General features: G+C 61.1%; 106 protein-coding genes, 1 other RNA gene and 1 pseudogene (1 of these 108 cut by a window edge). 39 read left to right on the top strand and 69 right to left on the bottom strand.

Annotated features, from left to right (window positions below):
* The 4 genes from BM110_RS20910 to BM110_RS20895 all read right to left on the bottom strand — a co-directional run.
* On the bottom strand, positions 1 to 42 hold the start of the coding sequence (locus BM110_RS20910; RefSeq protein WP_092241887.1) for a putative 2-aminoethylphosphonate ABC transporter permease subunit. It extends 1665 nt beyond the left edge of the window; 42 of the gene's 1707 nt are visible here — the first part of the coding sequence; the start codon lies at positions 40 to 42; its stop codon lies beyond the left edge, outside the window.
* Position 43: 1 nt separating this feature from the next.
* On the bottom strand, positions 44 to 1108 hold the full coding sequence (locus BM110_RS20905; RefSeq protein ID WP_093514103.1) for a putative 2-aminoethylphosphonate ABC transporter ATP-binding protein: 1065 nt from the start codon (positions 1106 to 1108) through the stop codon (positions 44 to 46).
* Positions 1109 to 1345: 237 nt separating this feature from the next.
* Positions 1346 to 2209 (bottom strand): LysR family transcriptional regulator, encoded by an 864-nt coding sequence (locus BM110_RS20900; RefSeq protein WP_071490404.1) that lies wholly within the window; start codon positions 2207 to 2209, stop codon positions 1346 to 1348.
* Between the two features lie 16 nt (positions 2210 to 2225).
* Positions 2226 to 4478, bottom strand: coding sequence for a heavy metal translocating P-type ATPase (locus BM110_RS20895; protein WP_093514102.1), 2253 nt, complete (start codon positions 4476 to 4478; stop codon positions 2226 to 2228).
* An 85-nt stretch (positions 4479 to 4563) separates the two neighbouring features.
* Between BM110_RS20895 and cadR the strand changes: the two genes are divergently transcribed.
* Positions 4564 to 5004 (top strand): Cd(II)/Pb(II)-responsive transcriptional regulator, encoded by a 441-nt coding sequence (cadR, locus tag BM110_RS20890; protein ID WP_092241870.1) that lies wholly within the window; start codon positions 4564 to 4566, stop codon positions 5002 to 5004.
* A 138-nt stretch (positions 5005 to 5142) separates the two neighbouring features.
* Here the strand turns inward: cadR and BM110_RS20885 are convergent, their stop codons facing one another.
* From BM110_RS20885 to BM110_RS20875, 3 genes are all read right to left on the bottom strand, one after another.
* On the bottom strand, positions 5143 to 5976 hold the full coding sequence (locus BM110_RS20885; RefSeq protein ID WP_092241868.1) for a thymidylate synthase: 834 nt from the start codon (positions 5974 to 5976) through the stop codon (positions 5143 to 5145).
* A gap of 54 nt (positions 5977 to 6030) precedes the next feature.
* Positions 6031 to 6843: a prolipoprotein diacylglyceryl transferase gene (gene lgt, locus BM110_RS20880; RefSeq protein ID WP_071490408.1), complete on the bottom strand. Its 813-nt coding sequence runs from the start codon at positions 6841 to 6843 to the stop codon at positions 6031 to 6033.
* A gap of 78 nt (positions 6844 to 6921) precedes the next feature.
* Positions 6922 to 7704 (bottom strand): sulfite exporter TauE/SafE family protein, encoded by a 783-nt coding sequence (locus tag BM110_RS20875; protein WP_071490409.1) that lies wholly within the window; start codon positions 7702 to 7704, stop codon positions 6922 to 6924.
* Positions 7705 to 7824: 120 nt separating this feature from the next.
* On the opposite strand from BM110_RS20875, the gene BM110_RS20870 reads away from it, so the two are divergent.
* On the top strand, positions 7825 to 8571 hold the full coding sequence (locus tag BM110_RS20870) for an NRDE family protein (protein ID WP_092241863.1): 747 nt from the start codon (positions 7825 to 7827) through the stop codon (positions 8569 to 8571).
* Between the two features lie 125 nt (positions 8572 to 8696).
* On the opposite strand, the gene ptsP is transcribed toward BM110_RS20870, so the two are convergent.
* Positions 8697 to 10976, bottom strand: a complete 2280-nt coding sequence (ptsP, locus tag BM110_RS20865; protein ID WP_092241860.1) for a phosphoenolpyruvate--protein phosphotransferase — start codon at positions 10974 to 10976, stop codon at positions 8697 to 8699.
* 22 nt (positions 10977 to 10998) lie between these two features.
* Entirely contained in the window at positions 10999 to 11478 is a 480-nt protein-coding gene (locus BM110_RS20860) for an RNA pyrophosphohydrolase (protein ID WP_003176750.1), read from the bottom strand.
* A gap of 143 nt (positions 11479 to 11621) precedes the next feature.
* Between BM110_RS20860 and BM110_RS20855 the strand changes: the two genes are divergently transcribed.
* Positions 11622 to 12278: a histidinol-phosphatase gene (locus BM110_RS20855; RefSeq protein WP_092241857.1), complete on the top strand. Its 657-nt coding sequence runs from the start codon at positions 11622 to 11624 to the stop codon at positions 12276 to 12278.
* Positions 12279 to 12380: 102 nt separating this feature from the next.
* On the opposite strand, the gene BM110_RS20850 is transcribed toward BM110_RS20855, so the two are convergent.
* Together BM110_RS20850 and ilvA are read right to left on the bottom strand one after the other, a co-directional pair.
* Positions 12381 to 12794 carry a DUF2269 family protein gene (locus BM110_RS20850; RefSeq protein ID WP_093514101.1) on the bottom strand — a complete coding sequence of 138 codons (414 nt, stop codon included), beginning with the start codon at positions 12792 to 12794 and terminating at the stop codon, positions 12381 to 12383.
* Between the two features lie 40 nt (positions 12795 to 12834).
* Positions 12835 to 14349 (bottom strand): threonine ammonia-lyase, biosynthetic, encoded by a 1515-nt coding sequence (ilvA, locus tag BM110_RS20845; protein ID WP_092241852.1) that lies wholly within the window; start codon positions 14347 to 14349, stop codon positions 12835 to 12837.
* A 137-nt stretch (positions 14350 to 14486) separates the two neighbouring features.
* On the opposite strand from ilvA, the gene rpiA reads away from it, so the two are divergent.
* Complete coding sequence (gene rpiA / locus BM110_RS20840) at positions 14487 to 15161, top strand: ribose-5-phosphate isomerase RpiA (protein WP_016979019.1); 675 nt, start codon at positions 14487 to 14489, stop codon at positions 15159 to 15161.
* Here rpiA and BM110_RS20835 read toward each other — a convergent pair.
* The 4 genes from BM110_RS20835 to BM110_RS20820 all read right to left on the bottom strand — a co-directional run bounded on the left by BM110_RS20835 (position 15148) and on the right by BM110_RS20820 (position 19412).
* Positions 15148 to 16056 (bottom strand): SdiA-regulated domain-containing protein, encoded by a 909-nt coding sequence (locus tag BM110_RS20835; protein ID WP_092241850.1) that lies wholly within the window; start codon positions 16054 to 16056, stop codon positions 15148 to 15150. The genes rpiA and BM110_RS20835 overlap by 14 nt on opposite strands.
* A gap of 120 nt (positions 16057 to 16176) precedes the next feature.
* Entirely contained in the window at positions 16177 to 17103 is a 927-nt protein-coding gene (locus BM110_RS20830; RefSeq protein WP_092241847.1) for an SdiA-regulated domain-containing protein, read from the bottom strand.
* A 227-nt stretch (positions 17104 to 17330) separates the two neighbouring features.
* On the bottom strand, positions 17331 to 17996 hold the full coding sequence (locus BM110_RS20825) for a fumarylacetoacetate hydrolase family protein (protein ID WP_071490417.1): 666 nt from the start codon (positions 17994 to 17996) through the stop codon (positions 17331 to 17333).
* A gap of 21 nt (positions 17997 to 18017) precedes the next feature.
* Positions 18018 to 19412: an FAD-binding oxidoreductase gene (locus BM110_RS20820; protein WP_016979015.1), complete on the bottom strand. Its 1395-nt coding sequence runs from the start codon at positions 19410 to 19412 to the stop codon at positions 18018 to 18020.
* A gap of 205 nt (positions 19413 to 19617) precedes the next feature.
* On the opposite strand from BM110_RS20820, the gene serA reads away from it, so the two are divergent.
* Positions 19618 to 20847, top strand: a complete 1230-nt coding sequence (gene serA / locus BM110_RS20810) for a phosphoglycerate dehydrogenase (RefSeq protein ID WP_071490418.1) — start codon at positions 19618 to 19620, stop codon at positions 20845 to 20847.
* 64 nt (positions 20848 to 20911) lie between these two features.
* On the opposite strand, the gene BM110_RS20805 is transcribed toward serA, so the two are convergent.
* Positions 20912 to 21352, bottom strand: coding sequence for a DUF4399 domain-containing protein (locus BM110_RS20805; protein ID WP_092241842.1), 441 nt, complete (start codon positions 21350 to 21352; stop codon positions 20912 to 20914).
* 134 nt (positions 21353 to 21486) lie between these two features.
* Between BM110_RS20805 and BM110_RS20800 the strand changes: the two genes are divergently transcribed.
* The gene (locus BM110_RS20800; protein ID WP_093514100.1) at positions 21487 to 22014 is read left to right on the top strand and encodes a transporter substrate-binding domain-containing protein; all 528 of its coding nucleotides are present in this window, start codon (positions 21487 to 21489) and stop codon (positions 22012 to 22014) included.
* Here BM110_RS20800 and BM110_RS20795 read toward each other — a convergent pair.
* Positions 21965 to 22447, bottom strand: a complete 483-nt coding sequence (locus BM110_RS20795; protein WP_071490420.1) for a 2-thiouracil desulfurase family protein — start codon at positions 22445 to 22447, stop codon at positions 21965 to 21967. The two genes, BM110_RS20800 and BM110_RS20795, sit on opposite strands and share 50 nt — an antisense overlap.
* Before the next feature lie 2 nt (positions 22448 to 22449).
* Complete coding sequence (locus tag BM110_RS20790; RefSeq protein ID WP_071490421.1) at positions 22450 to 23082, bottom strand: 2OG-Fe(II) oxygenase; 633 nt, start codon at positions 23080 to 23082, stop codon at positions 22450 to 22452.
* A 131-nt stretch (positions 23083 to 23213) separates the two neighbouring features.
* Here BM110_RS20790 and BM110_RS20785 point away from each other — a divergent pair, with 131 nt between their 5' ends.
* Positions 23214 to 23966 (top strand): DUF2059 domain-containing protein, encoded by a 753-nt coding sequence (locus BM110_RS20785; protein WP_071490422.1) that lies wholly within the window; start codon positions 23214 to 23216, stop codon positions 23964 to 23966.
* A gap of 42 nt (positions 23967 to 24008) precedes the next feature.
* Here the strand turns inward: BM110_RS20785 and BM110_RS20780 are convergent, their stop codons facing one another.
* On the bottom strand, positions 24009 to 24932 hold the full coding sequence (locus BM110_RS20780; RefSeq protein WP_093514188.1) for a phospholipase BipL: 924 nt from the start codon (positions 24930 to 24932) through the stop codon (positions 24009 to 24011).
* A 99-nt stretch (positions 24933 to 25031) separates the two neighbouring features.
* On the opposite strand from BM110_RS20780, the gene BM110_RS20775 reads away from it, so the two are divergent.
* Positions 25032 to 25607 (top strand): DUF6436 domain-containing protein, encoded by a 576-nt coding sequence (locus tag BM110_RS20775; protein WP_093514099.1) that lies wholly within the window; start codon positions 25032 to 25034, stop codon positions 25605 to 25607.
* Between the two features lie 28 nt (positions 25608 to 25635).
* The gene (locus BM110_RS20770) at positions 25636 to 27999 is read left to right on the top strand and encodes a penicillin acylase family protein (protein WP_093514098.1); all 2364 of its coding nucleotides are present in this window, start codon (positions 25636 to 25638) and stop codon (positions 27997 to 27999) included.
* A gap of 7 nt (positions 28000 to 28006) precedes the next feature.
* Here BM110_RS20770 and BM110_RS20765 read toward each other — a convergent pair whose 3' ends face one another.
* Entirely contained in the window at positions 28007 to 28972 is a 966-nt protein-coding gene (locus BM110_RS20765) for a GlxA family transcriptional regulator (RefSeq protein ID WP_093514097.1), read from the bottom strand.
* 276 nt (positions 28973 to 29248) lie between these two features.
* Here BM110_RS20765 and BM110_RS20760 point away from each other — a divergent pair, with 276 nt between their 5' ends.
* Positions 29249 to 29887 carry an HD domain-containing protein gene (locus BM110_RS20760; protein ID WP_071490426.1) on the top strand — a complete coding sequence of 213 codons (639 nt, stop codon included), beginning with the start codon at positions 29249 to 29251 and terminating at the stop codon, positions 29885 to 29887.
* A 102-nt stretch (positions 29888 to 29989) separates the two neighbouring features.
* On the opposite strand, the gene BM110_RS20755 is transcribed toward BM110_RS20760, so the two are convergent.
* The 7 genes from BM110_RS20755 to BM110_RS20725 all read right to left on the bottom strand — a co-directional run bounded on the left by BM110_RS20755 (position 29990) and on the right by BM110_RS20725 (position 38313).
* Complete coding sequence (locus BM110_RS20755; RefSeq protein WP_058426490.1) at positions 29990 to 30874, bottom strand: ABC transporter permease subunit; 885 nt, start codon at positions 30872 to 30874, stop codon at positions 29990 to 29992.
* The gene (locus BM110_RS20750) at positions 30871 to 31791 is read right to left on the bottom strand and encodes an ABC transporter permease subunit (RefSeq protein ID WP_092241816.1); all 921 of its coding nucleotides are present in this window, start codon (positions 31789 to 31791) and stop codon (positions 30871 to 30873) included. The genes BM110_RS20755 and BM110_RS20750 overlap by 4 nt, the downstream gene beginning before the upstream one ends.
* Positions 31788 to 32930 (bottom strand): ABC transporter ATP-binding protein, encoded by a 1143-nt coding sequence (locus BM110_RS20745; protein ID WP_010207336.1) that lies wholly within the window; start codon positions 32928 to 32930, stop codon positions 31788 to 31790. The genes BM110_RS20750 and BM110_RS20745 overlap by 4 nt, the downstream gene beginning before the upstream one ends.
* A 64-nt stretch (positions 32931 to 32994) precedes the next feature.
* Positions 32995 to 34089 (bottom strand): polyamine ABC transporter substrate-binding protein, encoded by a 1095-nt coding sequence (locus tag BM110_RS20740; protein ID WP_071490428.1) that lies wholly within the window; start codon positions 34087 to 34089, stop codon positions 32995 to 32997.
* A 151-nt stretch (positions 34090 to 34240) separates the two neighbouring features.
* On the bottom strand, positions 34241 to 35335 hold the full coding sequence (locus BM110_RS20735) for a polyamine ABC transporter substrate-binding protein (RefSeq protein WP_071490483.1): 1095 nt from the start codon (positions 35333 to 35335) through the stop codon (positions 34241 to 34243).
* 196 nt (positions 35336 to 35531) lie between these two features.
* Positions 35532 to 36896, bottom strand: a complete 1365-nt coding sequence (locus BM110_RS20730) for an aspartate aminotransferase family protein (protein WP_093514096.1) — start codon at positions 36894 to 36896, stop codon at positions 35532 to 35534.
* Positions 36897 to 36954: 58 nt separating this feature from the next.
* Positions 36955 to 38313 (bottom strand): glutamine synthetase family protein, encoded by a 1359-nt coding sequence (locus tag BM110_RS20725; RefSeq protein ID WP_003176780.1) that lies wholly within the window; start codon positions 38311 to 38313, stop codon positions 36955 to 36957.
* Positions 38314 to 38910: 597 nt separating this feature from the next.
* Here BM110_RS20725 and BM110_RS20715 point away from each other — a divergent pair.
* On the top strand, positions 38911 to 40287 hold the full coding sequence (locus BM110_RS20715) for a glutamine synthetase family protein (RefSeq protein WP_093514095.1): 1377 nt from the start codon (positions 38911 to 38913) through the stop codon (positions 40285 to 40287).
* Positions 40288 to 40452: 165 nt separating this feature from the next.
* Positions 40453 to 41082 carry a TetR/AcrR family transcriptional regulator gene (locus BM110_RS20710; protein WP_092241804.1) on the top strand — a complete coding sequence of 210 codons (630 nt, stop codon included), beginning with the start codon at positions 40453 to 40455 and terminating at the stop codon, positions 41080 to 41082.
* Positions 41083 to 41196: 114 nt separating this feature from the next.
* Here BM110_RS20710 and BM110_RS20705 read toward each other — a convergent pair whose 3' ends face one another.
* The 8 genes from BM110_RS20705 to BM110_RS20670 form a co-directional block, all read right to left on the bottom strand.
* A complete protein-coding gene (locus BM110_RS20705; protein WP_003213899.1) occupies positions 41197 to 41412 on the bottom strand; it encodes a TOBE domain-containing protein in 216 nt (71 codons plus the stop codon).
* Positions 41413 to 41440: 28 nt separating this feature from the next.
* Positions 41441 to 42247, bottom strand: coding sequence for an aliphatic sulfonates ABC transporter ATP-binding protein (gene ssuB / locus BM110_RS20700; RefSeq protein WP_092241799.1), 807 nt, complete (start codon positions 42245 to 42247; stop codon positions 41441 to 41443).
* The gene (gene ssuC / locus BM110_RS20695; RefSeq protein ID WP_093514094.1) at positions 42244 to 43032 is read right to left on the bottom strand and encodes an aliphatic sulfonate ABC transporter permease SsuC; all 789 of its coding nucleotides are present in this window, start codon (positions 43030 to 43032) and stop codon (positions 42244 to 42246) included. Before ssuC ends, ssuB begins: the two co-directional genes overlap by 4 nt.
* A 9-nt stretch (positions 43033 to 43041) precedes the next feature.
* Positions 43042 to 44190 (bottom strand): FMNH2-dependent alkanesulfonate monooxygenase, encoded by a 1149-nt coding sequence (gene ssuD, locus BM110_RS20690; protein ID WP_093514093.1) that lies wholly within the window; start codon positions 44188 to 44190, stop codon positions 43042 to 43044.
* Positions 44191 to 44215: 25 nt separating this feature from the next.
* Complete coding sequence (locus BM110_RS20685; RefSeq protein ID WP_071490434.1) at positions 44216 to 45184, bottom strand: sulfonate ABC transporter substrate-binding protein; 969 nt, start codon at positions 45182 to 45184, stop codon at positions 44216 to 44218.
* Between the two features lie 95 nt (positions 45185 to 45279).
* Positions 45280 to 45873 carry an NADPH-dependent FMN reductase gene (gene ssuE, locus BM110_RS20680; protein ID WP_058426479.1) on the bottom strand — a complete coding sequence of 198 codons (594 nt, stop codon included), beginning with the start codon at positions 45871 to 45873 and terminating at the stop codon, positions 45280 to 45282.
* Positions 45874 to 46069: 196 nt separating this feature from the next.
* The gene (locus BM110_RS20675; protein WP_071490435.1) at positions 46070 to 46708 is read right to left on the bottom strand and encodes a peroxiredoxin; all 639 of its coding nucleotides are present in this window, start codon (positions 46706 to 46708) and stop codon (positions 46070 to 46072) included.
* A gap of 290 nt (positions 46709 to 46998) precedes the next feature.
* Entirely contained in the window at positions 46999 to 48369 is a 1371-nt protein-coding gene (locus BM110_RS20670; RefSeq protein ID WP_092241793.1) for an OprD family porin, read from the bottom strand.
* A 370-nt stretch (positions 48370 to 48739) separates the two neighbouring features.
* On the opposite strand from BM110_RS20670, the pseudogene BM110_RS20665 reads away from it, so the two are divergent.
* Positions 48740 to 49343: pseudogene (locus BM110_RS20665) on the top strand (ABC transporter substrate-binding protein).
* A gap of 32 nt (positions 49344 to 49375) precedes the next feature.
* On the opposite strand, the gene argA reads toward BM110_RS20665, so the two are convergent.
* Both argA and argE read right to left on the bottom strand, forming a co-directional pair.
* Complete coding sequence (argA, locus tag BM110_RS20660; protein WP_071490437.1) at positions 49376 to 50677, bottom strand: amino-acid N-acetyltransferase; 1302 nt, start codon at positions 50675 to 50677, stop codon at positions 49376 to 49378.
* Positions 50678 to 50812: 135 nt separating this feature from the next.
* Positions 50813 to 51961 (bottom strand): acetylornithine deacetylase, encoded by a 1149-nt coding sequence (argE, locus tag BM110_RS20655; RefSeq protein WP_071490438.1) that lies wholly within the window; start codon positions 51959 to 51961, stop codon positions 50813 to 50815.
* Positions 51962 to 52119: 158 nt separating this feature from the next.
* On the opposite strand from argE, the gene BM110_RS20650 reads away from it, so the two are divergent.
* Entirely contained in the window at positions 52120 to 53487 is a 1368-nt protein-coding gene (locus BM110_RS20650) for a CYTH domain-containing protein (protein WP_092241790.1), read from the top strand.
* 19 nt (positions 53488 to 53506) lie between these two features.
* Here the strand turns inward: BM110_RS20650 and BM110_RS20645 are convergent, their stop codons facing one another.
* On the bottom strand, positions 53507 to 53977 hold the full coding sequence (locus BM110_RS20645) for an Lrp/AsnC family transcriptional regulator (RefSeq protein ID WP_010207358.1): 471 nt from the start codon (positions 53975 to 53977) through the stop codon (positions 53507 to 53509).
* Between the two features lie 127 nt (positions 53978 to 54104).
* Here BM110_RS20645 and BM110_RS20640 point away from each other — a divergent pair, with 127 nt between their 5' ends.
* The 6 genes from BM110_RS20640 to BM110_RS20615 all read left to right on the top strand — a co-directional run bounded on the left by BM110_RS20640 (position 54105) and on the right by BM110_RS20615 (position 59358).
* Positions 54105 to 54443, top strand: a complete 339-nt coding sequence (locus tag BM110_RS20640; RefSeq protein WP_092241787.1) for a hypothetical protein — start codon at positions 54105 to 54107, stop codon at positions 54441 to 54443.
* A gap of 83 nt (positions 54444 to 54526) precedes the next feature.
* Positions 54527 to 56206, top strand: a complete 1680-nt coding sequence (locus BM110_RS20635; RefSeq protein WP_092241784.1) for a GspE/PulE family protein — start codon at positions 54527 to 54529, stop codon at positions 56204 to 56206.
* Positions 56207 to 56282: 76 nt separating this feature from the next.
* Entirely contained in the window at positions 56283 to 57203 is a 921-nt protein-coding gene (locus tag BM110_RS20630; protein WP_010207363.1) for an SPFH domain-containing protein, read from the top strand.
* A gap of 10 nt (positions 57204 to 57213) precedes the next feature.
* Positions 57214 to 57660 (top strand): NfeD family protein, encoded by a 447-nt coding sequence (locus tag BM110_RS20625; protein ID WP_071490443.1) that lies wholly within the window; start codon positions 57214 to 57216, stop codon positions 57658 to 57660.
* Between the two features lie 69 nt (positions 57661 to 57729).
* A complete protein-coding gene (locus BM110_RS20620) occupies positions 57730 to 58044 on the top strand; it encodes a DUF2388 domain-containing protein (RefSeq protein WP_003176799.1) in 315 nt (104 codons plus the stop codon).
* A 174-nt stretch (positions 58045 to 58218) separates the two neighbouring features.
* On the top strand, positions 58219 to 59358 hold the full coding sequence (locus BM110_RS20615; RefSeq protein WP_071490444.1) for a DegT/DnrJ/EryC1/StrS family aminotransferase: 1140 nt from the start codon (positions 58219 to 58221) through the stop codon (positions 59356 to 59358).
* A gap of 42 nt (positions 59359 to 59400) precedes the next feature.
* Here BM110_RS20615 and gcvH read toward each other — a convergent pair whose 3' ends face one another.
* From gcvH to BM110_RS20570, 9 genes are all read right to left on the bottom strand, one after another.
* Entirely contained in the window at positions 59401 to 59784 is a 384-nt protein-coding gene (gene gcvH / locus BM110_RS20610; protein ID WP_093514092.1) for a glycine cleavage system protein GcvH, read from the bottom strand.
* A 53-nt stretch (positions 59785 to 59837) separates the two neighbouring features.
* Positions 59838 to 60920, bottom strand: coding sequence for a glycine cleavage system aminomethyltransferase GcvT (gene gcvT / locus BM110_RS20605; protein WP_071490446.1), 1083 nt, complete (start codon positions 60918 to 60920; stop codon positions 59838 to 59840).
* 156 nt (positions 60921 to 61076) lie between these two features.
* Positions 61077 to 62693 carry an ABC transporter permease gene (locus BM110_RS20600; RefSeq protein ID WP_092241776.1) on the bottom strand — a complete coding sequence of 539 codons (1617 nt, stop codon included), beginning with the start codon at positions 62691 to 62693 and terminating at the stop codon, positions 61077 to 61079.
* A 149-nt stretch (positions 62694 to 62842) separates the two neighbouring features.
* Positions 62843 to 63847, bottom strand: a complete 1005-nt coding sequence (locus BM110_RS20595) for an extracellular solute-binding protein (RefSeq protein WP_092241775.1) — start codon at positions 63845 to 63847, stop codon at positions 62843 to 62845.
* Positions 63848 to 64007: 160 nt separating this feature from the next.
* Positions 64008 to 65225, bottom strand: coding sequence for a 2-octaprenyl-3-methyl-6-methoxy-1,4-benzoquinol hydroxylase (locus BM110_RS20590; RefSeq protein WP_175538860.1), 1218 nt, complete (start codon positions 65223 to 65225; stop codon positions 64008 to 64010).
* 9 nt (positions 65226 to 65234) lie between these two features.
* Positions 65235 to 65720, bottom strand: coding sequence for a DUF4442 domain-containing protein (locus tag BM110_RS20585; protein ID WP_092241773.1), 486 nt, complete (start codon positions 65718 to 65720; stop codon positions 65235 to 65237).
* Positions 65713 to 66900, bottom strand: coding sequence for a 2-octaprenyl-6-methoxyphenyl hydroxylase (ubiH, locus tag BM110_RS20580; RefSeq protein WP_093120501.1), 1188 nt, complete (start codon positions 66898 to 66900; stop codon positions 65713 to 65715). Before ubiH ends, BM110_RS20585 begins: the two co-directional genes overlap by 8 nt.
* Positions 66897 to 68219: a Xaa-Pro aminopeptidase gene (gene pepP / locus BM110_RS20575; protein WP_071490452.1), complete on the bottom strand. Its 1323-nt coding sequence runs from the start codon at positions 68217 to 68219 to the stop codon at positions 66897 to 66899. Before pepP ends, ubiH begins: the two co-directional genes overlap by 4 nt.
* Positions 68220 to 68239: 20 nt before the next feature.
* Positions 68240 to 68797 carry a YecA/YgfB family protein gene (locus tag BM110_RS20570; RefSeq protein ID WP_058426458.1) on the bottom strand — a complete coding sequence of 186 codons (558 nt, stop codon included), beginning with the start codon at positions 68795 to 68797 and terminating at the stop codon, positions 68240 to 68242.
* Between the two features lie 138 nt (positions 68798 to 68935).
* Between BM110_RS20570 and BM110_RS20565 the strand changes: the two genes are divergently transcribed.
* The 4 genes from BM110_RS20565 (at position 68936) to BM110_RS20550 (ending at position 70354) form a co-directional block, all read left to right on the top strand.
* Positions 68936 to 69145, top strand: a complete 210-nt coding sequence (locus BM110_RS20565) for a TIGR02449 family protein (protein WP_007982902.1) — start codon at positions 68936 to 68938, stop codon at positions 69143 to 69145.
* Positions 69142 to 69459 (top strand): cell division protein ZapA, encoded by a 318-nt coding sequence (locus tag BM110_RS20560; protein ID WP_058426457.1) that lies wholly within the window; start codon positions 69142 to 69144, stop codon positions 69457 to 69459. The genes BM110_RS20565 and BM110_RS20560 overlap by 4 nt, the downstream gene beginning before the upstream one ends.
* Positions 69460 to 69489: 30 nt before the next feature.
* A non-coding RNA gene (gene ssrS, locus BM110_RS20555) (6S RNA) lies at positions 69490 to 69668 on the top strand.
* A gap of 56 nt (positions 69669 to 69724) precedes the next feature.
* On the top strand, positions 69725 to 70354 hold the full coding sequence (locus tag BM110_RS20550) for a 5-formyltetrahydrofolate cyclo-ligase (RefSeq protein ID WP_092241770.1): 630 nt from the start codon (positions 69725 to 69727) through the stop codon (positions 70352 to 70354).
* A gap of 7 nt (positions 70355 to 70361) precedes the next feature.
* Here the strand turns inward: BM110_RS20550 and BM110_RS29630 are convergent, their stop codons facing one another.
* Positions 70362 to 70511, bottom strand: coding sequence for a hypothetical protein (locus BM110_RS29630; protein WP_010207387.1), 150 nt, complete (start codon positions 70509 to 70511; stop codon positions 70362 to 70364).
* Between the two features lie 195 nt (positions 70512 to 70706).
* Between BM110_RS29630 and BM110_RS20540 the strand changes: the two genes are divergently transcribed.
* The 4 genes from BM110_RS20540 to BM110_RS20525 all read left to right on the top strand — a co-directional run bounded on the left by BM110_RS20540 (position 70707) and on the right by BM110_RS20525 (position 76023).
* Positions 70707 to 71156, top strand: a complete 450-nt coding sequence (locus BM110_RS20540; RefSeq protein WP_093514090.1) for an EVE domain-containing protein — start codon at positions 70707 to 70709, stop codon at positions 71154 to 71156.
* 69 nt (positions 71157 to 71225) lie between these two features.
* Positions 71226 to 72191 (top strand): HlyD family secretion protein, encoded by a 966-nt coding sequence (locus BM110_RS20535; RefSeq protein WP_093514089.1) that lies wholly within the window; start codon positions 71226 to 71228, stop codon positions 72189 to 72191.
* Entirely contained in the window at positions 72188 to 74905 is a 2718-nt protein-coding gene (rbbA, locus tag BM110_RS20530; protein ID WP_093514088.1) for a ribosome-associated ATPase/putative transporter RbbA, read from the top strand. The genes BM110_RS20535 and rbbA overlap by 4 nt, the downstream gene beginning before the upstream one ends.
* Positions 74905 to 76023: an ABC transporter permease gene (locus BM110_RS20525; protein WP_092241763.1), complete on the top strand. Its 1119-nt coding sequence runs from the start codon at positions 74905 to 74907 to the stop codon at positions 76021 to 76023. The genes rbbA and BM110_RS20525 overlap by 1 nt, the downstream gene beginning before the upstream one ends.
* Positions 76024 to 76120: 97 nt before the next feature.
* Here the strand turns inward: BM110_RS20525 and BM110_RS20520 are convergent, their stop codons facing one another.
* The gene (locus BM110_RS20520; protein ID WP_093120488.1) at positions 76121 to 76528 is read right to left on the bottom strand and encodes a flagellar basal body-associated protein FliL; all 408 of its coding nucleotides are present in this window, start codon (positions 76526 to 76528) and stop codon (positions 76121 to 76123) included.
* Positions 76529 to 76678: 150 nt separating this feature from the next.
* Between BM110_RS20520 and BM110_RS20515 the strand changes: the two genes are divergently transcribed.
* A complete protein-coding gene (locus BM110_RS20515) occupies positions 76679 to 77656 on the top strand; it encodes an NADPH:quinone oxidoreductase family protein (protein WP_071490458.1) in 978 nt (325 codons plus the stop codon).
* 187 nt (positions 77657 to 77843) lie between these two features.
* On the top strand, positions 77844 to 79181 hold the full coding sequence (glpT, locus tag BM110_RS20510) for a glycerol-3-phosphate transporter (RefSeq protein WP_025857408.1): 1338 nt from the start codon (positions 77844 to 77846) through the stop codon (positions 79179 to 79181).
* Here glpT and BM110_RS20505 read toward each other — a convergent pair.
* Positions 79178 to 79831 carry a gamma-glutamylcyclotransferase gene (locus BM110_RS20505; protein ID WP_093514087.1) on the bottom strand — a complete coding sequence of 218 codons (654 nt, stop codon included), beginning with the start codon at positions 79829 to 79831 and terminating at the stop codon, positions 79178 to 79180. The two genes, glpT and BM110_RS20505, sit on opposite strands and share 4 nt — an antisense overlap.
* A gap of 26 nt (positions 79832 to 79857) precedes the next feature.
* Entirely contained in the window at positions 79858 to 82245 is a 2388-nt protein-coding gene (locus BM110_RS20500) for a TonB-dependent receptor plug domain-containing protein (protein WP_092241760.1), read from the bottom strand.
* Positions 82246 to 82574: 329 nt separating this feature from the next.
* Between BM110_RS20500 and BM110_RS20495 the strand changes: the two genes are divergently transcribed.
* Entirely contained in the window at positions 82575 to 83057 is a 483-nt protein-coding gene (locus BM110_RS20495; RefSeq protein ID WP_093120481.1) for a sn-glycerol-3-phosphate transporter, read from the top strand.
* Here the strand turns inward: BM110_RS20495 and BM110_RS20490 are convergent.
* From BM110_RS20490 to BM110_RS20465, 6 genes are all read right to left on the bottom strand, one after another.
* A complete protein-coding gene (locus tag BM110_RS20490; RefSeq protein ID WP_092241756.1) occupies positions 83054 to 84022 on the bottom strand; it encodes a CDP-6-deoxy-delta-3,4-glucoseen reductase in 969 nt (322 codons plus the stop codon). The genes BM110_RS20495 and BM110_RS20490 overlap by 4 nt on opposite strands.
* Entirely contained in the window at positions 84022 to 85488 is a 1467-nt protein-coding gene (ubiD, locus tag BM110_RS20485) for a 4-hydroxy-3-polyprenylbenzoate decarboxylase (RefSeq protein ID WP_092241754.1), read from the bottom strand. The genes BM110_RS20490 and ubiD overlap by 1 nt, the downstream gene beginning before the upstream one ends.
* Positions 85489 to 85547: 59 nt before the next feature.
* A complete protein-coding gene (locus tag BM110_RS20480; protein WP_093120476.1) occupies positions 85548 to 87530 on the bottom strand; it encodes an acyltransferase family protein in 1983 nt (660 codons plus the stop codon).
* A gap of 153 nt (positions 87531 to 87683) precedes the next feature.
* Positions 87684 to 88943 (bottom strand): transcription termination factor Rho, encoded by a 1260-nt coding sequence (gene rho / locus BM110_RS20475; protein WP_016973082.1) that lies wholly within the window; start codon positions 88941 to 88943, stop codon positions 87684 to 87686.
* A gap of 235 nt (positions 88944 to 89178) precedes the next feature.
* The gene (gene trxA, locus BM110_RS20470; RefSeq protein WP_003213989.1) at positions 89179 to 89508 is read right to left on the bottom strand and encodes a thioredoxin TrxA; all 330 of its coding nucleotides are present in this window, start codon (positions 89506 to 89508) and stop codon (positions 89179 to 89181) included.
* Positions 89509 to 89629: 121 nt separating this feature from the next.
* Positions 89630 to 90325: a FadR/GntR family transcriptional regulator gene (locus tag BM110_RS20465; protein WP_093514086.1), complete on the bottom strand. Its 696-nt coding sequence runs from the start codon at positions 90323 to 90325 to the stop codon at positions 89630 to 89632.
* 255 nt (positions 90326 to 90580) lie between these two features.
* Here BM110_RS20465 and BM110_RS20460 point away from each other — a divergent pair, with 255 nt between their 5' ends.
* From BM110_RS20460 to BM110_RS20445, 4 genes are read left to right on the top strand one after another with little or no spacing between them, the layout of a single operon-like run.
* On the top strand, positions 90581 to 91366 hold the full coding sequence (locus BM110_RS20460) for a transporter substrate-binding domain-containing protein (protein ID WP_071490465.1): 786 nt from the start codon (positions 90581 to 90583) through the stop codon (positions 91364 to 91366).
* A gap of 15 nt (positions 91367 to 91381) precedes the next feature.
* Positions 91382 to 92050 carry an amino acid ABC transporter permease gene (locus BM110_RS20455; protein ID WP_017736949.1) on the top strand — a complete coding sequence of 223 codons (669 nt, stop codon included), beginning with the start codon at positions 91382 to 91384 and terminating at the stop codon, positions 92048 to 92050.
* Positions 92047 to 92697: an amino acid ABC transporter permease gene (locus BM110_RS20450; RefSeq protein ID WP_092241748.1), complete on the top strand. Its 651-nt coding sequence runs from the start codon at positions 92047 to 92049 to the stop codon at positions 92695 to 92697. The genes BM110_RS20455 and BM110_RS20450 overlap by 4 nt, the downstream gene beginning before the upstream one ends.
* Positions 92684 to 93421 (top strand): amino acid ABC transporter ATP-binding protein, encoded by a 738-nt coding sequence (locus tag BM110_RS20445; protein WP_092241746.1) that lies wholly within the window; start codon positions 92684 to 92686, stop codon positions 93419 to 93421. Before BM110_RS20450 ends, BM110_RS20445 begins: the two co-directional genes overlap by 14 nt.
* On the opposite strand, the gene BM110_RS20440 is transcribed toward BM110_RS20445, so the two are convergent.
* The 4 genes from BM110_RS20440 to BM110_RS20425 form a co-directional block, all read right to left on the bottom strand.
* Positions 93402 to 93932 carry a DUF1120 domain-containing protein gene (locus BM110_RS20440; protein ID WP_170856041.1) on the bottom strand — a complete coding sequence of 177 codons (531 nt, stop codon included), beginning with the start codon at positions 93930 to 93932 and terminating at the stop codon, positions 93402 to 93404. The two genes, BM110_RS20445 and BM110_RS20440, sit on opposite strands and share 20 nt — an antisense overlap.
* The gene (locus BM110_RS20435; protein ID WP_256575446.1) at positions 93922 to 96438 is read right to left on the bottom strand and encodes a fimbria/pilus outer membrane usher protein; all 2517 of its coding nucleotides are present in this window, start codon (positions 96436 to 96438) and stop codon (positions 93922 to 93924) included. Before BM110_RS20435 ends, BM110_RS20440 begins: the two co-directional genes overlap by 11 nt.
* A 7-nt stretch (positions 96439 to 96445) precedes the next feature.
* Complete coding sequence (locus BM110_RS20430; RefSeq protein WP_093514186.1) at positions 96446 to 97093, bottom strand: fimbria/pilus chaperone family protein; 648 nt, start codon at positions 97091 to 97093, stop codon at positions 96446 to 96448.
* Positions 97094 to 97279: 186 nt separating this feature from the next.
* Positions 97280 to 97933 carry a DUF1120 domain-containing protein gene (locus tag BM110_RS20425; protein ID WP_092242381.1) on the bottom strand — a complete coding sequence of 218 codons (654 nt, stop codon included), beginning with the start codon at positions 97931 to 97933 and terminating at the stop codon, positions 97280 to 97282.
* A gap of 443 nt (positions 97934 to 98376) precedes the next feature.
* Here BM110_RS20425 and ppx point away from each other — a divergent pair, with 443 nt between their 5' ends.
* Positions 98377 to 99879 (top strand): exopolyphosphatase, encoded by a 1503-nt coding sequence (ppx, locus tag BM110_RS20420; RefSeq protein ID WP_093514085.1) that lies wholly within the window; start codon positions 98377 to 98379, stop codon positions 99877 to 99879.
* A 134-nt stretch (positions 99880 to 100013) separates the two neighbouring features.
* Here the strand turns inward: ppx and ppk1 are convergent, their stop codons facing one another.
* Both ppk1 and hemB read right to left on the bottom strand, forming a co-directional pair.
* The gene (ppk1, locus tag BM110_RS20415; RefSeq protein ID WP_058426437.1) at positions 100014 to 102236 is read right to left on the bottom strand and encodes a polyphosphate kinase 1; all 2223 of its coding nucleotides are present in this window, start codon (positions 102234 to 102236) and stop codon (positions 100014 to 100016) included.
* A gap of 18 nt (positions 102237 to 102254) precedes the next feature.
* Positions 102255 to 103268, bottom strand: a complete 1014-nt coding sequence (hemB, locus tag BM110_RS20410; protein WP_092241742.1) for a porphobilinogen synthase — start codon at positions 103266 to 103268, stop codon at positions 102255 to 102257.
* Positions 103269 to 103476: 208 nt separating this feature from the next.
* Between hemB and BM110_RS20405 the strand changes: the two genes are divergently transcribed.
* Positions 103477 to 104112, top strand: coding sequence for a DedA family protein (locus tag BM110_RS20405; protein ID WP_071490485.1), 636 nt, complete (start codon positions 103477 to 103479; stop codon positions 104110 to 104112).
* Here the strand turns inward: BM110_RS20405 and BM110_RS20400 are convergent.
* Positions 104093 to 105328 carry a sterol desaturase family protein gene (locus BM110_RS20400; protein WP_092241740.1) on the bottom strand — a complete coding sequence of 412 codons (1236 nt, stop codon included), beginning with the start codon at positions 105326 to 105328 and terminating at the stop codon, positions 104093 to 104095. The genes BM110_RS20405 and BM110_RS20400 overlap by 20 nt on opposite strands.
* Before the next feature lie 116 nt (positions 105329 to 105444).
* Between BM110_RS20400 and elbB the strand changes: the two genes are divergently transcribed.
* Positions 105445 to 106110, top strand: a complete 666-nt coding sequence (gene elbB / locus BM110_RS20395; protein ID WP_071490475.1) for an isoprenoid biosynthesis glyoxalase ElbB — start codon at positions 105445 to 105447, stop codon at positions 106108 to 106110.
* Between the two features lie 50 nt (positions 106111 to 106160).
* Here elbB and BM110_RS20390 read toward each other — a convergent pair whose 3' ends face one another.
* The 5 genes from BM110_RS20390 to BM110_RS20370 all read right to left on the bottom strand — a co-directional run bounded on the left by BM110_RS20390 (position 106161) and on the right by BM110_RS20370 (position 111901).
* Positions 106161 to 106616 carry a YaiI/YqxD family protein gene (locus BM110_RS20390; protein WP_071490476.1) on the bottom strand — a complete coding sequence of 152 codons (456 nt, stop codon included), beginning with the start codon at positions 106614 to 106616 and terminating at the stop codon, positions 106161 to 106163.
* 2 nt (positions 106617 to 106618) lie between these two features.
* Positions 106619 to 108514: an FTR1 family protein gene (locus BM110_RS20385; RefSeq protein ID WP_092241738.1), complete on the bottom strand. Its 1896-nt coding sequence runs from the start codon at positions 108512 to 108514 to the stop codon at positions 106619 to 106621.
* Between the two features lie 183 nt (positions 108515 to 108697).
* Complete coding sequence (locus BM110_RS20380) at positions 108698 to 109330, bottom strand: LysE family transporter (protein WP_028618426.1); 633 nt, start codon at positions 109328 to 109330, stop codon at positions 108698 to 108700.
* 88 nt (positions 109331 to 109418) lie between these two features.
* Positions 109419 to 109991, bottom strand: coding sequence for a mechanosensitive ion channel family protein (locus tag BM110_RS20375; protein ID WP_093514084.1), 573 nt, complete (start codon positions 109989 to 109991; stop codon positions 109419 to 109421).
* Complete coding sequence (locus tag BM110_RS20370) at positions 109991 to 111901, bottom strand: ATP-binding cassette domain-containing protein (RefSeq protein WP_092241736.1); 1911 nt, start codon at positions 111899 to 111901, stop codon at positions 109991 to 109993. Before BM110_RS20370 ends, BM110_RS20375 begins: the two co-directional genes overlap by 1 nt.
* Positions 111902 to 111951: 50 nt before the next feature.
* On the opposite strand from BM110_RS20370, the gene BM110_RS20365 reads away from it, so the two are divergent.
* Positions 111952 to 112419, top strand: a complete 468-nt coding sequence (locus BM110_RS20365; protein ID WP_093514083.1) for a TIGR02444 family protein — start codon at positions 111952 to 111954, stop codon at positions 112417 to 112419.
* The last annotated feature ends 118 nt before the right edge of the window (positions 112420 to 112537 follow it).

Below are 112537 nucleotides of genomic sequence, written 5' to 3'. Positions count from 1 at the left end.
GGCGCGGGAAACCTGGCGTGGCAGTGTCATCACAGCAGCCATCTCAGGCAAACACCTGCAGGCTGCGCGGCGGCAAGGCCACCCAGATGTGCTGTGCCCCCAGGCGCGGCATGGCTTCCGGGGCCAGTTCGGCGAGCAGCGGGTGGCCGGGCAATTGCTCCAGCTCAAAGCTCATGCGGCAGCGGTTGCCAAGGAAGGTGATCTCGCGCACCTTGGCCGGGAACAGGTTTTCTTCATGCACCGGCGGGTTGACGCTGATCGCCTCCGGGCGACAGAACAGGCGCCCGGACTTGGCCATGCCGGCATCGTCGGCCAGGCGCATGTTCATCCCGCCGACCTGGGCGTGACTGGCACTGTTGCGGCTGAACGGCAGCCAATTGCCCTGGCCGACAAACTCCGCCACGAACGGCGTGGCCGGACGGTCGTAGATCTCCTGGGGCGTGGCGTATTGCTCGACCTTGCCGTTGTTCATCACGGCGATGCGGTCGGCCATCAGCATCGCTTCATCCTGATTGTGGGTGACCATCAGCGTGGTAATGCCCAGGCGCCGTTGCAGTTGGCGCAGCTCGGTACACAGATGCTCACGCACGCGGGCGTCGAGGGCCGACATCGGTTCATCCAGCAACAACAACGAAGGCGCGGGCGCCAAGGCACGGGCCAAAGCGACGCGTTGCTGCTGGCCGCCGGACAGCTGACCGGGGTATTTCTTTTCGCTACCGACCAGGCCGACCAGTTCGAGCATCTGGCCGACGCGCTGGCGCACTTCATCGCGACCACTGCCGGTGAGGCCGTAGCCGATGTTCGCTTCAACGGTGAGGTTGGGAAACAACGCGTAGGACTGGAACAGGATGCCGTAGTCCCGCGCCTGGGGCGGCAGCAGGGAAACATCGCGGTTGCCCAGGTAAAGCTCGCCGCTGTCCTGGCGTTCCAGGCCGGCGATACAGCGCAGCAAGGTGGTCTTGCCGCAACCGGACGGGCCCAGCAGGCACACCAACTCGCCAGCGGCGACGTCCAGGGACACGTTATCCAGCGCGGTAAACGCACCGAAGCGTTTCTGGATACCCCGCACCTTCATGGGCGCGCCGGGTTGGGTCAGGGCTGTGTTCATGCAAGGCACCTCATCGAACGGATGAAGGCCATGCTAGGGGGGCAATGCGTCCCTGGTGTGGCAGAAAGGCAAAACCCGGTGATAGTGGTATTCGTGGATTTGGGTAGGGCTCTCAGCGGTGAGTTGCCTGGTCTATCGCTATCGGGGGCAAGCCCCCTCCCACATTCCGAGCGTGTGAACCCGAAACGTGTGGGAGGGGGCTTGCCCCCGATTGGCCCTCAAGGCGATCACCACGCTTCAGAGCGGCGACATTTCCTGCGCCAACCCCAGAAAAGCCGCCGGCAGGCGAGCACTTTTCCGTTCTTTGAGGCAGTACAGATACTCCGGAATCTGCGGCGCGTTCTCGATGGTCAGCACGCGCAATTGCGGGTCATGGGGCACTTCCTGGCGGGCAATGATGCTGATGCCGATGTTGCGCAGCACCGCTTCACGAATCGACTCGCGGCTGCCGATTTCCAGCAGCGGTCCGAAGCTCACACCTGCGCTCTGCAACAGTTCTTCGGTCAAACGTCGCGTGGTAGAGCCCGCTTCACGCATCAACAGCGTGTGCCCGGCCAACGCGTTGAGCGGCACATGGTCGAGCTTGGCCAACGGATGGTTGCGGTGCACCGCCAGCACCAACGGGTCGGTGCCCAGTACGCGGCGAATCAGGCGTGGGTCTTCCAGCAATTGCGAGGAGGCGGCAACGTCGACGCGGTAATCGTCCAGCGCTTCGAGCACCTGCTGGGAGTTGCCGATTTCCACCGACACTTCCACCTGCGGCAGGCGTTCGCGAAAGGCTTTGACCAGGTCGAGGATGTAGTACGGCGCCGTCGCGGCAATCCTCAGTGCGCCCTGGACCTGGCCGTTGTTGCGCAGGAAAAACTCGATATCCGCTTCCTGCTGCAACAGCGCCTTGACCATCGGCAGCAGCCGCGCGCCCTCGTCGCTGACGGTGAGGCGACGCCCGCCACGGTAGAACAATTCAATGCCGTATTGGCTTTCCAGATTGCGGATCTGGGTGGTGACCGTGGGTTGGCTCAGGCCGAGTTTTTTCGCCGCCTGGGTAATGCTGCCCAGGCGGGCGACCATATAAAACGCCTTCAACTCGGCACTCAGCACACCACCCTCTCATCGTCTATTTGCGCAACAGGCGCAGGCCGTTGAACACCACCAGCAAGCTCACGCCCATGTCGGCGAACACCGCCATCCACATCGTGGCCATGCCCAGGAAGGTGACCGCGAGGAAGATCGCCTTGATCACCAGCGCCAGGGCGATGTTCTGCTTGAGGATACTCGACGTTTGCCGCGACAGACGAATGAAAGCCGGAATCTTGCGCAGGTCATCGTCCATCAAGGCCACATCAGCAGTCTCGATAGCCGTGTCGGTACCCGCTGCAGCCATGGCAAAGCCGATCTCGGCGCGGGCCAGGGCCGGGGCGTCGTTGATGCCGTCGCCGACCATGCCCACGCGGTGGCCTTGGCCGTAGAGGGTTTCGATGGCTTGCAGCTTGTCGGTCGGCAACAGGTCGCCCTGGGCCTGGTCGATACCAACCTGCGCGGCAATCGCCTGGGCGGTGTGGGTGTTGTCACCGGTAAGCATCAAAGTCTTGATGCCCAGTTCGTGCAACTGCTGGATGGCTTCGCGGCTGCTGTCCTTGACCGTGTCGGCCACGGCGAACAGCGCCAGTGGGCCGGACTTGTCGAGCAGCAGCACCACGGACTTACCTTGTTTCTCCAGGGCGAAGAGTTTTTCTTCCAGCGCCGGCGAGCACAGGCCCAGGTCTTCCACCAGGCGGTGGTTGCCCAAATGGTAGGTTTCGCCGTTGATCTCGCCGCGCACGCCGCGACCGGCCAGGGCGGCAAAGTTATCCACAACGTGGGTAGGCAGATTTTTATCCACAGCCGCATTGGCGATCGCCAGCGACACCGGGTGATCGGAACGCCCAGCCAGGCTGGCGGCCAATGCCGGTGCGCTGTCTTCGACGTTGGGGAATAGCGCCAGGTAATCGGTTTGCACCGGTTTACCGTGGGTAATGGTGCCGGTCTTGTCGAGAGCCAGGTAATCGAGCTTGTAACCGCCCTCCAGGTACACGCCGCCCTTGATCAGGATGCCTTTGCGCGCTGCCGCCGCGAGGCCGCTGACGATAGTCACCGGGGTGGAAATCACCAGTGCACACGGGCAGGCGACCACCAGCAGCACCAGGGCGCGGTAGATCCAGTCGAACCAGGCGCCGGCCATGAACAACGGCGGGATCACCGCCACGCCCAGGGCAAACAGGAACACCGCCGGGGTGTAGATTTTCGAGAAGCTGTCGACGAAGCGCTGGGTCGGTGCCCGTGCGCCCTGGGCCTGCTCCACCGCGTGAATGATGCGCGCCAGGGTGGAGTTGTTGGCGGCGGCAGTGACTTTATATTCCAGGGAGCCAGCCTGGTTGATGGTGCCGGCGAAGACTTTGTCGCCCACGGTCTTTTCAATCGGCAGGCTTTCACCAGTGATCGGCGCCTGGTCGATGGTGGATTGGCCAGCGGTGACTTCGCCGTCCAGGCCGATGCGCTCGCCAGGCTTTACCCGCACGATGGCGCCAAGATCGATACTCTTGACCTCTTGCTCAGCCCACGAACCATCAGCCTGTTGCACGGTGGCCTGCTCGGGCGTCATCTGCATCAAGCCGCTGATGGCATTGCGCGCACGGTCCAGGGATTTGGCTTCGATCAACTCGGCCACGGTGAACAGGAACATCACCATCGCCGCTTCCGGCCACTGGCCGATCAGGATCGCACCGGTTACCGCGATGCTCATCAGGGCATTGATGTTCAGGTTGAGGTTTTTCAGGGCAATCCAGCCCTTCTTATAGGTGGTGAGCCCGCCACTGAGGATCGACACCAGCGCGACGATGGCAATCACCCAGGTCGGCGCGGCGCTGGTGGAGTGCAGCACTTCGGCGCCCAACGCGCCGATGCCGGACAACGCCAGCGGCCACCAGTGTTTCTTGGCGGGCGGTTCGGCGGCGGGTGTGCCTTCTTCGATGGGATCGGCCTGCATGCCCAGGGACTTGATGGCGTCAATGATCGGCGCCGTCGTCGGCAGGTCGTGGGTGACACCGAGGATGCGGTTGATCAGGTTGAATTCCAGTTGCTGCACACCCGCAAGCTTGCCCAGTTTGTTCTGGATCAGCGTCTGCTCGGTGGGGCAGTCCATGGCTTCGATGCGAAAGGTGCTCAGCCGCGAGCCGGCGGTGGGCGCTTCGCTCAATTGCACCAACGCCGGGGCCGGGGTGCCGGAACAGCAGGAGCCACCGTGGCCATGGTCATGCACGGGCGTGAGTTTTTTCGGGCCATGATCGTGATCATGCTCGTGTTTATGCGGGGTGTGGATGGAATCGCTCATTCTGTCGCGTCCGTAAAGGTGCCTGTTGCCAAGTAAAGACCCTGTAGCCACTATAGGGTCAAGCACCCATTTGGAGATTGTTGCGATGAAGATCGGCGAACTGGCCAAACTGACCGACTGCCCGGTGGAAACCATCCGTTACTACGAGAAGGAAGGCCTGCTGCCGCCGCCGGCGCGCACCGATGCCAACTACCGCGTATACACCCAGGCACACACCGAGCGGTTGGTGTTTATCCGCAATTGCCGCAGCCTGGACATGACCCTGGAAGAAATCCGCAGCCTGCTGGGGCTACGGGACAGCCCCCAGGACCAGTGCGAAAGCGTGAATGCGCTGATCGACGAGCATATCCACCACGTGAAAGCGCGGATCGATGGGCTGTTGGCGTTGCAGGAGCAATTGCTGGACCTGCGCCAGCGCTGTGGTGGCGGGGATCACTGTGGGATTTTGCAGCAACTGGAGGTCAGCGGAGGTGTTGCCGCCAGCGAGGCCGAGCCCTCACATGTGGGCAGAAGCCACGGCCATTAACTCAAGGCAACACGGTTCCAATGTGGGAGGGGGCTTGCCCCGATGGGGAGTTTCAGCCACCCAATACTTGGCTGATCCACCGCTATCGGGGGCAAGCCCCCTCCCACACAAGCCCACACTTTAACACCAGGACAGTCGTTAGATGGCGACGTCAGCCTTGATGCTTGGGTCGGCGTCGTAGCCCACGATCTCGAAGTCTTCGAACTTATAGTCGTAGATCGACGCAGGTTTGCGCTTGATCACCAGTTCCGGCAGCTTCTTCGGCGTGCGCGCCAGCTGGGTGCGGATCTGGTCCATGTGGTTGCTGTAGGCGTGGGTGTCGCCGGTGGTGACGATGATCTCATGGGGGATCAGGTCGCACTGCTGGGCCAGCATATGGGTGAGCAAGGCCAGCGCGGCGGTGTTGTACGGCAGGCCGAGGAAGACGTCGGAGCTGCGGATATACAGCTGCATCGACAGGTGACCGTCATGCACGAACGCCTGGTACAGCAGGTGGCACGGTGGCAGGGCTTGTTTGCCGTTGCGGGCGTTTTCCTGGGGGCTCTTGGTTTCGTCCGGCAGGTACTCGACGTTCCAGCCGTGGAACAGGATGCGGCGGCTGTTGGGGTTGGTCTTGAGGGTGTGGACCATGTAGTCGATCTGGTTGATCGTGCCGCCGTCCTTGGTTGGCCAGGCGGTCCACTGTTCGCCGTACACCGGGCCCAGATCGCCGTCTTCGGTGGCCCATTCGTCCCAGATGCGCACGCCGTTTTCGTTCAGCCACTTGATGTTGGTGTTGCCGCTCAACATCCAGATCAGTTCATTGGCAATGCTTTTGAAGTGAAGCTTCTTGGTGGTCAGCAGCGGGAAGCCGTCGGCCAGGTTATGCCGATACTGACGGGCAAACACGGCTTTGGTGCCGGTACCGGTGCGATCGCCCTTGGTCAATCCATTGGTCACGACGTCGTTCAGTAGCTCGAGATATTGCTTCATGTTGGTACCCGTATCGTTGAAGCCCAGGCCAGATAAAGACCTGGGCATTCGAATTTAAAGCGCGGTGTTCTTCAGAGGTTGCGGGCGGTTGTACGCCCACCACAGCAGGCCCAGGCCACCGATGATCATCGGCAGGCTGAGGATCTGGCCCATGGTCACCCAACCGAACGCCAGGTAGCCCAGTTGCGCATCCGGCACACGCACGAACTCGACGATAAAGCGGAAGATCCCATAGAACAGCGCGAACATGCCGGAAACCGCCATGGTCGGGCGCGGTTTGCGCGAAAAGATGTACAGGATAAGGAACAGCGCCACGCCTTCCAACGCAAACTGGTAGAGCTGCGACGGGTGGCGCGGCAGTTGCGCCGGATCGCTGAACGGCGGGAACACCATGGCCCACGGCACGTCGGTCGGCTTGCCCCACAACTCGGCGTTGATGAAGTTGCCGATACGCCCGGCGCCCAGGCCGATCGGCACCATCGGCGCGACGAAGTCCATCAGTTGGAAGAACGACTTGCCGTTGCGGCGACCGAACCACCAGGCAGCGATCATCACACCGATAAAGCCGCCGTGGAACGCCATGCCGCCTTTCCATACTTCGAAGATCAATGTCGGGTTGGCGATGTACGCGGACAGATCATAGAACAGCACGTAGCCGAGTCGCCCGCCGACAATCACCCCCATCGACAGCCAGAAGACCATGTCGGAGAGTTTCTCCTTGGTCCAGGTCGGGTCGAACCGGTTCAGGCGTCGGGAGGCCAGAAACCAGGCACCGCCGATGCCGATCAGGTACATCAACCCGTACCAGTGGATTTTCAGCGGACCGATGGCCAGGGCCACCGGGTCGATCTGCGGGTAAGGCAGCATTGCGACTCCTCGTTAAATCATTCGTTAGGCGTGCGGACCATGCCGGGCCGCGATTAAGCCTGCATTACTCAAGTTTTTTCAAAGCAAAAAGTTCAAACCGACACAGAACAGCAACCCGGCGAACAACCGCTTGAGCAACCGCGGCGACAAGCGATGCGCCAGGCGTGCGCCGAAACGGGCGAACACCATGCTGGTCAGGGCAATGCCCAACAGCGCTGGCAAATACACGAACCCTAGACTATGAGCGGGCAACAGCGGGTCATGCCAGCCCAGAATCATGAAACTTAATGCACTGGCCACCGCAATCGGCAAGCCACAGGCCGATGAAGTGGCCACCGCCTGCTGCATCGGCACGCTGCGCCAGGTCAGGAACGGCACGGTCAGCGAACCGCCGCCAATTCCGAAAATCGCCGAGGCCCAGCCGATAAACGTCCCCGCCACGGTCAGGCCAACCTTGCCCGGCACCGTACGGCTGGCCTTGGGCTTGACCTCCAGGGCCAGCTGCACGGCCACCAGCAAGGCAAACACGCCAATGATCTTTTGCAGGTGCGGGCCGGAAATCGCCTCGGCAGTCAGCGCGCCAAAGCCGGCGCCAATCAGGATGCCCACGGTCATCCACACAAAGATCGGCCAACGCACCGCGCCCCGCCGGTGGTGTTCACGCACGGCATTCACCGAGGTAAAGATGATCGTCGCCAGGGAAGTACCCACCGCCAGGTGGGTAAGGACCTGCGGGTCAAACCCCTGCAAGGTGAAGCTGAACACCAGCACCGGCACGATGATGATCCCGCCGCCCACGCCGAACAGCCCGGCGAGCACGCCCGCACAGGCGCCGAGCAGCAAATACAGCAGAAATTCCATGGGAGCCCCCGAACCAAGTCCGGCATGTTAACGGATGGAAGGCATGCGACCCAACTGGATACGATGGAACGCCTCTGCTTGAGTGGGTAGAGTGGTTGAAAACACAAAAGGGATCGCCTGATGTGCCTGATTGTTTTTGCCTGGCGGCCGGGCCACGCCCAGCCGCTGATCGTCGCGGCCAACCGCGATGAGTTCTACGCCCGCCCCAGCCTGCCGCTGGCCCAGTGGCCGGATGCGCCACAGGTGTACGCCGGCCGTGACCAGGAAGCCGGTGGCACTTGGCTGGGCGTGAACGCCGACGGGCGCTTCGCTGCCCTGACCAATATCCGTGATCCTCATCAACCGCCGGCCCGTAAGTCACGGGGGGAATTAGTGGCGCGGTTTCTCAACGGTTCGCTGCCGATTGACGAATATTTAGCCGATGTTAACGGCCGTTCGATTGAATATGCCGGATTCAATCTGCTGGTGGGCACGCGGGATGAGCTGTGGCATTACAACGCCAACCATACCGAGCCCACGCGCCTGAAGGCCGGGGTGTATGGGCTATCCAACGCGGGGCTGGATACGCCGTGGCCCAAGTTGCTCAAGGCCAGGGCGGCGTTGAGCGCGCTGTTGGATGATCCGCAGCCGGAGGCACTGTTGGGGATTTTGAGTGATCCGCAGACAGCGCCGTTTGCCGATCTGCCAGATACAGGGGTGGGGTTGGCGACGGAAAGTTTATTGTCGAGCGTGTTTATCGCCAGCCCAAGTTATGGGACCAGGGCGAGTACGGCGTTGATCGTGAATGCGGATGGGTCGCGGCGGATGGTGGAGCGCAGTTTTGGGCCGCATGGTGGGCGGCTTGGCGAGGTTGAACTCAATATCTAGCCACACCACAAAACCAAATGTGGGAGGGGGCTTGCCCCCGATAGCGGTGTGTCAGCAACACATTTGCTGCTGACACTCCCTCATCGGGGGCAAGCCCCCTCCCACATTTTGATTTGTGTCAGGCCTTACAAGGTTTTGGCCGAGGCCGGGTTGATCATCCGCGTCAGTCCCAGGTTTTTCAAGGCTAACTGCAACGAGCTGTGGATAACCTGCGGGTTGTCGATAGTCATCAACTTCGCCAGCAGCTCCTTGGCCATGCTCAGCTCCACCTGGCGCAGCATCCACTTCACCTTAGGCAAGTTGGTGGCGTTCATCGACAGGCTGTCAAAGCCCATCGCCATCAACAGCACCGCCGCCGCCGGGTCACCAGCCATTTCGCCGCAGATGCTCACCGGCTTGCCTTCGGCATGGGCGTCGCGCACCACATGTTGCAGGGCTTGCAGCACCGCCGGGTGCAGGTAGTCGTAGAGGTCGGCCACCCGTGGGTTGTTACGGTCCACAGCCAGCAGGTATTGAGTCAGGTCGTTGGACCCCACTGACAGGAAGTCCACCTGCCGCGCCAGTTCCTTGGCCTGGTACACCGCCGCCGGGATCTCGATCATCACGCCAATCGGCGGCATCGGTACGTCGGCGCCTTCATCGCGTACTTCGCCCCAGGCGCGGTGGATCAGGTGCAGCGCCTCTTCCAGCTCATGGGTGCCGGAGATCATCGGCAGCAGGATGCGCAGGTTGTTCAGGCCTTCGCTGGCCTTGAGCATGGCGCGGGTCTGAACCAGGAAGATTTCCGGGTGGTCGAGGGTGACGCGAATGCCGCGCCAGCCGAGGAACGGGTTGTCCTCTTTGATCGGGAAATACGACAGTGACTTGTCGCCGCCGATGTCCAGGCTGCGCATGGTCACCGGCAACGGGTGGAAGGCCTGCAGTTGCTCGCGATAAATCGCCAGCTGCTCCTTCTCGCTCGGGAAACGCTGGTTGATCATGAACGGCACTTCTGTGCGGTACAGCCCCACCCCTTCGGCGCCACGCTGTTGCGCACGGGCCACGTCGGCGAGCAGGCCGGTATTCACCAGCAGCGGCACACGGTGACCATCGGTGGTCACGCATGGCAACTCGCGCAATGAATCGAGGCCCAGCGCCAGTTGCTTCTCTTCCTCGACCACTTCGGCGTATTGCTTGCGCAGCACTTCGCTGGGGTTGGTGAAGACTTCGCCGCGATGGCCATCGACAATCATGTCGATACCATCCACCTTGGAATACGGCAGGTCTACCAGGCCCATCACCGTCGGGATGCCCATGGCCCGGGCCAGGATCGCGACGTGGGAGTTACCCGAGCCGAGTACCGACACCAGGCCGACCAGTTTGCCTTCCGGCACTTCGCCAAGCATCGTCGCGGTCAGCTCTTCGCTGATCAGGATGGTGTTGTCGGGGTAGACCAGGTTGGTGGTGCGATCTTCCTGCAGGTACGCCAGCAGACGGCGACCGAGGTCGCGCACATCCGAGGCCCGTTCGCGCAGGTAGGCGTCGTCCATCAGTTCGAAACGGTTGACGTGATCGGTGACCACCTGGCGCAGCGCACCCTGGGCCCACTGGCCGGTCTTGATCACGGTCTTGACTTCATTACCCAGCGACGCGTCGTCGAGCATCATCTGGTACACGTCGAACAGCGCGCGCTCTTCGGGGCGCAGTTGGGTGGCCAGCTTGGTCGACAGGTTGCGCATGTCGGCGCGCACGCCTTCCAGGGCGGTCTTGAACAGTTTGATTTCAGCGTCGATGTCGGTGACGGTCTTGTCCGGCACCACGTCCAGATCCGCCGGCGGTAGCATGACCACCGCCGTACCGACCGCAGCGCCTGGCGAACCGGGTACACCAACGAACTTGGCTTCCTGGATACCCTTGCCTTCGCGCCCCAGGCCGCGAATCGAGCCAGTGGCCTCGGCGTGGGCGATAACCCCGGCGAGCTGCGCGCTCATGGTCACGAGGAAGGCTTCTTCACCTTCGTCGAACTGACGGCGCTCTTTCTGCTGGATGACCAACACGCCGACGACGCGGCGGTGGTGAATGATCGGTGCCCCAAGGAACGAGGCGTAACGCTCTTCACCGGTTTCGGCAAAGTAGCGATAACGCGGGTGATCGGCCGCGTTTTCAAGGTTCAGGGGTTCTTCACGCGTCCCCACCAGGCCCACCAGACCTTCATTGGGCGCCATGCTGACCTTGCCGATGGAGCGCTTGTTCAAGCCCTCCGTGGCCATCAGCACAAAACGGTTGGTCTCGGGGTCCAGCAGGTAAACCGAGCAGACCTGGCTGCCCATGGCTTCCTTGACGCGCAACACAATAATCCCCAACGCCGCCTTGAGATCCTTGGCGGAGTTAACTTCCTGGACGATCTTGCGCAGCGTATTGAGCATGGCTCGGGGTCGAACTCCGTCGTCAGTCGCGCGCTAAAAGGCGCGGGGCAAGCTCTTTGAGCGCGCGACGATAAACCTCGCGCTTGAATGTCACCACCTGGCCCAACGGATACCAATAGCTGACCCAGCGCCAGCCATCGAACTCCGGTTTACCGGTCAAATCCATCCGCACCCGCTGCTCATTGGAGATCAGGCGCAGGAGAAACCATTTCTGCTTCTGGCCGATACACAGCGGTTGGCTGTGGGTACGCACCAGGCGTTGCGGCAAACGATAGCGCAACCAGCCACGGGTACAGGCCAGAATCTGCACATCTTCGCGCTCAAGGCCGACTTCTTCGTTCAACTCGCGGTACAAGGCGTCTTCAGGGGTCTCGTCGGGGTTGATTCCACCTTGAGGAAACTGCCAGGCATCTTGGTTGATTCGGCGAGCCCATAGCACCTGTCCGGCATCATTCGTAAGAATAATCCCGACATTAGGACGGAAACCATCGGGGTCGATCACGGCAACAACCTCGCAAACGCATGTCGCCGCATTGTTCCACAAAGGTTGATGAAGCGGCAACGAGGCTTCGTACCTTATGTGCACTCTTGTGAAAAGACCGTATTCTGGACGCCTTTTTACAGACTTTTCAGCGAGTAACTGCAATGCGCCTGGCTTTATTCGACTTGGACAACACCCTTCTCGGCGGTGACAGCGATCACGCCTGGGGCGATTACCTCTGTGAACGCGGGATTCTCGACCCGGTGGCCTACAAGGCCCGCAACGACGAGTTCTACCAGGATTACCTGGCCGGCAAGCTGGACAACGCCGCCTACCTGAACTTCTGCCTGGAGATCCTCGGCCGCACCGAGATCACCCAGTTGAACGAGTGGCACAACGACTATATGCGCGACTGCATCGAGCCGATCATGCTGCCGCTGGCCATTGAGCTGCTGGCCAAACACCGCGCCGCCGGTGACAAGTTGGTCATCATCACCGCCACCAACCGTTTCGTCACCGCGCCGATTGCCGCACGCCTGGGCGTTGAAACCTTGATCGCCACCGAGTGCGAGATGGAAAACGGCCGCTACACCGGGCGCAGCACCGATGTGCCGTGCTTCCGTGAAGGAAAGGTGACCCGCTTGAACCGCTGGCTGGAAGAAACCGGGTACAGCCTGCAAGACAGCTATTTCTATAGCGACTCGATGAACGACTTGCCGCTGCTGGAGCAAGTGACTCACCCGGTGGCGGTGGATCCGGACCCGAATCTGCGGGCCGAGGCCGAGAAACGCGGCTGGCCGGTGATCACGCTGCGCAGCTGATGAAGCTATCGGGGGCAAGCCCCCTCCCACACTTGATCGGGTTCACACGGTCAAAATGTGGGAGGGGGCTTGCCCCCGATGCAGACGACTCGGTCCAAAGCCTTAAACCGGCTTGGCGCCCATCAGACCGGCAATCGCCACAAACCCCGCCAGACTGACCACCGCCAGCACCAGCGTGAAGTTCAGGCTACCACCCTCGCCTTTGCGCAGGCGATTGAGCCGCGCCACCAGCCAGAACCAGGCCAGCGCCGCCACGGTATAGAGGATGCTGGAACCCAGGATCCAGGTCTGGCCCAGCGGCCAGCCAACCAGGTACACCAGCCACCAGCCGGTAAACGGCATGCTGACCACGCACGCGCCCATCAGCAACCAGACGAACGCCCACGGGCGCTGCACGGTCACCGCCGGGCCGGCGCTGCGTTTGCGCCAGGCCAGCAGCGCCAGGCCAAGGCCACTGAGCAGCAACACCACGGTGGCTGCCATGTGGATAACTTTCAGGGTGGTCAGGGTTTCCATGTGTCGTTTTCCTTGAAGGCCGCCCCTTCAGCGTAGTCGCTCAACCGAGGAACAGTTTGTAGGCCGGGTTATCGCTTTCATCCCAGTACGGGTAGCCGATGGCTTCCAGGGCGGCCGGTACCAGGTGACGTTCATCCGCCGGCACTTGCAGGCCGGCGACTACACGGCCGTCTGCTGCGCCGTGGTTGCGATAGTGGAACATCGAGATGTTCCAGCGCCCGCCCAATTTGTTAAGAAAGTTGAACAACGCCCCCGGACGCTCCGGAAACTCGAAGCGCAACACCACTTCATCGCTGACCTTGGCCGCGTGCCCGCCCACCATGTGACGAATGTGCAACTTGGCCAGTTCGTTCTCGGTCAGGTCCAGCACCGGGAACCCCTGGCGGGTCAGACTGGCGATCAGGGCACTGCGCGGATCGTTTTCCGGATGGGTCTGTACGCCGACAAAGATGTGCGCCTCGCTGCCGGAGTGGTAGCGGTAGTTGAATTCGGTGATCTGGCGTTTACCCACGGCCTCGCAGAACGCCTTGAAGCTGCCGGGCTTCTCGGGGATGGTCACGGCGATGATGGCTTCGCGGCCTTCACCCAGCTCGGCGCGTTCGGCCACGTGGCGCAGGCGGTCGAAGTTGACGTTGGCGCCGGAGTCGATGGCGACCAGGGTCTGTCCGGTGACACCACGGGTCTCGACGTACTTCTTGATCCCGGCCACGCCCAAAGCCCCTGCCGGCTCGGTGATGGAACGGGTATCGTCGTAGATGTCCTTGATCGCCGCACAGATCTCGTCGGTGTTCACGGTGATCACTTCATCCACATAGTCCTTGCAGATGTCGAAGGTGTGCTGGCCGATCTGCGCCACCGCCACGCCATCGGCAAAGATGCCCACGGTCGGCAGCACAACGCGCTCGCCAGCAGCCATGGCGGCTTGCAGGCAGTTGGAGTCGTCCGGCTCGACGCCGATGATCTTGATCTCGGGGCGCAGGTATTTCACGTACGCCGCAATACCGGCGATCAGCCCGCCGCCGCCCACCGGTACGAAAATCGCGTCCAGCGGCCCTGGATGCTGGCGCAGGATCTCCATCGCCACGGTGCCCTGCCCGGCAATGGTGTGCGGATCATCGTAGGGGTGGATATACACGTAGCCTTTTTCGTCGACCAGTTTGAGCGAGTAGGCCAGGGCTTCCGGGAACGAATCGCCATGCAGCACCACTTTGCCGCCACGGGAGCGCACGCCTTCGACCTTGATTTCAGGCGTGGTCTTGGGCATCACGATGGTGGCCTTGACCCCCAGCACCTTCGCCGCCAGGGCCAGGCCCTGGGCATGGTTGCCGGCCGACGCGGTGACCACGCCGCGCGCTCGTTCTTCGGCGCTCAGTTGAGTCAGCTTGTTATAGGCGCCGCGAATCTTGAACGAGAACACCGGCTGCAAGTCTTCACGCTTGAGCCAGACCTGGTTGCCCAGCCGCTCGGAGAGCTGACGGGCGGTCTGCAACGGTGTTTCTACGGCAACGTCGTAAACGCGCGAGGTGAGGATCTTTTTGACGTACTGTTCAAGCATCGGCGGATATCACTGGGCGGGTTGGGCAGGGCCAAGGAGTCTAACCCAGCGTTTGGGCGGGCGACCACACGAATCCAGAGGTTTTGTTGGGTTATACTCGCGCCCCTCGATAACTCCCCGCCCGTTCCGGAGCCCGCATGACCCAGGATCAACTCAAACAGGCAGTGGCCCAGGCCGCCGTCGATTTAATCCTTCCTAAACTCGACGACAAGAGCATCGTCGGTGTCGGCACCGGCTCCACCGCCAACTGCTTTATCGATGCACTGGCCCAGCACAAGGGCGCATTCGATGGCGCCGTGGCCAGCTCCGAAGCCACCGCCGCACGCCTCAAGGGCCACGGCATTCCGGTGTACGAGCTCAACACCGTGAGCGACCTGGAGTTCTACATCGACGGAGCCGATGAAAGCGACGAACACCTGAACCTGATCAAGGGCGGCGGCGCAGCCCTGACCCGCGAGAAGATCGTCGCGGCCGTGGCCAAGACCTTCATCTGCATCGCCGACGCCAGCAAGCTGGTGCCGGTGCTCGGTGCCTTCCCGTTACCAGTGGAAGTGATCCCGATGGCCCGCAGCCACGTGGCCCGCGAGCTGGTGAAGCTGGGCGGCGACCCGGTGTACCGTGAAGGTGTGCTGACCGACAACGGCAACATTATCCTCGATGTGTTCAACATGCAGATCACCAATCCGGTGGAGCTTGAAACGCAGATCAACGCGATTGTCGGCGTGGTCACCAACGGCCTGTTCGCGGCGCGTCCGGCCGATGTGCTGCTGCTGGGCACCGCCGAAGGCGTCAAAACCCTCAAGGCTTCTTGAAGACGTAGAACAGGTTAGGCTCGCTGACGAGGTACAGCGCGCCCTCGTCATCCATGGCGATGCCTTCGGCCTGCGGCACTCGCTTCGTCAGGCCATGACGTCCGTTGAGCAGTGACAGACTGCTCAACGGGCGACCGTCGATATCCAGTTCCAGCACCAGAAACGACTCATCCGACAGCGCCAGCAGATGGCCGCTGCGCTCATCGTATTGCAGGCTCGACAGGTCACGCACAAACAACCCGGCATCGCGCTTGGGGTTATTGATCACGTGTACCGAGTAGGTTTTTTCCGGTTTGAAATGCGGGAAGCCATGCACCTCATAGATCAGCATCGGGTCGCGCTCCTTGGCCACGAACAGGCGCTTGCCCACCGAGTCGTAGGCCAGGCCTTCAAAGCCCTTGTTGCCACCGACATGCAAACCCAGGGTCATCTGCTCTGCATCGGCGGCGTCGAGGAATTGGGTGTCATCGTCCACATGCACCTTGATCAGCCGCTGCTGGCGCTCATCGCTGATGACATAGATGTTGTCGCTGATGAACTCCACGGCTTCGGCATCGCCGAACCCGATCAAGGGGATGCGCCGCAAGATCTTGCCTTCCAGGGACAACTCGATCAGCTCGGCGTTTTTATTGGTGACGGTGAACAGGCTTTTGCGCACCGGGTCGTAGGTCAGGGCCGAGACATCGTCGTCGAGCCCCTCAATGGCCTGGGCCTCCAGCGTGACGCGGTAGTCCGCCAGCCCGATGGAGCGTTCGTCCGCTGGCTGGCGCCATACCTGCCAATTGAACCAGGCACGTTCGAACAGGCGAAAATGCTGCGCAACGGCCCCGGCGCTGACCAGGGCGATCAGCGCAAGCATGATGAACAGGGGTTTGGGGCGGGCTAGTCGTTGCATCGGGGGGGCTCAAATTCAAAAGTGGCGAATGAATATCACGCCCGTCTGAATTTAAACTTAAACACGCCCGGATGTCTGGCAGATGCCGCTCACAGAGACATATCTGACGTAATCGGTGTGCTATTTCTGCTTTTCGAACCGATAGAACAGGTTTGGCTCACTGACGATGTACAGCGTGCCCTCCTCGTCCATGGTCACCCCTTCGGCACGGGGAATGGTGCGCTTGAGGCCGTTGAAACCGCCGAGCAGGGTCATGAAGCTGACTTGCTGGCCCTTCTCGTCCAGCTCCAGCAACAGATGGGAGTCGGCCGACAGCACCAGCAAATGCCCGGTACGCGGGTCGACGGACAGGGCCGAGAGGTTGCGCATGTCCAGTTCTTTGCTCGCCAGCGTTTGTTTATCGCCCGCCAGGGTCGGGCCGCCGTCGCTTTTCCAGGTAAACAGCGCGGGCGGGCGCTCTTCGCCAAGGATCAACTGCTGGTTACGCTTGTCCCAGGTGATGGCTTCGAAGGCCTTGTTCTGGTCCTTGGACGGGCCTAGGTCATAGCTGGTGAAGTCGGCCTTGTTCAGTTGGGTGGTGCTCGCATCGACCTTGACGATGGTCAGGGTGTGCTGGCGCTCGTCGACCACCGCCAACAGGCCATTCTCCATCACGGTCACGCCTTCCGGGTTGTCCCAGCCGTTGAGCGGCATCTTGCGCAATACATCGCCTTGCAGGCTCAACTCGGCCAGGAACGGGTTTTTGCCCATCACGGAAAACAGGGTTTTGGTCTGTGGGTTGTAGGCAACGTCTGACGCTTCGTCCTTCTCCATCCCGGGTAAGAGCTTGCCATCGATGACCGCATGGTAGTCCGGCAGCCATACGCTCTGCTGGCGTTCAGCCGGCGTCTCAAAGCGCTCCAGCACCCACAACACACCGCGATCATCCCAGTGCAGGGCCCAGGCCACGCCATACAGGATCACCCCTGTCAGCAACAGCCAGGAATACCAGCGCATGGCAAAACGGGAACGCGGCTTGGGTGAAGCGGAGGGCAGGGACACGGCCATTGGGCGCTTTTTCCGGAAAGTCAGCGTTAGGTGATAGCACAGGAACAACGGGCCTGCGCGAACGAGGCTGAGGATTATCCGGATGGCGTGTGAAAAAAATGCAAAAGCCTGGGATGTGGGAGGGGGCTTGCCCCCGATTGCTGAGTGTCAGGCAACAGATGTTTGACTGATAAACCGCCATCGGGGGCAAGCCCCCTCCCACAATTTTGACCACGTTTTGTCAGTGCTTAACGAACAACGCTTTCAAAACGATGCTGGCCCGCCAGTTCCAGCACCAACTCATCCCCCACATTCAGCGGGCCTACACCGGCCGGGGTGCCGGTGAGGATCACGTCGCCCGCCTGCAGCGAGAAGCAGCCGGCCATGTGCTGGATCATCGGGATGATCGGGTTGAGCATCTGCGCGCTGTTGCCGTCCTGGCGCACCTCGCCATTGATGGTCAGGCGGATGCCGATGTCGGTCACGTCCGCAAAGGTACTGCCCACCACGAACGGCGCAATCACCGCCGCGCCGTCGAAGGACTTGGCGATTTCCCACGGCAGGCCCTTGGCTTTCAACTCGGCCTGCTTGTCGCGCAGGGTCAGGTCCAGAGCCGGGGCGAAGCCGGAGATGGCATCCAGCACTTCTTCACGGCTGGGCTTGTTCGACAATGGCTTGCCGATCAACACCGCGATCTCCGCTTCGTAATGCACCGAACCGCGCTCGGTGGGGATAGTGAAACTGTCGCCCAACGGCACCACACAGCTGCCCGGCTTGATGAACAGCAACGGTTCGGTCGGTACCGGGTTGTCCAGTTCCTTGGCATGTTCGGCGTAGTTACGCCCGATACACACCACTTTCCCCACCGGAAAGTGGATGTTGGTGCCGTCGACATACTTGTGCTGGTAGCTCATGGAACGACTCCTTCAGGGCGATTAAACAGCGAAGATCTTGCCAGGGTTCATGATCCCGTTCGGGTCGAACACCGCTTTGACAGCCTTCATGTATTCGATTTCAACCGGCGAGCGACTGTAGGTCAGGTAATCGCGCTTGGTCATGCCAACGCCGTGTTCGGCGGAGATCGAGCCGTTGTATTTCTCGACGGTTTCGAACACCCACTTGTTTACGGTGGCGCACTTGGCAAAGAACTCGTCCTTGCTCAGGTTTTCCGGCTTGAGGATGTTCAGGTGCAGGTTGCCGTCGCCGATGTGGCCGAACCAGACGATTTCGAAGTCCGGATAGTGCTCGCCGACGATCGCGTCAATTTCCTTCAAGAACGCCGGTACTTTGGAGACAGTCACCGAAATATCGTTCTTGTATGGGGTCCAGTGGGAAATGGTCTCGGAGATGTACTCGCGCAGTTTCCACAGGTTGTGCAGCTGGGTTTCACTCTGGCTCATTACACCGTCCAGCACCCAGCCTTGTTCCACGCAGTGCTCGAAGGTTTCCAGTGCGTGGTTGGCGACTTCTTCGGTGGTTGCTTCGAATTCCAGCAGCGCATAGAACGGGCACTCGGTTTCGAACGGCGCCGGCACGTCGCCACGGCCCATGACCTTGGCCAGGGCCTTGTCGGAGAAGAACTCGAAGGCGGTCAGGTCCAGCTTGCTCTGGAACGCGTGCAATACCGGCATGATCGAATCAAAGTCAGTAGTGCCGAGCACCATGGCGGTGAGGTTTTTCGGCGCACGATCCAGGCGCATGGTGGCTTCGACCACAAAGCCCAGGGTGCCTTCGGCGCCGATGAACAGTTGGCGCATGTCGTAGCCGGTAGCGTTCTTGATCAGGTCGCGGTTCAGCTCCAGTACATCGCCCTTACCGGTGACGACCTTCATGCCGGCCACCCAGTTGCGGGTCATGCCGTAGCGAATGACCTTGATTCCGCCGGCATTGGTGCCGATGTTGCCGCCAATCTGGCTGGAACCCGACGACGCGAAGTCCACCGGGTAGTACAGGCCTTTTTCTTCGGCAACGTTCTGCAATTGCTTGGTGACCACGCCCGGCTGGCACACGGCGGTGCGGTCGGTGAGGTTCACGTCGAGGATCTGGTTCATGTAGTCGAACGACACCACCACTTCGCCATTGGCCGCCACGGCAGCGGCCGACAGGCCAGTACGCCCACCGGATGGCACCAGCGCCACCTTGTGGGTATTGGCCCAACGCACGATGGCCTGGACCTGCTCAGTGGTCTTGGGGAAGACGATGGCGGTCGGGGCGGGTGCGAAGTGCTTGGTCCAATCCTTGCCGTAAGCCTCCAGGGAGTCTGCATCGGTCAGCACTTTGCCGGGCTCAACCAGGGTCTTTAGCTCATCAATCAGGGCAGGATGGGTCATCGACAGAACTCTCGAACAATTCATGGTCATCCTGAGAACGCTTCACGTCGCAGGAATGAGTGTTTAGCGGGGCGCGTATGCTAGCATACCGCCCCCGCAGGACAGAGCCCAAGGGCGTTTCTGCGGTGACGGCTTTCCTGCCGTCCGGGTCAGCTTAAGCGATCCGATTCCCTGCCATTTTTCTCCGGGATACAGGTTTACGCAGATGAGCAAGACTTCTCTCGATAAGAGCAAGATCAAGTTCCTTCTTCTGGAAGGCGTCCACCCATCGGCCGTCGAAGTACTGAAGGCCGCCGGGTACTCCAGCATTGAGTACATCACCAGTTCTCTGCCGGAAGCCCAGCTCAAGGAAAAGATCGCCGACGCGCACTTTATCGGCATTCGCTCCCGCACTCAGCTGACCGAAGAAATCTTCGATCACGCCAAGAAACTCGTGGCGGTCGGCTGTTTCTGCATCGGCACCAACCAGGTCGACCTCTCTGCTGCGCGCGAGCGCGGCATCGCGGTGTTCAACGCACCGTACTCCAACACCCGTTCCGTGGCGGAGCTGGTGCTGGCCGAGGCCATCCTGTTGTTGCGCGGCATTCCCGAGAAGAACGCTTCCTGCCACCGTGGCGGCTGGATCAAGAGCGCGGCCAACTCCTTCGAGATCCGCGGCAAGAAGCTGGGCATCGTCGGTTACGGCTCGATCGGCACTCAGTTGTCGGTCCTGGCTGAAGGCCTCGGTATGCAGGTGTTCTTCTACGACACCCTGACCAAGCTGCCATTGGGCAACGCCACCCAAGTGGCCAGCCTGACCGAGCTGCTGGGCATGTCCGACATCGTGACCCTGCACGTTCCGGAAACCGCCGAGACCCAGTGGATGATCGGCGAGAAGGAAATCCGCGCCATCAAGAAGGGCGGCATCCTGATCAACGCCGCACGCGGCACCGTGGTCGAGCTGGACGCCCTGGCCGATGCGATCAAGGACAAGCACCTGATCGGCGCCGCCATCGACGTGTTCCCGGTTGAGCCTCGCTCCAACGACGACATCTTCGAAAGCCCGCTGCGTGGCCTGGACAACGTGATCCTGACCCCGCACATCGGCGGTTCCACCGCTGAAGCCCAAGCCAACATTGGCCTGGAAGTGGCCGAGAAGCTGGTCAAGTACAGCGACAACGGTACCTCGGTATCGTCCGTGAACTTCCCGGAAGTGGCCCTGCCGGCTCACCCTGGCAAACACCGTCTGCTGCACATCCACCAGAACATCCCTGGCGTGATGATGGAGATCAACAAGGTCTTCGCGGAAAACGGCATCAACATCTCCGGTCAGTTCCTGCAGACCAACGAGAAGGTCGGCTACGTGGTGATCGACGTCGACGCCGAGTACTCGGACCTGGCGCAAGAGAAGCTGCAGCACATCAACGGCACTATCCGTAGCCGCGTGTTGTTCTAAGGTTTCGACCGCACCACGAAAAAGGGAGCCCCTCGGGGCTCCCTTTTTTGCATCTGAACAAATCTTACTTGACGTTAACCGTGATCACTTTCGAGGCTACAGTGGGCTCGAACTGGCGGTGCACGTTATCGCCCGCCACCAGTTGCAAGGTGTGCTTGCCTGGGGCCAGTGTCAGTTCGGTTTCGGTTTGCGCCTTGCCGAAATGGATAGAGGTGGCGGTGGCCGGGATCGCCTCGTCTGCTTTGAGCGACTTCACGTCCTGGTCGACCAGCAGGTGATGGTGACCGGCACCGGGCACCTGCTTGTCGATCGGTTCCAGGTCCAGCCCCTTCACGCCAAACTTGACGGTGAAGGTCTTGTCGACGGTGGCGCCATCTTTGGGCGAGACGATAAACACCTCGGCGCCCTTGGGTGCGGGGGTGCGGGGAACATCAGCAGCGTTTGCCAACATCGAAGCACCCAGCATCAGGGAGGCCAGGGTGGCACGGGACAAAAGGGCTTTCATTCGCTTCTCCAGTTTTTCTGTGAAATCTGTAGGGTTAAGACAACTTCGCGACAAATTGCTGTCCAAGGCACTCAACACCATAGCAAAGCGATGCTGACCGGCGCCTCGCACATAAAAATTCTCTAGGAGTGACCATGCGCTTTTCGCCTGGCCTGTTACTGCTGCTTCCCCTTCTGAGCCCCCTGGCTCACGCCGAGCTGGTCGATGATGTGTTCGATCGTGGCGAACTGCGCATCGCCCTTGAAGCCAATACACCTCCGTTCAACTTCAAGGAAGGCGACAAACTCACCGGTTTCGAAGTGGAACTGGGTGAGCTGCTGGCAAAGGAAATGGATGTGCGCTCCTCGTTCATCACCACCGATGACGTCGACTTGCTGCCCGGCGTGGCAACCGGCAAGTACGACGTGGCCATCAACCATATCGCTAAGACTGCCGACCTTGAGGATCAGTTCGATTTCAGCGAGGTTTATCGCGAGGAGCCTGATTTGGTGATCCCGTTCCAGAAGGGTAACCCGGCGTTCAAGACGAGCCTGGACGGCGCGCTGAAGCGGGTGAAGGAGGATGGCCGGTTAAAGGCGCTGTCGCAGAAGTGGTTTGAAGGAGAAACCCCGACTACAGCCGCGCCAGTGCCCGCGCAGCCTCAGGCAGCTCCAGCTCACTGAACACCTGCACGCCGTGGCGCTTGAGCAGTGCCGCGGTTACGCCCTCGCCACTCACTTTCACGCCGGTAAAAGTGCCGTCATAGGTGAGCAGGTTGCCACAGGACGGGCTATTGGCCTTGAGCACGGCGATGCGGATAGCGTGGCGTTGAACCAGAGCCAGTGCCTGGCGGGCACCATCAAGGAACGCTGCGCTGAAATCTTCGCCCTCGGCCGTCAGCACCTGGGCACGCCCCTCCCACACATCCACACCCTGCCCGCCTGGGATCTCGGCAGCAGGTCGTGGCGTTGGCAAACCACCCGACACTTCCGGGCAGATCGCAACCACACGCCCCTCGGCCTGCCACGCGGCCAACTGGTCGAACGGCCCGCTGGCGCCACCGTCGTAACGCACCTTGTGCCCGAGCAGGCAGCGGCTGATCAGAATCTTTTGCATGCTCAGAACGGCTCGTTGCCCCGCCGGCGAAACCAGCCGGTGAGGGACAGGCGTTCGCGTGTGGCGGGCATCACTTCGTGGGGCACCTCGCCCGACAGGAACACCACCAGGCTACCGCCGGTGGGCACCACGTCGTATTCGACGCCGTTTTTGAGGTACATGCGCAACTGGCCGCCATGTTCGGGCAGCCAGGCATCGTTCAAGTAGATCACCGCCGAGACCATGCGCCGGTCATCGTCGCGGAAACGGTCCAGGTGCTTGAGGTAAAACGCCCCCGGCGGGTACATCGCGAAATGGCTTTCGAAGTCTTCCAGGCCCAGGAACAGGCCACGGTTCATGGCCAGGCGCAGGCTGTCCATCACCGCCATATAGGTGTCGCAAACCGCCGCATCGCCCTCTTCCAGCCACTGGATGTGGTCACCGCGAATGCCTTCACGGATCTCCTGGCTCGGGCCGCGCCCTACCGCTGCCGGGGCCAGCTCACCTTCGGCCTTGCGTTTACGGCACTCAGCCGCCAGTTCCAGGGTCAGAGCCTGGGGCAGGAAGCCGTCCTGTCGGGACCAGCCCTTTTCGGCCAGGTCGTCGACAATACGTTGCAGCAAGGGGTGATCGAAGGGCATTTGCATGGCGCGCATAGTATCCATACGCCTCTGAATCCGACAGAGCCGCCGAGCGTCTGAATACACTTTAGTCAGGTGACTGATAGGACTTCTCGACAAATCCTACGCCCGACACGGACAATAGTGGCCGACTGACAGGAGTCCCTATGCGTCGTTTGTTTTTTTCCTTGCTGATGTTCTGCGTTTTGCCCGCCTGGGCAGACGGCCATGACCAGTTGTACAAGGTCGCCGGCTGGGCCGAACAACGTGCGCATTTCAATGACGCCCTCAGTGCCGCCCAGCAACGCTATCGCAATAGCCTGCCGCCGGCGGTGTACCAGGCGCTGGTGGACAACAGCAATAAACGCTTTGCCGCCCAGGCCATGGACCAGCGTGCCGAAGCGCAATTGCGCAAACACCTGGCGGACCCTGCGCCTGCCTTGGCGTTTTTCCAATCGCCCCTGGGCCGCAAGATTGTCGCCGCCGAATTGCTCGCCACCCGCCGTGACCAACTGGCGAAAAACGCCCAGGGTTTGCCGAAAATCGAAGCCGGCGCCACACGCAGCCTGATCATCGGCCACCTGGCCCAGGCCCTGCCGGCCCGTGAAGCCGGCGCGGAAGTCAGCCTGGCGATTGCCGGCGTGGCGGCCGACAGCCTGAGCCAGATGATCCCCGGCCTGCTGGGCGGCGGCCAGGCCCAAGGCATGTTGAACGGTCAACGTGAACGGTTGATGCAGCAGATCGACAAGGATCTGAACAACACGCTGCTGTACGTCTATCGGGATCTGTCCGACCCGGAGTTGGAAGAATTCGCGACGTTTGCGGAGTCGCCGGAAGGTAAGGCGTATTACCAGGCAGCCCTTGCCGCTATTCGCGCGGGCCTGGCGGTCGGCCAAAGCACCTCAAGCCTTGCGCAGTAAAAAATGTGGGAGGGGCAAGCACCCTCCCACATTTGGATCGTCTTAGTTCAGGTGCTGGGTGAGATACCTGAAGTACTGCTCGCGAATCTCCGGAATCTCATTGGCCAAGTGATGCCTGCCACGCGGCAGCATCAACACCTCCGGCTGGTCGAACTTGCTCCGCAACACCTGCAGGTTGTGCTGCCAGTCCACCGTCATGTCTTCTTCACCCTGCACGATCACCGGCCGCCGAGGGCTGCGCGGTGCGGCTTCGATGTGTTTGATCCAGCGCGCCAAGGCGCCCACCCAGGCGGTCGGCAACTGGCGCGGCTGCAGCGGGTCGGCTTCAAGGAACGGTTTGAACGCGGGGTCGTTGGTGTTTTCGCTGAACCGCCGCGCAATGCCTTTGACGAAGGGGCGCAGCAGGTAATAGCTGACCTGCGACCAGCCCCACGCACGCGGCCGCACCAGGGGGGACAGCAGGAAGGTCTTGCCCTGGGCGGGGCTGTCGGCGCCGTGGTGGAGCAGGTGGTCCACCACCACCGCGCCGCCGGTGCTTTGCCCGAACAGGTGCCAGGGTTGTGGTAATTGCAGGGTTTCGGCCTGGCTAAACAGGGCCTGCACCACGTGCTGGTACACCGCAAAATCGTCGATGCTGGCACGTGCGCCGCTGGACAGCCCATGCCCGGGCAGATCGCAGGCGATCAACACGAAGCCCTGGTCCAGCGCCCACTTCACCACATGACGGTACAGCCCCATGTGGTCGTAGAAGCCGTGGAACATGAACATCGTGGCCACCGGTGTGGGCGGCCACCACACTTGCGCGACCACTTCGAATCCATCCACCTCGAAGCGCCCCAGGCGACTCACCGCCTGGTCCAGCCCATAGAAACGCTGGTAGACCCGTGCCTCGGCTGAAAGCGGTTGCGCATCCACCAGGGGCTGCAAGCTTTCGCGCAGATGATCGGGGTCAAAGGTGACAGGCATAAAGGCTTCCAGACTGGCGGCGAAGATGAATATCGAGCTGCGATATTCATCTGTCAGGACAAGCATGGCAAGCTACGCGACCTCCGAGGATACATCTGAATGCGACAGCCCTACCGCACCGCTCTATTCGCCAGCCTGATCCTGGTTATCTGCGCCGGCGTGCTGTGGGCGGCGTATGACTGGTTCCAGGGCCGCTACCTGCGCGCCTTCAGCGAACACACGGCGGTGTTTTCCGGTGATCTATTGAAGCTGCCTGCCGACCTCGCCGGCCCCGGCCCGATCCGCCTGGTGCACTTCTGGGACCCAGCCTGCCCGTGCAACGTCGGCAACCAGCAGCACCTGGGCGAGTTGATCGAGCAGTACGTGCCCCAAGGCGTCGAGTTCTACGCCCTGCAAAAGCCCGGCAGCCACGGCCAACTGCCCGACAACCTGCGCACGATGAAAACCCTCACCGCCCTGCCCGGCGCCGACCAGGTGCCGGCCAGCCCGGCCGTGGGGATCTGGGATCGCACAGGCAAGCTCGCGTATTTCGGGCCCTACAGCGAGGGCCTTACGTGCAATTCCAGCAACAGCTTTATTGAGCCGATCCTGAAGGCCCTTGAAGCGGGGCGCGAGATAAATGCTACTCACACCCTGGCGGTGGGCTGCTATTGTTCGTGGCCAAAAGGCTCGTAACCCGCCTCTCTCTTGGTAAGGAATGTTCATGAAGCGCGTCTTGCAGGTGTTCGCGGTTCTGGTCGTGCTGGCTGCCCTTGGCGCAGGCGCATACGTCTATAGCAAGCAGCCCACCCGCCAGGGCACGGTGACGCTGGCCAACCTGCAAGGCTCGGTCACGGTGCGCTACGACGACCGTGGCGTGCCGCATATCCGCGCCGAGAACGAAACCGACCTGTATCGCGCCCTGGGCTATGTGCATGCCCAGGACCGTCTATTCCAGATGGAAATCATGCGGCGCCTGGCGCGTGGCGAACTGGCCGAAGTGCTCGGGCCGAAGGTGTTGGAGACCGACAAACTGTTCCGCAGCCTGCGCATTCGCGACCGCGCCGCGACCTATGTGGCGCAACTGGATCATGAGTCGGCGCACTGGAAGGCCCTGCAAGCCTATCTGGACGGGATCAACCAGTATCAGGACAGCCACGCCCGTCCGATGGAGTTCGACGTGCTGGGCATCCCCAAGCGGCCGTTCACCGCCGAAGACACCATCAGCGTCGCCGGGTATATGGCCTACAGCTTTGCCGCCGCGTTTCGCACCGAGCCTTTGCTGACTTACGTACGCGACCAGTTGGGCAGCGACTACCTGAAAATCTTTGACCTCGACTGGCAGCCCAAGGGCGCCCTCAACCTCGCCGCCAGCGACTGGCAGACCCTCGGCGCCCTCGCGTCACTGAGCGAACAGGCCCTGGCCGACAACGGCCTGCCGCAGTTCGAAGGCAGTAACGCCTGGGCCATCAGCGGCAACCGTACCAAGAGCGGCAAGCCGTTGCTGGCGGGTGACCCGCATATTCGTTTCTCGGTGCCATCGGTGTGGTACGAAGCGCAACTGTCGGCGCCGGGTTTCGAGCTGTATGGCTATCACAACGTACTGGTGCCGATGGCATTCCTGGGACACAACCTGGATTTCGGCTGGAGCCTGACCATGTTCCAGAACGACGACCTCGACCTGATCGCCGAGAAGGTCAACCCGGACAATGCCAACCAGGTCTGGTACCACGGCCAGTGGGTCGACATGACCCGCACCGAGCAACAGATCGCGGTGAAGGGCCAGGCGCCGGTGACGTTGACCCTGCGCCAATCGCCCCACGGCCCGATCATCAATGACGTGCTCGGCGAGAACGCCGGCAAGACCCCGATTGCCATGTGGTGGGCGTTCCTCGATACCCAGAACCCTATCCTCGAAGGCTTCTACCAGCTCAACCGCGCCGACACGCTGGCCAAGGCGCGAGCTGCTGCAGCCAAGGTCTCCGCGCCGGGCCTGAATATCGTGTGGGCCAACGCCAAGGGCGATATCGGCTGGTGGGCAGCGGCGCAATTGCCGATTCGCCCGGCCGGGGTCAACCCCGGTTTCATCCTCGATGGCAGTACCGAACAGGCCGATAAACCGGGTTTCTACCCCTTCAGCGCCAACCCGCAGGAAGAAAACCCGGCACGCGGCTATGTGGTGTCGGCCAATGCTCAGCCCGCGTCGCCCACCGGCATGGAAATCCCCGGATATTACAACCTGGCCGACCGTGGCCGGCAGTTGAATGCGCAGTTGAGCGACAAGAGCGTGAAATGGGACGTGAACAACAGCCAGGCCTTGCAACTGGGCACCACCACCGCTTTCGGCCCGCGCCTGCTGGCGCCGCTGTTGCCGGTACTGCGTGAGGTGGTCAAGGACCCGGCAGAGTTGAAACTGGTGGAGCAGCTTGCACGTTGGAAAGGTGACTACCCGCTGGACTCCACCAGCGCCACGCTGTTCAACCAGTTCCTGTTCAACCTGGCCGACGCGGCCTTCCACCCGAAACTCGGCGACGGCATGTTCAAGACCCTGCTCACCACCCGCGTGATCGATGCCGCCCTGCCACGCCTGGCCGCCACGCCGGACTCACCGTGGTGGGATGGCAAGCGCGCCGACACCGTCAAGCTCGCCTGGGACAACAGCCTCGCGCACCTCAAGGCCACCCTCGGCGATGACCCGGGCCAATGGCAGTGGGGCACCGCGCATACCCTGACCCACGGCCATCCATTGGGCATGCAGAAGCCTTTGGACAAGGTGTTCAACGTCGGCCCGTTCCCTGCGCCGGGCACCCATGAAGTGCCGAACAACCAGTCGGCCATGATCGGCCCGGCGCCGTGGCCGGTCACCTACGGCCCCTCGACCCGCCGCTTGATCGACTTCGCCGATGCGGCTCACGCACTGACCATCAACCCGGTCGGGCAAAGTGGCGTGCCGTTTGACCGACACTACAGCGACCAGGCCGAAACCTACATCGAAGGTGGCTACGAACAGGCGCATTTCACCGATGAGGAAGTGACGGCCAATACGCGCGGGACACTGAAGCTGTTGCCCGCGCGCGCGCCGCAGTAACCGGCGCCTATACCGGCGCCGCAAAGTTAAGCCGGAACTGTTGCGGCGTCACGCCCAGGCGGCGGTTGAACACACTGCGCATGTGCTGGGCGTCGCGAAAGCCGCATTGGTAGGCCACGGTCTTGAGCGGTGCGGGGCTGCTTTCCAGCATGACCCGCGCCGCATCCACCCGCGCCCGCTCGACAAACTCCGCCGGCGTGATCCGCGCCTCACGGGCAAACACCCGGGAGAAGTTGCGTGCGCTCATGTTCGCGGCCTTGGCCAGATCGGCAATGGTCAGGTCCCCGGTCAGGTTCGCCAACACATACAACTGCACCAGCGCTACCGCCGAGGTGGTTTCGGCGTGGGGCGTCAGAAACGGGCTGAACTGCGACTGCCCGCCCGACCGCTGGGTGAACACCACCAGGCGCTTGGCCACGCTCAGCGCGACTTCCGGGCCATGATCCTGGGCCAACAGATACAACGACAGATCGATGCCCGCCGTGACCCCGGCCGAGGTGTAGAGACTGCCGTCCTGCACGTAGAGACGGTCGGCTTCGACCTGAGCCGTGGGGCACAAGCGCGCCAGATCCGCCGCATCGTTCCAGTGGGTGGTCACGGTTTTCCCGTCCAGCAGCCCGGCGCGGGCCAGCAGGAAAGCGCCGTTGCAGATCGAGCCGAAGCGCTGCGCACGCGCCGTGGCGCCACGCAACCAAGCATCGAACTCGGCGCCGAAGTCTTCGAAGGGCAACTGCGGACCACCCGCCACCAGCAGCAGGTCATACGCTTGCAACGCTTCGCTGTAGTGCCGGTGGGCCTGCAATGACAGGCCGTTGGAAGCAACCATGTTGCCGTGACCGAAGCCGATGACGTCCAACCGGTAATGATCCTGCGGCGGCAGAAAACGGTTGGCTTCGCAGAACACGTCCATGGGACCGCTCACGTCCAGTGACTGGACGCCGGGGAAGATCAGGATGGCGACGGTTTTTTGCATGGGTAGACCTTTATGTCCGGGCGAACGCAAAACCCTGCGGGAGCTGGCTTGCCTGCGATGCAAGCGACTCGGTCCATCAGGTATACCGAGGTGATGATATCGCAGCGGTGCGGCGATCCGACAAGCCAGCGCCCACATTTGCCCGAGTACACCCTTGGCGTGATATGCCAGCACATTGGCCGGGATCGCTCCCCCGCCGCGATGGCCCCTTGGCGGGCACGCGAACAGACTGGACTCATCGGCGCCACCCCCGGCGCTTTGTTGAGGAGAACCACCATGACCACCACCATCGCCGGCATCCCGATTCCGGACAGCGCCCTGGCCAAGGCCACCACCGAATACATCCGCGACGTCGAATCCGACCTGCTCTACCACCACTCGCGCCGGGTATTCCTGTTCGGCGCCTTGAGCGGTGAACGCAAGCAACTGGCCTACAACCCGGAGCTGCTTTACGTCGGCGCGATGTTCCATGACTTGGGCCTGGTGGAGGGGCATCGCAGTGACAACGAGCGCTTCGAAGTGGATGGCGCCAACGCCGCAGCCGCGTTCCTCAAGCCGTACGGGCTGAGCGATGACGATATCGAACAGGTGTGGCTGTCCATCGCCCTGCACACCACGCCGGGCGTGCCGCAGCATTTGCGTCCGACTGTGGCACTGGTGACGGCCGGCGTCGAAATGGACGTGCTGGGCATGGACTACGCCGCGTTTTCCAGCTTGCAGCGCGAAGCCGTGGTGCATGCGCACCCACGCGGCGAGGGGTTCAAGGAGTGCATCATCTGCGCGTTTGCCGACGGCTTGCGCCATCGTCCGCAGACCACGTTCGGCAACGTGAAGACGGATGTGCTGGTGGATCAGGAGCCGGGGTTCAAGCCGATGAATTTTGTGGAGGTGATCCGCAAGTCGCCCTGGACTTGAAATGCAGTCAAACGTGGGAGGGGGCTTGCCCCCGATAGCGGAGCATCAGCCACATATCCATTGGCTGACACACTGTCATCGGGGGCAAGCCCCCTCCCACATTTAGACCGGTGCAGCTGCCCGGCGCTTGTCCGGCTGCTGCCAGCCATCGGCAGCGGCTTCTTCAATCGCTTGCTGAATGGCCTTCTTGCGCATCTCTTCGGCACGCCGGCTGAAGAACCACACCAGGAAGGTCACCAGCGACACCGCCAGCAGGATCAGGCTGGCCACGGCGTTGATTTCGGGTTTGACCCCAAGGCGCACCGCCGAGAACACTTCCATCGGCAGGGTCGTCGAGCCCGGGCCCGATACGAAACTGGCAAGCACAAGGTCATCCAGGGACAACGCGAACGACATCATGCCGCCCGCCGCCAGCGACGGCGCAATCATCGGGATGGTGATCAGGAAGAACACCTTCCACGGCCGCGCACCCAGGTCCATCGCCGCTTCTTCGATCGACAGGTCCAGCTCACGCAAGCGCGCCGACACCACCACCGCCACATACGCCGCGCAGAACGTGGTGTGGGCGATCCAGATGGTGACGATGCCACGCTCCTGGGGCCAGCCGATCATCTGCGCCATGGCCACAAACAGCAGCAACAGCGACAGACCGGTGATCACCTCGGGCATCACCAATGGCGCGGTCACCAGGCCGCCAAACAGCGTGCGGCCCTTGAACTGGCTGATGCGCGTCAGCACGAAGGCCGCCAGGGTGCCCAGCGCTACCGCAGCCACTGCCGTGTAGCAGGCGATTTCCAGGGAACGCGCCACCGAACCCATCAACTGGGTGTTGTCCAGAAGGCCCACGTACCACTTGATCGACCAACCGCCCCACACTGTTACCAGCTTGGATTCGTTGAACGAGTAGATCACCAGGATCAGCATCGGCAGGTAGATGAACAGCAACCCCGCCACCAGCATGAAACTCGAGAAACTGAAGCGCTTCATACCTTGCCCTCCATCTCTTTGGCTTGGCTGCGGTTGAACAGGATGATCGGCACGATCAGGATCGCCAGCATCACCACCGCCAGGGCAGAGGCCACCGGCCAGTCACGGTTGTTGAAGAACTCTTGCCACAACACTTTACCGATCATCAGGGTTTCCGGGCCGCCCAGCAGTTCCGGGATCACGAACTCGCCCACGACGGGGATGAACACCAGCATGCAACCGGCGATGATGCCGTTCTTGGACAGCGGCACGGTGATCTTCCAGAAGCTGTTGAAGGTGCTCGAACCCAGGTCCGAAGCGGCTTCCAGCAGGCTCTGGTCGTGTTTCACCAGGTTGGCGTACAGCGGCAGGATCATGAATGGCAGGTACGAATAGACCACGCCGATATACACCGCGATGTTGGTGTTGAGGATCTGCAGCGGCTCGTTGATCAACCCGATGGACAGCAGGAAGCCATTGAGCAAACCGTTGTTGCTGAGGATGCCCATCCACGCATACACGCGGATCAGGATCGCGGTCCAGGTCGGCATCATGATCAGCAGCACCAGCACGGTCTGCATCTCTTTGCGCGCACTGGCGATGGCATAGGCCATCGGGTAGCCGATCAACAGGCACAGCAGCGTGCTGAAGAACGCCATTTTCAGCGAGCCCAGGTACGCAGCGATGTACAACTCGTCGTCGCCGAGCATCGCGTAGTTGCCCAGGTTGAGCACCAACTGCAGTTTCTGCTCAACGAAGGTGTAGATCTCGGTATACGGCGGGATCGCCACGTCGGCTTCGGCAAAACTGATCTTCAGGACGATGAAGAACGGCAGCATGAAGAACAGGAACAGCCACAGGAAGGGAATGCCAATGACCGCATGACGGCCACTGGGCGTTATTCGTTGCAGGCGGCGCTTGAGCTTCTTCATGTTCATGAGCGCAGTACCACGCCGCTGTCGTCTTCCCACCATACGTAGACCTGGTCACCCCAGGTTGGCCGCTGGCCACGGCGCTCGGCGTTGGCCACAAAGGACTGCACCAGCTTGCCGCTCGGCAACTCCACGTAGAACACCGAATGGCCGCCCAGGTAGGCAATATCGTGCACCTTGCCGCTGGACCAGTTGTGCTCGCAGGTCGGCATTTCGGTGGTGACCAACAGTTTTTCCGGGCGGATGGCGTAGGTTACCGACTTGTCTTCCACCGAGGTGGCGATGCCGTAGCCCACATAGATGTCGCGGTCCAGGTCCGGGCACTTGAGCACCGCGTGGCCTTCGGCGTCATCGACCACTTGGGTGTCGAAGATGTTGACGTTGCCGATGAACTCGCACACCAGGCGGCTGGTAGGCGTTTCGTAAATGTCGATCGGGCTGCCGATCTGGGCGATCCAGCCCAGGTGCATGATCGCGATGCGCTCGGCCATGGTCATGGCCTCTTCCTGGTCGTGTGTCACCATCACGCAGGTCACGCCCACGCGCTCGATGATCTCCACCAACTCCAGTTGCATCTGCGAACGCAGCTTCTTGTCGAGGGCGCCCATGGGCTCATCGAGCAACAGCAGTTTCGGACGCTTGGCCAGGGAACGGGCCAGGGCCACACGCTGGCGCTGGCCACCGGACAACTGGTGCGGCTTGCGCTTGGCGTACTGGCTCATCTGCACCAGTTTGAGCATCTCGGCCACGCGGGCGTCGATCTCGGCCTTGGGGATCTTGTCCTGTTGCAGGCCGAAGGCGATGTTCTGCGCCACGGTCATGTGCGGGAACAGGGCGTAGGACTGGAACATCATGTTGATCGGCCGCTCGTAGGGCGGCATGTCGGTGATGTCCTCGCCGTCGAGGTAGATGCGGCCCTCGGTCGGGCGCTCGAAACCTGCGAGCATGCGCAGCAAGGTGGACTTGCCCGAACCCGAACCGCCGAGCAGGGCGAAGATCTCGCCCTTCTTGATTTCCAGGGACACATCGTCCACGGCAATCGTCTCGTCGAACTTCTTCGTGACCCGGTCGATTTTGACCAGCACCTTCTTCGGTGTCTGGTCCCCTTCGAGGGCTTTCTTATAGGCGCCGGAGGCAACTGCCATTTACGAAACTCCCAACAAAAATTTCTGTGCGCCCGAGGCGGGCGAACCTTGGATAGGTTGAGCCTTACTTGCCCGTCTTGACCTTGGTCCAGCTACGGGTCATCAAACGTTGCACTTTCGGGGGTAGCTCGAAGTTGACGAAGGTCCTGTCGAGTACCGCCTGCGGTGGGTAAACCGCTTCGTCCGTGCGTATCGATTGCTTCATCAGTTTGTCCGCCCCTGGGTTAGGGTTGGCGTAACCGACGTAATCACTGACCTGGGCGATCACCTCAGGTTGCAGCAAATAGTTGATGAAGGCGTGGGCCTCTTTGACGTTGGTGGCATCCTTGGGGATGGCCAGCACGTCGAACCACAGGTTGCCGCCTTCCTTCGGAATCGCGTAGGCGATGTTCACGCCCTTGCCCGCTTCGCTTGCGCGAGCCTTGGCCTGGAACACATCGCCGGAGAACCCGGCCGCCACGCAGATGTTGCCGTTGGCCAGGTCCGAGATGTATTTGGAAGAATGGAAGTAGGTCACGTAGGGCCGCACTTTGAGCAGCTTGGCTTCGGCCTTCTTGTAGTCTTCAGGGTTCTCGCTGTTGGGGTTCAGGCCCATGTAGTTGAGCACTGCCGGCAGCATTTCGTCCGCCGAGTCCATGAACGACACGCCGCACGTCGCCAGTTTCTTCATGTTTTCCGGCTCGAACAGCACGGCCCAGGAATCGATATGGTCGACGCCCAGCACTTCCTTCACTTTATCGACGTTGTAGCCGATGCCATTGGTGCCCCACAGGTACGGTACGGCGTACTGGTTGCCCGGGTCGTTCTTTTCCAGGCGCTTGAGCAGCGCCGGGTCAAGGTTGGCGTAATTTGTCAGCAACGACTTGTCGAGCTTCTGGAATGCCCCGGCCTTGATCTGCTTGCCCAGGAAGTGGTTGGACGGCACCACCACGTCGTAGCCGGTACGCCCGGCCAGCAGCTTGCCTTCCAGGGTTTCGTTGGAGTCAAACACGTCATACACGGGCTTGATGCCGCTGGCCTTTTCGAAGTTGGCCAGGGTGTCGTCGCCGATGTAATCCGACCAGTTATAAATATGCACGGTCGGTGCGGCCTGTACGCTCAACGTCAGCGTGATACCTGCACCCACCAGCATGGCTTTGCGAAATAAAGAAATTGGCAAGTGGAGGTCCTCTTAAATAGTTGGGCCCAAAGTTGTTGCCCGGCAACAAAACCGGCGCGCAACTTACCCTCGATAAACCGATCCGGCAAAACTTTCTGTTATTTAATTTGTGAGAGGGGCAGTCAAACTGCCCCTCCACCGGTTTCAGCGCTTACTTACCGGACTTGATCTTGGTCCAGCTGCGTGTCATTTCACGCTGGGTCGCAGCCGGCAGGTCGGCAATGGCGTAGAGCTTGGCCTGCACATCCGCTGGCGGGTAGATGCCCGGGTCGCTGGTGATGTCTTTGTCGACCAGCGCGGTGGCCTTCTCGTTACCGTTCGGGAAACGCACGCTGTTGGTGATCGACGCCATGACTTCCGGCTTGAGCAGGTAGTTCATGAACTTGTAGGCCGCGTCGACGTTCTCGGCATCTTTAGGGATGGCGACCATGTCGAAGAAGCTGCCAGCGCCTTCTTTCGGAATGTCATAGGCCACCTTGACCTTGCCACCGGCTTCGGCCGCGCGGGACTTGGCCTGCTGGATGTCACCCGAGTAACCCACGGCCACGCAGATGTTGCCGTTGGCCAGGTCGGAAATGTACTTGGACGAGTGGAAGTAGCCGATCGAAGGACGGATCTTCAGGAACAGCGCTTCGGCCTGCTTGAGGTCGTCTTTCTTCTGGCTGTCGGTCGGCAGGCCCAGGTAGTGCAGCGCGATCGGCAGCATTTCGGTTGGCGAATCGAGGAAGCTCACGCCGCAGCTTTTGAGCTTGGCGATGTTTTCAGGCTTGAGCAGCACGTCCCACGAGTCGATCTTGTCCACGCCCAGCGCGGCCTTGACCTTCTCCGGGTTGTAGCCGATGCCGATCGAGCCCCACATGTACGGGAAGGCGTGCTTGTTGTCCGGGTCGCTGACCGACACGGCCTTGAGCAGGGATTTGTTCAGGTTGTCGTAGTTGGACAGCTTGGACTTGTCCAACTCCTGGTAGACACCGGCCTTGATCTGCTTGGCGAGGAAGTTGTTCGACGGCACGACAATGTCGTAACCGGACTTGCCTGCCAGCAACTTGGCTTCCAGGGTTTCGTTGCTGTCAAAAACGTCGTACACCACCTTGATGCCCGACTCTTTTTCAAAGTTGGCGATGGTGTCCGGTGCAATGTAGTCGGACCAGTTGTAGACGTGCAGCACTTTATCGTCTGCCTGGGCCGCGCCCGCCATTGCGCCCATCAGGGACAAGGCGAGGAGGGTCTTGCCAGCGTTCTTCAAACCTAATGCCTTCATTTGGTGATGCTCCGATTTTTTCTTTTTTGGGCCACAAGCTTTCAATGTTGAGTAGCCCAGCCAAAGGGCAACAAAACAGGGCGACAGTCTGGCAAGTTCCGAGGCCGGCTTTCAACCAAAGCCTCATTTATAACTGCCCTGAACGCAGCACCCGAAAGCCGCTGCGTTCTGAGCCTAGCACTTAGCCCTGCAATGCCGCCAAAGTCAGGTCCAGGCACTGCCGAGCCTTGGTCACCAGCTCGTCGATTTCTGCCTTGCTGATCACCAGCGGCGGCGAAATGATCATGGTGTCACCCACGGCGCGCATGATCAGGCCATTTTCGAAGCAGAACGTGCGGCAGATCATGCCGACACCCTTGCCTTCGTAGCGCTTGCGGGTGGCCTTGTCCTGCACCAGTTCAATGGCACCGAGCATGCCCACGCCGCGCACTTCGCCCACCAGCGGATGATCCGCCAACTCCCTCAGGCGTTTCTGCAAATACGGTGCCGTTTCATCATGCACACGGTTAACGATTTTTTCATCGCGCATGATGCGGATGTTTTCCAGCGCCACTGCAGCGGCCACCGGGTGACCGGAGTAGGTGAAGCCGTGGTTGAAATCACCACCTTCGTTGAGCACCGCCACCACGTCATCGCGCACGATCAGGCCGCCCATGGGGATGTAGCCCGAGGTCAGGCCCTTGGCGATGGTCATCATGTGGGGCTTGAGGTCGTAGAAGTCGCTACCGAACCACTCACCGGTGCGGCCGAAACCGCAGATGACTTCGTCAGCAATGAACAGGATGTCGTATTTGGCGAGGATTTCCTTGATGCGCGGCCAGTAGGTGTCCGGCGGCACGATCACGCCACCGGCACCCTGGATCGGCTCGGCAATAAAGGCGCCGACGTTGTCCACGCCCAGTTCCAGGATCTTTTCTTCCAACTGGTTGGCAGCCCACACGCCGAATTCTTCCGGGCTCATGTCGCCGCCTTCGCCAAACCAGTACGGCTGGGCGATGTGGCTGATGCCCGGGATCGGCAAGTCGCCCTGCTCATGCATATACGTCATGCCGCCCAGGCTGGCGCCGGCCACGGTGGAACCGTGGTAGCCATTCTTGCGGCTGATGATGGTTTTCTTGTTTGGCTGGCCCTTGATCGCCCAGTAGTGGCGAACCATGCGCAACATGGTGTCGTTGCCTTCGGAGCCGGAACCGGTGAAGAACACGTGGTTCATGCCGGCCGGTGCAATGTCGGAAATGGCCTTGGCCAGTTCCAGCACTGGCGGGTGAGCGGTCTGGAAGAACAGGTTGTAGTACGGCAGTTCTTTCATTTGCCTGGCGGCGGCGTCAGCCAGTTCATCGCGGCCATAACCGATCGCCACGCACCACAGGCCGGCCATGCCGTCGAGGATCTTGTTGCCTTCGCTGTCCCACAGGTAAACGCCGTGGGCTTTGGTGATGATCCGTGGGCCTTTCTCTTTCAATTGCTTGAAGTCGCTGAACGGCGCCAGGTGGTGATCGCTGCTCAAGGCTTGCCATTCACGGGTTTGCGGGTTGTTGCTGGACATACCAATCTCCTAGACTTTTCAGTAAAGGGCGCGCCGTTCAAAGGGCGCGCCCGGCGTATCAGACGGCAAAGAGCAGGAATTCCCGCTCCCACGAACTGATCACGCGCTTGAAGTTTTCATGCTCGGCCCGCTTGACCGCGACGTAGCCTGTGATGAATTTCTGCCCCAGGTATTTCTCGATGGTCTTGCTGTTTTCCATGCGCTCCAGGGCGTCTTCGATGGTCAACGGCAGGCGCAGGTTGCGCCGCTCGTAACCACGGCCCACCACCGGCGCGCTCGGGTTATGGCCTTCGACCATGCCGATGTAGCCGCACAACAGGCTGGCGGCAATCGCCAGGTACGGGTTGGCGTCGGCGCCCGGCAGGCGGTTTTCCACACGGCGGTTCTGCGGGCCGGCATCCGGTACGCGCAGGCCGACGGTGCGGTTTTCTTCGCCCCACTCGACGTTCACCGGCGCCGAGGTGTCGGGCAGGAAGCGGCGGAACGAGTTCACGTTGGGGGCAAACAGCGGCAGCAGTTCAGGGATGAATTTCTGCAGGCCGCCAATGTGATTGAGGAACAGCTGGCTCATGGTCCCGTCTTCATTGGAGAAGACGTTCTTGCCGGTGGCGATGTCGATGATGCTCTGGTGCAGGTGCATCGCGCTGCCAGGCTCGCCGGTCATCGGCTTGGCCATGAAGGTGGCGGCCACGTCGTGCTTGAGCGCGGCTTCGCGCATGGTGCGCTTGAACACCAGGATCTGGTCGGCCAAGGACAGGGCATCGCCGTGACGGAAGTTGATCTCCATCTGCGCCGTGCCGTCTTCGTGGATCAGGGTATCGAGGTCCAGCTCCTGCAGTTCGCACCAGTCGTAGACGTCTTCGAACAGCGGGTCGAATTCGTTGGCGGCTTCTATAGAGAAAGACTGGCGACCGGTTTCCGGGCGGCCGGAACGGCCGATCGGCGGTTGCAGCGGGAAGTCAGGGTCTTCGCAGCGCTTGGTCAGGTAGAACTCCATCTCCGGCGCCACGATGGGCTGCCAGCCTTTGTCGGCGTAGAGCTTGAGGACCTTCTTGAGCACGTTGCGCGGCGACAGCTCGATCGGGTTGCCTTGCTTGTCGTAGGTGTCGTGGATCACCTGGGCGGTCGGCTCGATGGCCCAAGGCACCAGGAACACGGCGTTCTGGTCGGGGCGGCAGATCATGTCGATGTCGGCCGGGTCGAGCAATTCGTAATAGATGTCGTCTTCGACATAGTCGCCGGTCACGGTCTGCAGCAGAACGCTTTCGGGCAGGCGCATGCCCTTTTCGGCAATGAACTTGTTGGTCGGCGAGATCTTGCCCCGGGTGATACCGGTGAGATCGCCAATCATGCATTCGACTTCTGTGATCTTGTGGTCTTTCAACCAATCGGTGAGCTGGTCGAGGTTGTTACTCATAAATGCCTCTGGGCTGGGTTTCCTGGCATCCATTAAAGGCCAGGCGTTGTTTGACGCAGCATCCGCGTCGTTTTTTCGTTCAGGGTAGGAGCTTACCTGCCATTTGCTGCTGCGTTGCATTCCTCACGCCAAAGTTGTGCGCAATCTTGAGCAGCACGCAGGGCGCACGCCGCTCTCTGACAAATGAGGAAGCAAAAAAGAGGGTAGACCGGGCGTCAAGAATATTGGCCGGGGGGCGCGCTATCATGCGGGAGGAAAATACGGATGACACAGCCTGGCTGAAGCAGGCCAAGACGCCGTTGGGCGGCAGGTGAAACATGAAGCACCCCGGTATTATTGCTGTTATGGGTTTGAATCGAGCTTAGCCTTGTTCATTTTTTTACACAACACCCCCGTAAAAAATACAACACGGCCCGCTCAAGCCTGCGAGTCCCAAGCCTCTCAAACCCAAAAAACCGCCCCAAAAAGCCCCAAAAAAGCCTTCACGGCGCTTTTTTAGGGCAAAAAAGGCCTCGCTTGACTTCGGCATGCCGTTCGGGTTGACTGAAACCAGAAAAGATCAATGATTGATATTTTTAACAACAAAGGTGTTGCATCATGTCGGTACCCCCGCGTGCCGTTCAGCTTAACGAAGCGAACGCGTTCCTTAAGGATCATCCTGAGGTTCTGTACGTAGACCTTCTAATTGCGGATATGAATGGTGTGGTGCGCGGCAAGCGCATCGAACGCACCAGCCTCCACAAGGTTTACGAGAAGGGCATTAACCTGCCTGCCTCTTTATTTGCCCTGGATATCAACGGCTCTACGGTGGAAAGCACCGGCCTGGGCCTGGACATCGGTGATGCTGACCGAATCTGTTATCCGATCCCCGACACCCTGTGCAATGAACCCTGGCAAAAGCGCCCCACCGCGCAACTGCTGATGACCATGCACGAACTTGAAGGTGAACCTTTCTTCGCCGATCCGCGCGAAGTGCTCCGCCAAGTTGTAAGCAAATTCGACGACCTCGGTCTGACCATCTGCGCCGCCTTCGAGCTTGAGTTCTACCTGATCGACCAGGAGAACGTGAACGGCCGCCCACAACCGCCCCGCTCGCCGATCTCCGGCAAACGCCCGCACTCGACACAGGTCTACCTGATCGACGACCTCGACGAATATGTCGACTGCCTCCAGGACGTCCTGGAAGGTGCGAAAGAACAAGGCATCCCGGCCGACGCCATCGTCAAGGAAAGTGCCCCGGCGCAGTTCGAAGTGAACCTGCACCACGTGGCCGACCCGATCAAGGCCTGCGACTACGCGGTACTGCTCAAGCGCCTGATCAAGAACATCGCCTACGACCATGAGATGGACACCACCTTCATGGCCAAGCCGTATCCGGGCCAGGCAGGCAACGGTTTGCACGTACACATCTCGATCCTGGACAAAGACGGCAAGAACATTTTTGCCAGCGAGGATCCCGAGCAGAACGCCGCATTGCGTCACGCGATCGGCGGTGTGCTCGAGACCCTGCCCGCCCAGATGGCGTTCCTGTGCCCCAACGTCAACTCCTACCGTCGTTTCGGCGCACAGTTCTACGTGCCGAACTCGCCGTGCTGGGGCCTGGACAACCGTACCGTGGCGATTCGCGTACCGACCGGCTCGTCCGATGCCGTACGTATCGAACACCGCGTGGCCGGCGCCGACGCCAACCCTTACCTGCTGATGGCTTCGGTCCTGGCAGGCGTGCACCACGGCCTGACCAACAAGATCGAGCCTGGCGCACCAGTGGAAGGCAACAGCTACGAGCAAAACGAGCAAAGCCTGCCGAACAACCTGCGCGATGCATTACGCGAGTTGGACGACAGCGAGGTGATGGCCAAGTACATCGATCCTAAATACATCGATATCTTCGTAGCGTGTAAGGAAAGTGAGCTGGAAGAGTTCGAACACTCCATCTCCGACCTTGAGTACAACTGGTACCTGCATACCGTGTAAGCGGTTGCGACTGTAAATGTGGCGAGCAGGCTTGTTGTGGCAAGCCCGCTCGCCACAACAAGCCTGCTCGCCACAACAAACTCGCTCACCACAAAAGCCCTCGCCCCAGGTATGGATCATCTTCAGGCTCTGCGTACAATGCCCGCTGCCTTGTAGGAGACTTCCATGACCACCCGCCCCGCCGCCCTTCGCAAACCCCGCGCCCGCAGTCAGGCCCGGATCGACGCGATCCTCGACGCCGCCCGCACCTTGCTGGCTGCCGAAGGCGTGGCGGGTTTGTCGATCTACGGCGTGGCCGAGCGGGCGCAGATTCCGCCGTCGTCGGTGTATCACTTCTTCGCCAGTGTGCCGGCGCTGTTGGAAGCTCTGACCGCCGATGTGCATGCCGCTTTCCGGGCGGCGATTCAGGCGCCCATCGACCACGACTCACTCAAGCATTGGCGCGACCTGTCCTGCATCGTCGAACAGCGCATGCTCAGCATCTACGAGCACGACGCCGCCGCCCGCCAGTTGATCCTGGCCCAGCATGGGCTGACCGAAGTGACCCAGGCGGATCGTCAGCATGATCTGGAGCTGGGAGATTTGATGCTCGCGGTGTTCAACCGCCACTTCGAAGTGCCGACGCTACCGAAGGATGTGGATGTATTTGCCCTGGCGTTGGAGCTGAGCGACCGAGTGTATGCGCGCTCGGTGCATCAGCATGGGCTGATCACACCGCGCATGGCGGAGGAAGGGATGCGGGTGTTTGATGCCTATGTAGGGCTGTACCTGCCGCCCTATCTGCCCAAGCGTTAATTTTGTGGGGGCTGGGCCGGCCTCATCGGGGGCAAGCCCCCTCCCACACTTTGATTTGTGAATACATTCAGAATGTGGGAGGGGGCTTGCCCCCGATGGCGGTCTCAAGCGTGATCACAACTTGGCGATCGACACCTCGGTGGATTTCACGAAGGCAATCACTTCGCTGCCAATCACCAGCTCCAGCTCTTTGACCGAGCGGGTGGTGATCACGGAAGTGACGATGCCGGACGCGGTCTGCACGTCGATTTCCGACAGCACGTCGCCTTCGACGATTTCCTTGATGGTGCCTTTGAACTGGTTACGCACGTTGATGGCTTTAATAGTCATGGTGTTCTTCCTTCAGGGGACGAGTGAGTTATTGAGCCCAACGCAATTGCGTAGGCAGCGGTGAAACAGGTTCGGGTTCCGGTGGCGAGCCGGGCAACGACAGCACACGGTTGAGCACTTCAGCTTCCAACGCGGCCAGGCGATGTGAGCCCCGTGCACGCGGGCGTGGCAGGTCGACGATCAGGTCGAGGCCGATTTCGCCGTCTTCGATCAGGATGACGCGGTCGGCAATTGCCACGGCTTCGCTGACATCGTGGGTTACCAGCAACACGGTGAAGCCATGCTTCTGCCACAGGTTTTCGATCAGTTGCTGCATCTCGATGCGGGTCAGGGCATCCAGCGCCCCCAGCGGCTCATCCAGCAACAGCAGGCGCGGTTGGTGGATCAGCGCACGAGCCAGGGCCACGCGTTGCTTCTGCCCACCGGACAGCGCCGCCGGCCACTCGTTGGCACGTTCAGCCAGGCCGACCGCCTCCAGGGCTTCCAACGCTTTGGGGCGCCAATCGCCTTTAAGGCCAAGGCCGACGTTGTCGATGATCTTTTTCCATGGCAACAGGCGCGCTTCCTGGAACATCAACCGCGTGTCTTCAAGCGCTTCGCTCAGCGGTGCGGAACCGGCCAGCAGCTCGCCGCCGCTGGCTTTGTCCAGCCCGGCCAGCAGGCGCAGCAAGGTACTTTTGCCGCAGCCACTGCGGCCGACCACCGCCACGAATTGGCCGGCAGGTATGTGCAGGTCAATCTCCTTGAGCACTTCCCGTGCGCCAAAGGCCTTGCGCAACTTGCGTACCGCCAGGGGGATGCCCTTGAGCAGGCGCGGAGGTTGTTGAGCTGTCATGCCGCACCTCCTTTATTCACTTGATAGGCCGGGTGCCAGCGCAGCCACACACGCTCCAGGCCACGAGCAGCCAGATCGGCGAGTTTGCCGAGGATGGCGTACATCACGATAGCCAACACCACCACGTCGGTTTGCAGGAATTCACGGGCGTTCATCGCCAGGTAGCCGATGCCGGAGCTGGCCGATATCGTTTCCGCCACGATCAGCGTCAGCCACATGAAGCCCAGGGCAAAGCGCACACCCACCAGGATCGACGGCAGCGCACCCGGCAGGATCACCTGGCGGAACAGGCTGAACCCGGACAAGCCGTAGCTGCGCGACATCTCCACCAACGCCGGGTCGACATTGCGGATGCCGTGGTAGGTATTCAGGTAGATCGGGAACAGCGTGCCGAGGGCAACCAGGAAAATCTTCGCCGTCTCATCAATGCCGAACCACAGGATCACCAGCGGAATCAGCGCCAGGTGCGGCACGTTGCGGATCATCTGCACCGAACTGTCCAGCAGGCGTTCGCCCCACTTCGACAAGCCAGTGATAAAGCCCAGGACCAGGCCGATGCTGCCGCCGATCAAAAACCCCAGGCCGGCACGCCAGCCACTGATCGCCAGGTGCGTCCAGATCTCACCGCTGGCGACCAGATGCACGCCGGCAGCAATCACGGCACTGGGCGCCGGCAGGATACGGGTCGACAACCACCCCGCCGACACCGACAACTGCCACACCGCGAGCAATAGCACCGGCAGTACCCAGGGCGCCACGCGGTGGCTTAGTTTTTCATAGCTCATGGGGCGGCCTCAGCTCTGTGACGCAGCTTTGGGAAGGATATCGTTGGCGACCATCTCGCCGAACGGGCTGACGTAGCCGGCGCTTTTCGGCAGCTCGGGTCGCTCGATATCCAAGTGAGGGAACAGCAATTCGGCAACGCGATACGACTCTTCCAGGTGTGGATAACCGGAGAAAATAAACGTGTCGATACCCAGCGCGGCGTACTCCTTGACGCGTGCCGCCACGGTCGGGCCATCGCCCACCAGCGCCGTCCCCGCACCGCCACGCACCAGGCCAACGCCGGCCCACAGATTGGGGCTGACTTCGAGGTTGTCGCGGTTGCCGCCATGCAACGCGGCCATGCGTTGCTGGCCGACAGAATCAAAGCGTGCCAAAGAGGCCTGGGCACGGGCGATGGTGTCGTCATCCAGGTGGGAGATCAGTTTGTCGGCGGCCTTCCATGCTTCTTCGTTGGTTTCACGCACGATCACATGCAGGCGGATACCAAAGCGCACGGTACGCCCGAGCTTGGCGGCCTTGGCGCGTACCTGTTCGATTTTTTCCGCGACAGCGGCCGGTGGTTCACCCCAGGTCAACACCATTTCCACCTGCTCGGCTGCCAGGTCCTGGGCCGCTTCGGAGGAGCCGCCGAAGTACAGTGGCGGACGCGGTTGCTGGATCGGCGGGTAAAGCAGCTTGGCGCCTTTGACGCTGATGTGTTCGCCGTCGTAATCCACGGTCTCGCCTTCCTGCACACGGCGCCAGATGCGGGTGAATTCCACCGAGGCCTGGTAGCGCTCTTCATGGCTGAGGAACAAGCCGTCGCCGGCCAATTCTTCCGGATCGCCGCCGGTCACCAGGTTGAACAACGCACGGCCACCGGACAGACGATCCAGGGTCGCGGCCTGACGCGCAGCCACCGTCGGGGAAATGATCCCGGGGCGCAGCGCGACAAGGAATTTCAAGCGCTGGGTCACCGGGATCAGCGAAGCGGCCACCAGCCACGAGTCTTCGCAGGAGCGCCCGGTCGGGATCAGCACCCCACCGAAGCCCAGGCGATCGGCGGCCTGGGCCACTTGCTGCAGATAACCGTGGTCAACGGCGCGAGCGCCTTCGGCGGTGCCAAGGTAATGGCCGTCGCCGTGGGTAGGCAGGAACCAGAAAATATTGAGGCTCATGGAGTTGTCTCCTGAAGAAGTCGGATTACGGCGCGTTGGCAACGGCGGCGGGTGGCGTCCAGATCACGTCCTTGATGCTCAAGGGTTTGGGGATCAATTTGAGTTGGTAGAAGCTGTCGGCGATTTTCTGCTGGGCGGCGACCACTTCCGGGGTCAGGAACAGCGCGCCGTAGCCCTGGCGTTTTACCGAGGTCAGGGTGATGTCAGCCGGCAGACCGAGCAGCGGTGCGACTTGTTCGGTGACTTCCTGGGGGTTGGCCTTGGACCATTCGCCCACGGCGCGCACTTCTTCCACCAGCGCCTTGATCACTTGCGGGTGTTGTTCGGCATACGGTTTGGTCGCCAGGTAGAACTGATGGTTGTCGGCGATGCCGGTGCCGTCACGCAGGGTGCGGGCCTGCAGTTGTTTCTCGGCGGCGGCCTGGTACGGGTCCCAGATCACCCAGGCGTCCACACTGCCACGCTCGAAAGCGGCACGGGCATCGGCGGGCGGCAGGAATACGGTTTGCACATCGGTGTATTTCAGGCCGGCATCTTCCAGGGCCCGCACCAGCAGGTAGTGCACGTTGGAGCCTTTGTTGAGCACGATCTTCTTGCCCTTGAGCTCGGCCACGGATTTGATCGGTGAGTCTTTCGGCACCAGGATCGCTTCGCTGGTCGGCGCCGGTGGTTCGTAGGCCACGTAGAGCAGGTCGGCACCGGCAGCCTGGGCGAACACCGGCGGGGTTTCGCCGGTCACGCCAAAGTCGATGGAGCCGACATTCAGGCCTTCAAGCAGCTGGGGGCCGCCAGGGAACTCGGTCCACTGGACATTCACGCCCTGGGCCGCCAGGCGTTTTTCCAGGGTGCCCTTGGCCTTGAGCAGCACCAACGTCCCGTATTTCTGATAGCCGATCCGCAGGGTCTCGGCCGCTTGAGCTTGAACAATGGCGCCGAAGGACACAGCCGCAGCAAACAGTGCGACCAGACCACGACGCAGGATGACAGTGCGCATGGCGCTCTCTCCAAAAATGCGATTAGGGGTTTTGGCTGCACCTGCTTGGCCGTTGGCGGCTGAGTAAGGTGAGTGTTTCGGTATATCAGTGAGGCTCAGATACTCCAGCGAGCACTCAACAAACGTTCGTTCAACACGTGGGGGTCCAGCGGTTTCGGGCGACGGGCCATGGCGCCGTACAGTGTTTCCAGGGCTTCGTGCAAACGCTGTTCGAGCACTGGCACCAACTGCGCCTGGGCACTGCCTTCGCCATACGCGATCTGGCTGTCTTCGGCAAAGATGCCGTGGAGCAATTCCTGAGCCTTCAGCGCCGACAGCACCGGCTTCAAGGCATAGTCCACCGCCAGCATGTGGGCGATGCTGCCGCCAGTGGCCATCGGCAACACGATCTTGTGGGCCAGGGCGCGTTCGGGCAGCAGGTCCAGCACGGTCTTCAGCGCGCCGGAGAACGAGGCCTTGTACACCGGCGTAGCGATCACCAGGCCGTCAGCGTTAGCCACTTGTTGCAACAGGTCGATGACCTTGGGGCTGTCGAAGCGCGCATGCAGCAGGTCCTCAGCCGGGAAGTCCCGTATCTGGTAACTCACCACTTCTACGCCTTTGTCTTGCAACCACTGACGGGTTTTATCCAGCAATACCCCGGAGCGGGAGCGCTGGCTGGGGCTGCCTCCAAGTGTTACGACCAACATGCAGGAATTCCTTGAGCAGGTGTCGGCGGTTCGCTGTGTGACGATGGCGCCAAGATGGAACAGACCTTATCAGCAGATTCATATATCTATAAATCTTATTTTTTCATTTGTTTATTCTTAAAATGCATATACCAGATATGAAATCGCAGCCGAAAAAAAAGGCCGTCGAAACGGCCTCAAAACCCCTGCTATGTGATCAGCGATTCGGTTGTGGTGTCAGGCGCAGGTACGGCTTCACCGCGCGATAGCCCTTCGGAAAGCGTCTCTTGATCTCTTCCTCATCCTTGAGCGAAGGCACGATCACCACCTCATCACCGTCCTGCCAGTTGGCGGGCGTGGCGACCTTGTGGCTGTCGGTGAGCTGCAACGAGTCGATGACCCGCAGGATCTCGTGGAAGTTGCGCCCGGTGCTGGCCGGGTAGGTAATGGTCAGGCGGATCTTCTTGTTCGGGTCGATCACGAACAAGGAACGCACGGTGAGGGTGTCACTGGCGTTGGGGTGGATCAGGTCGTAGAGGTCGGACACTTTGCGATCGGCGTCGGCCAGGATCGGGAAGTTGACAACAGTGTTCTGGGTTTCGTTGATGTCTTCGATCCACTTGTGGTGCGAATCCACCGGGTCGACCGACAGGGCGATGGCCTTGACGCCGCGCTTGGCGAATTCGTCCTTGAGCTTGGCGGTGAAACCCAGCTCGGTGGTGCACACCGGGGTGAAATCCGCCGGGTGGGAAAACAGCACACCCCAGCTATCGCCCAGCCATTCGTGGAAACGAATCGTGCCGGCGCTGGAATCCTGTTCGAAGTCGGGGGCGATATCGCCCAGTCTTAGGCTCATGGTGTGGCTCCTGGTGAGTGCTTATGGAGCCCACTGTGCATGGATTGTGGATTATTTAAAAAGAATAAATATCAATTTATCTAGATGATAAAGGAATATTAAAAATCTGTTCATTGGACGCGGGGGCAGACGAGGAGCAACATCGTTTTCAAGGTTCGAGAAGGCCTTGAGACGCTGTACAAAGAGGGGTCAGGAAGGGCCTGCGGGGGTTTGGCCCGACTTGAAAGCAAGACACCCTGCCCGGTGTTGCACCGGGCAGGGCTTTACAGGCTTACAACAGCGTCACGCTACTAGAACAGTGGCAGCGAGTAGCTGACGATCAGGCGGTTTTCGTCCTGGGAACGGGTGTTCGCCAGGTCGGTACGCCACATAGCGTTTTTCCAGGCAACACCAAGGTTTTTCAGCGGGCCTTCCGGAATCACATAGGCAACAGTGATGTCGCGCTCCCACTCGGATTGCCCAGTGGTTTCGGCACGGCCATTGTTGTTGGCGATGGTGTCGATGTCGCTACCTTTGAGGTAAACAACACCAGCGGTCAGGCCAGGTACACCGACTTTTGCGAAGTCATAAGCGTAGCGAGCTTGCCAGGTACGCTCGCCAGCGCGGGCGAACTTCTGGATCTGCATGTCGGTAGTGATGTAAGCCGACGAGCCGTCGCCCTGGTTCAACCAAGGGAAGTCGCTGCTACCATTGCTGACCTGGTAACCACCACCGAAGGTGTGACCGGCAACGGTGTACAGGAACAGGCCGCTGTACAGGTTGTTGTCGACCTTGCCTTTACCCGCGTTGAAGTTGTTGTAGTTACCGCTGGAGTAGTAAGCGGCAGTGTTGCCGTTCTTGCCATCGTCCGAGCTGTTGAAATAACGCAGGTCAGACTTCAGAACGCCTGGACCGATTGCCCAGTTGTGGGTCAGACCAAGGAAGTGCTGCTTGTAGAAATCTTCCAGATTGCCGTAGTAGTACTGGGCAGTCAGGTCTTTGGTCAGCTTGTAGTCACCACCGGCGTAGTAGAACTTGTTGCTGAACTTGCCGGCGTTGTAGTTGGAGCTACCGTTGGCGCCGCCAATCGACAGGTTTTCGTTATTGCTGGAGTTACGGCCCTTGGCCTTTTCCACCTGACCGGCCACCAAGGTCAAATCCTTGATGTCGTTGGTGGTGATCTGGCCACCTTGGAAGGTTTGCGGCAGCAGACGACCATCGTTGGTCACGATAACCGGCAGTTTTGGCTGCAGGGTGCCCAACTTCAGTTCGGTCTGGGAGATCTTCACCTTACCGGTCACGCCCAGGCTGGCGTAATCGTGGACAGCTTTGTTGCCGTCGCTTGGGAAGATGGTACCGCCCGAAGCAGTGCCAGTGTAGTTACCGTGATCAGCACGGCTCGAATCCAGACGCACGCCGTACAGACCGATCGCGTCAACACCGAACTGCACAGTACCTTGGGTGTAACCCGAGATGAAACGTAGATCGAAGCCTTGGCCCCATTCAGCGTTTTTGCTACGCGTGTTGGACGTGGCGTTAGGGTGACCGTCACGGTTATCGGTGTTGATGTAGAAGTTACGCAGCCCCAGTGTTGCCTTACTGTCTTCGATGAAACCGGCGGAGTTTGCCTGCTGGGCAATCGCAGCCAAAGCTACGGCCAACGCCAATGTTGACTTCTTCATGTACCGCTCCTCTCATTTCTAATTTTTGTATTTCTTTGGTCTCGGGTCTGACGCCCTCGATCCACAGATGCGCGATTAGCGCCAGATAGTGACCACCAAGTCAATCGTAACCTTGTGTGTCTACTACCTTCGTCTAATCGCAGTTGATTTGGTCCCTGCAGGGTAATGAGTTTTTCATACACCCAAAAAGAATTATTTCATTCTTTTTCATACGATTCGGGAATAAGCCTTTGCATGACGCGAACCCGTCAGAGTAGACGAACCGCTTCACAAGCTAATTCCTAAAGGGTATTTGTTAGCACTTTTTTAGATCGATTAGTGTGGCCGTAAGGTTGCATACGTCACCCACGATCAAAAAGGCGACGCCATCATGGCCAAACGCATATCCTCCCGTCAATTTGTTACAGTTTTTGTGTCACTAATAGTTTCTTTTGGTGTCAAAGCGGCCGATTTGCCCATCGGCTAGAAAATTGCCTGGCGCCATTCAACAGTGGGCCGGAAGTCGTAACCGCCATCGCCTCGGGCGACGTGCAAATCGGCAACCTCGGTTCCAGCGCCGCTGCCGCAGCGGCATCACGGAATCTATCCATCGTCGCGTTCATCGTATCGGCCCAGATCAATACTTCTGAAGCATCGGTGGTGCGTAAGGACAGCCACATTGACGCACCCAAGGATTTGTTCGGTAAAACCATCGCGACGCCGTTTGTCTCAACCTCTCATTAGTAGATTCGAAACCGCTGCAGAAAATCGCGAAAATGACAGGCACCGACGCCGCAGACATTCATGAGCTGCTAGCCGGCACGACATTCCCGGATGCCCAGGCACAACAAACCGATACGCTGCCAAAAGGCGGCACGGCGAAGGCGATCGGGGAGACGGCGCAGCTCTTGGAGTAACAGGGAAAGGTCGAGGTAGTGCTGCCGGATGACTCGGCCTTCGTGACCGACAAATTCGTCAAGCCCTGCACCCTGTAGGAGCCGGTTAACCGGCTCCTACAGGGTGTGGGTTACAGGGCCTTCTCGAAGATCTTCGAATTACGCTGATAGTTGTACAGCGACGCCCGCGCCGACGGCAGGCGGTCGACACTGCTCGGCACAAACCCCCGCTCACGGAACCAGTGCGCGGTGCGGGTGGTGAGGACAAACAAGGTCTTCAACCCCTGCGCCCGGGCACGGGCCTGGATGCGCTCCAGCAACACATCGCCACGAGCGCCATGGCGATATTCCGGGTTCACTGCCAGGCAAGCCAGCTCTCCCGCGTCCGAATCGGCGATCTGATACAGCGCTGCACAGGCGATGATCATGCCTTCGCGCTCCACCACGCTGAACTGCTCGATCTCACGTTCCAGCACTTCCCGCGAACGGCGTACCAGGATGCCCTGCTCTTCCAGCGGGCTGATCAGGTCGAGCAAACCGCCGACATCCTCAATCGCCGCTTCGCGCACCTGCTCGAATTGCTCCTGGGCCACCAGCGTACCGCCGCCGTCCCGGGTAAACAGCTCGGTGAGCAAGGCGCCGTCTTCGGCATAGCTGACAATATGGCTGCGCCCTACTCCACCCCGGCACGCTTCGGCGGCGGCATCGAGCAATTCGGCCTGATAGTTGGTTTTACCCAGGCGCTGCAGGTGAGCCGGCACCTGTTGCGGGCGCAGCTCGCGTACCAGGCGGCCGTTCTCATCGATCAAGCCCATATCGGCGCCAAACAGCAGCAGCTTGTCGGCGCCCAAGTCGATGGCGGCGCGGGTGGCGACGTCTTCGCAGGCCAGGTTGAAGATCTCACCGGTGGGCGAATACCCCAGCGGCGACAGCAACACGATGGAGCGCTCATCCAGCAAGCGATTGATACCCTTGCGGTCGACGCGGCGCACTTCGCCAGTGTGATGGTAGTCCACGCCTTCGAGTACACCGATCGGACGTGCCGTCACCAGGTTGCCGCTGGCAACGCGCAGGCGCGAGCCCTGCATCGGCGACGAGGCCATGTCCATCGACAGGCGCGCTTCGATGGCGATACGCAGATGGCCGACCGCGTCGATCACGCACTCCAGGGTTGCGGCATCGGTGATGCGCAAGCCTTCGTGGTAAGCCGGGGTCAGGCCCCGCGCTTCAAGGCGCGCTTCGATCTGTGGGCGCGAACCGTGGACCAGCACCAATCGCACACCCAGGCTGTGCAGCAGCACCAGGTCGTGGACGATATTGCCGAAGTTGGGATGTTCCACACCATCGCCAGGCAGCATGACCACAAAGGTACAGTCGCGGTGGGCATTGATGTAGGGGGACGCATGGCGAAGCCAGTTAACGTAGTCGGGCATAGAACCTGGGCCTGTAATAAAAAGCAGCCGAAAAAGGATGAATCGTGAAAGCGCACGGCGGGCTGATGGTTATCGTCGGAACAGGCTTGGCGACACGCTCACTCTCCTTCTATGTACGAACAGGCAGGGGTTAATTTATGCAGGTTTCAGGCAGTAATGTTCGATCAGTTCCCGCAATAGACGCACTGTAGGCGTCAAGCGTGACATTTCGAGGTATTCGCCCGGCTGGTGTGCGCAGGCGATGTCGCCGGGGCCGAGCACCAGGGTTTCACAACCAAGGCGCTGAAGATAAGGCGCTTCGGTGCCGAACGCTACTGCTTCGGCACGATGGCCGGTCAATCGTTCCGCCACCCGTACCAGTTCGGCATCTTCCGGTTGCTCGAACGGGGGTACTTCGGGGAACAGGGGCGCATAGTCAATCTTGACCTGATGGCGCTCGGCCACCGGCTGGAGCTTCTGGCGGATCGCATCGCGCAGCACCTGGGGGTCCATGCCCGGCAGTGGGCGCAGGTCGAACTCCAGGGAACACTGGCCGCAGATGCGGTTGGGGTTGTCGCCGCCGTGGATGCAACCGAAGTTCATGGTCGGTTGCGGCACGCTGAACTGAGGGTTGCGGTACTCGCGCTGCCAGGCCAGGCGCAGGCCGCGCAGTTCGCCGATGGCGTCGTGCATGGCTTCAAGCGCGCTGTGGCCCAGGCTCGGGTCCGACGAGTGGCCGCTTTGGCCAAGAATATCGATGCGTTCCATCATCACGCCTTTGTGCAGGCGGATCGGCTTGAGGCCGGTCGGCTCGCCGATCACCGCTGCGCGACCCAGCGGGCGGCCCGCTTCGGCCAGTGCGCGAGCACCGGACATGGAGCTTTCTTCATCACAGGTGGCGAGAATCAGCAGCGGCTGTTTGAACGGCTGATCCAGCAGCGGCAACACCGCTTCGATGGCCAGCGCGAAAAAGCCCTTCATGTCGCAGCTGCCCAATCCTACCCAACGGCCGTCAACTTCCGTCAGCTTGAGCGGGTCGGTCTTCCACAGCGCTGCGTCATAAGGGACGGTATCACTATGACCCGCCAGCACCAGGCCTCCGGGCCCACTGCCGTAACTGGCCAACAGGTTGAACTTGCCGGGGCTGACTGGCTGGATGTCGATGGCGAAACCCAGATCCCCCAGCCAAGCGGCGAGCAAGTCGATCACCGGGCGGTTGGTCTGGTCGAGAGACGCCTGGGTGCAGCTCACGGATGGCGCGGCAATCAACGCGGCAAACTGCTCTTTCATGGACGGTAACGGCATGCTCGGCCTCTCGACTTCCCGGATGAGCCTCACTATAGAGCCATCTGCACGACACAATAAACCGTTGCGGCGCGTTGCCGGGCTCAGTCCTGTACACTGCACGACCTTGGCAGCCACTCATTTCCCCGGCTGCGCTCCCGATCCTGGATGTTCCGGCCATGCAAAAAGAAACTGAAATCAAGCTCCGCGTCAGCCGCGAGACCCTCGCCGCGCTGCGTGAGCACCCGCTCCTGAAAAAACGCAACAAAAGTGGCTGGGAACGCCGTGAGTTGATGAACCAGTACTTCGACACCCCCGAGCGCGACCTGGCCCAGGCCAAAGTCGCCCTGCGCCTGCGCAAGGACGGTGACGACATCATCCAGACCCTCAAGACCCGCGGCCAGAGCGTCGCCGGCTTGTCGGAACGTAACGAATACAACTGGGAACTGCCTAAAGCCAAGCTCGACGTGAAGAAGCTCGACGGCGAATGCTGGCCCGAGCAACTGGCCGAGCTGGACAAAAAGACCCTCAAGCCGATCTTCACCACCGACTTCGTGCGTGAGCGCGCCGAAATCGCCTGGGGTCGCGGCAAGGCCAAGGTGGTGATCGAAGCCGCCCTGGATCTGGGCCACGTGGTGGTCGGCAAGCAGAAAGAAGAAATCTGCGAGCTGGAACTGGAACTGCGCGAAGGCGAACCGGCCGCCCTGCTGGAGTTGGCCGCCGAGCTGGCCGCGACCCTGGCGTTGATGCCGTGCGATATCAGCAAGGCCGAGCGCGGCTACCGCTTGTACGACGCCAGCAGCTACTCCCTGAGCCTGCCGGCGCCGCAGATCCACGCTGAAATGCCGCTGGACGATGCCTTCGCTGCGATCATGTGGCACCTGCTGGGCAGCAGCCAACGCCTGGCCGAGCAATACCGTTTCAATGGCCACTGGCGCCTGCTGCAAGACTGGGTCGACAACCTCGGCGAACTGCGGGCCCTGGTCGGCAGCCTTGGCCAGGCGGCACCGCGTCAGTCCACCAGCGAACTGCGCAGCGCGCTCGATGCCCTGCTGGAAGACTGGCGTCCACTGGTACAGGCCGGTGATGACGACGAGGACATCCGCAAAGCCGCACCGGAACAGTTCGCCGAAGAACTGGACGACGTGCGCTGGGGCCTGTTCTCACTGAACGCTTCACGCTGGCTGCTCGCCCGCAGCTGGACCGCCGACCGCACCGTGCGTGGCAACCGCCAGGGCGCCGCGCAAATCACCAACTGGCTGCCGCGCCTGCTGGCCGACGACGCTGTCGCCCTGCAACTGCCGCGCTACCAGCAACAGCCGGAAGACCTGGCCGAGCAACTGCCGCGTATCGAACGCATCCAGGCCTGGCTGCACCATGCGCGCCAGGTGGTCGACATTCCGGAACTGGACCGTCTGTACGGCGAGCTGAACAAGCTGGTGCAACTGGCCAACCAGCCGATTACCGATGAGTCGCTGGATGCGCGGATGCATCAGGCGATTGCGGTGTATCAGAACCGGGCGTGGAAGACTCTGCTGCGTCTGTAAGGACGCTATCACCAGCCTGTCAGCGCAATACTGGCAGGCTGGTGGTGGACTTGATCTCGGATAAAGCCACAATCGAATTAACCTCCTGAATCCCCGGCACCATCGACAGTTTCTCGAAGAAAAACCGCTCATACGCCTCGATGTCCGAGGTGACGATACGCAGCAGAAAGTCCACCGCCCCCATCAGCACATAACACTCCAGCACTTCCGGGAACCCGCGAATCGCATCGGTGAACTCGGTGAAGTTGGAGCGGCCGTGGGCGTTGAGTTTCACCTCGGCGAATATCTGCGTGTTGAGGCCGATCTTCTTGCGATCCAGCAAGGTCACCTGGCCACGAATCACGCCCTCTTCCTTGAGCCGTTGGATACGCCGCCAGCAAGGCGACTGGGACAGGCCGACCTGTTCGGCGATCTGCGCGCTGGAGAGCGAAGCGTCTTCTTGCAACAGGGCCAGGATACGGCGGTCGTAGGCGTCCAACTCGCTGTGCATATAAATACCCTCCATCGCACTTATTCTGAATTGATTGATTCGATTTTCGACAAATAAGGCCCATCTTAGATAAGAAATCTCCCGTCGCGAATGTAAAAATTTCTCCAGTCGAATCCGGAGCTTTCCCATGCATGCCGTCGAAACCAACCACCCCGCCACCCGCGTCGATGCGTGGGCCGTCAACAGCGCCCATTGCCAGGCCCATTACCACATCGTCGCCGAGGCGGAGCCCGACGTTGTGTGCCGGGTACTCAACTATTTCGCTCTGCAATTCCTCACGCCACAGCAGGTTACAGTCAACCGCGAAGAAGACCTGTTGAACATCGCCATCGTGATGGACGGCCTGAGCTGGCACCGCGCCCAGGTGATCGGTGAAAAGATTCGAAACCTGATCAGCGTGTGCACACTGGACGTGTGGTCGGCTGATTCCGTGGCGCCTCAGGCAGTGATGGCGGTTGCTCAGTAAGACCCTGCAATACACGCCGGGAGGAAGATATTCAGGGGCTGGCTAGCCTGGGATTTACGCCCACTGCCCTCAGGAAAATCTCCATGCCGGTTGATCAACGATTGGAACTGCGTCAGCTGCTGCCGGCTTTGCTCGAAGGGCGAGTGATCACCCCGGAAGTTGCACAGCAGTTGTCGGCGCTGCCGGCCAGCAACACCTTGCATCCCCTGGAAAGCATCGCAGCCCTTGGCCCCAGTCTGGAAACCCTGACCGAATGGCTGGCCCAGCATGCCGGGCAACCGTACCTGCGCATCGATCCGTTGAAGATCGATGTGGCGACGGTCGTGCCGCTGATGTCCCATGCGTTCGCCCAACGCCACGCCATCCTTGCAGTGGCGGTGGACGCGCAGACGGTCACCGTCGCCAGCGCCCAGCCCCACGTCACCAGTTGGGAAGCCGGGCTGGCGCAGGTGCTCAAGCGCTCGATCAAGCGTGTGGTTGCCAACCCCCATGACATAACGCGCTGTATTGGCGAGTTCTACCGGCTGGCGAAGTCCGTCAGCGGCGCCGATCAAAAAGTTGCGGCACCGGGCAACAACGAACTGCTCAACCTCGGCGCCAGCGACCAGGAGCCGGATGCCAACGACGCGCATATCGTCAACATCGTCGACTGGCTGTTGCAGTACGCTTTCGGCCAGCGTGCCAGCGATATCCACATTGAACCGTGCCGTGAACAGGGCCGTGTGCGCTTTCGCATCGACGGGTTGTTGCACGACGTCTATCAGTTCCCGCCCCAGGTCACGATGGCAGTCGTCAGCCGCCTCAAAAGCCTGGGCCGCATGAACGTGGCGGAAAAGCGCAGGCCCCAGGACGGCAGGGTCAAGACCAAAAGCCCGACCGGAGCAGAAGTGGAGCTGCGCCTGTCCACCTTGCCCACGGCATTTGGCGAAAAGCTGGTGATGCGGATCTTCGACCCACAGGTGCTGCTCAAGGGCTTTGACCAGCTTGGTTTATCGGTTGAGGACCAGCAACGCTGGCAAGCCATGACGAGCCAGACCAACGGCATCATCCTGGTCACCGGCCCTACCGGTTCAGGCAAGACCAGCACCCTCTACACCACGCTCAAGCAATTGGCCACGCGGGAAGTCAACCTGTGCACGGTGGAAGACCCGATCGAGATGGTCGAGCCGGCGTTCAACCAGATGCAGGTTCAGCACAATATCGACCTGACCTTCGCCAGCGGCATCCGCGCCCTGCTCCGCCAGGACCCGGACATCATCATGATCGGCGAGATCCGCGACCAGGAGACCGCCGAAATGGCGATCCAGGCTGCATTGACCGGGCACCTGGTGCTGTCGACCCTGCATACCAACGATGCGCCCAGCGCCATCAGCCGCCTGCAGGAGCTGGGCATTGCGCATTATTTGATCAAAGCCACCTTGCTCGGCGTAATGGCGCAGCGTTTGGTGCGGGTTCTGTGCCCCCACTGCAAGCGTGCGTTGGGTGACGCCCATGAAGCGGTCGGTTGCGTTGAATGTCGACACAGCGGTTATCAGGGGCGGGCCGGCGTTTACGAAATCATGGTTTTGAACGAAGCGCTCAGGACTTTGATCACGCCTGGGGCCGATGTGCAGGCCCTGCGCCAGGCAGCAGTGACTCACGGCATGCGCAGCTTGCGTATGGCCGGCATGCGGAAGGTCGCGGCGGGGCTCACCACGATGGCGGAAGTCTTGCGGGTGACTCCCGGGGATTCGGTAACAAATCCTTTGTTTGTTAAGCAGTGAAACCGTTCTTATCGGTGACAACACCGTTACAATCGCCCAACGTCGTTTCACTGACACCATCAGATAGGGAATCGCTATGCAGATCGGAACCGTACTGCTTCTTTTCGTGGGGCTGGCCATCGCCATCCTGTTCATGGGCTTCAAGGTGGTCCCCCAGGGCTACCAATGGACGGTCGAGCGTTTCGGCCGTTACACCAATACCCTCAAGCCTGGCTTGAACATCATCATCCCGGTCATGGACCGCATCGGTCGCAAGATCAACGTGATGGAAAGCGTACTGGATATCCCGCCCCAGGAAGTCATCACCGCCGACAACGCCACCGTGCAGATCGACGCCGTGTGCTTTTTCCAGGTGGTCAACACCGCCCAGGCCGCCTACGAGGTGAACAACCTCGAACACGCCATCCGCAACCTGCTGCAAACCAACATCCGTACCGTGCTCGGCTCCATGGAACTGGATGCCATGCTCAGCCAGCGTGACGGCATCAACGAAAAACTGCTGAAGACCGTGGACGAAGCCACCGCGCCATGGGGGATCAAGATCACCCGTATCGAGATCAAGGACATCAGCCCGCCCGCCGACCTGATGGCCGCGATGTCGGGCCAGATGAAAGCCGAACGGATCAAGCGTGCGCAGATCCTCGAAGCCGAGGGCCTGCGCGCCTCGGCGATCCTGACGGCCGAAGGCAAGAAGCAGGCACAGATTCTCGAGGCCGAAGGTAGCCGCCAGGCGGCGTTCCTTGAATCCGAAGCCCGTGAGCGTCAGGCCGAAGCCGAAGCCCGCGCCACACAGGTGGTATCGGAAGCAATCGCGTCGGGCAACGTGCAGGCGGTCAATTACTTCGTCGCACAGAAATACATCGACGCCCTGGGCAAGCTGGCTTCGGCCAACAACAGCAAGGTCATCCTGATGCCGCTGGAAGCCAGCCAGGTGATCGGCGCAGTTGGCGGTATCGGCGAGATCGTCAAGGCAACGTTCGACAACAAGAAAGGCTGAGGCCAGCGCCATGTGGGATTTCCTGCAGCATCTGTCGTTCTGGGATTGGCTGGCACTGGGCACGGTACTGCTGATTCTTGAGGTATTCGGCGCTGGCGGTTACCTGTTGTGGATGGGTATCGCCGCGGCGGCCGTGGGCGTGATCAAGTTTCTGGTGCCACCCCTGGGGCTGGAATGGCAACTCCTGCTGTTTGCCGTGTTGTCGATAATGACGGCGGTGTACTGGTGGAAACGTCAGCGCAGCAGCGCCAAGGCCAGCGACCAGCCGGGGCTCAACGAACGCGGCTCCGAGCTGATCGGCCGCACCTTCGTGGTGCACCAGGCGATTGTGGATGGCCGGGGCAAGGTGAAAGTCGGTGATGGCGTGTGGATGGTGACCGGCCCGGACAGCCCCGTAGGCGCTCAAGTACGGGTGGTTGGCCAGGAAGGCGTGGTGTTAAGGGTTGAAACTGTTTAGTCAGTGATGGAACTCGATTGGGCTAACTACAATCATAAAGTACAGATAACCCACCCGGAGTCACCCATCATGCGTCTCAAATATGCTGTCGCAACCCTTGCTGTGCTTTCCCTCCCTGTCGGATCAGCCATGGCCGACAGTTTCTGGCGCAATGTCATCTCGTCCGGCGCCACTACCGGCTCGACGTACCTGACCTTCAAGGACCACAAGCTGGTGGTCGCTGCACAAGACGACGCAGGCAGCTTCGTTGCCAGCGACGGCGGCATCCGTGGTCCATACCTGGAAGCAGCAATGCAGAAAGTTCGCGCTGACAACCCTGGTCTGCAGGCCACGGACATGGAGTTGGCCAACGCCATCCTTGCGAAAAATGCTGTCACCGAGTGATTCCATCGCTCTGAAAAATGCCGCTGTTGAAGCGGCATTTTTTTGTCCACGTTTTTCCCCGCGCATGACAATTCATTCACGGGCGACAGGCTATATTCAGTCAACCCGTGCAACCATGCCGGTACTGATACCTCGCTTACTCATCGCCAACCTGAAACGGATGCCTTCGTCGTCATGAGCCAACTGCCCTTCCTGCCGTTTTCCAAACCCACCATTGATGAAGCCACCATTGCAGCGGTCGGCGATGTACTGCGCTCGGGCTGGATCACCAGCGGGCCGAAGGTCCAGGCCTTCGAGGCGCAGTTGTCGGAGTACCTTGGCGGTCGGCCGGTGCGCACCTTCAACTCGGGCACCTGCACCATGGAGATTGCCTTGCGCATTGCCGGCATCGGTCCGGGCGATGAGGTCATCACCACGCCAATCTCTTGGGTGGCCACGGCCAACGTGATCCTGGAAGTGGGCGCTACGCCGGTGTTTGCCGATATTGACCCGGTGACCCGCAATATCGACCTGTCCCAGGTGGAAGCGGCGATTACCCCGCGCACCAAGGCGATCATCCCGGTCTACCTGGCCGGCCTGCCCCTGGATATGCCGATGCTGTATGCACTGGCGAACAAGTACAACCTGCGCATTATCGAAGATGCGGCGCAGGCGCTGGGTTCCAGCTGGGATGGCGAGCGTATTGGCGCCACCGGGGATTTTGTGTCGTTCAGTTTCCAGGCCAACAAGAACATCACCTCTTCCGAGGGCGGCTGCCTGGTGTTGAACAACGCCGAAGAGGCACGGCTGGCGGAAAAATACCGCCTGCAGGGCGTTACCCGCACCGGCTTCGATGGCCTCGACGTGGATGTATTGGGCGGCAAGTTCAACATGACCGACATCGCCGCCGCCATTGGCCTGGGGCAATTTGCCCATATCGAGCAGATCACTGCTCACCGCCAGAACCTGGCACGGCACTACTTCAAATGCTTTGGCAGTGACTTTGAAGAGCAGTACGGCGCACAACTGCCGCCGGCAGACTTCGAGAACAGCAACTGGCACCTGTTTCAACTGGTGCTGCCGGAACGTCAAGACGGTCTGCCAGCCCGCGCCGCCTTCATGGAGCAGATGCAGGCTCATGGCGTCGGCATTGGCTATCACTACCCGCCGATCCACCTGCTGAGCCTTTATCGGGCACAGGGGTTCAAGGAAGGCATGTTCCCGGTGGCGGAGAGAGTGGGGCGTTTGATCGTGTCGTTGCCGATGTTTACGGCGATGACAGAGGCGGATGTGGAGCGGTCGGTGGCAGCCGTGAAGGCGGTTCTACAGCCCTGAAAACACATTGCGGGAGCCGTTTGACCGGCTCCCGCAACAGGATCACTCGCCGATGGAGGCTTTGTAGCCGGCAGCATCCAGCAATTTTTCCAGGTCAGCCGGGTTGCTTGGCTTGAGCTTGAAGATCCAAGCGCCGTAGGGATCAGAGTTCAGCAGCTCCGGGCTACCACTCAGTTCTTCGTTGACGGCAATCACTTCGCCTGCAACCGGGGCGTAGATATCCGAGGCGGCCTTGACCGACTCAACCACACCCGCCTGGCCAGTCGCGTCAAACTGGGCGCCCACTTCGGCCAACTCAACAAACACCACATCACCCAACGCTTCCTGGGCATGGTCGGAAATACCGACGGTCACGGTGCCGTCAGCTTCCAGGCGTGCCCATTCGTGGCTTTCGGCAAAACGCAGGTCGGCAGGGATATCGCTCATAGTCTGTGTCCTCAAGAAGTAATGTCAGCGGCCTTCGGCCTGCCGGAAATAGGTTAGATCAAGGTTTTGCCATGGCGCACGAAGGTCGGTTTGACCACTCGAACCGGGTACCACTTGCCGCGGATTTCCACTTCGGCCCGATCAGCGGTTGCCGTCGGTACACGCGCCAGGGCAATGGATTTGCTCAGCGTAGGAGAGAAACTACCACTGGTGATCTCCCCTTCGCCAATATTGGCGATACGAACCACCTGGTGAGCACGCAAAACCCCGCGTTCTTCCAGCACCAGCCCGACCAGTTTGAACTGCACACCAGCTGCTTTTTCCGCTTCCAGTGCGGTGCGGCCAATGAAATTACGCTCGGCCGGTTCCCAGGCGATGCTCCAGGCCATATTCGACGCCAGGGGCGAAACCTCCTGGTGGATGTCCTGGCCGTACAGGTTCATGCCCGCTTCCAGGCGCAAGGTATCGCGGGCGCCGAGGCCGATGGGTGAAATACCAGCGCCCACCAGGTCATTGAAAAAGCCCGGTGCCTGATCGGCAGGCAGGACAATTTCCAGGCCGTCTTCGCCGGTGTACCCGGTACGTGCGATAAACCAGTCACCATCGGCGCGGCCTTCGAAGGGCTTGAGCTGGTGAATCAGGGTGCTGCGCGATTGAGTGACCAGCTCAGCGATCTTCTGCCGGGCGTGGGGGCCTTGGATGGCCAGCATCGCCAACTCGGCGCGCTCATGCAGTTGCACCTGATAGTCGCCCAGTTGCGCGTGCATCCAGGCCATATCCTGGTCGCGGGTGGCGGCGTTGACCACCAGCCGATAGGCGGCCTCGGTGCGGTAGACAATCATGTCGTCCACCACGCCGCCCTGCTCGTTGAGCATGGCGCTATACAACGCACGGCCGCAGTCGTGCAGGCGTTCGACATCATTGGCCAGCAGGTGCTGCAGCCATTCCTTGGCCTGGGGGCCGCTGACATCGATCACGGTCATATGAGATACATCGAACACCCCGCAGTCGCGTCGCACCTGATGGTGCTCCTCAACTTGCGAGCCGTAGTGCAGAGGCATATCCCAACCGCCAAAATCGACCATTTTCGCGCCGAGGGCGAGATGCAGGTCATACAGAGGCGTACGCTGTCCCATGGGTTTCTCCTTCCGGGCTTGGCGAAGGTGCGCGGAGCTACTGTCCGCGCTGAACACCTTGATTCACAAGGCCTGCAGCCACGTCCAGCGACCCGCTCCAAAAGACGAAGCGCACCGAATGCCGCGCATTGTAGCCGCAAGCCGTAGGACTGGCACCTAACCGATTTGCCGTGCAGAGCGTCGGATGAGCCCGATCACGGGCAACAGGCCCACCAGCACCAGGGTCAACGCCGGCAAAGAGGCCCGTGCCCACTCGCCTTCGCTGGTCATTTCAAAGATCCGCACCGCCAGCGTGTCCCAGCCGAACGGGCGCATCAGCAAGGTGGCAGGCATTTCCTTGAGCACATCGACAAACACCAGGAGTGCTGCGCTCAACGTCCCCGGCAACAGCAACGGGAGATACACTTTGCAAAACAGTCGTGGACCACTGACGCCAAGGCTGCGTGCAGCTTCCGGCAGGGACGGACGGATACGCGCCAGGCTGTTTTCCAACGGCCCATAGGCCACCGCCAGGAAACGCACCAGATACGCCAGCACCAACGCCGACAGGCTGCCCAGCAACAACGGCTTGCCCGCCCCGCCGAGCCAGCCGGACAGCGGCACCACCAGTTCACGGTCCAGATAGCTGAACGCCAACATGATCGATACCGCCAGCACCGAGCCCGGCAAGGCATAGCCGACGTTGGCCAGGCTGATACCGGAACGGATCGCCCGTGTCGGCGCCAGGCGGTTGGCGAACGCCAGTACCAGCGCCACGCTGACCGTGATCAAGGCCGCGATGCCGCCCAGGTAAAGCGTATGGAGGATCAGGCCCGAATAGCGCTCATCCAGATCGAAGCGGCCGCGCTGCCAGAACCAGGCCACCAGTTGCAGCATCGGGATGACAAACGCGCAGGCGAACACCAACCCGCACCAACTGCTGGCTGCGGCCGCCTTGACCCCGCGCAGGTGGTACAACGCCTTGCCCCGTGGCCGCTCATTGCCCGGCCGGCTGGCGCCGCGGGCGCGCCGCTCGCCGTACAGCACCAGCATCACCACCAGCAGCAACAGGCTGGCCAGTTGGGCGGCGCTGGAAAGACTGAAGAAGCCGTACCACGTCTTGTAGATGGCGGTGGTGAACGTATCGAAGTTGAACACCGAGACCGCGCCGAAATCCGCCAGGGTTTCCATCAACGCCAAGGCGACTCCAGCCCCAATCGCCGGGCGCGCCATGGGCAGAGCCACGTGCCAGAACGCTCGCCATGGCGATTGCCCGAGCACCCGCGCGGCCTCCATCAGGCCTTTGCCCTGGGCCAGGAATGCGGTGCGCGCCAATAGATAAACATAGGGATAGAACACCAGGACCAGAACGATGATCACACCGCCGGTGGAGCGCACCCGTGGCAGGCGCAGCCCGGTGCCGAACCATTCACGCAACAGGGTTTGCACGGGGCCGGAGAAGTCCAGCAGGCCGACAAATACAAAGGCCAGCACATAGGCAGGAATGGCGAACGGCAACATCAGTGCCCAATCGAGCCAGCGTCGTCCGGGGAATTCGCAGAGGCTGGTCAGCCAGGCCAGGCTGACGCCCAATAGGGTCACGCCAATGCCGACGCCCAGCACCAGGATGAGCGTGTTGCCCAGCAGGCGCGGCATCTGGGTTTCCCACAGGTGCGACCAGACCTGTGCATCGATACTTTGCCAGGACAGCAACAGCACGCTCAGCGGCAGCAGCACCAGGGCGGCGACGGTAAAGACCGGCAGGTACCAGCGGCGTTGGGCGGGGTGGGCCAAAGTCAGCTCTCAATGAATGTCTTAAATTCAACTCAATTCAATGTGGGAGGGGGCCTGCCCCCGATGGCGGTGGATCTGTCCATGATGAGTGAACTGATATATCCCGCTATCGGGGGCAAGCCCCCTCCCACATTTTGACCCGTAGTGTGTCAGTTCCAGCCGGCGCGATCCATCAACCGGATCGCCTCAGCCTGGCGCTTGCCCGCGACTTCCACCGGCAAGGTATCCGCGACGAACTTGCCCCACGTCGCCACTTCGGCTGACGGCGGCACCGCCGGGTTGGCCGGGAACTCCTGGTTCACGTCGGCAAAGATCTTCTGCGCCTCAGGCGTGGTCATCCACTCCACCAGCGCCTTGGCGGCTTCCGGATGCGGCGCGTGCTGGGTCAGGCCGATACCCGACAGGTTCACGTGCACGCCACGGTCGCCCTGGTTCGGCCAGAACAGCTTCACGGCCAGGTCCGGCTTCTGCTTGTGCAGGCGGCCGTAGTAGTAGGTGTTGACGATACCCACGTCGCACTGCCCGGCGTTAATGGCTTCGAGCACGGCGATGTCATCGGAGAACACGTCGGTGGACAGGTTGTTGACCCAACCCTTGATGATTTCTTCGGTCTTGGCCGCGCCGTGGGTTTCGATCAGGGTGGCGGTCAGCGACTGGTTGTAGACCTTTTTCGCCGTACGCAGGCACAGGCGGCCTTCCCATTGTTTGTCGGCCAGGGCTTCGTAGGTGGTGAGGTCACCCGGTTTTACCCGGTCGGTGGAATAGGCGATGGTGCGTGCGCGCAGGCTCAAGCCGGTCCAGGTGTGTTTTGACGAGCGATATTGCAGGGGAATGTTCTTGTCGATCACCGGGGAGGTGAACGGTTGCAGGATACCCATCTGCTCGGCCTGCCAGAGGTTGCCGGCATCAACGGTGAGCAACAGGTCGGCGGTTGCGTTTGCGCCCTCGGCCTTGATGCGCTGCATCAGCGGCGCTTCCTTGTCGGTGATGAACTTGACCTGCACGCCGGTTTTTTGGGTGTAGGCGTCGAAGACCGGCTTGATCAGCTCATCGATACGCGAGGAGTAGACCACCACTTCGTCGGCGGCCTGCACGGTGGTGCTGCCGATCAGGGTGAGTGCCAGGGCAGTCAGGAGGCGCTTGGGTGCCAACATGGGTGCGGTCTCTCATTTGCAAAAAGAGGGCAAATGATAAGGACTCACATTTGGTAGCGCTCGGTGGAGGCGTTACCAGATGTTGCATGACGGATATTGCTTGTAGGCTGATGGCCTCATCGGGGGCAAGCCCCCACCCACAAGGGGTCGCATTTCAATATCAGGGTTTGGCAAGGTCCGGGAGATCGCCAGTCAGGCCGAGAGCCTGGCGTACGAACACGGCCTTGGCCTCGGGCATCTGGTCGACCATCTTCAGCCCGGCGTTGCGCAGCCAGCGCAGCGGTAGTTGATCGGCCTGGAACAACCGCTCAAAGCCCTCCATCGCCGCCATCAGCGCCAGGTTATGCGGCATGCGTCGACGCTCGTATCGGCTCAGCACCTTCACGTCCGCCAGGCGCTCGCCGCGCTCGGTCGCCGCCAACAAGACTTCAGCCAATGTCGCCGCATCAAGGAAGCCCAGGTTCACGCCCTGCCCCGCCAATGGGTGGATGACGTGGGCCGCGTCGCCGATCAATGCCAGGCCTTCGGCCACGTAGCGTTTGGCGTGGCGCTGACGCAACGGGAAGCACACGCGCGGGTCGGCGCTCAGCACCGCACCAAGGCGCCCTTCAGAGGCGCGCTCCAGTTCACGGCAGAAACGCTCATCATCCAGCGCCATCAAGCGCTCGGACTCGGCCGGCGTGGTCGACCAGACGATCGAACACCAATCCTCATGCCCATCCCGCACCAGCGGCAAAAATGCCAGCGGGCCGGTATCGGTAAAGCGTTGCCACGCCGTACGCTGATGCGGCTGGCTGCTGCGCACGCTGGTAACGATGGCGTTATGCAGATAATCCCATTCGCGGGTGGCGGTGCCGGTCAGGCGGCGTACGGCGGAGTTGGCACCATCGGCGGCCACCACCAGCGGCGCGCGCAATTTGCGCCCGTCGGCCAGGGTCAGCAGCCAGTCATCGCCGGAGCGGCGCATCTGTTCCAGGCGCGCATTGGCCAGCAGGCCCAGGTCGCAGTCGTGCAGACGGTCGAGCAAGGCATCCTGCACCACGCGGTTCTCGACGATATGCCCGAGCACCTCGGCATGTACGCTGGCCGCCGAGAAGTGGATCTGCCCGGTGCCGCTGCCGTCCCACACCTGCATCTCGCCATAAGGGCTGGCGCGGCGCGACAGGATGCCGTCCCACACGCCCAGGCGTTCGAGGATGCGTTGGCTGGCAGCCGACAAGGCACTCACGCGGGGTTCAAACGCCGCGTCACGGTCGAACGGCTTGACGCTCAGCGGGCTGCCGTCGAGCAGCAGCACCTGCAGGCCGCTGCCCTGCAACGCCAGCGCCAGGGCGCTTCCGACCATTCCGGCCCCGACAATCAGCACATCTGCGCGCATATCCATGCTTTAAGCCTGTCTCACTGGCGGCTTGCGCCGCACGTAAAGGGTTTTGTCGACCCGCGCCACCAGGGTGCCGGAGCCGTCATGAATCTGCACCTCGAGGTGGGGCAGGTACTTCTCGCCACCTTCGGTGTGTCGACGGATCTCGTCCAGCAAGGTCTCGTCGATGGAGAATTCGGCATACACCGGACCTTTGCCGGGCGAAATGAAATCGATACTCGCAGCCTTGTCCCACACGATGTAGTCGCGGCCCAGGTTCTCCATCAGCATCAACATGTAGAACGGGTCAACCATCGAGTACAGGCTGCCGCCGAATTGCGTGCCGACATAGTTGCGGTTGTACCAGCCCAGGCCCATGCGCACTTTGACGTGACGAAAATCGGCGCTCATGTGCTGCACGCTGACCCCCGCGCCCAGATACGGCGGGTACAGGGTCATGATCCAACGCAACAACCGCGCCTTGCCCAGACGCGCGATCAACCACTTACGCATCGGGGCGCGTGCCCAGGCCCATGGCCTGCCGGGCGAACCAGCGCTTGGCCGGCGGCAACAGGTCCAGGCCCAGCAAACCCAGGTTGCGCCCCACCGCGACCAACGGTTGGGCGCTGGCAAACAGGCGGGTGACCTGGTCGGAGAAGCCCACGGTCAGGCTCTGGTCCAGGCGCTGGCGCTCGCGATAGCCCTGCAAGGTGGCTAAATCACCCGGCACTTGCGGCCCGGCCAGCAAGGCCTCGGCCAGGGCATTCGCGTCACGCAGGGACAGGTTGAAGCCTTGCCCGGCAATCGGGTGCAGGCTGTGGGCGGCATTGCCAAGGATCGCCAGGTGCGAACGCACCTGCTCCTCGGCTTCCACCAGCGTCAGCGGATACAGGTGGCGGGCACCGACCTGCTTGAGGGTGCCCAGGCGATAGCCGAACACACCCTGCAATTCACTCAGGAAACTGCGCTCATCGAGACTGGCCAGGCGCTGCGCATCCATGCCGATGCGGGTCCAGACCAGCGCGCAGCGGTTGTCTGGCAGCGGCAGCAAGGCCATCGGGCCTTCATCGGTGAAGCGCTCGAACGCCTCGCCGTTGTGGGCTTCGCTGGGGGTGATGTTGGCGATCAGCGCGCTCTGATTGTACGGGCGGGTTTTCACGCCAATGCCCAATTGCTCGCGCAGGCCGGAGCGGCCGCCGTCGGCCAGTACGGCAAGATCACACTCCAGCACGGTTTCATCATTGAGGGTCAGGCGGTAGCCATCGGGCAGCGGCTCCATGCGTGTGACCTCGGCCGGGCAACGCCAGCTGACCACGTCTTTGTCCAGGCCTTGCCACAGGCATTGGCCCAGCCAGGCGTTTTCCACCACGTAGCCGAGGGCCGGCACGCCCTCCTCCATCGCGGACAGACGTGCAGTGGAGAAACGCCCACGGTCGGACACATGGATCTGCTTGATCGGCTCGGCGCGGCGGGAAATGTCCTGCCACAGGCCCAGGCGCTGATAGATCTGCCGGGCGCCGAAGGACAGCGCCGACGAACGTGCATCGTAGCTCGGCTGGTAGCTGTCGCCCGGCGCGAAGGGTTCGATCAGCACGATCTTCCAGCCACGGGCCCTGGCCCCGGCCTGCAACGCCAGTGCCAGGCTGGCACCCACCAGGCCGCCGCCGATGATCGCCAGGTTAACCCGGCTCATCGGGCAGCCGCCATCAGCGCTTCGATGTCGGCGACGGTCTTGGGCACACCGCCGGTCAGGATTTCACAGCCTTGCTTGGTCACTACCACGTCGTCCTCGATGCGTACGCCAATGCCACGCCATTTCTTTGCCACGTTCTGGTTGTCCGGCGAAATGTAGATCCCCGGCTCCACGGTCAACGCCATGCCGACTTCCAGCACACGCCATTCACCGCCCACTTTGTATTCGCCCACATCATGTACATCCATGCCCAGCCAATGGCCGGCGCGGTGCATGTAAAACGCCTTATAGGCTTCGCTGGCGATCAGTTCGTCGACGTCACCCTGCAACAATCCCAGCTTGACCAACCCGGCGGTGATGACGTGCACGGTCGCCTCATGGGCCTGGTTCCAATGCTTGTCCGGGGCGATCTCGGCGAAGGCCGCTTCCTGGGAGGCCAGCACAATCTCGTAGATCGCCTTTTGTTCCGGCGAGAACTTGCCATTGACCGGCCAGGTGCGGGTGATGTCGCTGGCATAGCAGTCGATCTCGCAACCGGCGTCGATCAGCACCAGGTCGCCGTCCTTGAGCACCGCATCATTCTGCTGGTAATGCAGGATGCAGCTGTTGCGCCCGGCAGCGACGATGGAGCCATAGGCCGGCATTTTTGCGCCGCCCTTGCGAAACTCGTAATCAAGCTCGGCTTCCAGGCTGAACTCATACAGCCCGGCCCGGCTGGCCTGCATCGCCTTCACGTGGGCCGCGCAGGAGATTCGCGCCGCCTCGCGCATCACTTTCACTTCTGCCGCCGATTTATACAGGCGCATGTCGTGCAACAGATGATCCAGCGCAACGAATTCGTTCGGTGGCTGGGCGCCCAGGTGGGCTTTGGAGCGGATCACGTTGATCCATTCCATCAGGTGCCGGTCGAACTCCGCATTGCTGCCCATGGCCGAGTACACCCGGTCGCGGCCTTCGATGAGGCCGGGCAGGATGTCGTCGATATCGGTGATGGGGAAGGCATCGTCGGCGCCAAAGTCACGGATTGCGCCTTCGGTGCCGGCGCGCAGGCCGTCCCACAGTTCGCGTTCGGCGTTGCGCTCGCGGCAGAACAGCACGTACTCGCCGTGCTGGCGACCGGGCATCAGCACGATCACCGCTTCCGGCTCGGGGAAGCCGCTCAGGTACTGGAAGTCGCTGTCCTGGCGGTAGACGTGCTCGACATCACGGTTGCGGATCGCCACGGCGGCGGCCGGCAGGATCGCGATGCTGTTGGGTTCCATCTGCGCCATGAGCGCCTTGCGGCGCCGGGTGTATTCCGCTTTCGGGATATGGATCATGGGCAGATGGGTTTCCTTTCTTAGTGCAGCGACGGCTTGGGTGCAGCCGGCTCAGCCGATTTTTTGGTCTCGGTGAACAGCAGCAGCGGCGCGACGCGCAGGTATTCCATCACTTCCATGTAGTCGCCCTCACCGTCTTCGGACTCTTCCAGGGCGTCTTGCACCTGGGAGATGGCTGCCAGGTCCTGCAGCACTTCCTTGGCGTCGGTGCTCAGTTCCAGGCCGCCGGCGTTCACGCCGAAGCCGTGGAGGAAGCCCTGGCACCATTGGCCCAGTGCGGCGGCACGCTCGGTAAGCGGCGCGTCGTCGGTCGGCAGCAGCAGGACCACGGTGACGTCATCACCGGTCAGCTCGCCCTTGACCATCTCTTGCAGGCCGATCAGCGCGTTGCGCACGTTGTCGGTCGGTTCGGTTTCCAGCAGCTCGGCCACGTCGGCCAGCCAGTTGTCGGCATCAAAGCCGACGCCGGTACAGCTACGGCCCAGCAACACGCCGTGCAGTTCGGCTGGTGAGCAGGGGTGGCCGCTGGCGCTCAGCAGTTTGGAGAAAGCATCGTACGGGGAGTTCTGAATAGGCATGGTGAGCTAGGCGCCAGACGGCGCAATGTCTAGAATGGAGCGCTGTATCCTAGCACCGGCAGACGTACCAAGACTATCAAGGGCGTCAGATCGTTTATCCTGCAGTTGCCATTCATCAGACAAATCCAGTGGAACCCAATGGAAGACACCGACCTGCAAGCGCTGATGGCCAGACTCGAATTGCTAATTACTCGGGTCGAGCAACTTAAGAGTCAAAACGGACTCCTATTAGCTCAGGAAAAGACCTGGCGCGAGGAACGCGCTCACCTCATTGAAAAAAACGAAATCGCCCGGCGTAAGGTCGAATCGATGATTTCGCGCCTGAAGGCCCTGGAGCAAGACTCATGAGTTCAAGCAATAGCGTCACCGTGCAGATCCTCGACAAAGAATATTCGATCATCTGCCCCCAGGAAGAGCGCAACAACCTGGTGAGCGCCGCCCGCTACCTGGATGGCAAGATGCGTGAAATCCGCAGCAGCGGCAAAGTCATCGGCGCTGACCGCATCGCCGTGATGGCCGCCCTGAACATTACCCACGATCTGCTGCATAAGCAGGAACGCCCTGACGTGCAGGCCAGCGGCTCGACGCGTGAGCAGGTGCGTGACTTGCTGGAACGTGTCGATCTGGTGCTTTCCAGCGACCCGGAAGCACCCAAGGGCTGATTGCCGCGACGGTTTAAGGTATACTCGCCCCACTCCCTGGCGTGTTTGCCAGTCGGCGATGTCCCTGAGCCGATTCGCACTACCCTGGAAGTTGCACGTTGGGCTGGTGTGCATGTCCGCTAGACGGAAAGCCTTAAAGCCTACTGCATCTTCCACCTTGAACTTTCGGGTTCAAGGGCTAAGTCGACAGCGGCTCTGTCGGGGAGCCTGAATTCCCAAACTCAATGCCAGTCTCCGGACTGGCATTGTTTTATGAGCCGAAACCATGACCGAACCTGCGCCGCTTTCCCGTCCGCAACTTCGACGCATGTTGCGCAAAGCCCGCCGCGCCCTCACGCCGAGCGAGCAGCGCAAGGCCGCCCAGGGCCTGTATCGGCAACTGGCACAGCATCCGCTGTTTCGCCGGGCCAAGCATATTTCTTTGTATCTACCGACGGACGGTGAAATCGATCCGCGCTTGCTGCTGCGTGCAGCACAGCGCCGGGGCAAAGCCACCTACCTGCCGGTACTCAGCGCCTGGCCCCGCACCAAGATGGTGTTTCAACGGGTGAGACCTGGGGAAAAGCTGCTGCCCAATCGCTTTCGCATCCTGGAACCACAGGGGAATATCAGCCGCCAACGCAACATCTGGGCGCTGGACCTGGTGCTGCTGCCGTTGGTGGGGTTCGATGATGTCGGCGGACGCCTGGGCATGGGTGGCGGGTTCTACGACCGCAGCCTGGCTTATCTGGCGCGCCGCCGGAGCTGGCGCAAGCCAACGCTGCTGGGCCTGGCCCATGAATGTCAGAAGGTCGGTCGATTGGCACAGGCAAGCTGGGATGTGCCGTTGGCGGGCACCGTCACCGATAAGCATTGGTATATTGCGAAGACGCCACTGGAGTCAGCGGCGCCTTGAAGAAGGGTCAGCGCTTGAACGGTTGCGGCTGCTGCTGAGCCAGTTCAACGGGCGCATCGGTCTTGTTCGACCACAAGCTTTGGGCATACCCGGTGGTCACGACGCCCAGACCAAACAAAATCACCAAAATCCATAGTAAATCCGGTTTACGTTGCATCGATTGCCCCCCTTCAGGCATCTCGTACACGATGACAACAACGTTCCAAAGTAGTCCGTTGCAGCTGCGTCAAGCTTTAAAAGCCGGCATTCTGCGGTAACGTGAACCAACACGCAAACCTTGGCGCCAACCGACTGTCGGTTTGTCATTAAATTGCAGGACAACTTGCCCACTGCTTATTTCAGGAGCCCGAAAATGGCCTATTGGCTGATGAAATCCGAGCCCGACGAACTCTCCATCAAAGGCCTGGAAAAACTCGGCGAAGCCCGCTGGGACGGGGTGCGCAATTACCAGGCGCGTAACTTCCTGCGGGCCATGGCGGTGGGTGACGAGTTTTTCTTCTATCACTCCAGTTGCCCGGAGCCGGGTATTGCCGGCATCGGCAAAATCATCGAGGCGGCCTATCCGGACCCCACCGCGCTGGAGCCCGAAAGCCACTACTTCGACGCCAAGGCCAGCCCGGAAAAAAATCCGTGGAGCGCGATCAACGTCGCCCATGTCCAGACCTTTCCCAAGGTGCTCGGCCTGGGCTATCTCAAACAGCAAACGGCCCTTGCCGAATTGGCTCTGGTGCAAAAAGGCAGCCGGCTTTCGGTGATGCCCGTCACGCCCGAGCAATGGGCCGCCGTCATCAAGTTGATTTGACTGACCGGCATCAACGCCGCACCGGGGCAAACCGCTCACACTAGGACGCTAACGCCGCAGGAAGCAGCCATGTCGACGAACCGCCACACCTCCCGCCTATTCGCCGTTGCCCTCATCGCCCTGTTGCTGGGTGCCGGCGGCTTCGGTTATTGGCGCTCCACCCAGGACCGCCTGCCCGAAGGCCTGAGCATGGGCAATGGGCGCCTGGAATCCACCGAAGTGCAGATCGCTGCCAAGATCCCCGGGCGCCTGGCCGAAGTGCGGGTGGACGAAGGCGATAAGGTGCTCAAAGGCCAACTGCTCGCGCGCATGGACACCCGCACCCTCGAAGCCCAACGCGCCCAGGCCGAGGCCGAAGTGCTGCGCGCCAAGGAAAACTTCGCCGCTGCCGAGGCCAACGTACAACTGCGCCAGAGCGAACAACTGCTGGCCAACCAGGAACTCAAGCGCACCCAGGAGCTGTACAAGCGCGGCTTCGCCAGCAGCCAGTTGATCGACCAGCAGCAAGCCCGGCAGAACACCGGCAACGCCGCGGTGACTGCCGCCCAGGCCCAGGTCAATTCGGTGAAAGCCGCGATTGGCGCCGCCCAGGCCCAGGTCGCCCAGCTCACCAGCGAGATCGACGACAGCAGCCTGCGCGCGCCCATCGACGGAATCATCCAGCTGCGCCTGGCCGAGCCCGGCGAAGTGCTCGGCGCGGGTGGCCGCGTGCTGCTACTGATCGATCCTAATGATCAGTACATGAACCTCTACCTGCCCGCTTCCGTGAGCGGCCGCCTCACCGTCGGCAGCGACGCACGCATCCTGCTCGACGCCCTGCCCGACCAGCCGCTGCCGGCCAGGATCAGCTTCGTCGCCGCCAAATCCCAGTTCACCCCCAAGGAAGTGGAAACCCGCGACGAACGCCAGAAACTGGTATTCCGCGTCAAACTGCGCCTGACCCAACCCAGCGCCGTGCCCCAGGCCAAACCGGGCATGCCCGGCGCCGGTTATGTGCGCACGGCTGACATTGACTGGCCGGCCAACCTGCAATGACCGCCCTGGCGCTGCAGGCCACGGGGATCCATCATCGCTACGGCAAGCAACAGGCCCTGGTTGATATCGCTTTCAGCCTGCCGGCTGGTACGCGCTGCGGGTTGATCGGCCCGGATGGCGCAGGCAAGTCGAGCCTCCTGGGCTTGATCGCCGGGGTTAAAAAGCTCCAGGACGGCCAGTTGCAGGTGCTCGGCGGCGCCATCGAAGATCGCCGCCACCGCAACAGCCTGTACCCGCGCATTGCCTTTATGCCCCAGGGTTTGGGCGGCAACCTGTACCCCGAGCTGTCCATCAGCGAAAACATCCGCTTTTTTGCCACGCTGTTCGGCCTGTCCCAAGCCGATTGCGACCAGCGCATGCACAACCTGCTGCTGGCCACCGACCTCGCGCGTTTCGCCGAACGCCCGGCGGGCAAGCTCTCCGGCGGCATGAAGCAGAAGCTCGGTTTGTGCTGCGCGCTGATCCACGACCCGGACCTGCTGATCCTCGACGAACCCACCACCGGCGTCGATCCGCTGTCACGTCGGCGCTTCTGGGAACTGGTCGACAGCGTACGCAGCGAACGCCCGCAACTGACGCTGCTGGTGGCCACGGCCTACATGGAAGAGGCCGAGCAGTTCGAACACTGCCTGATGCTCGATCGCGGCAAGCTGATCGCCGATGGCCTGAGCAGCGACTTGGCCGCCGCGACACCCAGCGGCAAGCTGGACGAAGCCTTCACCCACTTCCAGGGTGACAGCGCTCACGACAACCAGCCGCTGGTGATCCCGCCGAGGCAAAGCGACAACACCGATATAGCCATCGAGGCCCATGACCTGACCCTGCGTTTTGGCGATTTCACCGCAGTGAACAAGGTCAGCTTCGCCATTGGTCGCGGCGAGATCTTCGGTTTCCTCGGCTCCAACGGCTGCGGCAAGACCACCACCATGAAAGTCCTCACCGGGCTGATGCCGGCCACCGAGGGCAGCGCGACGCTGCTGGGCAACCCGGTGAACGCCAAGGACCTGGCCACCCGCAAGCGCGTGGGATTCATGTCGCAAAGCTTCTCGCTGTACGGCGAACTCAGCGTGCGCCAGAACCTGGTGCTGCATGCGCAACTGTTCGACCTGCCCAAGGCGGACAGCGGCCCGCGCATCGATGAGCTGATCCAGCGTTTCGACCTCGGTGACGTCGCCGAGCAACCGTCCGGCGAGCTGCCCTTGGGCCTGCGCCAGCGCTTGTCATTGGCGGTGGCGGTGCTGCATCGTCCGGAAGTGCTGATTCTCGACGAGCCCACCTCGGGCGTCGACCCGGCCGCGCGGGATGACTTCTGGCGATTGCTGATCGAGCTGTCCCGCGAGCAAGGCGTGACCATCTTCCTGTCCACCCACTTCATGAACGAAGCCCAGCGCTGCGACCGCATCTCCCTGATGCACGCGGGCAAGGTGCTGGCCTGCGATACGCCGGATGCGCTGCAACAGCAATTCCACGGCGATACGTTGGAAGCGGCGTTCGTCACCTGCCTGGAGCACGCCCAGGGCGAAGCCGAGCCTACCGTGCCCGCCAAGACTGTCAGCGAAACCAGCACACCGCCCATGAGTAAACGGGGGTTCAGCCTGGCCCGCCTGGTGGCCGTGGCCAGCCGCGAAGGCAAGGAGCTGCTGCGCGATAAAGTGCGCATGGCCTTCGCCCTGCTGGGGGCGATGTTCATGATGGTGATCTTCGGCTATGGCATTTCCCTGGATGTGGAAAACCTCGCCTTCGCCGTCTACGACCAGGACCAGACGCCGCAAAGCCGCGCCTACCTGGAGGCGTTTCGCAGTTCGCGCTATTTCGCCGAGCAAGCGCCGATCCAGGACTCGACTGAACTGCACCGGCGCCTGCAACGTTCAGAAATCAAACTGGCCCTGGAGATCCCGCCGGGTTTTGGTCGCGATCTCTATGCCGGCCGCCAGCCTACGGTGGCCGCGTGGCTGGACGGTGGCATGCCGTTTCGCGCGGAAACCAGCCGTAACTATGTCGAGGCCGTGCATCAGGAGAACCTGCAGCAACTGGCCGAACTGAGCAGCCTGCCGCGCAACACCCCGGCCGCCGCCAGGCTGGAAACGCGCTTTCGCTATAACCAGGACGTGGTCAGCGTGAATGCCATAGGCCCCGGCGTGATGGCGCTGATCCTGGCATTTATCCCGGCCATGCTCACCGCGCTCGGCATCGTGCGCGAAAAGGAGCTGGGCTCGATCACCAACTTCTACGCCACGCCGCTGACCCGACTGGAGTTCCTGCTCGGCAAACAGGCACCGTACCTGGCCGTGAGCCTGGTCAACCTGGCGGTATTGGTGGCGATGAACCGCTGGCTGTTCGGCGTCCCCTTCAAGGGCAGCGCCCTCACCCTGGCGTTCGGCGGCCTGCTCTACGTGCTGGCGACCACCAGCATGGGCCTGCTGATTTCGGCCTTCACCCGTACGCAGATCGCGGCGATCCTCGGCACCATGATCATCACCAGCTTGCCGACGATCCAGTTCTCCGGGCTGATCGTGCCGCGCTCGTCCCTGGAGGGCGCGGCAGCCTTGATGGGTATGCTGTTTCCGGCGGGGCACTTCCTGGATATTGCCGTGGGCACCTTCACCAAGGCCCTGGACCTGCGCCAGTTGTGGCCCCAGTGCCTGGCGCTGTTCGGGTTCTTCGTCGGGTTTACCGGGCTGAGCCTGGTCATGCTCAAGAAGCAGGAGGCCTGATGCATAAGTTCGCGCACATTCTGCGGCTGGGAATCAAGGAACTGACCAGCCTGCGCCACGACAGCGTATTGCTGCTGTTTCTGTTCTACGCCTTCACCGTCGCCATCTATATGCCCGCCGCCGGTTCGGTGATCGGTGTGCACAATGCCAGCGTAGCGTTTGTCGATGAAGACCACAGCGCCCTCTCACGGCAGATGGCCGAAGCGCTGCAACCGCCCGAATTCCAGGCGCCTGCACCGTTGGCCTATGACCAATTGGACAGGGTCATGGACAGCGGCAAGTACACCTTCGTAATCAATGTGCCGGCGAACTTCCAGGCTGACCTGTTGGCGGGGCGCCAGCCGGGGGTGCAGGTGAATGTGGACGCCACGGCGATGAGCCAGGCGTTCATGGGGGCGGGCTACATCGGGCGGATTTTCCAGCGGGAACTGCTGACCTACAGCGGACAAGCCGATGCCGCCAGCAGGGCACCCGCGCAGCTCACTACCCGGGCGCTGTTCAACACCAATCTGGAGGGCGGCTGGTTCCTGGCGGTGATCCAGATCGTCAACAACATCACCATCCTCGCCATTATCCTCACCGGCACTGCCCTGCTGCGTGAGCGTGAACACGGCACCCTCGACCACCTGCTGGTGCTGCCGCTGACGGCGCTGGAAATCATGCTGGCAAAAATCTGGAGCAACATGCTGGTGGTGGTGCTGTGCACCTGGCTGTCGCTGGAGGTGGTGGTCAGAGGCTTGCTCGGTGTACCACTGGCCGGATCGCTGGGGTTATTCCTGTTCGTGACAGCGCTGTACCTGTTTGCCAGCACGGCGCTGGGGATTTTCCTCGCCACGCTCGCCCGTTCGACGCCGCAATTCGGCCTGCTGGCAATTCCGGTGATTATCCCGATGCTGTTGCTCTCAGGCGGCAGTACGCCGCTGGACAGCATGCCCGAGTGGTTGCAGTGGGTGATGCAGGGGTCGCCGTCGACGCATTTTGTGAGTTTGAGTGCGGCGATTCTGTTTCGTGATGCGGGGGTGAGCGTGGTGTGGCCGGACTTGCTGGCGCTGGCGGGGATTGGGTTGGTGTTTTTTGTGGTGGCGTTGGCGCGGTTCAGGAAAAGCCTGGCGTCCTGAGGCGCCTGTACCGCCGTCATCGGGGGCAAGCCCCCTCCCACATTTGATCGCATTCCAACTGTGGGAGGGGGCTTGCCCCCGATAGTCGCGTAGCGACTTATTGGATGATCAGGTTATTGAACAACAGGTCTTCCACCACCGGCTTGCCGGTCTCATCGCTCATCACTTGCTGGGTTTGCTTCAACGCTTCCTGGCGCAGTTTTTCCTTGCCTTCGACGGTGCTCATCGCCTCATTGGTCTGCTGGGTGAACAGCGCCACCAACTGGTTACGGATCAACGCATCGTTGGCTTTGACGGCGGCGGCCGCTTCGGTGCCGGTCACGCGCAGGGCGATGTCGGCCTTGAACACCTTGAGTTTCGCCGTGCCATCCAGGCCGTAGTTGCCCACGAACGGCGGGCTCAGGCTGATATAGCTGACCTTCGGCGCCTCGCCTTCTTTGGCTTCTTCGGCCTGGGCCGCCATCGGCAAGGTCAGGGCCAGCATCAACAGGATCCACGCTTTCACAGTTCATTCCTCACATTCGGTTGCCGGGTAGCATAACGCTAGCAAGGCAGAGCACAAGCTTATGGCGGCTTATCAGGCCTGGGCATGCTCGTTGACCCACGGGCGTACCCTCCTACACTTATCGGCCACGACGCCAAAAGGAATAGTCCGATGAAAGCTGTGCTGTGCAAAGCCTTCGGCCCTGCCGAAACCCTGGTGCTGGAAGATGTCGCAAGCCCTGCGATCAAGAAGAACGAAATCCTGCTGGACGTGCACGCGGCCGGGGTCAACTTCCCGGATACGCTGATCATCGAGGGCAAGTACCAGTTCAAGCCGCCCTTTCCGTTCTCGCCGGGTGGCGAGGCGGCAGGCGTGGTCAGTGAAGTGGGCGAAAAAGTCGGCCACTTGAAAGTCGGTGACCGGGTCATGGCGCTGACCGGCTGGGGCAGCTTTGCCGAACAGGTCGCGGTGCCGGGCTATAACGTACTGCCGATCCCGCCGAGCATGGATTTCAACACCGCCGCCGCGTTCAGCATGACCTACGGCACGTCGATGCACGCGCTCAAGCAACGGGCCAACCTGCAAGCCGGCGAAACCCTGCTGGTACTCGGCGCTTCCGGTGGCGTGGGCCTGGCCGCCGTAGAAATCGGCAAAGCCATGGGCGCCCGTGTGATCGCCGCCGCCAGCAGCGCCGACAAACTCGCGGTGGCCAAGGCCGCCGGCGCCGATGAGTTGATCAACTACAGCGAAGCCAGCCTGAAAGACGAGATCAAGCGCCTCACGGACGGCAATGGCGCCGATGTGATCTACGACCCGGTGGGGGGCGACCTGTTTGACCAGGCCATCCGCGCCATCGCCTGGAACGGCCGCTTGCTGGTGGTGGGGTTTGCCAGCGGGCGCATTCCGGAGTTGCCGGTGAACCTGGCGCTGCTCAAGGGCGCGGCGGTGGTAGGGGTGTTCTGGGGTTCGTTCGCTCAGCGCCAGCCGCAGGATAATGCGGCGAACTTCCAGCAGTTGTTCACCTGGTACGGCGAGGGCAAGTTGAAGCCGTTGGTGTCGCAGGTGTATCCGCTGGAACAGGCCGCCCAGGCAATCAATGACCTGGGGCAGCGCAAGGCGGTTGGTAAAGTGGTCGTCCAGACTCGATAAAAAATTTGAAATAGGGTCAATGTGGGAGGGGCAAGCCCCCCTCACACATTTTGATCTCCGGTGTTCGTAAGGGAACATTCATTAGGGTTCATTTCTTGTTGTTTACAGATAAGAGGCGATGCTATTTTCGGTAACGAAACTGTAACATTCGCATCCGCAGTCAAAACAAGAAATCTGGAGCTCTTGAATGTTTGCTTTCTTTCGTCCTGCCGCACATCAGGCGCCCCTGCCTGAAGAAAAAATAGACAGTACCTACCGACGCCTGCGCTGGCAGATCTTCGCCGGTATTTTCTTCGGTTACGCCGGGTACTACCTGCTGCGCAAGAACTTCTCCCTGGCCATGCCTTACCTGATCGACGAGGGCTATACCCGCGGCGAACTGGGCTTGGCGATGTCGGCCATCGCGATTGCCTACGGCCTGTCCAAGTTCCTCATGGGCCTGGTGTCCGACCGCTCCAACCCGCGCTACTTCCTGCCCTTCGGCCTGCTGGTTTCCGCCGGGGTGATGTTCATTTTCGGTTTCGCACCTTGGGCGACGTCCAGCGTGACCATGATGTTCATTTTGCTGTTCATCAACGGTTGGGCCCAGGGCATGGGCTGGCCGCCAAGTGGACGGACCATGGTGCACTGGTGGTCGCAGAAAGAACGCGGCGGCGTGGTGTCAGTGTGGAACGTGGCGCACAACGTCGGCGGCGGCCTGATCGGCCCGCTGTTCCTGCTGGGCATGGCCTGGTTCAACGACTGGCACGCGGCGTTCTACGTACCGGCCACCGTGGCGTTGCTGGTCGCGGCCTTTGCCTTCATCACCATGCGCGACACCCCGCAATCGGTAGGCCTGCCGCCGATCGAGCAATACAAGAACGATTACCCGGAAGGCTACGACGCCAGCCACGAAGACGAATTCAGCGCCAAGGAAATCTTCGTCAAGTACGTGCTGCGCAACAAAATGCTGTGGTACATCGCCTTCGCCAACGTGTTTGTCTACCTGCTGCGCTATGGCGTACTGGACTGGGCACCGACCTACCTGAAAGAAGCCAAGCACTTCACGGTGGATAAATCGTCGTGGGCGTACTTCTTCTATGAGTGGGCCGGTATCCCGGGCACGCTGTTGTGCGGCTGGATGTCGGACAAGATCTTCCGTGGCAACCGTGGCCTGACCGGCATCGTGTTCATGGCGTTGGTGACCGTGGCGACCCTGGTGTACTGGCTCAACCCGCCGGGCAACCCGATGATCGACATGATCGCGCTGTTCTCCATCGGCTTCCTGATCTACGGCCCGGTGATGCTGATCGGCCTGCAGGCGCTGGAACTGGCACCGAAGAAAGCCGCCGGCACCGCTGCGGGCTTCACCGGCCTGTTCGGTTACCTGGGCGGCTCGGTGGCAGCCAGTGCGGCCATGGGTTACACCGTGGACCATTTCGGCTGGGACGGTGGTTTCGTGCTGCTGATCGGCGCGTGCCTGCTGGCAATCGCCTTCCTGATCCCAACCCTGTGGCACACCAACAGCGTCAGCTCGGCGCGTTAACCGCCTGGGCAATCCTTTGCACAGCGCTTGAGCCGCGCCTCCAGGTTCTTATCTGGCATGGCGTGGCTACGCAGGGCGTTGACGGTCTGCTCGACATAATCGCGAGTGGTGCCGTAACGCCCGCAAGCGCTTTGCAGCACATGGTTCAGCACGATATCGGGCAAGTTACCGGCGTAGCTGGGCAAGTGCCGTTCCAACACAAACCCCAGCGCCTGTACGGTACTGCCATCTTCCAGACGGCAACTGAGCCAGTGTGGCCGGTAGGACGGGTAAGGCATCTCGCGCTGCCACAGGGCGTAAAGCGAGGCCTCCAACTGATCGTCCGGCAAACGGTAGGCAAACCCGCTGCAAGAGCCGCCGCGATCCAGACCAAAGACCAACCCCGGCAACTCCGGTGTCCCCCGATGCTCGTGAGACCACAGGTACAGGCCCCGGTGATAACCGTGGACCCGTGCCCGCACCCGCTCGGTCGAGGAGCATTCAGGGCGCCAGATCAGCGAACCATAAGCGAATAACCAGACCGGCCCACCCTTATGCCGCGCCATAGTGGCCTGCATCGAGCTCATCAACTGTTCGTGAGTGAGTTGCGGCCCAAGATCGAGCCGCGGAGGGTAAGCCAATTGCAAAAGATCGGATTCAATAACGGTCATGGCAAATCGCTTAGGTCTCCTGTGCTTTACCAGTTGTAGGCAACTTTACCGTAATAGAACGCACCGCTGTAACCGTATGGCGAAAAAGTGCTATAGGCCAAATTCCCACCGCTGCTGGCAAACGCGTTGACCTTCTCCGGATATTTATCGGTGACGTTGTCGCCGCCCAGGGTGAAGGTCCAGTTCTTCAACTTGTAGTCCGCCGACAAATCCAGGACCCAGGCCGCCTTGAAGGTCTGGTCGTTGACCTTGTCTGCCTGGTAGCTGGTGAATTCACCATAGCGCACCAGGTTACTGTGCAGCGCCCAATTGCCGAATGTGAAGTCGTTACCCAGGCTCAGCTTGTGCTCAGGCGTGGTATCGCCCAACAAACCGCTCTTTTCGCGACGGTCTACCCGCACCAGGTTGGCACCCAGGCTGTCGAGGATGGCCGGGTTGGGCTTTACGTCCGTCACCCGAGTGTGGTTGTAGTTGTAGCCCACGGTGCTGTTCCAGCGGATGCCGTTATCGAACTGATAGCGATAGTTGGCCACCAGGTCGACGCCGTCGGTGCTGGTGTCGGTGGCGTTGGTGAAGTAGCGGGCAGTGGTGTAGTTGATATTGCCGACACCATTGGCGCGCAGATAGGCCTGGGTGGCCGGGTCCAGGTTAAGGTTGGACGACAGACTGATACGGTCGCGGATATCGATGCGGTACACGTCCACCGTTACCGTCAGGTCGTCGGCAGGTTCCAGTACCAGGCCAAGGCTGTAGTTGCGCGACTTCTCGGCCTTGAGGTCTTCCGCGCCCAGCAGGCGGGCCACCTGGCTCGATGCCGGGAAGGTGCCGGCCTCGCGGATATCACTGCCGATCAATTGCGACGAGGTAAACGCAAAGTTCTGCTGCGCCAGGGACGGTGCGCGGAAACCGTTGGAGATACTGCCGCGCAAGGCCACCTGCGGGGTGAAGTCGTAACGGGCCGACAGCGAGCCGCTGACATTGGAACCGAAGTCACTGTAATCCTCATGCCGCACGGCGGCCGATGCGCTGAGTTTTTCGGTGAAGTTGGTTTCCAGGTCCAGGTACTGGGCCCAGTTGTGGCGCGAACTGCTGCCGGCGTCGGCATCACGGAAGCCACCGAGGCCCGAGCTGCCGGTCTGGTAGTAGGACGCCGGTTCACCCGCTTCAATCTCGTAACCCTGGCGCAGGTATTCACCGCCAAAGGCCACGGAGACCGGATATGGCAGCAAGCCCACGTCGAACTCACGGGACAGGTCGAGGCTGACTTGCTTCTGGTCGTTGCTCAGGGTGCCGTTGTCGAACTTGCGCGGCGTGGCCAGGCCCAGGGAGGTGTTGATGGTTTCCGTGCCCAGCTCGTATTGGTTCTTGCCGTAGTTGGCCGACAGGTCGTAATGCCAGTCGTAGGCCAACAGCCCACGCAGGCCCACCACCAGCGAGGTGTCTTCCAGGTTGCCCTTGATCAGCGGCAGATAACCGTTGGGGTTGAGCGCCGGGATGTTATTGGAAGCGTTGCTCGCCCGGTAGAACGCCGCCGTCTCACCGCGCCGCTTACTGTAGCCGCCGAAGGTGTAGAACTCGGCGGCATCGTTGAACGAATATTCCGAGTTGAACTGGAACTTGCCCTCATTGGTGGCCGGCTCGCCCTGGCGGAACACGCGCTGGCCGTAGGTGGTGGAGCCGACACTGCCTGGGCGGTAATCATCTCCCGCACGGTTGGTGTAATCGTTATCGGCACCTTCGGCCGAGAGGTTGATAAAGCCGTTATCGCCCAGCGCCAGGCCAGTATTGCCGCTGACATTACGCTGGATACCGTCGCCCTTCTTGTATTCGCCGAACTTGGTAGAGATCGAGCCACCATGGTCGGCGTGCTTGAGGATCACGTTGATCACCCCGGCAATGGCGTCCGAGCCGTAGCGCGCGGAAGCGCCATCGCGCAGCACCTCGATATGGTCTACCGCCGACAGCGGGATCGCATTCAGGTCCGCCGGCGCAGAGCCGCGACCCACCGCACCGCCCAGGTTGACGAACGCGCTGGTATGGCGACGCTTGCCATTGACCAGCACCAGCACCTGATCTGGCGACAGGCCACGCAACTGCGCAGGACGCACCAGCTCGGCACCGTCCACCAGGCTCGGGCGCGGGAAGTTGATCGACGGAATCAGCCGCGCCAGCACGGCGCCCAGCTCATCGGAGCCGGTGCTGCGCAGGGTATCGCCGGAAATCACATCGATGGGTGACAGCGAAGCACTGGCCGTGCGCTCCTGGGCCCGGGTGCCGGTGACGATCACGGTGTCGAGCCTGGGTGCATCGGTAGCCGAGGTTTCGGCCGCGAAGACAGGATTGAAACCCACGGCGGTCAGCAAATTGGCTGACAAAATCGCCGTGTACAGCGCGTGTTGCTTGTAGCTCCCCATACCGCTCCCCTTTGAATCAAAAAACCAGAACATCGCGTTCTGAGTTCATACGATCGGTCCGGCTGGCGGGCGGTGGCGGTCAGTGATTGGTGGTTGTGAATGAGTCGGTAGTCCGTTGCGATATAGCTTAAGGATATTCATGTAACAAATTAAATACCTTTAAAGCATAAGCGATTGCATATGCAAACTCGCCCATTCGTCAGGATTGCGCGTGCCAATCCCGGTAGTTTCAGTCCCGGTTCAGCCTGGGAACGCGCCAAGCCGTCAAAATAGCGCACACGTCACGACCCACCTAGCCGCCTGTCAAACAGACTATCGAGGTCGCACCCATGAAAAAATTCCGACTGCCTGGCCTGCTGTTCCTGGCCCAGGCCACCACCGCTCTGGCGGGCGAAGCACCAGCCACCGAGGACGACAAAGGTTTCTGGTACGCCCAGACCAGCGTCTACACCCGGCACTTTGCGCCGGACCCGAACCACAACAACAACCAGGACCTGATCGGCCTGGAGCGCAATGAAGCCTCAGGTTTTGTGTATGGCGGGGCGACGTTTCGCAACTCGTTCAGCCAGCGCTCGTTCTACGCGTACGCGGGTAAACGCTACGACCTGGCGGACTATCCGGTGTACCTGAAGCTGACCGGTGGGGCGATCCAGGGCTATCGCGGCAAGTACCGCGACAAGATCCCGTTGAACCGTTTCGGCGTGGCGCCGGTGATCATTCCGTCGGTGGGCGCCCATTACGGGCCGGTAGCGGCGGAATTGGTGTTGCTGGGGTTCAATGCAGCGATGGTGACGACCGGCGTACGATTTTAAGCACGCGGCGCATAGGCAAACACATCAGCCCGCATCTGGTGCGCATCCATGCCGGCTTCGACCAACGCATCCAAGGTGCCATAGACCATGGCCGGTGAGCCGCTGGCGTAGACGTGCACCGACTTGAGGTCGGCAATATCTTCGCACACCGCTTCATGCAACAACCCGCAGCGCCCTTCCCAACCGCACAGATCGCTGACGACTTTGTGCAGGAACAGGTTGGGCAGTTGCAGCCACTGATCCCAGTGTTCGATCTCGTAGAAATCTTCCGGTCGACGCACGCCCCAGTACAGGTGCACCGGGTGCTTGAAGCCGGAGGCGCGGCAATGTTCGATCAGGCTGTGCATCTGCGCCATGCCGGTGCCGGCGGCGATCAACACCAACGGCCCATCGGGCAGCTCGGCCAGGTGGGTGTCGCCAAACGGCAGCTCGACGCGGGCCATCTGGTTGCGCTGCAGTTGCGCAAGCAAAGTGCGCGCGCTGTCCTCGCGAGCCAGTACATGTAACTCCAGCTCACGCCCGGCATGAGGCGCCGACGCCAGGGAGAAGGCGGATTTCTCGCCATTCTCCCGCTCGATCATCAGGTATTGCCCGGCGTGGTAACGCACCGCCTTGCCAGCCGGCGCACGCAGGCGCACTCGCCACACATCGCCACCGACCTCTACGCACTCACTCAATTGGCACGACAGCTTGCGCAACGGCAACTCTCCCGGCGCCAGCACGCCATCCCACAACACAATGCAATCTTCCAGCGGCTCGGCAATACAGGTGTAGAACTCACCGTGATCACGCACTTCACCAGCCTGCTGCACGCGGCCTTCCACCAACAGCGCGGCGCACACATGGCACACACCGTTGCGACAGGCCTGTGGGCACTCGTAGCCCAGGCGGCGTGCGCCTTCGAGGATTCGCTCGCCAGGGACCAGCTCCAGCACGGCGCCGGAAGGTTGCAGGGTTACACGCATCAATCTATTCCCAATTCTTTCCAGATCGCATCGACACGGGCAGTGACGGCTTCATCCTTGACGATCACCCGGCCCCACTCGCGGGTGGTTTCACCCGGCCATTTGTGGGTGGCATCCAGGCCCATCTTCGAACCCAGGCCCGACACCGGCGAAGCGAAGTCGAGGTAGTCGATTGGCGTGTTGTCGATCATCACCGTGTCGCGCTTGGGGTCCATGCGCGTGGTGATGGCCCAGATCACGTCGTTCCAGTCGCGGGCGTTGATGTCGTCGTCGGTGACAATAACGAACTTGGTGTACATGAACTGTCGCAAAAACGACCACACACCGAGCATTACCCGCTTGGCATGACCTGGGTACGACTTTTTCATGGTCACGATGGCCATGCGGTACGAGCAGCCTTCCGGCGGCAGGTAGAAGTCAGTGATCTCCGGGAATTGCTTCTGCAGGATCGGCACGAACACTTCGTTGAGTGCCACGCCGAGAATCGCCGGCTCGTCCGGCGGCCGGCCGGTGTAGGTGCTGTGGTAGATCGGTTTGATCCGATGGGTGATACGCTCGACGGTGAACACCGGGAAGCTGTCGACTTCGTTGTAGTAGCCGGTGTGGTCGCCGTAAGGGCCTTCATCGGCCATTTCACCCGGGTGGATCACGCCTTCGAGGATAATTTCGGCAGTGGCCGGTACTTGCAGGTCGTTGCCGCGGCATTTCACCAGCTCGGTGCGGTTACCGCGCAGCAGACCGGCGAAGGCGTATTCGGACAGGCTGTCGGGCACTGGGGTCACGGCACCGAGGATGGTGGCGGGGTCGGCACCCAGGGCCACGGAGACCGGGAAGGGTTTGCCGGGATGCTTATCGCACCACTCACGGTAGTCCAACGCGCCGCCACGGTGGCTCAGCCAGCGCATGATGACCTTGTTGCGGCCGATCACTTGCTGGCGGTAGATGCCGAGGTTCTGGCGGTCCTTGTTCGGGCCTTTGGTGACGGTCAGGCCCCAGGTGATCAGCGGGCCGACGTCGCCGGGCCAGCAGGTCTGCACCGGCAGCATGGCGAGATCGACGTCATCGCCTTCGATGACCACCTCTTGACACACCGCGTCCTTGACCACTTTGGGGGCCATGGCAATGATCTTGCGGAAGATCGGCAGCTTCGACCAGGCATCCTTGAGGCCCTTGGGCGGCTCGGGCTCCTTGAGGAAGGCCAGCAGCTTGCCGATCTCGCGCAATTCGCTGACCGACTCGGCGCCCATGCCAAAGGCCACGCGCTCCGGCGTACCGAACAGGTTGCCGAGCACCGGGATATCAAAGCCGGTCGGGTTCTCGAACAGCAGCGCCGGGCCCTTGTTACGCAGGGTACGGTCGCAAATCTCAGTCATTTCCAGCACCGGGGAAATCGGCATCTGAATACGTTTCAACTCTCCGCGCTGCTCAAGTTGCTGCACGAAATCCCGAAGATCCTTGAATTTCATTAACCATGCCACCCGTAAAATAGGCGTACATCCTACCTGCTCTGAGGGCGGCTGGCAGCTTAATTGGCCGTTAGCCCTCGTGATTGCAGCGAACGAAACAACGGCTCCAGGAAGGCCTCGACGTGCCGCGCACCGACATCAGAGAGGTGATTGTCATCGGTGTACAGCGCTCGGCCGTTGAACTCAACCCGGCACAAGCCATCGGCGCCGCACAGCAAGGGCGCGGGGTCGAGCACCGTGACACCGCTGTCGGCCGCTGCCAACTCGTCAAACAGCTGGGAGATAAAGGCTTGGCGCTTGAGGTGCTCGGCCACGGGCAGGCCTTCTCGGTCCACCGGCCGGTGCATCATCGCCAGGCGACTGAGACGGTAAGGCACGATGATTTCCTGCAACGGCACCTCCTTGATCAGCCAGACTCTATGGCCTGCGGCGCGCAAATCCTTGATGCGCTCGCGCAGCCCCTCAGCGAAGCGTTGCTCAGCGATGGCACGCACGTATTGACCTGTCGCGGGGTCCTTGAGCGCGTGCTCTTTGTCACCTGACATCTGCCCATAGAGGTACAAGCTCCAGCGCGCCGCCAGCACCACATCGCTGAAGGATCGCTCGGCCAGCGCTTTTTCCACGCGATGATTGAAATGGGCGCAGCGGGCAATGTTTTCCAGGCCATCCAAAGGCACGCAACCCGCAAAACTGGCCTCTACCAGGCTGATGTCGTGCCGCTTGGCCGCCATCTCAAGTGCTGGAATCAAGGCCGTGGCGTGACTGTCACCCCATACCAGTGCGGAAACCGCGCTGTCTTTAGAACCGAAATAACAGAACAGCCGCTCGTCGGGCGTGTCTTTGTCGGCCATGCACGCCATCAACTCCGGGCTCCACTTTTTTGCCTGGGCATAACGCAGGGCCTGCTCGGATAAGCGCGATGGCACACCGTCGGCCTTGCGCAACGCCACACCTGTGATGCCGAGGCACAGGATCCCGACGCACGCCGCCGCCAGAATCGCCTTACGCCCGGGCAGCAGGCGCTTCTCCCGAAACGGAGTTTCCACAAAACGCCAGGACAGGTAGCCCAACACCAGGCTCAGCAGCATCAGACCGCCCAGTTCCAGCGGGCTCAGGCCATCAACCGCGGCATAGCTGGCATACACGAACACCGGCCAGTGCCACAGGTACCAGGAGTAGGAAATCAACCCCACGCCCACCATCACCCGTGAACTCAGCAGGCGCCCGACCCAGGTGGGTTGCTGGCCGTTGGCCCAGATCAGCCCGACCACACCCAGCACCGGCAACAACGCGGCCGCGCCGGGAAACGGTGTGGCTGAATCAAATACTAAAACGGCGATCAGTATCAGTGTCATCGACAACAGGCTGATCCCTTGGGCCAGAGCGGGCGACGCTCGCCATTCACGCAGGGGCATCACCGCCAGCATGGCGCCGGCCAGCAACTCCCAGGCACGCAGATGCAACAGGTAGAACGCCTTTTGCGGCGCATGGACCACCGCCCACAGGCTCATGCCGAACGACACCAGCAAAATCCCGAATAGCGCCAGGCGCCAATGCTTCAGGCGACTGGCCAGCAAGGTCAACAGCAGCGGGAAGATGATGTAGAACTGCTCTTCGACCGCCAGCGACCAAGTGTGCAACAACGGCTTGATGTCGGAGGCCGCCTCAAAGTAACCGTGCTGGCGAGAAAACAGCAGGTTGGAGGTGAAGATCGCCTGGTAGTGCACCGACCGCCCAAGCTCCTCGTAGTCCTTGGGCGCCAACAGGAACCAGCCCACCGCCAGGGTGGCCGCCATCATGACAAACAGCGCCGGCAGGATGCGCCGGGCACGCCGCGCCCAGAAATCCACAAAGCTGAAGCGCCCGGCCTGGCGTTCCCGACAGATGATCGAGGTGATCAGGAACCCTGAAATCACGAAAAATACATCTACACCGACGAAGCCGCCTGTTACACCAGGCACCCCAAAATGGAACAGCACCACAGCCAGCACTGCAACGGCGCGTAGCCCATCGATGTCTCTTCGGTAAGCAAGAACAGTCATAAAACGTAGTCAACCTGATACGAATGGGAGTGAGCGTAGCCTCACTCCCCTTTTTTGTTTCTTAACTGACACTTATGCCGCACAAACCTCCCTTTTTTGGCGCAAAAAAATGGCGCCCCATGGTGCGCCATTTTTTCGACCTGAAACGTCGTACTACTTACGCTTCATCGACAGGAAGAACTCGTCGTTGGTCTTGGTGGTTTTCAGCTTGTCGACCAGGAACTCGATGGCGGCTACTTCGTCCATCGGGTGCAGCAGCTTGCGCAGGATCCACATGCGCTGCAGTTCGTCGTCAGCGGTCAGCAACTCTTCGCGGCGGGTGCCGGAACGGTTGATGTTGATCGCCGGGAACACGCGTTTTTCCGCGATGCGACGATCCAGTGGCAGTTCCATGTTGCCGGTACCCTTGAACTCTTCGTAGATCACTTCGTCCATCTTCGAACCGGTTTCAACCAGTGCGGTGGCGATAATGGTCAGCGAGCCGCCTTCTTCGATGTTCCGCGCGGCACCGAAGAAACGTTTCGGTTTCTCCAGGGCGTGGGCATCGACACCACCGGTCAATACCTTGCCGGAGCTCGGGATCACGGTGTTGTAGGCACGGGCCAGACGGGTGATGGAGTCGAGCAGGATCACCACGTCCTTCTTGTGTTCGACCAGGCGCTTGGCCTTCTCGATCACCATTTCGGCAACCTGCACGTGGCGGGTTGGCGGCTCGTCGAACGTGGAGGCAACCACTTCGCCGCGCACGGTGCGCTGCATTTCGGTTACTTCTTCCGGACGCTCATCGATCAGCAGCACGATCAGGTGAACTTCAGGATTGTTACGCGCGATGTTCGCGGCAATGTTCTGCAGCATGATGGTCTTACCGGCTTTCGGCGGGGCGACGATCAGGCCACGCTGGCCTTTGCCGATCGGGGCGCACAGGTCGATCACACGACCGGTGAGGTCTTCGGTGGAACCGTTACCGGCTTCCATCTTCATGCGCACGGTCGGGAACAGCGGGGTCAGGTTCTCGAAGAGAATCTTGTTTTTCGCGTTCTCGGGACGATCGAAGTTGATCGTGTCGACCTTGAGCAGGGCGAAATAACGCTCGCCTTCTTTCGGTGGGCGGATCTTGCCAACGATGGTGTCACCGGTGCGCAAGTTGAAGCGACGGATCTGGCTTGGCGAGACGTAGATATCGTCTGGGCCGGCGAGATAGGACGCGTCAGCAGAGCGGAGGAAGCCGAAGCCGTCCTGGAGAATCTCCAGCACGCCATCACCGGAGATTTCCTCGCCGCTTTTCGCGTGCTTCTTGAGCAGGGAGAAAATCACGTCCTGCTTGCGCGAACGGGCCATATTTTCTATGCCCATTTCTTCGGCCAATTGGAGCAGGTCGGTAATCGGCTTTTGCTTGAGTTCAGTCAGATTCATATAGGAATGACGTAATCATTTATGGAGGGGGGAAATTAAGCTTTTGGCTTAATGAGGCCGCGCCGCAGAGAAGGCGACAGGATCGCGTACTAATCGAAAAGGAATGCGTCGGCGACGGCTTGCAGGGGGCAGTGGAGAAACCAGTGCGGGGCCGAATGTACCACCTGAGTTTCGGAGCGTCTAGCCCTGTTTCACGAAAAAGCCCCGCTATTTTGCGGGGCCTTTTTGACGACGCTTAGATGTTCGCGTCCAGGAAAGCTTGGAGCTGAGACTTCGACAGCGCGCCTACCTTGGTCGCTTCGACGTTGCCGTTCTTGAACAGCATCAGGGTCGGGATGCCACGCACGCCGTGCTTGGCCGGGGTTTCCTGGTTGTCGTCGATGTTCAACTTGGCAATGGTCAGCTTGCCTTCGTAGGTGGTCGCAATGTCGTCCAGGACTGGAGCGATCATTTTGCAAGGGCCGCACCATTCAGCCCAGTAGTCAACCAGCACCGGGCCTTGAGCCTTGAGTACTTCGGCCTCAAAGGTCGCGTCGGTGACGTGCTTGATAAGATCGTTGCTCATGGATGTCTCCGGATTGTAAGCAAAAAAAACGTGGCCCATCATAGCCGCCCTTCCCCCGTTCAGGAAGCCGCCTCTGATTGAGTCTTCCTATGATGGCCCATGAGTCTGGGTATAGCCCAACTCAGGGCGTTATGGGAGTCACGAAGGCTATGCCGGTGCGCAACGCCGCATTGCGTACGTGCTCCTGCATGGTTTTTTGCGCCGCCGCGCTGGCGCGCCGGGCCAGCGCGCGCACTATCCGGCGATGCTCCTGCCAGGTTTCTATGGCACGCTCCGGTCGGATGAACGGTAGCTTCTGACTCTCCAGAAAAACTTCGGCACTCGCGCTCAGAATGCTCACCATCGCCTGGTTGCCGCTGGCGAGCAGGATGCGCTGGTGAAATTCGAAGTCGAGCCTGGCGGCGGCTTCGAAGTCGCCGGCCTTGAGCACCTTGCGCATGGCCTCGACATTGTCTTCCAGGCTGTCCAACTCATCGAGGGTCAGCGTCACCGCCGCCAACCCCGCCGCAAAACCCTCCAGGGCATAGCGCAACTGGAAGATATCCAGTGGCGTAGCCTGCGCCGCGAAGGGCCAGGCGAACCCCGGTGACTCCTCGACCGCCTGCACGAACACGCCCTTGCCCGGCTGCACACTGACCACACCCAACGCACTGAGGGACGACAATGCCTCACGCAACGACGCTCGGCTCACCCCCAACTGCACTGCCAGGTCACGTTGGGACGGCAGTGCATCGCCCGGCCCGAAGCCTTGCTCCTTGATCAGTTTGCGGATGGCCTGCAGGGCCGCTTCCGGTACGGCTTGGGCAATGGAATTCATAAAAAACTCAAGGTTCCAGTCAGCTGAATGGCTAGTTGTAAAGCTATTCGTGGCGGGCGGCAAGCCACGCCCCAAAGGGGCTCGCGAGGTTTTGCCGACGCTCGAAAACAGTGCGCAAAGCCCCGACACTGTTCAGACCAGTCCGACCACCAGAACTCAACAAATACTGGCCCTGCAGACGATTCCGAGGGTGATGGCATGGGCTGTGCACTGGGCAAACCCAGAAAATCCCTTCGCCCTTCTCGGAGAGTTGCCATGACCAAGCGCTACAGCGCCCTGCTTACTGCCCTGTTTGCCAGCCTGATGCTGAGCCAGGCACCCGCCCAGGCCAATGGTCTGGACGACATCGTCGCCCGTGGCACCCTCAAGGTCGCCGTACCCCAGGACTTCCCGCCCTTCGGCTCGGTCGGCCCTGACATGAAGCCACGTGGCCTGGACATCGACACCGCCAAGCTGCTGGCCGACCAGCTCAAGGTCAAGCTGGAACTGACCCCGGTCAACAGCACCAATCGTATTCCGTTCCTCACCACCGGCAAGGTCGATCTGGTGATCTCCAGCCTGGGCAAGAACCCTGAGCGGGAAAAGGTCATCGACTTCTCCAAGGCCTACGCGCCGTTCTACCTGGCCGTGTTCGGCCCGCCTGAAGCCGCCATCAGTAGCACCGACGACCTCAAGGGCAAAACCATCAGCGTGACCCGTGGCGCCATCGAAGATATCGAACTGACCGCCGTCGCACCCAAGGAAGCCACGATCAAGCGCTTCGAAGACAACAACTCCACCATCGCCGCCTACCTGGCCGGCCAGGTCGACCTGATTGCCAGCGGCAACGTGGTAATGGTGGCGATCAGCGAACGCAACCCAAAACGCGTACCCGCGCTGAAGGTAAAGCTCAAGGACTCGCCGGTGTACGTGGGCGTGAACAAGAACGAGCCGGCATTGCTGGATAAGGTCAACCAGATCCTGGTCGCGGCCAAGGCCGATGGCAGCCTGGAAAAGAACGCTATGCAATGGCTGAAAGAGCCACTGCCCGCCGATCTCTGAAAGCGGAGCTGACTCATGGCGTATCAATTTGACTTTGTGCCGGTGCTGGCCAACACCGACCTGCTGCTGCGCGGCGCGCTGTTCACCCTCGAGCTCACGGCCATCGGCGCCATCCTCGGCGTGGCCCTGGGCACCGTCGGCGCTGTGGTGCGGGCGTGGAAGATCCAGCCGTTCGCCTGGTTCTTCGGCGTTTATGTCGAGTTGATCCGCAACACACCGTTCCTGGTGCAGTTGTTCTTCATCTTCTTCGGCCTGCCGTCGCTGGGGCTGAAGATCACCGAGTGGCAAGCCGCCGTGCTGGCGATGGTGATCAACCTGGGGGCCTACTCCACGGAAATCATCCGCGCCGGTATCCAGGCCATTCCTCGCGGGCAGCTGGAAGCCGCTGCGGCGCTGGCGATGACGCGCTTCGAAGCCTTCCGCCACGTGGTACTGCTGCCGGCGCTGGGCAAGGTGTGGCCGGCCCTGAGCAGCCAGATCATCATCGTAATGCTCGGCTCGGCGGTGTGCTCGCAGATCGCCACTGAGGAACTGAGCTTTGCCGCCAACTTTATCCAGTCGCGCAACTTCCGTGCGTTCGAAACCTACGCCCTGACCACCCTGGTGTACCTGTGCATGGCGCTGATGATTCGCCAGTTGCTCAACTGGATCGGTCGCCGCTTCGTGATGAGGAACAGTCGATGAGTGATTTCTCGTTCTGGGACATCGTGCGCAACCTGGCCACCGGCCTGCAATGGACGCTGCTGCTGTCACTGGTGGCGTTTGTCGGGGGCGGCGTGATCGGCTTGCTGGTGATGACGATGCGCATCAGCCGCAACGCCTTCCCACGCAATGTGGCGCGCACCTATATCGAACTGTTTCAGGGCACGCCGCTATTGATGCAGCTGTTCCTGGTGTTTTTCGGCATAGCCCTGCTGGGTGTGGATATCTCGCCCTGGCTGGCGGCGGCGATTGCCCTGACTCTGTTTACCAGCGCTTACCTCGCCGAGATCTGGCGCGGCTGCGTCGACTCCATCGCCCCCGGGCAATGGGAAGCGTCGGCTAGCCTGGCGCTCAACCCGCTGGAGCAACTGCGCTATGTGATCCTGCCCCAGGCACTGCGCATTGCCGTAGCGCCGACGGTGGGCTTCTCGGTACAGGTGGTCAAGGGCACCGCCGTGACCTCGATCATCGGCTTCACCGAACTGACCAAGACCGGCGGCATGCTCGCCAACGCCACCTTCGAACCCTTCATGGTCTACGGCCTGGTGGCCCTTGGTTACTTTTTACTCTGCTACCCCCTGTCCCTCAGTGCCCGCTACCTGGAAAGGAGACTGCATGCCTCTGCTTAGAATTTCCGCCCTGCATAAGTATTACGGCGATCACCATGTGCTCAAGGGCATCGACCTGACCGTGGATGAAGGCCAGGTGGTGGCGATCATTGGCCGCAGTGGCTCGGGCAAATCCACATTGCTGCGCACGCTCAACGGCCTGGAGTCCATCAACGACGGCGTGATCGAGGTCGATGGCGAGTACCTCGACGCCGCCCGCGCCGATCTGCGCAGCCTGCGGCAGAAAGTCGGCATGGTGTTCCAGCAGTTCAACCTGTTCCCGCACCTGACGGTAGGCGAGAACGTCATGCTCGCGCCGCAAGTGGTGCAGAAAGTATCGAAGGCCAAAGCGGCGCAATTGGCCAGGCAAATGCTGGAGCGCGTCGGGCTGGGTGAAAAATTCGACGCTTACCCCGATCGCTTGTCCGGCGGCCAGCAACAACGCGTGGCGATTGCGCGCGCCTTGGCCATGTCGCCCAAGGTGCTGTTATGCGATGAAATCACCTCGGCCCTCGACCCGGAACTGGTCAATGAAGTGCTCAGCGTGGTGCGCCAATTGGCCAAGGACGGCATGACCCTGATCATGGTGACCCACGAGATGCGCTTCGCCCGTGAAGTCGGCGACAAGCTGGTGTTCATGCACCAGGGCAAAGTGCATGAGGTGGGCGATCCCAAAGTGCTATTCGCCCACCCGCAAACCGCCGAGCTGGCGAGCTTCATTGGTTCTACGGAACAGCCGGGCTGACCAGTTCGAATTGGCCATGGCCCTCCAGCAGCGTCTCCCGAGGCACCGCGAGGGCATTGGCCGGCAGTTGAACCGTGACCTCTACTTGGGCTGTCAGCCGACGGCCCATCACCGGCGTACCGCTTGCGCTTGCATACAACGTACGACCCGGTAGCAGCTGTCCGCTGGAGGTGTCATCGGACTGCCACGATACCGGCCTGCCATCGACCTGAGCCTGCCTCAGGTTCAAGGTGAAACGCCCTTGTCGCCCGAACTGAAAGCCCTGTGCATCGGCGGCGACACTGCTGAAACGCAGCGCCATTGCCGAAGGATCCGCGCAAAGCACGCTCAAGTGCAGCGTACGCGGCGTGTCCAGCGTCATTAGCGCCCTGCCGGAGGAGGCTTGCGCAGGGCGAATCACGCCATAGTCGACACGGGGCTCACTCAGGGTCATCCGGCAGTTTTCAGCCTGCGCCTGGGTCGTCACCAGGGCTACCCACAACAGCCACAGGTTCCTGTGCTTAGCGAACATGGCAGACCACCGGTGCGGTTTCATAGAGTTTGTCATCGTCAGGCTCTTGCTCCGGGTTGACTTGCAGCACGCAGGATTGCGAATCCGGCAGTGAAACCTTCAAGGTTTGCGGACCATCGATATTGCTGAGGAAAATCATGCCGTCACCCACCACACTGGTCACAAAGGTGTTGTCCTGACCGAACACTGCAGCGCCTTGAGGCAGTGGCCGACCCCGTTCATCCTGGGCTTCAAGCAACAGACGACGGACTTTCACCACATCAAAGTTGAGAATATTGACTGACCCCCGACCGGCAGCGAGTACCTTGGTGCCGTTCTTCAAGTCGACGTGCTTGGGCAGCGACTGGGTCTGCACCTGCAGGTGGTTGTTGCTGTAGGCCTGCAGCCCGGGGATCACCGCCTGGCCACTGAAATCGGTCCATACCGGCCCTTGGGGCGTGGAGACCTTGGCCGCTCCGATATCTCCCACCGACACAATGCCAAAGGTGTCCTGCACGGTATACGGCGAGAAGGTCACCCCGTGCTCATGGGCCACGATGCCGCCTTGCAGTTGGCCGGAATAGTTGGTGTTCGACGGGTCACGGCTGACGCCCAGGGTCACGCGGGTATACCGCGGCAAGACACCCACACGAGCGCGCACGCTTTGTTCTCGTTCTTTCACGTCCCGATCGACACCGACCTCATAGTTCACATAGTCGTTGACCCGCTCGCTGAGGGCGGTGCCAGCTTCCAGCCGGTCACCTCGACGACTGACGTAAGTGGTCATGCGCCGATCAGTGCCGAGGGGCACCGTGACCTGCAGCCTGACCGACGTGCCCTCGTCCAGCCGCTCGTCGCGGCGGCCACCTCGAACCGGGTCATGGCGCCGAGGGGCGGTCGCACCGACCTGGGCGTCGGCAATCAGTGCGACCCCTACGCCTTTGAAGGTGTCGTTCCACGAGGCAAAGAGGTGATCGCTGGATTGCCCGTCAAACTGAGAGCTACGGGTGAAACCGAGGGAGAATCCACCCAGGTATGGGGCCGTCCAGCTCAAACCTGCCGTGTACTGGCGCTTGAAACGGGCATCGAGGCTGTACCCCCGCGAAGCCTGACCGGCGTCCAGTACCTCCCGGTAACCGCGACTCTGTACCGAAGCGCTCAGGTTGATATCAAGATTGGCGAATAAAGGAGCCCCCAATGACAGCGTGCTACGCGTGCCACCCACCTCATCTTGAGCATCACGGGAAAGGTTATGGCGCACGCCCACGGTCATCTGATGGAAAAACACACTGCTGAGGGTTCCACCTGCCGATTGGTACTCATCGGTACTCAGCAGACCGAAACCCAACGACGAGCGCTGGCCCAGCCCCCAGGTGCCGCTGCCCATGGCAACCACGGGCGAATCCTGGTTGTCGATGGACGTTTCACGCACCTTGCCGAGGGAAAAGTAATATCCCGGCTTGATCGGAGCCCCACCCCGAAAGGACGCAGCGGGCACCACGAAACTGCGCGTTGCCCCACGCACGTCAATCACGCTCACATCAAGGTCACTGGTGCTGTTCAGCAACGGTAAACCGGTCAGCCTGAACGGACCTTCCGGCACCAGGGTGGAATGGATCAATGCGCCTGATTGACGAACTTCCACCCGCGACTGGCTTTGAGCCAGCCCTTCAACCACGACATTGCTGTCGCCCGCACCGCTGCGCTGCTGGCCGTCTGGAGAGAACTGCACGCCGGTCAGTTGCACACCGCCAAAAATCGGGTTGTTGCTGGAAATCTGCCCCACCTGGAAGGTCGACTGCAACGCCGCGATATCACGCTGGGCATAGGCGCTTACCTGTTCGGTACGCGTCTTGCCATTGTCGGAGATATAGAACTGGCGGCTGCGAACGATCCAGTTACCCAGGTTGAATCCCGCCTCCGTATAGGCCGATACGACGCGACTTGGCCTACCGCGAGAGTGGGTATCAAAACCCCATACGTCGTAGTTGAAGATGGCGGCCGCGCCACCCTCGGAAAAATCCCCGCCCTCCCACTCCGGCGCACGCAGGGACTGGGTCGGCACCACCAGGGCGACCTCATCGCTGCTAGGGCGCAGACGCACCATGGTCGCCGGGTATTCTCCAACAAAATCATGGCAGGCCTGGTCAGGGGTGATGCCCTCGCGCAGAAGCCTGGACGGGGTAACCAGACCGGCTTTTGCCAGCAACGCAGGAGTGAAGCACAACTGGCCCTGATAATCGAAACGCGCGTCAACCAACCCCAGCGGCGTGCCATTGACTCGCAGCCCGACGACATGGACACCTTCGCGAAAGCGCGCTGCGCTGCGAAAGTATTCAGAAACCTGTGGATCTATTCCAAGGGAGGTCAACGCGGCCAAGTCAAACCCCTGCCCCAGCCCAACCGCTGCGCTGGTGCCGGGCAGACTCCAGAGCGTCGCGAGCCCCAGCAGAATCCTGGAGCGAGCCTGGGAAACACTGCTCGGCACGCTATTGGCAGAGCGACGGGTAGGCCTGATCTTTTTCATAGGCCCGTCAATCCGCACCAGCCGTAACGGGTGCGCGGTAACTGTCCACCGTAAACCCGTAGACCGTGGCCGGGTGAATCTCCACCGCCACCACTCCCGCCACAGAGCCTGCCGACGCGAGCGTCAGCACTTCGCCCGGCAGGATGTAGGTTCTCGGCAACGTTGCCACGCTTGCCTGCGGATGCAGCTGCACTTCCATCCCTAGGCGGACGACATAAGCGCTGTTGTTGTGGACCCTCAACTGATCTCCTTTACGCTCCCATGTCAGCAACTGCCAGGGCGCGTCATGCCTGGGCAAGCCTTTGGGATGCAGGATCAATGGCAGGCTCTGGCGCAGGGTGATACCAATGGTCGCACCGCCGGGTGCACGTGCCTCAGGGATACCTTCAAAGGAAACGCGTTTCAGGCGCTGGGTCTTGAGGGGTTGCTTTGTAGTACTGATAAAGCGAACAAGTTGGGTGTCGCCCGCTTCGACCCGCGTAATCGGGGGCGTCACGATCAACAAGTGTTCGGGGTCTTCGGGTATGTTTTGTATGACGGAATGAAGCAATGCAGGGCCAGGGTCCGTATTTTTAACATTAAGCGTTGCCTCGCCCTCTTCCTCATTCAGAATGACAACGGTTGTTTCGGGCTGCATTCCGTCTGCCATGGCCATACCGCATAAAAAAAGAGACAAACCTATATATCGCAGCAACGAAATAACGGTTATTGATAAACCATTCACCGATTTTCCCCACAACCAAAAGAAGTCGAACACCAACAAATGCACACATTACAACTACCGACATTTAACAGAGACAGGTAAGTATCTCTGGCTAAATGTCGGCCGTTAATGATGTTTTTAGATGTAATCCACTAACAGACTGGTGCGACCGTCCAGCGTTACATCGCGGGCCAGGTCCAAATCGTTCGCGCGGTTGATAACGGCCTTCACTTCAAGCGTGCCTGTAAGCGTGGTAACGAATGCAGGTACCGCAGTGGCACCGCTACGCCATGAATACTGGGCTGGCGATTGCGCGACTTTACCGTCACTGATCTGCCAGGACGCGCCCTGACTGCTCCGCATGATGGGGCTCAGGCTCCCAGTGGACGATCTCAGGTCCTTGAGCGTGACGGAGTACCCACCAGTGCGCTTGCCATTGGCAAGGCCCAGGCTGTAGTTCTGCGCCTCGGTGAACCCGGCACCGAGGATACCTACCACCTTGCTTTGGGCAGGTTGCAGGTCTGTGAGCGCCACTCGGAACTGCGCTGGGCTCTGGCCGCAACTGATGCTCAAGCTGACCGTTTTAGCTGCAAGAGGATTGAACTGCGTCGGGGACAGGTTTGCGGCTGGAATTGTCTGATAATCGACGATGCCGCCTCCAGCGAGGCTGAGGTTGCAAGCCACTGGCTTGATAGTCCCCCGTACAATCAGTTCGGCAACATTCGTAGCATGAGCCCCAATACTTGCGGCCAAGCAAAGAGCACCCACTGTCACACCAAGCATTTTTTTCATGATCAACCTGTCATCTGTAATGAGTAGGTGCATTTACGACAGCCGAAAACTCCGACCATAAATAAATAACACCACGGCGAAATTGCCGGGTGACAGTCTGTCGTTTTGGCTCGTGATTAAAGAATCAGATGGGGCGCCAGTTGTTGTGGGAACCGTAAAGACAAGCAGTGAGCCATGTCAAAATACCGAGTAGGCACAAATGCAAAATCAATAAATTATTAACCGCTCCCTTGTAGGCAAAATCATAAACAGCATGATGACAATAAAAAGTTAAATACTCCTACAAAGCTAAAACCGCTTTCGTTGATAGCCCTGAAAACCACCCTACATTTCCCACAAGAATTCCTCACAGACACCCGCAGGAAAATTACCGGCGCACTACGCGTTGGCGCCAGCGGTCGATCGTGGCACGATGGTCAGGTTATCGACCGAGACCCCAAACCATGCCGCAATCCCAAGCCAAGAATCTGTCCCTGATCGCCGCCATCGACCTGGGCTCCAACAGCTTTCACATGGTCGTGGCCAAGGCCCAGAACGGTGAAATCCGCATCCTTGAGCGGCTCGGAGAGAAAGTGCAACTGGCTGCCGGGATCGACGACGAGCGCCAGCTCAACGAAGAGTCCATGCAACGCGGGCTCGATTGCCTGAAGCGGTTTGCGCAACTGATCAACGGCATGCCCCTGGGCGCCGTTCGAATCGTCGGCACCAACGCGTTGCGTGAAGCGCGTAACCGTGGTGAATTCATCCGCCGCGCCGAGGAGATCCTCGGGCACCCGGTAGAAGTCATCTCCGGCCGTGAAGAAGCCCGTCTTATCTACCTGGGCGTGTCCCACACCCTGGCCGATACACCAGGCAAACGCCTGGTCGCCGACATCGGCGGCGGCAGTACCGAATTCATCATTGGGCAAAGGTTCGAGCCATTGCTGCGCGAAAGCCTGCAGATGGGCTGCGTCAGCTACACCCAACGCTATTTCAAGGACGGCAAGATCACCCCGGCGCGCTACGCCCAGGCCTACACCGCGGCGCGGCTGGAGATCATGAGCATCGAACACGCCCTGCACCGCCTGACCTGGGATGAAGCCATCGGCTCGTCCGGCACCATCCGCGCCATCGGCCTGGCCCTGAAAGCCGGCGGCCATGGCACGGGTGAGGTGAATGCCGAGGGCTTGGCGTGGCTCAAGCGCAAGCTGTTCAAGCTGGGGGATGCCGAGAAAATCGACTTCGACGGTATCAAGCCTGATCGTCGCGCGATCTTCCCGGCCGGTCTGGCGATTCTCGAAGCGATCTTCGATGCTCTTGAACTGCAACGCATGGACCACTGCGACGGCGCCCTGCGTGAAGGCGTGCTCTATGACCTGCTGGGTCGCCATCACCACGAAGACGTGCGTGAGCGCACGCTCACTTCGTTGATGGAGCGTTACCACGTCGACCTGGAACAAGCCGCCCGCGTGGAGCGCAAAGCCCTGCACGCCTTCGACCAGGTGGCCGAGGACTGGGACCTGGAAGACGGCGTCTGGCGCGAGTTGCTGGGCTGGGCCGCCAAGGTGCATGAAGTGGGCCTGGACATCGCCCACTACCATTACCACAAGCACGGCGCCTACCTGATCGAGCACTCGGACCTGGCCGGCTTCTCCCGTGAAGACCAGCAAATGCTCGCCCTGCTGGTGCGCGGCCATCGCCGTAACATCCCCAAGGACAAATTTGCTGAATTCGGCGACGAAGGCATCAAGCTGATCCGCCTGTGCGTGCTGCTGCGCTTTGCGATCCTGTTCCACCACATCCGTGGCACCCAGGCAATGCCCCAGGTGACCCTGCGCGCCGACGGCGACAGCCTGGATGTGGTATTCCCGAAAGGCTGGCTGGATGAGAACCAGCTGACCCAGGCGGATTTTGGCCTGGAAGCGGAGTGGCTGAAGCGGGTGGGGTTCAGCCTGAACCTGCGCTGATCTGAAGAACTCTGCAAAACAATTGTGGGAGGGGGCTTGCCCCCGATAGCTGTGGATCAGTCCAAGTATTTGGTGACTGACACACCGCCATCGGGGGCAAGCCCCCTCCCACATTTTTAGACCCCCGCAGGGTTTTAGTTCACCGTCAGAATCGGGCTACCCAACTTCTCCAGCAACGTCGCCTGCGCACTGCGCGGGTTCTGGTTGCCGGTCGGCGTGTTGCGCACGTAGCGACCGTCCGACTGCAGGCTCCAGCTGTGGGTGTTGTCGGTGAGGTAGCTTTCCAGTTCCTTCTTGACCCGCATGATCAGCTTCTTGCCTTCCACCGGGAAGCACGTCTCTACGCGCTTATCGAGATTGCGCTCCATCCAGTCGGCGCTGGAGAGGAACATCTGCTCTTCGCCGCCGTTGAGGAAGTAGAACACCCGTGTGTGCTCCAGGAAGCGGCCGATGATCGAGCGCACATGAATGTTGTGCGAAACCCCGACAATGCCAGGGCGCAGGCAGCACATGCCGCGCACCACCAGGTCAATGCGCACGCCGGACTGGCTGGCCTTGTACAGCGCGCGGATGATCTTCGGATCGGTCAGCGAGTTGAACTTGGCGATGATGTGCGCCGGCTTGCCGTCGAGGGCGAACTGGGTTTCGCGGGCAATCATGTCGAGCATGCCCTTCTTGAGCGTGAACGGCGCGTGCAGCAACTTCTTCATGCGCAGGGTCTTGCCCATGCCGATCAACTGGCTGAACAATTTGCCGACGTCTTCACACAAGGCGTCGTCGGAGGTCAGCAAGCTGTAGTCGGTGTAAAGCTTGGCGTTGCCGGCGTGGTAGTTGCCGGTGCCCAAGTGGGCGTAACGCACGATCTCGCCGGCTTCACGGCGCAGGATCAGCATCATCTTGGCGTGGGTCTTGAAGCCGACCACGCCATAGATCACCACCGCACCGGCTGCTTGCAGACGGCTGGCCAGTTGCAGGTTGGACTCTTCGTCGAACCGCGCACGCAACTCGATCACCGCGGTGACTTCCTTGCCGTTACGCGCGGCGTCGACCAAGGCATCGACGATTTCCGAGTTGGCGCCGGAACGGTAAAGGGTCTGGCGTACGGCCAACACATGCGGGTCCTTGGCGGCCTGGCGCAGCAGGTCGACCACCGGGGTGAAGGACTCGAACGGGTGCAGCAGCAGGATGTCCTGCTTGCTCACCACGCTGAAGATGTTCTCGCTGTTTTGCAGCAGTTTCGGGATCTGCGGGGTGAACGGCGTGTATTGCAGCTCCGGATGGCTGTCCAGGCCGGTGATGCTGAACAGGCGCGTCAGGTTCACCGGGCCATTGACTTGATACAGCTCGGTCTCGCCCAGGTTGAACTGCTTGAGCAGGTAGTCCGACAGATGTTTCGGGCAGGTGTCGGCCACTTCCAGGCGCACCGCATCGCCGTAGCGCCGCGAGAACAGCTCGCCGCGCAGGGCACGGGCCAGGTCTTCGACGTCTTCGGAGTCCAGCGCCAGGTCGGCGTTACGGGTCAGGCGGAACTGGTAGCAGCCTTTTACCTTCATGCCCTGGAACAGGTCATCGGCGTGCGCATGGATCATGGAGGATAGGAATACATAGTTATCGCCTGCGCCCCCCACCTCTTCCGGTACCTTGATGATCCGTGGCAGCAAACGGGGCGCCGGGATGATTGCAAGGCCCGAGTCGCGACCGAAGGCGTCGATACCTTCCAGCTCCACGATGAAGTTGAGGCTCTTGTTCACCAGCAACGGGAACGGGTGAGTCGGGTCCAGGCCAATCGGGGTGATGATCGGCGCGATCTCGTCGCGGAAGTAGCGACGCACCCAGGTCTTGATCTTGGTGGTCCAGTGACGGCGACGGATGAAACGGACCTGATGCTTTTCCAGCTCCGGCAGCAGTATGTCGTTGAGGATCGCGTACTGGCGGTCCACATGGCCGTGCACCAGCTCGCTGATGCGCGCCAGGGCCTGGTGCGGCTGCAGACCGTCGGCGCCGGCCTGTTCACGGGCGAAGGTGATCTGCTTCTTGAGGCCGGCCACGCGGATTTCGAAGAACTCATCCAGGTTGCTGGAGAAGATCAGCAGGAACTTGAGCCGCTCCAGCAGCGGGTAGGACTCATCCAGCGCCTGTTCCAGCACACGGATGTTGAATTGCAGTTGTGACAGCTCGCGGTGGATGTACAGGCTGCTGTCATCCAGGTTGGTCACCGCCGCTACCGGGGCCGGCACGGGCGGTTCGGCCACCACGACGGGCGCGGCGGGCTCATGCTCCGGCGGGGTCTCGGTGACTTGTTCAACCACCGGGTGAGCGTCTTTTACGGCAACTTCTGTGAGTCCTTCGGTATTCATCGAGTGTTCCTGTGAGGGCTATTGTTGCTCTCTAAGCAATTGGGCGGCGCGGGCGGCGAAGTAGGTCAGGATGCCATCAGCCCCGGCGCGTTTAAAGGCTGTCAGGGATTCAAGGATCACCCCTTCGCTCAGCCATCCATTCTGTATTGCAGCCATGTGCATGGCGTATTCGCCACTGACCTGATAGACAAAGGTCGGCACTTTGAATTGGTCTTTGACCCGGTAAAGGATGTCCAGGTACGGCATCCCCGGCTTGACCATCACCATGTCAGCACCTTCGGCCAGGTCGGCCGCCACTTCGTGCAGGGCTTCATGGCTGTTGGCCGGGTCCATCTGGTACGAGGCCTTGTTGGCCTTGCCCAGGTTCAGCGCCGAGCCCACCGCATCGCGGAACGGGCCGTAATAGGCGCTGGCGTACTTGGCCGAGTAGGCCATGATCCGCACGTTGACGTGGCCGGCCAGCTCCAGGGCTTCACGAATCGCCTGGATGCGGCCGTCCATCATGTCCGACGGGGCAACCACCTGGGCGCCGGCTGCCGCATGGGACAAGGCTTGCTTGACCAGCGCATCGACGGTGATGTCGTTTTGAACATAGCCGTCTTCGTCAAGAATGCCATCCTGTCCGTGGGTGGTGAACGGGTCCAACGCCACGTCGGTGATCACCCCAAGCTGCGGAAAACGCTCGCGCAGGGCACGGGTGGCGCGCTGGGCGATCCCGTCCGGGTTCCAGGCTTCGGCAGCATCCAGCGACTTGAGTTCAGACGGCGTGACCGGGAACAGTGCCAAGGCCGGAATCCCCAACTCGACCCAACCAGCGGCTTCTTCAAGCAGCAGATCAATGGTCAAGCGCTCCACGCCCGGCATCGAAGCCACCGCTTCCCGACGTTTTTCCCCGTCCAGCACAAACACCGGCAGGATCAGATCATCGGTCGTCAGCACGTTTTCACGCACCAGACGGCGAGAAAAATCATCACGACGATTGCGACGCAGACGGGTGGCGGGGAACAGGCGATTGGCAGGGGTAAAGCTCACGACAGACTCCTGAGCCCGGGTTTACGGGCGAGCGATGCAGTTATAAGCGGCCATTATGACGAAGGTATGACAGTTGTGCTTAAGGATGCGACCTGTAGTCGCATTCGGCATTTCCGTAGGAATTGTTCACTTCGTGACACATCTCGATACTTTCATGAATCTTCATGAAGGCGTAGGCTGCGCGTTCATTTCGCCAGCACCCCAGACCATGCTTCAACAATTCCTGCATGACTTCGGCTACTTTGCGCTCTTCCTGGGCACTTTCTTTGAAGGCGAGACCATTCTGGTTCTCGCAGGCTTCCTGGCGTTCCGTGGATACATGGATATCAACCTGGTGGTGGTCGTTGCCTTTTTCGGCAGCTACGCCGGCGACCAGCTTTGGTATTACATGGGTCGCAGACACGGCCGCAAGCTGTTGGCGCGCAAGCCACGCTGGCAATTGATGGGTGACAAGGCACTGGAGCATATCCGCAAGCACCCGGATATCTGGGTACTGAGCTTTCGCTTCGTGTACGGGTTGCGCACCGTCATGCCAGTGGCGATTGGCCTCTCCGGCTATCCACCGTTGCGCTATCTGATCCTCAACGGCATTGGCGCTGCGATCTGGGCTTTGGCCTTGGGCGCTGCGGCCTATCACTTCGGCGCCGTACTGGAAGGCATGCTGGGCAGCATCAAGAAATACGAGCTGTGGGTATTGGGTGCCTTGCTGATACTGGGCTTCGGCCTGTGGCTGCGCCGTCGCATCAAGAATGCACGCATCGCCCGCGAGGCCTGCGCCGACGCCAAGGCCCGGCTCGCAGCAGAGCCGGACCCGGTCGAGCCGCCTAAGACACCAGTCGAGTAAACCGGCTTCTGCAGCAGTAGAGGCCAATCACACTGAGCAAGCTGTAGCTCAGCAGGCCCAGCCAGCCCAGGTTGCTGGCCGGCCATAACCCGACCAACGGTGCCAGCCACACCAGCGGTACGTTCAGCACCAGCCGCGAAAGCTCGGCCTTCAACGTCCAAGGCCGGTTCTCCAGCGCCACCCCCAAGGTAAACAGCCCCAGCGCCATGGCACTCCAACCGAGGATCAGTGCCGCCGTGGGCAAACCTTCGCCGAAATTCATCAGATAGCTGCCAAAGCCAACATAGGCCGCAAATTGCAGTGCGATGTACACCTGTTGACGCACGTCCAGTGGCACGTCGAATTTACGGAACTGGCTCAGGTCGTGCCTGGCCATCGGGTACTTGGCCTTCACGTCCGCCGGGCGCCAGCCGGTGCGCATGAACCAGATGCGCAGCTTGTCCCACCAACGCTCGGTGCGCCGCGCATCACTCCACAACTGGGCATAGAACTGCAGGTTGGCCCATAGCGGATTCCAACTGGCCAACGGCGTGGTTACGCCGAAAATCACCGGTTCGTTGTCGTCTTCCTCCTGGAAGGTACCGAACAGCCGGTCCCAAATAATGAACACACCGCCATAGTTACGATCCATGTAGAGAGCGTTCTGTGCATGGTGAGCCCGATGATTGGATGGCGTGACGAAAAACCACTCGTACCAGCCGAGCTTCGGCACGTGCCGGGTGTGCACCCAGAATTGATAGAGCAAATTAAGCGATGCCACGCTGATAAACACCACCAATGGCACGCCGAGTACGGCCAAGGGCAGGTAGAAAATCCAGCTCAGCAGGAAGCCGGTACTGGTCTGGCGCAGTGCGGTGCTGAGGTTGTAGTCCTCACTCTGGTGATGCACCGAGTGTGCGGCCCACAGGATGTTGCGTTCGTGCCCCATGCGATGAAGCCAGTAGTAGCAGAAGTCGTAGAACACGAAGGCGAACACCCAGGTCCAGACGCTTTGGGCCGGCAGATCGATAACGGCAAGATGCTTGAGGGCGAACGCGTAGGTCAAAATCCCCACGCCCTTGGTCAGCAGCCCCGTGGTGGTGGACAGCACCCCGGTGCTGAGGCTGTTGATGGCATCCGCCACCCGGTAGTTACGCTCGCCGCGCCAACGGTCGGCAAGCAACTCCACGACGATCAAGGCAATGAAAAACGGTACCGCGTAAGGCACGAAGTCCATGGTCTGGTCCGGTCTATTTTTGTTACATCAAGATTAGGTGCAGCGGCGTGAGATCCCATTGGCAACAGATGACAAATTAGTAGACATTTAACGCCAAGACCCCAGGAGAAATGCCCATGAGCAAAAAGATTGCAGTGATCCTTTCCGGCTGCGGCGTGTACGACGGCGCAGAGATCCACGAAAGCGTGATCACCTTGCTGCGCCTGGACCAGCGTGGCGCTCAGGTCCAATGCTTTGCCCCGGATATTGCGCAACTGCATGTGATCAACCACCTCACCGGCGAAGAGATGCCCGAGTCGCGCAATGTGCTGGTGGAGTCGGCGCGGATCGCCCGGGGTGACGTGAAAGATATCCGCGAAGCCAACGCCGGCGATTTCGACGCGCTGATCGTGCCCGGTGGGTTTGGCGCGGCGAAAAACCTCTCGAACTTTGCCGTGGAGGGTGCCGGCTGCAGCGTCAACCCGCAGGTGCTGGAACTGGCCGAAGCTTTTGCCGAAGCGGGCAAGCCCGTGGGCCTGATCTGCATCTCCCCGGCCCTGGCGGCGAAAATCTACGGCCCCGGCGTGACCTGCACCATCGGCAACTGCGCCGACACCGCCGCCGCACTGGACAAGATGGGCGCTACCCACCAGGAGTGCGGGGTGGAAGATATCGTCGAAGACAAGGCACGCAAGCTGGTGAGCACCCCGGCCTATATGCTCGGCAAGAACATCAGCGAGGTCGCTTCAGGGATCAACAAGCTGGTGGATCGGGTGCTGGAACTGACCCACGAGAACGACTGATAGCCCCACCTATGGTGAGCAGGCTTGTAGGTGACTCGGCTCGTCACAGATCAGGGTTGGCGCATCAAGCGTGTAAGAATGCGGTCCAGCGCATTGGCAAACGCCTGCTTTTCCTTCTCCCCGTGGGGCGGTGGCCCGCCCCCCATCTGGCCTTGCTCACGCAGATCAGTGAACAGATTGCGCACCGCCAACCGTTCACTCATGTTGGCGGGGCTGAACTCCTTGCCGCGTGGATCAAGCGCCGTAACGCCCTTCTTTACCAGGCGGTCAGCCAGCGGCACATCGCTGCAGATCACCAGCTCCCCGGGCTCCGCGTGCTCCACCAGGTAGTCATCCGCCGCATCCGGGCCGCTGGGCACCACAATCAGCTTCACACACGAGAAGCTCGGCTTGATCTGGCTCTGACCGGCCACCAGCACCACCTCGAACTGGCGCTTGAGGGCGAACTTCACCACCTGGTCCTTGGCTGCCCGAGGGCAGGCGTCGGCATCGATCCACACCCGCATGCTCAGGCAACCACCCGGCGCTTTTCGGCCAGACGGCTGCGACCGTACAGCACCACAATCGCCAGGATCGCCACCGCCTGTGCACTCAACGAGTACGCATCGGCGTGGATGCCCAGCCAATCGAAATCAAAGAACGCCACCGGCCGGGTGCCGAAGATGCCGGCCTCCTGCAGCGCCTTCACCCCATGGCCGGCAAACACCACCGACAGCGCACACAGCAACGCCGCGTTGATGCCGAAGAACAACGCCAGCGGCAGCTTCGCCGAACCCCGCAGGATCACCCACGCCAGGCCCACCAACAGCACAAGCGCCGTGGCGCCACCCGCCAGCACCGCGTTATGCCCCGCCGGCCCGGCTTGCAGCCACAGGGTTTCGTAGAACAGGATCACTTCGAACAGCTCGCGGTACACCGAGAAGAACGCCAGCACCGCAAAACCGAAGCGCCCGCCGCCGCCTACCAGGCTGCTCTTGATGTAGTCCTGCCAGGCGGCGGCGTGGCGGCGGTCGTGCATCCACACGCCGAGCCACAGCACCATCACACTGGCAAACAGCGCCGTGCAGCCTTCAAGCAACTCGCGTTGGGCACCGCTCACATCGATCACATACGCGGCCAATGCCCAGGTTGCCAGGCCCGCCAGCAGCGCCAGGCCCCAGCCGACGTTAACGCTGCGCACCGCCGATTGCTGGCCGGTATTGCGCAGGAACGCAAGGATCGCCGCCAGCACCAGAATCGCTTCCAGACCTTCACGCAACAGGATCAGCAAACCGGAGATGTAGCTCAGCGACCAACTCAAGCCATCACCGCCAAGCAGACCGGCGGATTCGGTAAGTTTGCCCTTGGCCACGTCCAGGCGTTGTTGCACCTGTTCAACCGGCAAACCGTCCTGCAACGACTGCCGGTAGGCCATCAACGCCTTTTCGGTGTCCTTGCGCACGTTGGCGTCGACGTTATCCAGCGAGCTTTCTACCAGTTCGAAACCTTCCAGGTACGCAGCCACAGACAGGTCGTAGGCCTGCTCATGATCGCCCTTCTGGAACGCCGCCAGACTCTTGTCCAGGGTGGCCGCGGTGTAGTCGAGCAACTGCGCCGGGCCACGCTTGACCTGCGGCGGTTGCGCACGCTGGGCGCGGAACGTAGCGGCGGCGGCTGGGCCGTTGGCCGCCAGAACTTCATTGGGGGTCTGGCGGGCCAAGTCGGCGAGGTTGAACGGTTGCTCGCTTTTTGCAGCCGCCGGGTCGGCAGTAAAGCCGGCGATGTAGGTAGCCAGGTCCCAGCGCTGGCGGTCGTCCAGTTGATCGGCGAAAGACGGCATGTCGGTGCCTTCAACACCCAGGCCCAGGGTGTTGTAGATCGCGTAGAGGCTCAGGCGATCCAAGCGCACAGCGTCACGCAGATTGGCCGGTGGTGGCGTCATGCCCACGCTGGCCGGGCCGTCACCTGCACCTGCGGTGCCGTGGCACACCGAGCAATGCTGGGCATAGAGCGGCGCGCCTCGTGTTGGATCAGGGGTGATCGCCGGGGCCTGGCTGACTTCGTAGGCCACGGCTAGTTGGGCACCTAACTGACGCGCTTGGCGGGCGACTGTCGTACCGTCCTGATGGGCGGTTACAGCGGCTGACAGTTCGTCGACGCCTTTGACCAACGCCGCACGTTCCGGGCGCTGCGGCAGCTCTGCCACCAGGCCCTGCAACACCCCGAGAAACTCCAGCTGTTCACGGTATTCGGACTCATCGATGACCTTGCCCGCCTCCACCGTCGCTGGGTAGTCAGCGCCAATGTAATCCAGCAAATGCAGGGCTTGTGGGGCACCCTCGGCCGTCGCGGCCAACAGATTGAAGCTGCACGACATCAACGCCGGCAAAACCAGCCAGGCGAGAAAGCGAAAAGGGGCAGTCATGAATGAATCTCAAATGGAAATACGAAGTAACACATTGTCAAACGTTAAAGCGTTTGACTCAAGGCACAAGTGATTTGTCGTGGGTTGAGGCAAGGTAGTTGTCAGAACAGTTGGAGGGTGGGTATCGACACCCATGTGAAAGGGGGGCTCGCCCCTCCCCCATTTTCAATCCCGTTTCGTCAGTCAGGCCGTGGCACGATGCAAGCTGGCCAGGAAGCCCGCAGCCCCCACAAACAACCCCGCAAACGTACGATTCATCCGTTTCTGCTGCTTAGGCGTGCGCAACAGGCGCAACACCTTCGACGCCAAGCCCGTATACCCCGCCATCACCACCATATCGACGCAGATCATCGTCGCACCCAGGATCAGGTACTGGATCAGTAGCGGCGCCTGTGGGTTCACGAATTGCGGCAGGACCGCCAGCATGAACACCAGGGCCTTGGGGTTGCTGGCGTTGACCAGGAAGCCACGGAACATCATCGCCATCGGTTTACCGATCGGGCGCACGGCCGCGTCATCGGTCATGTCCATGGGCAGGGCGCGCCATTGCTTGATGGCCAGGTACACCAGGTACGCCACGCCAAACCATTTGATCGCATAGAAAGCGGTGGAGGATGTCGCCAGAATGGCACCCAGGCCGCACGCGACCACGGCAATCTGCATCGCCAGGCCCAGTTGCAGGCCGATGGCATTCCAGTAACCACGCAGGAAGCCGTATTGCAGGCCGCTGGACATCGAGGCGATGGCGCCAGCGCCAGGGGAAAGGGAGATGATCCAACTGGCCAGGAAAAAGGCCAGCCACGTATCGAGTGCCATTACACACCTCAGGAGGGAGTTTGCTGTTGTGCCTTAAGCTAACTCCGCCGACCAAAGGATGGCTATAGATTTTTACAGGATGTGAATACTAGCGGTCGCCCGGAAAGACATGGGTACCTGGCCAACGGCGCACCGAGCGCTGGAAGAACAGGCTGTTGGGCACCTGCACCATCGCACTGTCGGTACCGGCCTCTGCCACTTCGACCAACGTGGTGTAGAGCAGGTTGATCGCCACGACCCGCCCCTTCACGCCCGGTTTGTCGACGGTATCCACCAGTTCGACGATGTCCCCCAGGCGAAAGGGCCCGACGGTGAAAATCAGAATGGCGCACAGCAGGTTGGACAACACCGACCACATGGCGAAGAACGCCACGGCGGCAACCGCGACAAACCCGGAGAGTGCCGTCCACAACACCGTGGCGGACACGCCCAGGCGACCCAGCACAAAGATCAGCGCACTGCCCATGATCAGCCAGCGCAAGCCACCGCGCAGTGGCATCAGCAATTGCGGCGGGAACGGATAGCGCTCACCCAGGCGAGTCAGGCCCTTGGCGACAAACCGCTGTGCGAGGTAGCCGGCCAGCAGGATCAGCAGGATTTGCACGCCGACCCATGCGGGTTCGACCCACTGCGTCGGTATCGGCAGTTGCAACGCTTCCATCAGGACAGCGCCTCCAGCTCCGCTTGCAGGGTTTCCAGCAATTCGAGGGCCTCCATCCAGGTTTCCTCCAATTGCCCTTCGCGTACTTTGAGCTTGGCCTGCTCAGCCAGCAGGTCGCGCAGTTCGTCCTTGCGGGCCGCCTCGTAGACGGCACTGTCGCCCAGGCTGGTTTCGATCCTGGCCAGGCGCTCATGCACCTTGCCCAGCTCGGCTTCCAGCTTGTCGGCTTCACGCTTGTGCGGCGCCAGCTGTTGACGCAGCGCGGCGGCGGCCTGGCGCTGGGCTTTCTTGTCGGTCTTGTCCGGGTTGACCGGGGTGTTGCTGACCGGCGCGTTGCGCAGGCGGTAATCCGTCAGCCAGCGCGCATAGTCATCCAGGTCGCCGTCGAACTCTTCGACTTTACCGTCCGCCACCAGCAGGAAGTTGTCGGTGGTGCTCTTGAGCAGGTGGCGATCGTGAGACACCACCAGTACTGCACCGCTGAACTCCTGCAAGGCCATGGTCAGCGCCAGGCGCATTTCCAGGTCGAGGTGGTTGGTCGGTTCGTCGAGCAGCAGCAGGTTCGGACGGTCCCAGGCGATCAACGCCAGGGCCAGACGGGCTTTTTCGCCGCCGGAGAAATTCAGCACCGGCTCGTCGATACGCGCACCACGGAAATCGAAACCACCGAGGAAGTCGCGCAGGGTCTGTTCGCGCTCGGTTGGCGCCAGGCGCTGCAAGTGCAGCAGCGGGCTGGCCTTGGAGTCCAGCGAGTCCAACTGATGCTGGGCGAAATAACCCACCACAGTGTTCTCGCCACGGGTCAGACGCCCAGCCAGTGGCGACAGCTCGCCTGACAGGTTCTTGATCAGCGTCGACTTGCCCGCGCCGTTGGGGCCGAGCAAACCGATACGCGCACCCGGCGTAAGCTGCAGCTTCACTTTTTCCAGGATGGTCTTGTCGCCGTAGCCCAGACGCGCATCGGAAAGATCCAGCAACGGGCTGGAGATCTTCACCGACTCACGGAACACGAAGTCGAACGGTGAGTCGACGTGGGCCGCCGACAGCTCTTCCATGCGCTCCAGGGCCTTGATCCGGCTCTGGGCCTGCCGGGCCTTGGTGGCCTGGGCCTTGAAGCGGGCAATGTAGCTTTCCATGTGCGCACGTTGCGCCTGCTGCTTCTCGTACGCCTGTTGCTGCTGGGCCAGGCGTTCGGCGCGGGCGCGTTCGAACGCAGTGTAGCCGCCACGATAGAGGGTGATCTTTTTCTGTTCGACGTGGGCGATGTTGTCGACCACGGCGTCGAGGAAATCCCGATCATGGGAGATCAACAGCAAGGTGCCCTGATAATTCTTGAGGAAGTCTTCCAGCCACAGGATCGCATCGAGGTCCAAGTGGTTGGTCGGTTCGTCGAGCAGCAGCAGGTCAGACGGGCACATCAACGCCTGCGCCAGGTTCAGGCGCATTCGCCAGCCGCCGGAGAAGTCGGCGACGGGGCGGTCCATCTGCTCGTTGGTAAAGCCAAGGCCGGCGAGCATTTTGCGCGCCCGGGCGTCAGCCGTGTAGCCGTCGGCGCTGTCGAGTTCCGAGTGCAGGCGCGCCTGTGCGGCGCCGTCCTGGGCTTTCTCGGCCTCGGCCAGGTCGTGTTGCACCTGGCGCAGGCGCAGATCGCCATCGAGCACGTAGTCGATTGCAATACGGTCGAGGGTGTCGATCTCCTGGCGCATATGGGCGATGCGCCAGTCGGCCGGCAGCAGGCAGTCCCCGGAATCCGGGGTCAGCTCACCCAGCAACAGAGCGAACAACGTGGATTTGCCGGCGCCGTTGGCACCGATCAGGCCGGCTTTGTGACCGGCGTGCAGGGTCAGCTCGGCGTCTTCGAGAAGACGTTGCGGGCCACGCTGTAATGTTAGGCTTTGAAGTCGGATCATAATGGCGGCGGAGTCTACCAGCTTCGTTGGCCGCTGGCTTGGGTGTGAATATGTGCGCTGACCTGTGGAGCTTTGCCCTCTCGACTTACGCCCGCTCAGGATGCGAGGCCGCTTGCCTGCGTTTGCAGGAGCAAGGTGCGGACGTGTGCCTGTTGCTGTGTGGTGCGTGGCTCGAGCAGCGTGCGGTGATAGCGACCGCCGAGCGCATGCAGGCGCTGAAACAGATCGCCGGGACTTGGCAGACACACGTAATCAAACCGTTACGACAGGTGCGCATGCAATGGCGCGCCATGGCGCTGCAGGATCAGGATTTGGCGGGCTTACGCGAGCGGGTCAAGACCCTGGAGCTGGACGCCGAACGGCAGTTGCTGGAGCGCCTGGAAGCGTTGGCACAAACATGGCCGACAGGCGATGCGCAGGGTCAGCAACGATGGTTGGAAGGACTGGCGGCTGAGGACACCGCCAACCTTGACCACGACGCGCTGCAACAGCTGCGCGTCGCGGCCACCAGCACTTAGGAGGCGCTGGTTGGGGTGGTGCTTGGCGCTACCGGGGCAGGCGTGCTGCTGGCCGGTGCAGTTGGAGCGGTGGCTGCAGCCGGGGCGGCAGCAGGTGTTGCTGGCTTGGCAGCAGCAG

Source organism: Pseudomonas sp. NFPP28, from assembly GCF_900115535.1.
Classification (GTDB): Bacteria; Pseudomonadota; Gammaproteobacteria; order Pseudomonadales; family Pseudomonadaceae; genus Aquipseudomonas; species Aquipseudomonas extremorientalis.
The sequence above is the reverse complement of the archived record's forward strand: the minus strand, read 5'-3'. Positions and strand labels throughout refer to the sequence as shown.

What these genes read in the sequence shown, in the direction of transcription:
- BM110_RS20715 (WP_093514095.1), top strand. Translation starts at nt 38,911, where the DNA reads ATGTCGGTACCCCCGCGTGCCGTTCAGCTTAACGAAGCGAACGCGTTC.
- BM110_RS20675 (WP_071490435.1), bottom strand. Translation starts at nt 46,708, where the DNA reads ATGAGCCTAAGACTGGGCGATATCGCCCCCGACTTCGAACAGGATTCC.
- gcvT (WP_071490446.1), bottom strand. Translation starts at nt 60,920, where the DNA reads ATGGGACAGCGTACGCCTCTGTATGACCTGCATCTCGCCCTCGGCGCG.
- argA (WP_071490437.1), bottom strand. Translation starts at nt 50,677, where the DNA reads ATGCCCGACTACGTTAACTGGCTTCGCCATGCGTCCCCCTACATCAAT.
- BM110_RS29630 (WP_010207387.1), bottom strand. Translation starts at nt 70,511, where the DNA reads ATGCAACGTAAACCGGATTTACTATGGATTTTGGTGATTTTGTTTGGT.
- BM110_RS20525 (WP_092241763.1), top strand. Translation starts at nt 74,905, where the DNA reads ATGCATAAGTTCGCGCACATTCTGCGGCTGGGAATCAAGGAACTGACC.
- cadR (WP_092241870.1), top strand. Translation starts at nt 4,564, where the DNA reads ATGAAGATCGGCGAACTGGCCAAACTGACCGACTGCCCGGTGGAAACC.
- BM110_RS20430 (WP_093514186.1), bottom strand. Translation starts at nt 97,093, where the DNA reads ATGGCCATGGCAGACGGAATGCAGCCCGAAACAACCGTTGTCATTCTG.
- BM110_RS20805 (WP_092241842.1), bottom strand. Translation starts at nt 21,352, where the DNA reads ATGAAAGCCCTTTTGTCCCGTGCCACCCTGGCCTCCCTGATGCTGGGT.
- BM110_RS20645 (WP_010207358.1), bottom strand. Translation starts at nt 53,977, where the DNA reads ATGCACAGCGAGTTGGACGCCTACGACCGCCGTATCCTGGCCCTGTTG.
- BM110_RS20375 (WP_093514084.1), bottom strand. Translation starts at nt 109,991, where the DNA reads ATGGAAGCGTTGCAACTGCCGATACCGACGCAGTGGGTCGAACCCGCA.
- ubiH (WP_093120501.1), bottom strand. Translation starts at nt 66,900, where the DNA reads ATGAGCCGGGTTAACCTGGCGATCATCGGCGGCGGCCTGGTGGGTGCC.
- BM110_RS20630 (WP_010207363.1), top strand. Translation starts at nt 56,283, where the DNA reads ATGCAGATCGGAACCGTACTGCTTCTTTTCGTGGGGCTGGCCATCGCC.
- ssuB (WP_092241799.1), bottom strand. Translation starts at nt 42,247, where the DNA reads ATGACAGCTCAACAACCTCCGCGCCTGCTCAAGGGCATCCCCCTGGCG.
- BM110_RS20795 (WP_071490420.1), bottom strand. Translation starts at nt 22,447, where the DNA reads ATGCAAAAGATTCTGATCAGCCGCTGCCTGCTCGGGCACAAGGTGCGT.
- BM110_RS20565 (WP_007982902.1), top strand. Translation starts at nt 68,936, where the DNA reads ATGGAAGACACCGACCTGCAAGCGCTGATGGCCAGACTCGAATTGCTA.
- BM110_RS20390 (WP_071490476.1), bottom strand. Translation starts at nt 106,616, where the DNA reads ATGCGGGTGTGGATCGATGCCGACGCCTGCCCTCGGGCAGCCAAGGAC.
- BM110_RS20770 (WP_093514098.1), top strand. Translation starts at nt 25,636, where the DNA reads ATGAAGCGCGTCTTGCAGGTGTTCGCGGTTCTGGTCGTGCTGGCTGCC.
- gcvH (WP_093514092.1), bottom strand. Translation starts at nt 59,784, where the DNA reads ATGAGCGATATCCCTGCCGACCTGCGTTTTGCCGAAAGCCACGAATGG.
- BM110_RS20850 (WP_093514101.1), bottom strand. Translation starts at nt 12,794, where the DNA reads ATGGAAACCCTGACCACCCTGAAAGTTATCCACATGGCAGCCACCGTG.
- BM110_RS20505 (WP_093514087.1), bottom strand. Translation starts at nt 79,831, where the DNA reads ATGACCGTTATTGAATCCGATCTTTTGCAATTGGCTTACCCTCCGCGG.
- BM110_RS20560 (WP_058426457.1), top strand. Translation starts at nt 69,142, where the DNA reads ATGAGTTCAAGCAATAGCGTCACCGTGCAGATCCTCGACAAAGAATAT.
- ppk1 (WP_058426437.1), bottom strand. Translation starts at nt 102,236, where the DNA reads ATGAATACCGAAGGACTCACAGAAGTTGCCGTAAAAGACGCTCACCCG.
- BM110_RS20515 (WP_071490458.1), top strand. Translation starts at nt 76,679, where the DNA reads ATGAAAGCTGTGCTGTGCAAAGCCTTCGGCCCTGCCGAAACCCTGGTG.
- BM110_RS20535 (WP_093514089.1), top strand. Translation starts at nt 71,226, where the DNA reads ATGTCGACGAACCGCCACACCTCCCGCCTATTCGCCGTTGCCCTCATC.
- BM110_RS20875 (WP_071490409.1), bottom strand. Translation starts at nt 7,704, where the DNA reads ATGGAATTTCTGCTGTATTTGCTGCTCGGCGCCTGTGCGGGCGTGCTC.
- BM110_RS20855 (WP_092241857.1), top strand. Translation starts at nt 11,622, where the DNA reads ATGCGCCTGGCTTTATTCGACTTGGACAACACCCTTCTCGGCGGTGAC.
- BM110_RS20800 (WP_093514100.1), top strand. Translation starts at nt 21,487, where the DNA reads ATGCGCTTTTCGCCTGGCCTGTTACTGCTGCTTCCCCTTCTGAGCCCC.
- BM110_RS20400 (WP_092241740.1), bottom strand. Translation starts at nt 105,328, where the DNA reads ATGGACTTCGTGCCTTACGCGGTACCGTTTTTCATTGCCTTGATCGTC.
- BM110_RS20620 (WP_003176799.1), top strand. Translation starts at nt 57,730, where the DNA reads ATGCGTCTCAAATATGCTGTCGCAACCCTTGCTGTGCTTTCCCTCCCT.
- BM110_RS20445 (WP_092241746.1), top strand. Translation starts at nt 92,684, where the DNA reads ATGCCTCTGCTTAGAATTTCCGCCCTGCATAAGTATTACGGCGATCAC.
- lgt (WP_071490408.1), bottom strand. Translation starts at nt 6,843, where the DNA reads ATGCTGCCTTACCCGCAGATCGACCCGGTGGCCCTGGCCATCGGTCCG.
- BM110_RS20765 (WP_093514097.1), bottom strand. Translation starts at nt 28,972, where the DNA reads ATGCAAAAAACCGTCGCCATCCTGATCTTCCCCGGCGTCCAGTCACTG.
- BM110_RS20685 (WP_071490434.1), bottom strand. Translation starts at nt 45,184, where the DNA reads ATGCGCACTGTCATCCTGCGTCGTGGTCTGGTCGCACTGTTTGCTGCG.
- BM110_RS20540 (WP_093514090.1), top strand. Translation starts at nt 70,707, where the DNA reads ATGGCCTATTGGCTGATGAAATCCGAGCCCGACGAACTCTCCATCAAA.
- BM110_RS20590 (WP_175538860.1), bottom strand. Translation starts at nt 65,225, where the DNA reads ATGCGCGCAGATGTGCTGATTGTCGGGGCCGGAATGGTCGGAAGCGCC.
- ubiD (WP_092241754.1), bottom strand. Translation starts at nt 85,488, where the DNA reads ATGAAATTCAAGGATCTTCGGGATTTCGTGCAGCAACTTGAGCAGCGC.
- argE (WP_071490438.1), bottom strand. Translation starts at nt 51,961, where the DNA reads ATGCCGTTACCGTCCATGAAAGAGCAGTTTGCCGCGTTGATTGCCGCG.
- BM110_RS20450 (WP_092241748.1), top strand. Translation starts at nt 92,047, where the DNA reads ATGAGTGATTTCTCGTTCTGGGACATCGTGCGCAACCTGGCCACCGGC.
- BM110_RS20895 (WP_093514102.1), bottom strand. Translation starts at nt 4,478, where the DNA reads ATGAGCGATTCCATCCACACCCCGCATAAACACGAGCATGATCACGAT.
- BM110_RS20585 (WP_092241773.1), bottom strand. Translation starts at nt 65,720, where the DNA reads ATGCGTAAGTGGTTGATCGCGCGTCTGGGCAAGGCGCGGTTGTTGCGT.
- BM110_RS20710 (WP_092241804.1), top strand. Translation starts at nt 40,453, where the DNA reads ATGACCACCCGCCCCGCCGCCCTTCGCAAACCCCGCGCCCGCAGTCAG.
- BM110_RS20775 (WP_093514099.1), top strand. Translation starts at nt 25,032, where the DNA reads ATGCGACAGCCCTACCGCACCGCTCTATTCGCCAGCCTGATCCTGGTT.
- BM110_RS20465 (WP_093514086.1), bottom strand. Translation starts at nt 90,325, where the DNA reads ATGAATTCCATTGCCCAAGCCGTACCGGAAGCGGCCCTGCAGGCCATC.
- BM110_RS20615 (WP_071490444.1), top strand. Translation starts at nt 58,219, where the DNA reads ATGAGCCAACTGCCCTTCCTGCCGTTTTCCAAACCCACCATTGATGAA.
- BM110_RS20640 (WP_092241787.1), top strand. Translation starts at nt 54,105, where the DNA reads ATGCATGCCGTCGAAACCAACCACCCCGCCACCCGCGTCGATGCGTGG.
- trxA (WP_003213989.1), bottom strand. Translation starts at nt 89,508, where the DNA reads ATGAGCAACGATCTTATCAAGCACGTCACCGACGCGACCTTTGAGGCC.
- BM110_RS20705 (WP_003213899.1), bottom strand. Translation starts at nt 41,412, where the DNA reads ATGACTATTAAAGCCATCAACGTGCGTAACCAGTTCAAAGGCACCATC.
- BM110_RS20725 (WP_003176780.1), bottom strand. Translation starts at nt 38,313, where the DNA reads ATGAGTAACAACCTCGACCAGCTCACCGATTGGTTGAAAGACCACAAG.
- BM110_RS20595 (WP_092241775.1), bottom strand. Translation starts at nt 63,847, where the DNA reads ATGTTGGCACCCAAGCGCCTCCTGACTGCCCTGGCACTCACCCTGATC.
- BM110_RS20460 (WP_071490465.1), top strand. Translation starts at nt 90,581, where the DNA reads ATGACCAAGCGCTACAGCGCCCTGCTTACTGCCCTGTTTGCCAGCCTG.
- BM110_RS20745 (WP_010207336.1), bottom strand. Translation starts at nt 32,930, where the DNA reads ATGGCAGTTGCCTCCGGCGCCTATAAGAAAGCCCTCGAAGGGGACCAG.
- BM110_RS20425 (WP_092242381.1), bottom strand. Translation starts at nt 97,933, where the DNA reads ATGAAAAAAATGCTTGGTGTGACAGTGGGTGCTCTTTGCTTGGCCGCA.
- BM110_RS20455 (WP_017736949.1), top strand. Translation starts at nt 91,382, where the DNA reads ATGGCGTATCAATTTGACTTTGTGCCGGTGCTGGCCAACACCGACCTG.
- BM110_RS20790 (WP_071490421.1), bottom strand. Translation starts at nt 23,082, where the DNA reads ATGCGCGCCATGCAAATGCCCTTCGATCACCCCTTGCTGCAACGTATT.
- BM110_RS20905 (WP_093514103.1), bottom strand. Translation starts at nt 1,108, where the DNA reads ATGAACACAGCCCTGACCCAACCCGGCGCGCCCATGAAGGTGCGGGGT.
- ppx (WP_093514085.1), top strand. Translation starts at nt 98,377, where the DNA reads ATGCCGCAATCCCAAGCCAAGAATCTGTCCCTGATCGCCGCCATCGAC.
- BM110_RS20635 (WP_092241784.1), top strand. Translation starts at nt 54,527, where the DNA reads ATGCCGGTTGATCAACGATTGGAACTGCGTCAGCTGCTGCCGGCTTTG.
- BM110_RS20870 (WP_092241863.1), top strand. Translation starts at nt 7,825, where the DNA reads ATGTGCCTGATTGTTTTTGCCTGGCGGCCGGGCCACGCCCAGCCGCTG.
- elbB (WP_071490475.1), top strand. Translation starts at nt 105,445, where the DNA reads ATGAGCAAAAAGATTGCAGTGATCCTTTCCGGCTGCGGCGTGTACGAC.
- BM110_RS20550 (WP_092241770.1), top strand. Translation starts at nt 69,725, where the DNA reads ATGACCGAACCTGCGCCGCTTTCCCGTCCGCAACTTCGACGCATGTTG.
- ssuD (WP_093514093.1), bottom strand. Translation starts at nt 44,190, where the DNA reads ATGAGCCTCAATATTTTCTGGTTCCTGCCTACCCACGGCGACGGCCAT.
- BM110_RS20500 (WP_092241760.1), bottom strand. Translation starts at nt 82,245, where the DNA reads ATGGGGAGCTACAAGCAACACGCGCTGTACACGGCGATTTTGTCAGCC.
- BM110_RS20570 (WP_058426458.1), bottom strand. Translation starts at nt 68,797, where the DNA reads ATGCCTATTCAGAACTCCCCGTACGATGCTTTCTCCAAACTGCTGAGC.
- BM110_RS20650 (WP_092241790.1), top strand. Translation starts at nt 52,120, where the DNA reads ATGCAAAAAGAAACTGAAATCAAGCTCCGCGTCAGCCGCGAGACCCTC.
- BM110_RS20670 (WP_092241793.1), bottom strand. Translation starts at nt 48,369, where the DNA reads ATGAAGAAGTCAACATTGGCGTTGGCCGTAGCTTTGGCTGCGATTGCC.
- BM110_RS20435 (WP_256575446.1), bottom strand. Translation starts at nt 96,438, where the DNA reads ATGAAAAAGATCAGGCCTACCCGTCGCTCTGCCAATAGCGTGCCGAGC.
- BM110_RS20730 (WP_093514096.1), bottom strand. Translation starts at nt 36,896, where the DNA reads ATGTCCAGCAACAACCCGCAAACCCGTGAATGGCAAGCCTTGAGCAGC.
- rho (WP_016973082.1), bottom strand. Translation starts at nt 88,943, where the DNA reads ATGAATCTGACTGAACTCAAGCAAAAGCCGATTACCGACCTGCTCCAA.
- ssuE (WP_058426479.1), bottom strand. Translation starts at nt 45,873, where the DNA reads ATGTTGGTCGTAACACTTGGAGGCAGCCCCAGCCAGCGCTCCCGCTCC.
- BM110_RS20385 (WP_092241738.1), bottom strand. Translation starts at nt 108,514, where the DNA reads ATGACTGCCCCTTTTCGCTTTCTCGCCTGGCTGGTTTTGCCGGCGTTG.
- ptsP (WP_092241860.1), bottom strand. Translation starts at nt 10,976, where the DNA reads ATGCTCAATACGCTGCGCAAGATCGTCCAGGAAGTTAACTCCGCCAAG.
- BM110_RS20380 (WP_028618426.1), bottom strand. Translation starts at nt 109,330, where the DNA reads ATGGCACTCGATACGTGGCTGGCCTTTTTCCTGGCCAGTTGGATCATC.
- ssuC (WP_093514094.1), bottom strand. Translation starts at nt 43,032, where the DNA reads ATGAGCTATGAAAAACTAAGCCACCGCGTGGCGCCCTGGGTACTGCCG.
- BM110_RS20405 (WP_071490485.1), top strand. Translation starts at nt 103,477, where the DNA reads ATGCTTCAACAATTCCTGCATGACTTCGGCTACTTTGCGCTCTTCCTG.
- BM110_RS20625 (WP_071490443.1), top strand. Translation starts at nt 57,214, where the DNA reads ATGTGGGATTTCCTGCAGCATCTGTCGTTCTGGGATTGGCTGGCACTG.
- glpT (WP_025857408.1), top strand. Translation starts at nt 77,844, where the DNA reads ATGTTTGCTTTCTTTCGTCCTGCCGCACATCAGGCGCCCCTGCCTGAA.
- ilvA (WP_092241852.1), bottom strand. Translation starts at nt 14,349, where the DNA reads ATGCTTGAACAGTACGTCAAAAAGATCCTCACCTCGCGCGTTTACGAC.
- BM110_RS20825 (WP_071490417.1), bottom strand. Translation starts at nt 17,996, where the DNA reads ATGAGCTACCAGCACAAGTATGTCGACGGCACCAACATCCACTTTCCG.
- pepP (WP_071490452.1), bottom strand. Translation starts at nt 68,219, where the DNA reads ATGATCCATATCCCGAAAGCGGAATACACCCGGCGCCGCAAGGCGCTC.
- BM110_RS20785 (WP_071490422.1), top strand. Translation starts at nt 23,214, where the DNA reads ATGCGTCGTTTGTTTTTTTCCTTGCTGATGTTCTGCGTTTTGCCCGCC.
- BM110_RS20780 (WP_093514188.1), bottom strand. Translation starts at nt 24,932, where the DNA reads ATGCCTGTCACCTTTGACCCCGATCATCTGCGCGAAAGCTTGCAGCCC.
- BM110_RS20820 (WP_016979015.1), bottom strand. Translation starts at nt 19,412, where the DNA reads ATGACCCATCCTGCCCTGATTGATGAGCTAAAGACCCTGGTTGAGCCC.
- BM110_RS20490 (WP_092241756.1), bottom strand. Translation starts at nt 84,022, where the DNA reads ATGCGTGTAACCCTGCAACCTTCCGGCGCCGTGCTGGAGCTGGTCCCT.
- BM110_RS20755 (WP_058426490.1), bottom strand. Translation starts at nt 30,874, where the DNA reads ATGAAGCGCTTCAGTTTCTCGAGTTTCATGCTGGTGGCGGGGTTGCTG.
- BM110_RS20750 (WP_092241816.1), bottom strand. Translation starts at nt 31,791, where the DNA reads ATGAACATGAAGAAGCTCAAGCGCCGCCTGCAACGAATAACGCCCAGT.
- BM110_RS20885 (WP_092241868.1), bottom strand. Translation starts at nt 5,976, where the DNA reads ATGAAGCAATATCTCGAGCTACTGAACGACGTCGTGACCAATGGATTG.
- rbbA (WP_093514088.1), top strand. Translation starts at nt 72,188, where the DNA reads ATGACCGCCCTGGCGCTGCAGGCCACGGGGATCCATCATCGCTACGGC.
- BM110_RS20370 (WP_092241736.1), bottom strand. Translation starts at nt 111,901, where the DNA reads ATGATCCGACTTCAAAGCCTAACATTACAGCGTGGCCCGCAACGTCTT.
- BM110_RS20835 (WP_092241850.1), bottom strand. Translation starts at nt 16,056, where the DNA reads ATGCAACGACTAGCCCGCCCCAAACCCCTGTTCATCATGCTTGCGCTG.
- BM110_RS20440 (WP_170856041.1), bottom strand. Translation starts at nt 93,932, where the DNA reads ATGTTCGCTAAGCACAGGAACCTGTGGCTGTTGTGGGTAGCCCTGGTG.
- BM110_RS20760 (WP_071490426.1), top strand. Translation starts at nt 29,249, where the DNA reads ATGACCACCACCATCGCCGGCATCCCGATTCCGGACAGCGCCCTGGCC.
- rpiA (WP_016979019.1), top strand. Translation starts at nt 14,487, where the DNA reads ATGACCCAGGATCAACTCAAACAGGCAGTGGCCCAGGCCGCCGTCGAT.
- serA (WP_071490418.1), top strand. Translation starts at nt 19,618, where the DNA reads ATGAGCAAGACTTCTCTCGATAAGAGCAAGATCAAGTTCCTTCTTCTG.
- BM110_RS20495 (WP_093120481.1), top strand. Translation starts at nt 82,575, where the DNA reads ATGAAAAAATTCCGACTGCCTGGCCTGCTGTTCCTGGCCCAGGCCACC.
- BM110_RS20830 (WP_092241847.1), bottom strand. Translation starts at nt 17,103, where the DNA reads ATGGCCGTGTCCCTGCCCTCCGCTTCACCCAAGCCGCGTTCCCGTTTT.
- BM110_RS20480 (WP_093120476.1), bottom strand. Translation starts at nt 87,530, where the DNA reads ATGACTGTTCTTGCTTACCGAAGAGACATCGATGGGCTACGCGCCGTT.
- BM110_RS20365 (WP_093514083.1), top strand. Translation starts at nt 111,952, where the DNA reads ATGTGCGCTGACCTGTGGAGCTTTGCCCTCTCGACTTACGCCCGCTCA.